Genomic DNA, 114351 nt, shown 5'->3' with positions numbered 1-114351 from the left:
CCACGGCACTGTCCACCTTGGGAGGCGGATTGAAGCTGCCCGGCGGCACGAACAGCACATCCTCCATGGCGTAGCGCCACTGCAGCATCACCGACAGACGGCCGTAGGCCGAGGTGCCGGCGTCAGCCACCATGCGGTCGATGACCTCCTTTTGCAGCATGAAGTGCTGATCCTGCACCACATCCACCTGCTCCAGCAGATGAAAGAGGATGGGGCTGGAGATGTTGTAGGGCAGATTGCCGACCACGCGCAGTCTGGCCACGCCCAGACGTGCGGCCAGCGCGCGGAAGTCCACCTTGAGCACATCGGACTCGACCACGTCGAGATCATCGCGCAGACGCAGACGGGTCGCCAGGTCACGGTCCAGCTCGATCACGGTGAGCTTGCCCAGGCGTTCGACCAGGGGCTGGGACAGTGCCATCAGGCCGGGGCCGATCTCGACCATGGGTTCGCCCGCCTTGGGATCGATGGCCTGGACGATGTTGTCGATGATGGCGCCGTCGGTCAGGAAATTCTGGCCAAAGCGCTTGCGGGGAATATGTTTCATGAATGCGAAAGCGGTGCCTGGGCACCGCTTGGAATGGGGGAGAGCTCCGATGCCCGGTGCGCAATGATGACATTACCGGGCACTTCAAGCGGATTGCATGGGCTTATTGCGGCGGCTCGCGGTATTCCACAAAGGCCTTGCCGCGCAGCTCCTTGAGCCAGGTTTCGTAGTCCTGCTCGGCCTTGCGCTCGCGCACCACATTGCGCACCATCTCGCGCTGCTCGCGCTCGGTCAGCTTTTCCTGGCGCCGCTCGATCAGCTGGATCAGGTGCACACCAAAGCGGGACACCACGGGATTGCTGATCTGGCCCGGCTGCAGGTTATCGAGCACGCGCTCGAACTCGGGCACGAACTGGCCCGGCGAAGACCAGCCCAGATCACCGCCGTCGCGCGCGCTGCCGTCCTTGGAGAACTCCTGCGCCAGCTGCTGGAAGGTGGCCTGACCGGCTTCGACACGGCGCTTGTAGTCCTCCAGTCGCTTGGCTGCCTGGGCTTCGCTCATGCCGTCACCGACGGTCAGCAGGATATGGCGGGCATGGTTCTGCGTGATGTAGACGGGCGCACCGGACTGGGATTTTTCCAGCACCTTGAGCACGTGAAAACCGGCACCCGAACGGAAGGGGCCGACAATGGCACCGACGGCCGCGTTGCCGACCTGCTGGACGAACAGCTCGGGGTAGTCGCTCATGGCACGCATGCCCATGGCACCTCCGCCTTGCCCATTGGGGACATCCGAGAACTCGCGCACGGCGGCGATGAAGTCAGGATTCCTGCGCGCGGCTTCTGCCGCCTGCCGGGCCTTGGCCTCACGCTCCGCCACCACCGCAGGGCTGGCGTTTTCAGGCACGGTGATCAGGATGTGACCGAGATTGGCTGCGCCCCCCCCTACCGCATCGCCGGGTCGCTTTTGCTCCTTGAGATAGCGGTCGATATCGGCTTCCGTGACCTTGATCCGCCCGTCCACATCGCGCTCTCGCACGCGCTGCATCAGCATCTGGTTGCGGATTTCCGAGCGGAACTGCGCTTCGGAGATGCCTTCGGCCTTCAGGCGCGACAGCAAGCCGGCCTTGTCGGTATTGTTCTGGCGCGCCACGTTGGCCACCGCCTGGTCCACGGACAGGTTGTCGACATTGATGCCGGTATCCTTGGCTTCCTGCAACTGCACGCGCTCGACGATCAGGCGCTCCAGCACCTGGCGGGCCAGCTCGCCCTGGGGCGGTAGCTGGCCGCCCTGCTCGGTCACGTTCTGCGCCACGCGCGCCATGCGCGCACGCACTTCGTTATTGGTGATGGGTTCGGAATTGACCACCGCCACGATGTAGTCGGCCGAACGGATCCCCTGAGCGGCTACCGGAGTCTGGCGCCCCGTGGGCTGGGCCGTCGCCTCCAGGGCGCGCGAGACGGAGGAGTCATTGCCGGCCTTGGCCTTGCCCGGACTCTTCAGGCCCTGGGCCTGCACACCGGCGGCCATCACAGCCAGTGCCACGGCAACAGCACATGCATTGGATGTCTTGGAGAAAAAACGCATGAAAAAGCCTTGATTAATCGTAATTGGTAAAGCGGCTGGGCGGAGTCACCGCCTCACGCAGGTATTGATAGCGCGGCACATTCTGCTTGAGACTGGTGGTGGGATCAGCGCCAAAGCTCAGGCGCGAGAAGCCCACGAACTCCATCTGGAACAGCAGACGCAGATTGGACTGGATCACGGAGCTTTGCAGGCGCTCCAGCACGACGCGGCCAATCCAGCAGCAACCGTCGTATTCGAATCCGACCACGGTGTCGACCAGCTTGCGGTCCTTGATGGAGTAGTTGAGACGACCCACGGCATACCAGCGCCCCCCGCCCTGACCGCGACCGGCACCCAGGTCCTTGCCCTTGTCACCCCAGAGGTCGTTGATGGGCCATTGCCAGCCCACATCCACCAGCTCGCTGGACGGTTTCTTGGTGACCGTATCCAGCTGGGTGCGGTAGCCGATGTTGAAGGTGCGATAGTTGCCCGGACTGTATCGCGCCGTGGCCGTGGTACGCACCGTCCGGTTCAGGTCCTTGTTGTACTGGGTCGTGCCTTCCAGCGACCACTTGTCGGTCCAGTTGAACGCGGCGCCCAGCAGGATGTCGGAAAGCTTGCTGGTGGCGGCCACCTCCCCGGGCAGCAGCACGCGCTGATCGGACAGACGCACACGCTGGGCCACGGCGAACTTGAGCTTCTCGGCGCCGCTTTCGGGATCGATGAAGCGCGAGGTCGCGCCCAGTGTCACCAGATGGTTGTCGGCAATTCGGTCCTGGCCGACATAGTCGTTCTCGGAAAAAATACTCGCGAAGTTGAAGTCGCTGCGGCCCGTGTCATAGAGCGGCAGCATGCTCTGGTCGCGATAGGGCGTATAGGTGTAGAAGGCTCTGGGCTCGAAGGTCTGCAGCAGATTCTTGCCAAACCAGGAGGTGTCACGCTCGAAGATCAGGCCACTGTCCAGGCTGAAAGTAGGCAACGTACGGTTGGCGCTCTTGCTGCCATTGCTCATCAGCTGATCGGTCTGATACATGGAGGTATGCAGCATCAGCTTGGGCGTGATGAAGGCGCCGGGCGACAGAAATGGCCGGCTCAGTTGCGCCTGCACATAGCTGCGCTGGCCGTTGTTGCCCACCTGGCCTGTGATGGGGCGGATCAGCTCGAAACGCGTGGTGTCCGCCACCACGGTGAAATCCAGCCCATGCGGCAGATCCAGCGGCGTGTAGCGGTACTGAAGCTGGGGCACCATGCTGTACGGCGGCGCAATTGGCGAGGTCACATCCTGCTGCACCTGATAGCGCAGCACGTTGAGGCTCAGAACGCCGTCGCCCTTGGCCCAGCTCAGATTGGCCGTGCTGGGCAGCAGACGCTGGCGCAGCGCCACGGGAGCCAGACGGAAATCGCGCCAGTAATCACCGTCGCTGACACGGTTCAGGTTGAGGCTCAAACCCAGACCGCCGATCGGCGAGTCGAAGCTCGCGCGATGCTGCCAGGAATAGCCCCAGCGATCCCGGTTGCGCAGGTTGTCGCCCGGCATGTAGCTGGCATAGGTCTCGCCCGAGTAGCTGGGCTCCAGATAGCGGAACTGCCCCGTCAGGTTCACGCCGCGCTTGGTCATCAGCGTGGGCGTGATGGTCATATCGCGGTTGGGGGCGATATTCCAGTAGTAGGGCTGTGAATACTCGATGCCTCCGAGCTTGTCCATGCCTATCATGGGCGGCAGCAGGCCCGATTTGCGCTTGTCCGAAAGCGGAAAGCTCATGCGCGGCACAGGCAGGACGGTCACGCCCTTGAACTTCAGGGATGCCCCCTCGGCCACGCCCACTTCTTCGGCCATGTCCAGATGGATGGTCCTGGCCTCCAGCACCCAGGCCGGCTCCCAGCTGGCCTCGTCATCGCGCTGGCAGGTGGTGTAGGTCGCGTCGTGAACGACAGAGCGGTCCCTGTCGATGAAATCCACGCGGGAGGACTCGCCATGGCCGCCCGTGGCCAGAAAGCGATAGTTGGCATTGTCGAACTGGCCCTTGAAGGCATCCATCTGCAGTTCCAGCGCCGTACCTTCGTAGACATTGCCAGCCTGGTTGATGTGGACAGAGCCCACCGCGTTGATCCTGTCGTCCGGCACCGCATAGTCGAGCTTGTCCGCACGGATCATGGTGTCGCCGCGGCGCAGCTCGGCCTCGCCATGGACCGAAGCCTTGAGATCGGGCTGACCGGACAGACTGTCGCCCTTGATATAGATGGGCTGCTGGTCGCGCACCTCCTGCGGATAGCTCTCCTGCAACAGGCTGCTGGACTTGAGCTGCAGCGCGGGTAGCTCGCCCGCGACGCGGGAGGAGGAAGATCCGGTCGTTTCGGCAGACTGTGCGTAGGCCTGCATGCCCGCACCCGCCCATGCCAGCGCCACAGCCCATGCCAGAGGACGAATCACCGGCCGGACGGTTCCTGCCCGTGTCGAACGGACAGAGCGGACAGGTAGGAAATCTCGCGGATGGGATGGGGATTGCACGATGATCTTGAACGTCAAAAGCGCGCGTGCCCGGGCACACGTCAACAGAAAACCGAGAGCCTAGCACCACTGTCCACGGATACGGCGGCATCGGTTTGTAAAATCCGATTATCCATGACCGCTCCTATCACCCCCACAGTTGGCGTTGCCTGGGCAGATTCTGCCCGCCACGCCGCATTCGACGCATGGCTGGCACCGCTGGCTGAAAAGCACCTGCTGCTTCCTGCAACCCTGCGCCCCGCTTCCGCCGATGCCAGCTTTCGCCGCTACCTGCGTCTGGATCGCGCCGATGGCAGCAGCCTGATCGTCATGGACGCGCCGCCCGACAAGGAAGATTGCGCGCCCTTTGCCAAGATTCAGCGCCTGATGGACCAGGCCGGCCTGTGCGTTCCGCAGATTCTGGACTGGGACGCCGGACACGGCTTCATGCTGCTGAGCGATCTGGGCGGCCAGACCGTCATCGACGCTCTGGACCCCGAAAAACCCCAGGATGCCGAAGCCTGGTACCGCTCCGCCGTCGAGGTGCTGCTGGACTGGCAACTGGCCTCCAAAGCCGGCAATACCGGCAACCTGCCGCCCTACGACGAAGCCTTGCTGCGCCGCGAGCTGCAGCTGTTTCCCGACTGGTACATCGCCAGGCACCGCCAGTTCACGCTGGACGACAGGCAGCAGGCACTGCTGGGCAAGACCTTCGATCAGATCGTCGCCCATAATCTGCAGGCGCCCCGCGTCTACGTGCACCGAGACTTCATGATGCGCAACCTGATGCAGCCTGTGACCAGCGGCGCGCCCCTGGGGGTGCTGGATTTTCAGGATGCCGTCTACGGCCCCATCACCTATGACATCGCCAGCCTGCTGCGCGATGCCTTCATCAGCTGGGAAGAGGACTTCATCATCGACATCACCATCCGCTACTGGGAAAAGGCCCGCAAGGCCGGACTGGTGGGTGCCCACAGCGCCAGCGGCTGGGGAGATGACTTTGGCGAGTTCTACCGTGGGGTTGAATGGATGGGTCTGCAGCGCCACCTCAAGGTGGCTGGTATCTTTGCACGCCTGACCCTGCGCGACGGCAAGCCCAAATATCTGGCCGATGCACCACGCTTCATCCACTACATCCGCTCCACCTGCAACCGCTATCGCGCGCTGGGCCCGTTCCTGAAACTGATCGACGAGATCGAAGGCATCCAGACGCAGGTTGGCTATGCCTATGGAAGAATGTAATACCCCCTGAGCGGCGTGCCGCTGTCCCTTCTCCCGCCTGCTTCGCCTGGCGGGAGGGCGACGACGCCCTCGCTGCAGGGCGGCCCTGGCCTGACGTCCCCGAGGTGATTCATCGCCAGTTTCGCGAGCTACGGCCTCCGCGTAGCACCATGAATCACGAGCCCCGAACTTTTCCCTATGCCGCGCTATCACTGCCCCATCCCTTTGCACCCTGGCGACGAGCTGGACCTGCCCGCAGGCGCAGCCCGCCATGTGCAAGTGCTGCGCCACCAGCCCGGCGATGTCATCACCCTGTTTGAAGGCCAGACCGGCAACGGCTTTGCCGGTGGCGAGTTCCAGGCCACCATCACCCGCATGGGCCGCAGCGATGTGGGCGTGCGCGTGGACAGCCACAGCCCCGCCGAGCGCGAAGCGGCGCGTGCCGTGCACCTGGTGGTGGGCATGCCAGCCAACGAGCGCATGGACTGGCTGGTGGAGAAGGCCACCGAGCTGGGCGTTGCCACCATCCAGCCCGTGATGGCGGCGCGCAGCGTGCTCAAGCTCAAGGGCGACCGCGCCGACAAGAAGATCGAACGCTGGCAGTCGATTGCCGTCTCGGCCTGCGAGCAATGCGGCCGCAACCAGGTCCCCGTGATTCATGCCCCCCAGTCCCTGGCCGACTGGTTGCGCAGCCCGCAGGCGCCGGCGTCCGATGCGACACGTCTGGTGCTGTCGCTGCGCGAAGGCAGTCAGCCGCTGGGCACCGCCGCCGGCGATGCCCGGACTGTCTGGGTGTTGCATGGCCCCGAAGGGGGGCTGACCACCCAGGAGGAAGACTGGGCCCTGGAGCAGGGCTGGAGGCCTGCCAGCCTCGGCTCCCGCGTACTGCGGGCCGAAACGGCATCCGTTGCCGCCCTGTCCCTGCTGGCCCTGGAGTAAATCGATGAGTAGCTGTCACCTCTCTCTGGCCAGGCCCGAGTTTTATCTGCAGAACTTTCGCGTGGAGCCCCCCGAGCCCCTGCCCGAGGTCGTGCTGACCCCCAGGCGCATGGGCCTGATCGTCGTCAATGCCGCCGCAGAGTCCTCTGCAGCGCTGCTGGGCCGGGCGTTTGCCGCGCCGGAAGAAGGCGTACCTGCGCCGCCCGTGGAACGCGTGCTGGTGCCCGCCAGCTTCGGTCTGGTGCCGCACTGGGTCAAATCGGCCTCGGACGGCCGCCTGCGCGCGCTCAAGCTGGTGAATGCAAAGATCGACAATCTGACCACGGGAACGGCCTTTCGCGATGCCTGGCTGGCGGGCCAGCGCTGCATCGTGCCCATGCAGGCCTTTCAGGTCGACGACCTGCGCCCTGGAAAGGCCCTGCCCACGCGCATTACCCGCGTGGACAACCAGCCCATGGGTGCCGCCGGCGTCTGGGCGCGCTGGGTGGGAGAGGACGGCGAGATCATCGTCAGCTATGCCCTCATCACCATCAACGCCAATGCCCATGCGCTGATGAACCGCTACGGCCAGCCCGGCAACGACAAGGCCATGCCGGCCATCCTGAACGAAGGCGCATACGACGCCTGGCTCAATGCCAAGGTCAACAAGGCCAAGGAGTTCCTGCGCCCCTATCCGGCGGAACGGCTGCGTGCCAACCCCGTGGAAAAAGGCCGCAAGCAGCCGCCGCCCTTGCTGTGACCTTCAGGTCGCGGCAAAGTGCCGATCCAGCCACTGCTCGAGCCGCGCAAATACCGGCGCGGCCAGTTCAGGACTTTCGTTGAAGATCTCGTGGTAGGCTGCCTCAAAGCACTGGGCCTGCACCAGGTCCCGCGGCGCCTGAGCGGCAAAGGCGGCGCTGCCCGCAGGGTCGACCAGCTTGTCCTCTCCGGCCCACAGCAGCAGTGTGGGCACGCACCAGGCCGTCGCCCTGGACAGCACATGGCGGCCGCCTTCGGCCATATAGCGCGCCAGCCGGGCGCTGATGCGCCTGTGCTGCAGCGCATCGGCGTCATAGGCCAGCACCACCTCGCGATCATGCGATAGATGCGCGGACTGCAGGCCGTTGACCACACGCAAATTGGGCAGCAGCCTGGGCAGGCTCGCCAGCAGCGCCTTTTGCACTCCCGACAGATACAGGGCCAGCGCCGGAGAGGAGAGCACCAGCCCGTCCACATGGCGCAGGCCGGACGCGACAAAATCGGCGGCCACCAGTCCCCCCAGGCTATGCCCGAGCAGCACCAGCGGCCGATGCTTGGGCATGGCGGCACGCGTGGCATCCAGCACCACCGCCAGATCATCGAGCAGGCGCATATCGCTGGTCAGGCCGCCTTGCGGCCCGCCCGACAGACCGTGCCCGTACTGGTCATAGGCCCGCACCGCAAAACCGAGCCCGTTGAGCCGCTGCGCCAGCGCAGCATAGCGTCCGCTGTGCTCGCCCAGGCCATGCACCAGCAGCACCTGGGCGCGGGGCTCGACGTCCGGCGCCAGCGGCCAGTCGCGCAGCGCAAGCGGGGTGGCGTCCGATGCGGCCATGTGCAGCAGCCGGGGAGGATGGGTCGTGGATTCGGTGAGCGTCATGCACGTTCTCTTCAGGCAGGCAAGGACTTGCAGGATGCAGCCGCTCCCCCCCTGCGTCAACCGTGGCAGTCCCCGATCCGCTCACGGTGACCGGCCGGGGCGCCATCCCAGAAGACAGCGCCGGCGCTCTGGGGAGCGACGCAGGCAACCGCCTGGCCGATGCGGCCCTCAGTCCTGCGCAGCCTGCGTCTGATGACGTGCCATGGCGGCAATCACCTCGGCCACCGATGCCGTGAGCTTCTTGGCATAGGGCACGTGGAGGAACTCGTTGGGACCGTGGGCATTGCTCTTGGGGCCGAGCACGCCGCAGACCATCATCTGCGCCTTGGGAAAGCCCTTGCTCAGCATATTCATCAGCGGAATCGTGCCGCCCTGGCCGATATAGCCGCAACCGGCACCGAAGTGGGCCTGGCTGGCGGCATTGAGCGCATTCTCGAACCAGCCGTCCATGCCCGGCGCATTCCAGCCGCTGGAGCTGGACAGGCCTTCCCAGGTCACCCTGGCCTCGTAGGGCGCGTTGTCCTCCAGCAGGGACTTCATCTCCTGCACGCAGGCCGCGGCATCGACCAGGGGCGGCAGACGCAGGCTGAGCTTGAAGGCCGTATAGGGGCGCAACACATTGCCGGCATTTTGCAGATTGGGCATGCCCTCCACACCGGTCACGCTCAGCGTGGGTTCCCAGGTGCGGCGCACCAGCGCCTGGACGGGATCGGTGGTCGTGGGCAGGGACACCCGGGCCGAGCCACCGCAGTCGTAGTGCGCCCAGGGAAAGCGCGCATACGCGTCCTCGCCAAGGATCTGCGCAGTGGCGCGTATCTGCGCCATGCGCTCGGCCGGCACCTCGCAGTGAAAACTCTTCGGCAGCACGCGGCCGTTCTTGCTGTCCTCCAGACGATCCAGCACCTGGCGCATGATGCGAAAGGACGAAGGCACCACGCCCGAGGCGTCGCCCGAATGGACGCCCTCCGTGAGGATCTGCACCTTGAGCGTGCCGCTGGCCATGCCACGCAGGCTGGTGGTCAGCCACAGCTGATCGTAGTTGCCGGCACCGCTGTCGAGACAGATCACCAGGCCCACATCACCCAGGCGCGGGCGCAATGCATCCACATAGGGCAACAGGTCGGCCGAGCCGCTTTCCTCGCAAGTCTCGATGAGGGCCACGATGCGCGGGTGAGGCACTTTCTGGCGCTTGAGCTCCTGGATCGCCGCCACGCTGGCATAGACCGCATAGCCATCGTCAGCACCGCCGCGACCGTACAGCCTGCCGTCCTCGTACTTGGGCGTCCAGGGGCCCAGATCGCTACGCCAGCCTTCGAACTCGGGTTGCTTGTCGAGGTGACCATACATCAGCACCGTGGGGTGGCTCGAGGCCTTCTCGGCCGTACCCTCCACCTCGAAGAAGATGACCGGGGTGCGCCCCGGCTGCTGAATCACTTCCAGCTTCAGCCCGGCCACCTTCTGCGCCTCCACCCAGGCGGCGGCGTTGCGCAGCACGGTGGCGATATGGCCTTGCTGCTCCCAGTCGGGGGCGAACATGGGCGACTTGGCGGGAATGGTGATGTAGTTCGTCAGCTCGGGGACGATGCTCTGGTCCCACTGCTGGGTGATTTGCTGCAGCGCAGCCTGGGGCTGCAGCAGATTGGCGGGAGTGCGTGCGTTCATGGTCGGCTCCTTCTGTGACGGGGCGACGAGCCATGACAGGCCCGCGCCATGTCCGTGATTGTGCGCCAATGCCGGTGGCCGCACCGCAGGCATCGGCATGGCCGTCCCGGAGCCAGTCTCCCCCAGGGCCAACCCGCCGATGCATCACGGCCAGGCTGTCACCTCATGTGCCATAGCTGATTGCGCATTACAGGAAATGAATTCAATATCAATCCATATTGAATTCATTACAAATAAAAGGCTTGAAGCTATATATTTAATAGCTTATCAGGCATGTTCGAAGTGAAACACCGCCGTTGTTGCCAGCAGATTGGGCAGACTGCGCACCACCTGACCGTTCTGCAGACCGAAGGAATCGCGAATGCGCAGGCGGTTCTTGGTGGCCAGCACCTCAAAGTCCTTGTAGGTGCCCACACGGATATTCGGCGTGTCATACCACTGATAGGGCAGACGGCGCGTGACCGGCATGCGCCCGCGCAGCACGGACAGACGGTTCTGCCAGTGCGCGAAATTGGGGAAGGCGACCACGCCCTGCTTGCCGATGCGGGCCGTCTCCTGCAGCATCACCTCGGCATTGCGCAAATGCTGCAGCGTGTCGATCTGCAACACCACATCAAAGCTGTTGTCGCCGAAGATGGCCAGGCCGTCTTCCAGATTGAGCTGCAGCACGTTCACACCGCGACGCGTGCAGGCCAGCACATTGGCGTCGTCCAGTTCCACGCCATAGCCGGTACATCCGCGCTCACGCACCAGGTGCTCCAGCAGCGCGCCATCGCCACACCCCAGATCCAGCACACGTGCGCCCTTTGGCACCAGCTGGGCAATGGCTTTCATGGTGGTCAACTCGGTCATGCGGCGTCTCCTGCGCGTTCGGCGGTCTTCAGTTCTTTGGCAATGCCCTCGAAATAAGAGCGCATCACGCTCATATAGCGCGGGTCGTCGAGCAGGAATGCATCATGACCATGGGGGGCGTCGATCTCGGCATAGCTGACGTCGCGGTTGTTCTCCAGCAGCGACTTGACGATCTCCCGGCTGCGCGCCGGGGCAAAGCGCCAGTCCGTCGTGAAGCTCACCAGCAGGAACCGGGCCTTGGCCACGGCCAGCGCCCGGGTCAGATCGCCACCATGGGCACGTGCCGGATCGAAATAGTCCAGCGCGCGGGTGATGAGCAGATAGGTGTTGGCATCGAAGTAGCCGCTGAACTTCTCGCCCTGGTAGCGCAGATAGCTCTCGATCTGGAACTCCACGTCCTGGGTGCTGTACAGGTAATCGCGCCGATCCGACGCAGGGCCGCCCGGCGCCGGATCGGCTCCCTCGGGGGCCAGCGAACCACGCGCAGCGGGGAGCGAGGAGGCCCTGAGGGTGCGGCCGAATTTCTGATTCATCACGTCATCGCTCAGATACGTGATGTGGCCGATCATGCGCGCGATGCGCAGGCCGCGCGCGGGAACCACGCCATGCTCGTAGAAGTGGCCGCCGTTGAAATCCGGGTCGGTGACGATGGCGCGTCGCGCCACCTCGTTGAAGGCGATGTTCTCGGCATTGAGATTCGGTGCGCTGGCCACCACCACGGCATGACGCATGCGCTCGGGATAGCGCAACGACCAGGACAGGGCCTGCATGCCGCCCAGGCTGCCGCCCAGCACGGCGGCCAGCTGCCGTATGCCCAGGCGGTCCAGCAGGCGCGCCTGCGCATCCACCCAGTCTTCCACCGTCACCACGGGGAAATCGGCACCATAAGGCTTGCCTGTGGCCGGGTTGGTGTGCATGGGTCCTGTGGAGCCGAAGCAGGAGCCCAGATTGTTGATGCCGATGACAAAGAACTTGTCGGTATCGACGGGCTTTCCCGGGCCGATCATGTTGTCCCACCAGCCCTCGCTCCTGGGCTGGCCCTCGTAGCTGCCCGCGACGTGGTGGGAGGCGTTGAGCGCATGACAGACCACGATGGCATTGCTCTTGTCGGCATTGAGCTGGCCATAGGTCTCGAAGGCGAGATCGTAATCGGCGATGGAGCCACCGCCCTGCAAGGGCAGCGCTTCATCGAAATGCATGGATTGCGGTGTGGCGATGAAGGACATGAAAAAAACCCGGCATCGCTAAAAACGAGGCCGGGTTCTCGGGTTTCGTCTTTAGCAGGATTTATAGAGCGCCCGCAAGCAGAAGCAAATCGGCGCGTTGAAGGATCAGTGTACTGCATTCGCCGCGCCGGTCCGAGAGCCCGGGAGCCATGACACCGCAGACCATACCGGACAGGCGCAGGCAGCTATGCCTGCTATCGCTTCATACCTTGGTCAGCAGTGCTGCAATACCCAGCACCAGGAAGATCACGGCGCAGACACGGTGAATCGTCTTGATGGGCAGCTTCTTGGTGATCCTCTCGCCAAACCACACCACAGGCGCATTGGCCAGCATCATGCCCAGCGTGGTGCCAGCCACCACCCAGTAGTACGACAGCGGGTATTTGGCAGCCAGGCCCACCGTGGCCAGCTGGGTCTTGTCGCCCATCTCGGCCAGGAAGAACAGCAGCAGCGTGGTGCCGAAAACACCCCATCGCCCGGCGCCATTGCCGGTGTCGTCATCGTCGAGCTTGTCGGGAATCAGCATCCAGCCTGCCATGAGGATGAATGAAATCCCCAGGATCCAGCGCAGCACATCGGGGCCGAGCACCGTGGTGATCCAGTTGCCCACGGCACCGGCCAGGGCATGGTTGACCAGGGTCGCCACAAAAATGCCCGCAACGATCGGCAAGGGTTTGCGGAACTTGGCCGCCAGTACCAATGACAGGAGTTGGGTTTTGTCCCCCATCTCGGCCAGGGCGACGATGGAGGTGGATATGAGAAAAGCTTCCATGATGGGGGAGACGGCCGGAGTTGCCAGAACGCATTGACCACGCACCGACTCCGGCCTATCTCTTCATAGGTTGTCTCGGTACGCAGTCAATGGTCTCGGCCGGTCGCACCATGTCTTGCACGCGGTGCCGCATGCGCCATAGGTCACGAGGACCCAAGTCTGTTGACGCATGCATCCGGCAGCGGGCTGCCGAACGGCCTACTCCCCAAAGAAAGTAAGCCGTCATTCTATCTGTTTAACCCTGTAAGACAACTGCTTATTTGAATATTCAAAATTTTGTATTTCAGGGTAACTCCCATCAGGACAATGTTGTTACAAACACGAAATTTGATCTTTTCGTAATACGACGGCTTCTCTTGTGACTCATAATGCAAGAGTCTTTGTCTGGAAAGCAATTTCTGGATGGGGGCAAGTGCGTTAGCGTCTCTAATGTTGTCATCCAAGGCTGACTCCCTAGGGCTCCATCGCGTTTTCAAGTTTTTTCAGGAGTCCAGCATGGGCAACAAGCTTTACGTAGGCAATCTGCCTTACTCTTTCCGTGACCAAGATCTGCAAGACAGCTTCAGCGAATTCGGTACGGTGAACAGCGCCAAGGTGATGATGGAGCGCGACACCGGCCGCTCCAAGGGCTTCGGCTTTGTGGAAATGGGCAGCGATGCCGAAGCACAAGCCGCGATCCAGGGCCTGCACGGTCAAAACCGTGGCGGCCGCGACCTGGTCGTGAACGAGGCACGTCCCATGGAGCCCCGTCCTCCCCGCTCCGGCGGCTTTGGCGGTGGTTTCGGCGGTGGCCGTGAAGGCGGCGGCTTCGGCGGCGGCCGTGGTGACGGTGGCTTCGGCGGTGGCCGTGGCGATGGCGGCTACGGCCGTCGCAATAGCTACTAAGCAGTTATTGCCTATAACAAAAAAAGGATCTTCGGATCCTTTTTTTGTTGCTAAACGTTAGCAACTCGGTTTTCGAGCATTTATTTTTTTCCTTGTTCTCCGTCATAATTCATTTCCCGGGGCATTTCCCGTTCACAAGCGAATAGGTGTTCAGGACTTTTTGCATGTTTTCCCAGGAATATGTGACGGCCATCCTGAATTCGATCGCGCCATTGAAGCATTGAGGAGCTAGGAGTTATTAATGGGCAATAAGCTGTATGTCGGCAACCTTCCCTATGGTGTGCGCGACAACGATCTGGAGCAGGCGTTCAGCCAGTTTGGAGCCGTCGCAAGTGCGCGCGTCATGATGGAACGAGACACCGGCCGCTCCAAAGGCTTTGGTTTTGTGGAAATGGCCAGTGAAGTGGAAGCGCAGGCTGCCATTCAAGGCATGAATGGCCAACCCCTCGGTGGTCGAAGCCTTGTCGTGAATGAAGCGCGCCCCATGGAGCCCCGTCCTCCTCGCTCCGGCGGTTATGGCGGCGGCTTCCGCAGCGAAGGCGGCTTTGGTGGCGGCAATCGCGATGGCGGTTATGGCGGCGGTCGCAATGAAGGCGGCTATGGTCGCGGAGACGGTGGCGGCTACGGCGGTGGCGGCCGCGGCGAGGGCGGCTTCCGCAGCCCCTATGGCTCCGGACCGCGTCACGGTGGCCGCGGCGGCTACGGCGGTGGTAATAACCACGGCGAATAAGCCTGTTTCACCTTTGCATATAAAGGCACGTCATCGTGCCTTTATTTATTTACCAAGACATTAAAATGCATAGTCATTTATCAATGTCTTAGCCCTTTCTGCTTCAATCCTTTTGGAGATGCCTGGGCTTTCTGGTTTTCCCCCGGGTCAATCTATCCCATAGATATGCGGGCAATACCCGCATTACGCCGCCGACAATCCGCATCTGCCAGGGAATAATCACATATCGGGCTTTGCGGTCGATGACTCGGACCGCACGCCTCGCGAACTCTTCGGGCCTCAGCAGAAAAGGCATGGAATACGGGTTATGCCGGGTCAACGGCGTGTCGACATAGCCCGGCAATAAGCTGGTCACCGAGACCCCGGTTTTCTGCAATTCGACGCGCAGGCTTTCGCAATAGGCAATGGCCGCCGCCTTGCTCGCCGAATATGCGGCATGGCCTGGCAATCCACGAATACCGGCCACACTGCAGATACCCACCAGACGACCGCTGCCGCGCTGCACCATGGGCGCCACAAAGGGCTGAAAGCTCGCGGCCAGACCCATGGTGTTGCTCGCCAGCACCTGCTGCATGACGTCGAGGTCCTCGCGCAAGGATGTATCCACCCCCCAGCTGACGCCTGCGTTGGCGATCACGACATCGGGCAGGCCCTGACGCTCGAGGCAGGCATTTGCGGCGCTGCAGATGCTTTCGATGTCCGTGACATCTGCACCATAGACGGCGTAGCGGGATGTATCCATGCGCATGGACTGCGCCCATTGCTCCATGAGCCCCGCACGTCTGGCCACCAAGGCAACCGACCAGCCGAGCTGATAGTAGTGCCAGGCCAGGGCCTGGCCTATGCCGCTGGAGGCACCGGTGATGTAGACCAGTCCGGCTCCATGTCCTGCCATGGCTTATGGCTTCTGGCTGGGCTGGATGACCCCCTTGACCCGTCCCTGCATCTGCAGAATCTGATCAAGATGGCCGTACTGCATGCTGTCGCCCGTGAACTTGTCGTTGCCACGGGTCATGACGACCGGCTTGTCGGTACTGGCGCGCTCCTCATTGGGCCAGAGCTGCAGAAACTCGCTCTCCAGCTGCATGGCCGGCATCGCCTTCCGGGTCGCCGTGGCGGGCACCGGCTCACGCGTGATGACGGCTTGGCCAAACATCTGGATTTCCGAGCCATCGCCATTGCTCAGGGCCCGGTTGGAACGGCCAACGGTCTTGCGTCCGTCCGGTGTGAAGCTCAACATGCGTGCGTCGTGGACTTCCAGCGTGTCGGTATCGGGGAAATGCTCTCCTGTCGTGCCGTTCAAGCGGCTTTTGAGGCGACCCGATGACTCGAAATTCTTGATGACAAAGTCCTTGAGGAAATAGTCAGGATCGTGCCGCACGGTCTTCTCCGTGTCACTGGAGAGCGGCTTGGGCGCATTGCGCACCAGCCACCAGGTCCCCAATGCCAGCAGGCCCATGATGAGCACGGGCAGGTACATCGACGCCTTATCGCCGACACGGCGCCATTGCCCGCTCATGAGCCGTACCCCGCCAGCAGTGCGGCATAAGCACCATGGGCGGCCAGCAGCAGATCGCAGAGTTGCCGCACCGCCCCCTCCCCGCCATGCCGGGCAGTGACCCAGTCCGCCACCTGCAATACCTCGTCATGGGCGTTGGCCGGGGCGCAGGCAAAGCGGCTGCGACGCATGACGGGCAGATCGGGCCAGTCATCCCCCATGGCGGCCGCCTGCTCCCAGTGCAGGCCCAGCTCGGCCAGGATGGAGTCGGCGGCAGGCACCTTGTCCTCGGTGCCAAAGCGCGCATGCTCAATGCCCAGCTGCTTCAGGCGCAAACGCAGCGGTGCGGAGTCGCGCCCTGTGACCACGGCCGGCGTGATGCCGGCCTTTTGCAGCATTTTCAGGCCATGGCCATCCAGTGTGTGGAAACGCTTGAGGACTTCGCCCTCGCCCGAGAAGTAAAGACCGCCATCGGTCAGAACCCCATCCACGTCGAAGAAAACCACGCGGATTCCCTGGGCCTTGAGCAACAGCTGTGGGTCCCATTGCTGACACGGTGTCAGGGCAGCTCGGTTCATCAGATCACCTTGGCGCGCATCAGATCGCGGATATGCACCACCCCCTGCAGGCGCCGACCGTCGTCGGTCACCAGCACCGCAGTGATGCCATGCTCTTCCATCATGCGGGCCGCAGCAACCGCCAGCAGATCAGGCTTGATCGTCAGGGGCCTCGCGTGCATCACATCCCGGGCCCGGCGGCTGCGCAGATCCACGCCGGCTTCCACGCAGCGGCGCAGATCGCCGTCGGTGAAAATGCCTACCAGTTCACCGCAGGCGTTGACCACGGCGGAGCAGCCCAGTCCCTTGGCACTCATCTCGCGCATCAGCTCGACGCTGCCCACATCCTCGGCCACCTGGGGCACATCGGCACCGCGGCGCATGACATCGCGCACATGGGTCAGCAGGCGCCGACCCAGCGCTCCTCCGGGGTGCGAGCGCGCAAAGTCCTCGGCACCAAAGCCCCGCGCGTCGAGCAAGGCCACGGCCAGCGCATCCCCCATGGCCAGCTGGGCTGTCGTGCTCGCAGTGGGTGCCAGATTCAAAGGGCAGGCTTCCTTGTCGACACGTGTGTCCAGCACCCAGTCTGCATGCTTGGCCAGCGTCGAGTTCAGCCCGCCGGTCACGGCCACCAGCGGCACGCCCATGCGCTTGATGGCGGGCAGCACCCCGGTCAGTTCATCGGTCTCGCCGCTATTGGACAAGGCCAGTACCAGATCGTCCTGTGTCAGCATGCCCAGGTCGCCGTGGCTGGCCTCGGCCGGGTGCACGAAAAAGGCAGGAGTCCCGGTGGACGCCAGGGTTGCGGCCACCTTGCGGCCCACATGCCCGCTTTTGCCCATGCCCATGACCACCACCCGGCCGGGCAGCTGCAAGATGCGCTGCACCACGGCCGTGAATGCGCCATCGAGGCGCTCGGACATGGCATGCAGGGCGGCAGCCTCGATATCCAGGGCTTCGCGGGCCAGGTTCAAAGCTCGCGGTGCATCGATCAGAGGCAAATTGGCAGCATCAGAATTCATGCCCGGATTTTAGCCAGCCCCTGCCTGCAGAGCGACGCGCAACATCCCTTTTACCCGCATTGAGGGTCCGAGCCCCTAAACTGGCGGACATTCAAAGAACTCAGGCTGCCCATGCAATCGTCCACCAGCGTCAACGACTATCTGCGCGACCACATCCGCACCGTGCCCGACTGGCCGGCACCGGGCGTGCAGTTCCGCGACATCACGCCCCTGCTGCAGGATCCCAAGGTCTTTCGCGTCATGACCGATGCCTTTGTGCACCGTTACATGGATCCCAAGCTTCGTCCCGACGTGGTCGCTGGCCTGGATGCCCGCGGATTCATTCTGGGTGCCGTGATCGCACACGAGCTCAATGTCGGCTTTGTGCCCATCCGCAAAAAGGGCAAGCTGCCCTTCACCACGGTCGAAGAAACCTATGAGCTCGAATACGGCAGCGCCACCGTGGAGCTGCATACCGACGCCGTCAAACCGGGGGACCGGGTGCTGCTGATTGACGATCTGATTGCCACCGGCGGCACCATGATGGCCGGCAAGAAACTACTGGAAAAGCTGGGAGCGACCGTGGTGGAGGGAGCAGCGATCGTCGACCTGCCGGAACTGGGTGGCTCCAGGCATCTCAGGGACAGCGGCCTGCCGCTGTTTACTCTGGTGGACTTTGCCGGACACTGAAGCCGCGCTTCGCAGCGCCGCTCAGCGCAGCTCCCCGTACTGCGTCGCACCCAGGGAGCCCAGGCCGGACACGGCAAATTCGCCACCTTCCTCATGGCCGGAGCCGGGTCCCAGCAAGGGCGCCTGGCGGGAGGGTCGAGCGCTCCCAGCAGGGGATGCGGAGGCCATGGCCACGGCCTGCTTGAAAGCGTCCATCTCCTGCGCGTCAATGGGCTCGAAAGCGCGACCTGCAGGCGCAGCAGCGGCCAGCGGCGCCTGGCGCTGCGCATTCATCGGAGGGACAAGGCCGTCAAACTGGGTCTGCGCAAAATCAGGTGTCGCGGCGGTTTGCAGCTGCCCGTTCACACGCCAGTAAACGGCGTGAACCCCGGCATCCATGCGGGTTCTGGCCAATTCTGCAATCAAGGCCTCGATACGTCTTTGCTGCGAAGCATCTGCCGCATAGGCAGGCGCCAGATCCACCATCACGACAAAGCGCTGGCCGACGTTGTCCAGCGACAGCACCTTGAATTTGTAGCCGGCAGAGAGAATCCCGACCCGGACCATGGCTTCGCGCACGATGACGTACAGCTGCTCGCGTCTGGCAGAGCGCTCCCGGCGCTGCGACTGACGCGCCCCCGGATCATCCTCGTGGCGCGATGCTTGCGTGCCATGGTCGTGGCGAGGCGCGCGAGAAAACCATCGAAACAGGGACATGAGCAGACTCGATCAGGCAATATTTACAATAGGACACATTCTGCCCCCAGGTCTGAAGCAGCTCGTGACACGGGCTGAAATATTAGCCTTTGTCCGACGTGGATCAAGCGCCCAACCCGTCCGGAGCACAAAAAATCTTCACTCAGGTGCTGGCCACCCGGCGGCGACTGTCCCCCGCGCGGCGGGCCAGCACCTGGCCCGCCATGGTCAGCAGCGCCAGCGCCAGCGCAGGCTGGCGATTGGCCATCTCGGAATAACGCAGCGCTGTCAGACACCACAGACGGCTGGGCGCTGCGGCCTGAACCGTGGCCTTGCGGGGCCGATGGGCGAAGAAGGCACCTTCTCCCACGATTGCGCCAGGGCCGACCAGCGCCAGGCGGATCCTCTCCTTCGAATCCTGGTAATGCACGCTCAGCGAACCGTATTCCACCATGTACAGATTGCGGTCCAGCGCCCCTTCCGCAAACAGCACCTCGCTGGCCGCCAGGTTGATCGGCTGCAGATACGGCACCAGCAATTCCCATTGCGCGGCACTGAGCACGTTTTGGGCAGTATCGGTGGCGACCGAGGTTGTCATCGCCAGAATCAGCGCCGACAAGTCCTGAGGGGTGGAAGCGAACATAAGCAGTGAGTAGTACGGGAACGCCGCATGCCATCCGGGTGATCCACTCCGGATTCGCATCCCGGCCGCTCAGGGCAAAAGAAATGCATAGTGCGCCATGGTTCATCATCAACGCAGGCTGAATGCTAAGCGACTACTACAGTCCCGCCAATCACTTGCGCAGCTGAGTTACTTTTGCACACTCCAGAGATCCGTATCCGGATCTGCCCCAACAAAAAAGGATCGACTGGTCGATCCTTTTTTGGTAGCTGATACTGCCCTTCCTATGTAGGTGAGAGCCGTACTTCAATCCCATCAGCCGCGGGCGCGCTTTTCCAGGATTTCGAAGGCGGGCAGCTTCTTGCCTTCCAGCACTTCCAGGAAGGCTCCGCCGCCGGTGGAGATGTAGCCCACGTCCTTTTCAATGCCGTACTTGGCAATGGCGGCCAGGGTGTCGCCACCGCCGGCAATGCTGAACGCGGGAGACTCGGCAATCGCCTGGGCGATGACCTGGGTGCCATGGGCGAACTGGTCGAACTCGAAGACGCCCACGGGGCCGTTCCAGACGATGGTGCCGGCCTTCTTGAGCTGCTCGGCCAGCAGGGCTGCGGTTTCCGGGCCGATGTCCAGAATCATGTCGTCATCCGCGACCTCGGAGGCTTTCTTGACGGTGGCCACGGCGTCGGCTGCAAAGGTCTTGGCGGTCACCACGTCGGAAGGCACGGGTACATTCGCACCACGGGCAGCCATGGCGTCGATCACGGCCTTGGCATCGGCCACCAGATCGGGCTCGGCCAGGGACTTGCCGATCTTCAGGCCGGCAGCCAGCATGAAAGTGTTGGCAATGCCGCCGCCCACGATGAGCTGGTCCACCTTGTCGGCCAGGCTCTTGAGGATGGTCAGCTTGGTGGAGACCTTGGAGCCGGCCACAATGGCGGCCAGAGGGCGTGCAGGCGCGGCCAGGGCCTTGTTCAGCGCGTCGATCTCGGCCGACAGCAGAGGTCCGGCACAGGCGATGGGGGCGTATTCGGCGATGCCGTAGGTCGTGCCTTCGGCGCGGTGGGCGGTGCCAAAGGCGTCGTTCACAAAGATGTCGCAGAGCTTGGCCAGCTTCTGGGCCAGCTCGGGCTTGTTCTTCTTTTCGCCCACGTTGACACGGCAGTTCTCCAGCAGCACGACCTGGCCGTGAGCGATCTGCACACCGTCCACCCAGTTGGCCACCAGGGGCACATCGCGGCCCAGCAATTCGGACAGACGCCTGGCTACGGGGGCCAGCGAGTCCTGGGGCTGGAATTCACCTTCGGTGGGACGTCCCAGGTGGCTGGTGACCATCACGGCCGCACCGGCTTTCAGCGCCATCTCGATGGCCGGCACGGACGCACGCACACGCGTGTCTTCGGTGATCTCACCGGAGTCGTTCAGGGGCACGTTCAGGTCGGCACGGATGAAAACACGTTGACCCCGGGCCTTGCCCTGGGCGCACAGATCGGAGAAGCGGATGATGTTCATGCAGCAAAAAAGCGACTCCGAAAGTCGCCCATACAAAGGTTGGAAAACAAAAAATCTGCCAGCATTCTAGGGCGATCAACTCTTTCAGGCATCGCTTTTACATGCTTACTCGACTCAAAAACAGGAGCATCTTGCGCGCTCTGTAACTTGGTTTCAAGCCCTTTTTCCAGCAACCCATATGAAAACAGGAGCACTCAGCTCCTGTTTTTTCTGGTCTTGAGGCTACCAGCCCAGGCCGATATGCAGCGGCAGGTAAATCGCCATGCCCAGTGCGATGGTTCCGAGAATGCTGCGCTGGTAAAAAAAATACACCACAGAAGCGGCCAGGGCGGGCAGTCGCGCATCGGCCAGGCTGCCGATCAGCTGGCCGTTGCTCATCACGATCTCGGGAGCGATCACGGCGGCCAAGGCCGCCAGCGGCGCGTATTTGAGCCCGCGCTTGAGCCAGTTGGGCAGCGGCAGCTCACGCTCCGGAATCATGAAGAAGGCACGCGTGACCAGCGTGATGAGTGCCAGGCCGATGCAGGCGACGATGACCCAGAAGCTGCCCGTCATGACCGTTCCTCCTCCTGCGCGGCACCCGGCCGCTGTCCGGCCTGCTTTTGCAGTTGCTCGGTCATCAGGCCCGCGGCCACGGCCGCGGCGATCGCCACCAGGATATTGAGCTTGAGCGGCAGCGCAAAGGCCGCCACCGCAGCCGTGCAGGCCACGATGGAGGCCACCCAGGTTGCCCGGTCCTTGAGCATGGACAGCAGCACGCCCGCAAGCGCCAGCACACCCGCAAAGCCCAGACCCCAGGACAGAGGAATCTGGTCGGCCAGAAAAATACCCAGCGTGGACGGAATCTGCCAGGCCAGCCAGTTGGTCAGGGCCGCGCCCCAGAAATAGGGGACCTGCTCGGGCTGCGGTCTGGCCTCCGGGTAGCGGCGCATGAAGTTCACGAAAATCACATCGCCGCTGAAATAGGCGACGGCCAGGCGATGACGCAGGCTCAGATGGGCGAAGTAGCTGCGCCACATGCTGGACAGGATCACGAAACGCAGGTTCACGCAGATGGCGGTGAACCAGACCACCCACAGCGGCGCCCCCACGGCCATCAGCGGCAGCACGGCCAGCTGGGCGCTGCCCGCATAGACGCTCAAACCCATGAACAGCGCCAGAGGCACGGAAAGGCCGCTCTTGACCATGGCCACGCCGGTCACCAGCCCCCAGGCGGCAATGCCCAGGGCCGTGCCCCCCATCTCTTTGGAGCCGGCCCAGAAAAACGGATCCCTGACTATCGATTTCGCACGCTGACCCAGCGTGACCGCCATCTGCGTCATACCTCGCCTGCGCCCTCTCCCAGCTGCGCCCCTGCCGGCAGCTCGAAGCCGCGCAGAAAATCGCCGGCGGCCAGGCGCTTGCCGCCCGCGCGCTGCAACAGCGTCATGTTGAGCACGCCGCTGCCGCAGGCCACGCGCACCCCCTGAGCATCGGCCGACAACACCATGCCGGGCGCACCGGAGCCTGCCTCGGACCAGGCCTCCCAGACCTTGATGGCTTCGCCGCCCAGGCTGGTGGCGCCGCCCGGGAAGGGGTTGAAGGCACGCAGGCGCCGCGCAATGACATCGGCGCTTTCGCGCCAGTCGATCAGGCTCTCCGCCTTCTCGATCTTGTGGGCATAGGTCACGCCGGCGGCGGGCTGGGGCGTGCGCGGCAGGCTTCCGCAGGCCGCCATTTCCAGCGCTTCCACGATCAGGCGGCCTCCCAGCGCGGCCAGCTTGTCGTGCAGGCTGGCCGTGGTGTCCTCAGCGGCAATCGGCAGGCGTTCGATCACGCACATATCGCCAGTGTCCAGACCGGCATCCATCTGCATGATGGTGACGCCGGTCTCGGCGTCACCGGCCTCGATGGCGCGATGGATGGGCGCTGCACCGCGCCAGCGTGGCAGCAGGCTGGCATGGATGTTCAGGCAACCCAGGCGCGGCGTATCGAGTACCCATTGCGGCAGGATCAGGCCGTAGGCCGCCACCACCATCACATCGGCTTGAGCTGCATCAATCGCAGCCTTGGCTGCTGCAGCGTCTTCGGGATATTTGCCGTCCAGACGCAGGCTCAGCGGCTGGGCCACGGCAATGCCATGTTCGAGCGCACACTGTTTGACGGGAGAGGCTTGCAGCTTCATGCCGCGCCCGGCGGGGCGGTCCGGCTGGGTCAGCACCAGCGGAACTTCAAAACCTGCGGCCAGCAGACTCTCCAGGGCCACGCGCGCAAATTCGGGCGTGCCGGCAAAAATGACTTTCATGGGACTCACCAATTAAAAAGGCAGCCGTCGGCTGCCAGGCGCTCAACGGTGCGGCTCTCGCAGGTACATGCTCTCATCGGTGAACATGACCTTCTGCACCACACCTTGCGGATCTATGTGCACATGGGCACGACGGGCAAAGGTATTGTCCAGAAAACGATAGGTCCAGATGTCACCCTTGAAGCTGTAGACCTTCTCCACGATGGCTGGCGGGCCGAAGACGCGGTAGACGTCGTCGCGGGTATCCACGCCATTGCGCAGCGCAAAAAAGTGTGCCGTATCCAGCACCTGCTCCACACGCACCAGCTTGCGCTGGGCATCGAAATCCATGTGATAGACCTGCCGGCCAGCCGGCTGCTGGCTGTAGACGAGACGCTGTCCGCCGTCGGGCAAGTCCACGACCAGCGTGGGCTTGCCCATGCCTTTCTCCACGTCGGCCTGAGGCATGCCCGGCTTTTGCCACTGGGGCACCATGCAACCCGCCAGACCCGCTGCCAGCAGCGTTGCGGTCAACAGTGTTTGCAGGCGGGACAGGGGCATGGAAACTCCGATCAGGCCCGCTGGGCCTGCTTCTGGGCCTTGACCAGCTTGGTCTTGATGCGGTTGCGCTTCAGCGGCGAGAGGTACTCGACAAACACCTTGCCCAGCAGGTGATCCATCTCGTGCTGGATGCAGATGGCCAGCATGCCTTCGGCGTCGATCTCGCGGCTGTTGCCGTGTTCATCGAGGGCCTTGACCTTGACGGCAATGGAGCGTTCCACGCCGTCGTAGATGCCGGGCACGGACAGGCAGCCTTCTTCGCCCAGCTGCGTTTCCTCACTGGCCCAGAGGATCTCCGGATTGATCAGCGCCATGGGCTCGTTGCGCTCCTCGGACACGTCAATCACGATGACCCGCTCATGCACATCGATCTGTGTCGCCGCCAGGCCGATGCCCTGGGCGTCGTACATGGTCTCGAGCATGTCTTTCACCAGAGTCTGGATGCGCTCATCCACCTGCGCCACGGGCTTGGCGACCTTGTGAAGACGGGGATCGGGATAGCAGAGGATGGGAAGAATGGCCATGGTGTGTCGGTAAATCTGTCGTTATTGTCCCAACATTTGACGCCAAACGCTTGTCACGCCCTCAATAAACATTGATCTATCGAGGCCTTGCATCGAGAATTTCGACACATTTGCAAGACTTGTTGGCTGGCTATGCCAAGATCGGCCACAGTGCGGCGACGCGAGGGACGCTGCAGCAAACGAATCCCGCCAGAAGGAATTTCATGACCGCATTTGCCACTGCACGCGCCTTGAGCATCGGTGCCACATTGCTTGCAGCCCTGACTTCGGTCCACGCCCAGAGCTACCCTGTGACCGCCACCCAGCGCTCCACCGCACAGCAAGTCGCTCAGCAGGGCATCCCCGAGAACGAACTGGCCCCCAATGCTCCCGCGCAATATACCGTCAGGCGCGGCGACACGCTCTGGGGCATTTCTGGCCTGTATCTGCGCCAGCCCTGGCGCTGGCCCGAACTCTGGGGCATGAACCTCTCCAGCATCGCCAACCCGCATCTGATCTACCCCGGCCAGATGCTGTATCTGGTGCGCAGCAATGGCTATGCCCGTCTGTCGACCACGGCGCCCAACGGCGATCCCGACATGGTGCGCGTATCGCCGCAAACCCGTGAATCCTCCCTGAGCGACCTGGCCTTGCCCACGCTGCCGCCGCACCTGATCGAGCCTTTCCTGGCAGAGCCTCTGGTCGTGGACGATCAGGCCCTGGCACAGGCGCCGCGCATCATCGCCACGCAGGACAAGCGCGTGCTCATGGCCAACGGCGATCGCGCCTATGTGCGCAACTCCGGCGGTGCGTTGATCACCATCGGCAGGGACCAGCCCGCGAGCTACCGCATCTTCCGCGATGCCAGACCCCTCAAGGACCCCGTCACCGGGGAAATCCTGGGCTACGAAGCCAAGTATCTGGGCAGTGCCACCGTGGCACGCGGCGAGACCCTGCTGGAATCCGAGCCGGGCAAGCCCGTACAGACGGCACCCGGCACGGTGGACATCATCCGCTCCAAGCACGAAATTCGGGCCGGCGACCGTCTGCTGCCCTCCCCGCCGCAGCAATACCTGAGCTATGTGCCGCATGCCCCGCGCCATGCGGTGGATGCCGCCGTGGTCTCCATCTACGGCGATTCGGTGGGCTACAACGCGGCCCAGAATCAGGTCATTGCCATCAACAAGGGCACCCGGGACGGCATGGACATCGGCACTGTGCTGGAGCTCGTCAGCAAGGGCAATGTCATCGTGGACAAGACCAGCCCCGACCGTGACCGCGTGAAGCTGCCCGACGAGGCCAACGGCTATGCCATGGTCTTCAAGGTGTTTGACCGGGTTTCCTACGCGCTCATCACCACGGCCCAGCGCGGCGTGAATGTGGGCGACGGCCTGCAGTCGCCCCGCCCCTGACAGAGAGCCAGAGCATGGTGTCCGCCGCAACCCAAGACGCACACCATGCCGGCCCCGAGGTCCTGTCCTGGCTGCGCCTGTTGCTGACACCCGGCCTGGGGCGCACCACGGCACGCCGCCTGCTGGCAAGAGCCGGCAGCGCCGATGCGGTCTGGAGACTGCCGCGGCCCGTCTGGGCCGAATGCGCCACCCAGGCCCAGATCCAGGCCGGATCCAGGTTCCCCCCCGACTGGGAAAAACATTGCAGCGCTCTGGGTCGCTGGCTCGACTCTCCCGTGCCGGGGGTCCTGCACGCGGTGATCCACCTGGGCCACCCCCAATATCCGGACTGTCTGCTGCAGACCGAAGATCCGCCCCTGCTGCTGTTTGTCCAGGGCCCGGCGGCGTTGCTGGCATCCGCACAGCCCTGGATCCCCTACCCCGCCACCCTGGCCATGGTGGGCAGCCGCAATCCATCGGCCCAGGGCCTCATCCATGCACGCAGCATGGCGCAGGCACTGGCCGAACACGGGCTGTGCATTGTCTCGGGTCTGGCACGCGGCATCGATGCAGCAGCCCACGAGGGAGCGCTTCAAGCCCGCACAGGCGCGTCCCCCTGCACGATTGCCGTGGTCGGCACCGGACTGGATCAGGTCTACCCGCGCGCCCACGCCAGGCTCGCACAGCAAATTGCGCTCCACGGGCTGGTCATCGGCGAATACCCGCTGGGCAGGGGACCCCTGCCCCAGCATTTTCCGCAGCGCAACCGCATCATCTCGGGCCTGTCGCAAGGCACGCTGGTGGTAGAGGCCGCCCTGCAGTCGGGCTCGCTGATCACGGCCCGCCTGGCCAACGAACAGGGACGTGAAGTCTTCGCCATGCCCGGCTCCATCCACGCACCGCAGTCCAAGGGCTGCCATGCACTGATACGCCAGGGCGCCACGCTGGTGGAGACCGCCGACAACGTGCTCGAAGAGCTTCAGGGGCTGAAGCCCGTCTTGACGCAAGCTGAAAAATCGCAAGATGCTCTCAAAAACCATGCATCCGTCTCCGAACATCCGCTGCTGCAGGCACTGGGCCACGATCCGATGTCGCTGGAATCCTTGAGCGACCGCACGGGCTGGGATGCCGCACGTTTGCAGGCGCAGCTGATGGAGCTGGAGCTCGATGGCCAGATCGCGCGCCTGCCGGGCGGCCTGTACCAGCGACTCACGCGGGGCTGAAATACCCCGAAACGGACGCCCTGCACAAACAAGCACCCGGAAAGCGCCGCGCGCCTGCGCTGGTCAGCAGGCCAGCCTTTCCGGATTCGCCTGAATCTTCTGAAGCGCATCGCGCGTGGCGCGCACCGTCAGCGCCTCGGCGTCATGCACGGCCAGCAGGCCAGATTGCAGATAGGTGGCCATGCGCTGCGCCTGCAGCAGATAGCAATGGCCATCGAGCGAGGCGAACAGATGCAGGTGCCGGCGACGGCTGTGCCAGACATACTGCACCTGAACACGGCTGCCGTTGTGGTCCAGCGTGAACCAGCGCCCGCTTTCCAGCGACTGGGCCCACTCCAGCATGGCCGGCTCCACCGGGCTGTCCGTGTTGGCAATGACGTTCAGGTCGCCCGCATCGACGCCCAGCATCAGCTCTATGCTCTCGCTGGACAGCGGCAAATCGTCGAGCTTGCCGTCCTCGCTGATGTATTTTTCCAGCTCCGACAGACGCTTGGCCATGACCTCGATTCGCTCGGCCGGAATGGCCGCCGTCTTGGACATGAAGGCCTGGGCCAGCGTATCGGTCAGTATCTTGATCATGGCCGACTGCGCATCGCCCGTCACGCTCACCAGCTCCAGCCCTTCGCGCAGGGTCTGCAGCAAGGTCGGCAGCCCCTGGATGACACGCGCGCGCTCCTGGCGCGACGGCTTGGCACTGGCCGACCAGACCAGCTCGCTGGCCGCCTGCTTGAAGCGCATGGCCCGCGCATCCTTCGCCCCATAGCGCACGGTGGCCATGGCCAGCACGTCGGCCCAGGACTTGAAGAGGAAGTCCCGCACCTCTTCGCGCACCGGCATATCGCTGAGCATATTGCGCAGCTCGATGGTGTACTGGATGGCCAGCGTCTCCTTCTGCTCCACCTGCTGGGCCACGCTGGTGATCTTGGCCGTGGACCGGTTCTGGGCAAAATGCTTGGTGAGGAAGCTCTCGAACTCGCTGAGCACCAGGGCAAACACCTTCTGCCCGGTTTCGGGATATTGCTCTATCACCTGAACCACGCGGCGAATCTCCGTCTCCAGCGCATTGCCGTTGATGCTGCTGGCATCGAACCCCATCACGCAGGAGCCCATGCGGTCGATCAGCTTGCGCGCGGGGTGATGAAGGTCGCTGAAGAACTGCGGCTCGGCCAGGGCCACGCGCAACACAGGCACCTGCAGGCGCGCAAACCAGACACGAATGGACGGCGGCAAGCGGTCTTCCGAAAGAATGCTCTGGAACATCAGCGCCACCACCTCGATGGTCGCCTTCTCCCCCGTGGTCTGGGCCTTTTGCTTCCAGTCGGCAGAGCGTTCGCGCACGAGATTGACCAACTGGCCGATCGCTGCCGGACTGTAGTCCATGGCAGGCATGGCCAAGGCCGCACCGGCCGCGTCCGGATACCGGGACTGGAGCTCGGCCGCCATGAGCTGTTGCTGCTCCTGCAGCGCCTGCGCCAGGGCAGCCGATGCCGGAGGCATGGGAACAAGCGGTGCCCCAGGCATCAGTCCGGGAATGCCGACCGCCGGCTGGCTCAGCACCTGGCGCAGCTGGTTCATCGCATCCAGCGCTCGGTGGCGTGCCCGCGCCAGCATGCCCAGACCGGCGCTGGTGCCTGGCGGCAAGGACATTCCCGACTCCGACCCAAGGCCTGCCCCCATACCGGCGGGCATGAACTGCTGCATGGCCGAGCTGTTCCAGCCCGTCTCGGCGGCTTGGCCAAAGCCGCTACTGCCGCCCAGATGCATGGCACCTGTGGACGGGCCTCCCTCGGTACGCCTCACCCGCAACGGGGCATCCTGGGCCTTGCTGACGCCCTTGGCATCCAGCAGCTTGTGCAAGATGCCGTATTCGGACTCCATCAGCGGTGCCAGCGCATTCTGCATCGGCTCCATGACCCGCAGCAATTGCTTGCGCTCCAGGCCGCAGCTCAGCCATTGCTCCACCAGATGCAGGCAGATGGTCTCGACCCGGAACAGGTCCCGTGAAGCCATTTCCTGCCCCTCCAGCACCTGCATGCGCAGGCGCATGGCATCGAAGCCAGGCTGCAGTGTCTCCCCCATGGCCAGGGCCATGCGGGACGCCAGAATCTTGTTTTCGACGACATCGTCGCTGAGCAGCTCGAACGTCAGCGGGGCCGAGCCCGAGGCACTGCCCTCCCCTGTCCCGGAGGGTGGCTTGCGCGCTGCCTGTTGCAGGGCCGGCACGCACGCCTGCACCCAGGCGTCCTTGCGTTGCTGGAAGCCGATCCAGGCTTCGCGCCACTCCTGCATCTCCTTGGCCGTGGAAACGACGCCGGTCTGGTTGGCGAGAAATTCATCGAGCTGCTGGGCGACCCTGGGCAAGCCCTGGCAAATGCCATGGACCCAACGCAAGCGCGCCTGCCAGCCCAGCTGTTGCGGGGCCGCAGGCGCGGTGGAGGAAGACTGCGAGGGAGCCATTCCGTAAGTGTAAATCGGCCGAAGCGGTTTGCGCCGCAGCCCTGATCAAGGCTTCAGACCACGGCTCCGGCGTTGGGATCGTTGGGGTCTTGCGACCCTGGCTTGGTCGGAGCCTTGACCAGATCCTCGCGCTTGACGCCCAGCCACATGGCAATGGCAGCCGCCACGAACACCGAGGAATAGATACCGAACAAGATGCCGATCGTCAGCGCCAGCGCAAAGTAGTGCAGGCTGGGGCCGCCGAAGAAGAACATGGACAGCACCATGGCTTCGGTCGAGGCGTGGGTGATGATGGTGCGGCTCATGGTCGACGTGATGGCGTGGTCGATCACCTCGTGCGTGCTGAGCTTGCGGAACTTGCGGAAGGCTTCGCGGATACGGTCGAAGATCACCACGGACTCATTGACCGAGTAGCCCAGCACGGCCAGCACGCCCGCCAGCACGGAGAGCGAGAACTCCCACTGGAAGAAGGCGAAGAAGCCCAGGATGATGATCACGTCGTGCAAGTTGGCAATGATGGCGGCCACCCCGAACTTCCACTCGAAACGGAAGGCCAGATAGATGATGATGCCCAGCACCACCATGCCCAGTGCCATCAGGCCGTTGTGCATCAGCTCATCGCCCACCTGCGGGCCGACAAACTCGGTCCGGCGCAGCGTGACCTCGGCATCCTCGGACTTCAGCGCAGTGATCACCTGCTCGCTTTGCTGGGCCGTCGTCACGCCCTTTTGCACGGGCAGACGGATCATCACATCCCTGGATGTGCCGAAATTCTGCACGATCACGTCGGCATAGCCGAGCTTGGAAACGGTTTCACGCACCTTGCCGATGTCGGCTGGCTGGGTGTAGGCCACTTCCATGACCGTGCCGCCCGTGAACTCCACCGACAGATGCAGGCCGCGCGAGAACAGGAAAAAGACGGCCAGCGCAAAGGTGATGAAGGAGATCGCGTTGAAGACCAACGCGTACCTCATGAACGGAATGTCTTTTTTGATGCGGAAGAACTCCATGATCTTCCTCCTTAGTTGTTGCTGCCGCGACCGGCCACGGAACGAAGACCCTCACCCTCAGGCTTCCAGACCTGACCGATGGAGACGCTCTTGAGCTTCTTCTTGCCGCCATACCAGAGGTTGACCAGGCCGCGAGAGAAGAACACGGCCGAGAACATGCTGGTCAGAATGCCGATGCAGTGCACCACGGCAAAACCGCGCACCACGCCCGAACCGAAGGCCAGCAGGGCCAGGCCGGCGATCAGCGTGGTCACGTTGGAGTCCAGAATCGTGTGCCAGGCATTCTCGTAGCCGGCATGGATGGCCGCCTGGGGCGAGGCACCGGCACGCAGCTCTTCGCGGATGCGTTCGTTGATCAGCACGTTGGAGTCGATGGCAACGCCCAGCGCCAGCGCCATGGCAGCAATGCCGGGCAGGGTCAGCGTGGCTTGCAGCATGGACAAGATGGCCAACAGCAGCAGCACGTTCACCGACAGGGCAATCGTGGAGAACACGCCGAACAGCATGTAGTACATGCACATGAAGGCTGCAATCGCCACCATGCCCCAGACCACGGAGTGGATACCGCGGTTGATGTTGTCAGCACCCAGGCTCGGGCCGATGGTGTATTCCTCGATGATCTCCATGGGTGCGGCCAGCGAACCGGCGCGCAGCAGCAGCGAGGTGTCGTTGGCTTCCGCCGTGGTCATGCGTCCGGAGATCTGCACGCGGCCGCCACCGATCTCGCCACGGATCACGGGAGCCGTCACCACCTCGCCCTTGCCCTTTTCGAACAGGATGATGGCCATGCGCTTGCCCACGTTCTCGCGCGTCACGTCCTTGAAGATGCGCGCGCCCTTGGCGTCCAGCGTCAGGTTGACGGTGGGCTCCTGCGTCTGGCTGTCGAAGCCGGGCTGGGCGTCCGTCAGATTCTCGCCGGTCAGCGTCACCTGCTTTTGCACGATGATGCTCTGCCCGTTGCGGTCCAGATACTTCTCGGAGCCGAAGGGCACGGGGCCGGAGCCCATCTCGGCAGCACGCGCTTCGGTGGACTCGTCCACCATGCGCACTTCCAGCGTGGCGGTACGGCCCAGAATGTCCTTGGCCTTGGCCGTGTCCTGCACGCCGGGCAACTGCACCACGATGCGGTCCAGGCCCTGCTGCTGGATCACGGGCTCGGCCACGCCCAGCTCGTTGATGCGGTTGTGCAGCGTGACGATGTTCTGCTTGAGCGCCTGTTCCTGCACCTTGCGCAGCGCCTCGGGCTTGATCGAGGCCACCAGCCTGAAGCCGGAGCCATCCGGAGAAGAGGTCGCCGTCAGATCGGGAAACTGGTCCGCAATCAGGTTGCGCGCCGACGTCAGCGTGGCTTCGTCCCGCACGCGGATGGTGACGTTGTTGCCGTCGCGGCTGACACCGCCGTGGCGGATGTTCTTGTCACGCAAGGTGGAGCGCAGATCGCCCGCATAGCTCTCGGCCTTCTTGGTCAGGGCCGCCGCCATGTCCACCTGCAGCATGAAATGCACGCCGCCGCGCAGGTCCAGACCCAGATACATGGGCTTGGCACCAATGGCCGTGAGCCAGTCGGGCGAGCGCGACACCAGGTTCAGCGCCACGATGTAGGCGGGATCGGAGGGGTCGGCCACCAGGGCCTTCTGGATGACGTCCTTGGCCTTGAGCTGCTCGTCGGGCGTATCGAAGCGGGCGCGCACCGAAGTGCCCTCCAGCGACAGCGAAGTGGCTTTGACGCTGGCCGCGCTCAAGGCGGATTCCACCTTTTGCAGCACCGCGTTGTCCACCTTCACAGTGGACTTGGCCGAGGACACCTGCACCGCAGGCGCTTCACCAAAGAAATTGGGCAGGGTGTAGAGCACCCCCACCAGCAGCGCGATCACGATGATCGCGTACTTCCAGACCGGGTATCGGTTCATGATCGCGCTCTTTTTTTTACAGCAACGCACAACGGGTACGCACACTCTGTTCGAGCGCCGTACCCCTCAAAATCCACAGCGGACAGGCTTACTTGGCCGTGCCCTTGGGCAGCACTTGCACCACAGCCGAGCGCTGGATCTGGACTTCCACGCCGGAAGCCACTTCGATGTAGATGAATTGCTCGGCCATGCGGGTCACGGTGCCGATGATGCCGCCGGCGGTAGCCACTTCGTCACCCTTGGCCAGCGCGTCGATCATGGCGCGGTGTTCCTTCTGGCGCTTCATCTGGGGACGAATCATCACGAAGTACAGCACCACGAACATCAGCACCAGAGGCAGCATGCCGGTGAGCGAACCCATGAAGCCGCCTTCAGCAGCGGCGGCGGGAGCGGTCTGGGCGAAAGCAGAAGAAATGAACACGAAAAAGACTCCGAAAGAGTGGATTTGTCAGGAACAGGTCCCGGCAGGCGCACCGTTGCGCGTCCGACCAGGTCAGCGGGACATTGTATTCGGCTGGCTTGCGCCCGGCGTTGGCATGGGCAGCCGCACAGCACAGGCATTCCCTGATGCGATGGGGACCTCCCTTCCCACATCAACAAAGCCCGCAAAAAGCATAGCGGACAGCGCTTTTCCTGTATTGCTTTCTGACTGTTTTATATTTGAATATCAGCCAATTCAGGCGCTGGCAGCCGGCAACTCAGATGACCCGGCGCACATATCGCGCCTGCGGCCATGAATACAAAGGCCGGGTCACCCCGGCCTTGTTCTGATGCGCTTCGGCGCAATTAGTTCACTGCCGTCCGACGGGCCGCTGCGGCCGCAGGTGCCGCAGCACTGCTCCAGCGCGTCATCAGTGCCTGCCACTTGATGCGCGCGGCCGCCAGATGGCGTTCCTTCACGTGACCGTAGCCGCGAATGTCCTCGGGGATGGAGGCGATCTCCACGGCCAGCGCCAGCTTGTCGGCCGTCAGGCCCGTCAGCAGGGTGTCGATGCACTGCCGGTATTCGACGATCAGGGCACGCTCGGTACGGCGCTCCTCGGTGCGACCAAAGGGATCGAGCGCCGTACCGCGCAGTCCCTTCAGGCCGGCGAGCCAGCCCATGGCCTTGCGCATCCAGGGACCATAGGACTTCTTCAGCAGATGACCCTGCGCGTCCTTCTTCGCGAAGCCAGGAGGCGCCAGGTGGTGGACGACCTTGTAGTCGCCCTCGAACATGCCGCTGATCTTCTGGGTGAACGCCGCATCGGTGTGCAGACGCGCCACCTCGTACTCGTCCTTGTACGCCATCAGCTTGAACAGATAGCGCGCCACGGCCTGGGACAGCCGCGTGCCTTGCTGCAGCGGCTCTTCCACCGCGCGCACCTTGGCCACAAAGTCGCGGTACTGCCCGGCATAGGCCGCGTTCTGGTAGGCCGTGAGGAACTCCACACGCTTGTCCAGCATTTCCTCGAGCGAAGGCTTCTTGACGAACTGGATCACCTGCGAGGCCTGATACAGAGCGCGCACGGCCTCCAGATCATGGGCACAGCGGCGGCCCCACTCGAAGGCCTCCTGGTTGCGCGCCACCTGCACGCCGTTGAGCTCCATGGCGCGCATCAGCGAGGCATGGCTCAACGGCACCCGGCCCTTTTGCCAAGCGTAGCCCAGCATCATGGGGTTGGCGTAGATGCTGTCGCCCAGCAGGGCCGTGGAGGCCTTCTCGGCATCGAAGCTGCCCAGGGCGCCCTGGCCCACGGCCTCGGCCAGCACCGTGGCACAGCGCGCGGCAGGCGACTGCCAGTCGGGGTTGCCCACGAAGGTGGCCGTGGGCGCGGCATGGCTGTTGAGCGCCACATAGGTGCGCCCCGGCTGCATCACCGACAAGGTGGTGGGGGTGGCCGCCACGATGGGATCGCAGCCGATGACCAGGTCGGCCTTGGCCATGTCCACCTTGGTGGTGTAGATGGCATCGGCGCGGTTGGCAATCTGGATATGGCTCCAGGTGGAGCCGCCCTTCTGCGCCAGACCCGCCGCGTCCTGGGTAACCACGCCCTTGCCTTCCAGGTGCGCGGCCATGCCCAGCAGCGAGCCGATGGTGATCACGCCCGTGCCTCCGACACCGGCCACCACGATGCCCCAGGCCTGCTCGGCCACGGGCAGGACGGGCTCGGGAATATGGGGCAAGGCCTCCAGGCTGCCCTTCTTCTCCTGCCTGGGCTTCTTGAGCTGACCGCCCTCGACGGTGACGAAGCTGGGGCAGAAGCCCTTGACGCAGGAGTAGTCCTTGTTGCAGCTGTTCTGGTTGATGCGGCGCTTGCGGCCGAACTCCGTCTCCACGGGCTCCACCGACAGGCAGTTGGACTGCACCGAACAATCGCCACAGCCCTCGCAGACCAGCTCGTTGATGACCACGGTCTTGTCGGGCGTGCTCAGCGTGCCACGTTTGCGGCGGCGGCGCTTTTCGGTGGCGCAGGTCTGGTCGTAGATGATGGCCGTGCAGCCCTTGAGCTCGCGGAACTGGCGCTGGATCGCATCCAGTTCGTCGCGATGGTGGACGGTCACGCCTTCGCCCAGCTTCACGCCATCGTATTTCTCGGGTTCGTCGGTGACGATGACCAGTTTCTGCACGCCTTCGGAGAGCAGGCTGTTCATGATCTGCAGCACCGAATGGCCTTCGGGCCGCTCGCCCACGCGCTGGCCGCCCGTCATGGCCACGGCGTCGTTGTAGAGGACCTTGTAGGTGATGTTGGTGCCGGCCGCAATGCTCTGGCGGATCGCCAGCAGCCCGCTGTGGAAGTAGGTGCCGTCGCCCAGATTGGCGAAAACATGGGCCTCCTGGGTGAAAGGTGCCTGGCCGACCCAGGTCACGCCTTCTCCGCCCATCTGTGTGAAGGTGCTGGTGCGGCGGTCGGGCATCCAGGTGGTCATGTAATGGCAGCCGATGCCGGCCACGGCGCGCGAGCCTTCAGGCACGCGTGTCGAGGTGTTGTGCGGGCAGCCGCTGCAGAACCAGGGCGTGCGGTCGCCGGTCGAGACTTCCTTGGCCGCCTTGATCGCCGCTTCGCGGGCGTCGAGCACGGCCAGACGCTGCTGCATGCGCGTCTGCACATGTTCGGGCACTCCCAGCTTCTTCAGGCGCTGGGCAATGGCGCGCGCAATGATGGCGGGGGTCAGATCGGCCGTGGGACGCAGCAGCCAGTCGGTGCTGGGATTGGGCAGCGACCATTCGCCGCCATGCTCGTCGCTGAACTTGCCCACCACGTTGGGGCGCACATCGTCGCGCCAGTTGTAGAGCTCTTCCTTGATCTGGTATTCGATAACCTGGCGCTTTTCCTCGACCACCAGAATCTCCTGCAGGCCGCGGGCGAAATCGCGCGTGATGGTGGCCTCCAGCGGCCAGACCACATTCACCTTGTGCAGCCGGATGCCCAGCTGGTGGCAGGTGTCCTCGTCCAGCCCCAGGTCGGCCATGGCCTGGCGCGTGTCGTTATAGGCCTTGCCGCTGGCGATGATGCCGAAGCGGTCGTTGGGGCCCTCGATCACGTTGTGGTTGAGCTTGTTGGCGCGCACATAGGCCAGGGCCGCATACCACTTGTAGTTCATCAGCCGCGCTTCCTGCTCCAGCGGCGGATCGGGCCAGCGGATATGCAGACCGCCGTCCGGCATCTGAAAGTCTTCGGGCAGGATGATGTTGACGCGATCCGGATCCACCAGGACCGATGAGGAGGACTCCACCACCTCCTGGATCGTCTTCATGCCCGACCACAGGCCCGAGAAACGGCTCATCGCAAAGGCATGCAGGCCCATGTCCAGGATGTCCTGCACATTGCTGGGGAAGAACACCGGCGTGCCGCAGGCCTTGAAGATGTGGTCGCTCTGGTGCGCGGCCGTGGAGGACTTGCTGATGTGGTCGTCACCCGCGATCGCGATCACGCCGCCATGCCTGGCGGTGCCCGCCATGTTGGCGTGCTTGAACACGTCGGAGCAGCGGTCCACGCCCGGCCCCTTGCCATACCAGATGCCGAAGACACCGTCGAACTTCTTGGTTTCGGGATAGAGATCGAGCTGCTGCGTACCCCAGACGGCCGTGGCGCCCAGCTCTTCGTTCACGCCGGGCTGAAAGACGATGTGATTCGCCTCCATATGCTTTTTGGCGGCCCAAAGCGACTGGTCGTAGGTGCCCAGAGGCGAGCCGCGATAGCCGCTGATGAAGCCCGCGGTATTGAGCCCGGCCTGCGCATCGCGCAGCCGCTGCAGCATGGGCAGGCGGACCAGCGCCTGTACGCCGCTCATAAAGGCGCGGCCGCGGGCCAGCGAATATTTGTCGTCCAGAGTCACAGACTCCAGGGCACGACGGACTTCATCGGGCAAAGGGGCATTCATGGCTTGTCTCCATGTGGGTGACCACCCGTGGCAGCTGTTGGCTACCAGAGCAGCATATGGCTTTGGGCATTCCTGCGCCAGAGGCACGGAACGCAAGTTGTTTGAGCAAAGTTTAAGCAAAACACCCCGCATAGAGCTTTCTTTTTATTGCCGGGATTAACCTAGTTTTTGAAAGAATCTTGCTGTAAATTGCAGCTCATGAACCAACTTGATCGCTTTGACTGGGCCATCCTGAACGAGCTGCAAATGGACGGCCGCCTCACCAACGCCGAACTGGCCCAGCGCGTCGGCCTGTCCGCCGCCCCCTGCTGGCGGCGCGTGCGCGCGCTGGAGGAGTCGGGCTACATCACCGGCTATCACGCCACGCTGGACCGCCACAAGCTGGGCCTGGGCGTGCTGGCCTTTGTGCGCGTGGACGCTGCACAGAACACGGCCGACATCACGCTGCGCATGGAGGAAGCCATCCGCCTGCTGCCCGAGGTCACCACCTGCCACTACATCAGCGGCGCGGGGACCTTCGAGCTGCAGGTCGTTGCCAGGGATCTGGAGAGCTTTTCCGGCTTTGTGCGCAATGTGCTGCTGCGCCTGCCCAATGTCAAAGACGTGCACACGATTTTTTCGCTGGGCGAGGTCAAGTCCAGCAGCGCCCTGCCGCTGCCCAGTACGCTGACTCAGGCCTGAGTGCGGCGCGCGACGCAGCGGCTTCTATCAAAAGTGAAGCATGCACCGATTGATGGACCGGCAACAGGCGGCTGAAGAAGATTGAAATGTCTTCGTATCTTGCGCATGACGCTATCTTCTATGTAGCACCCATCGCAGATCTGGCTGTCCGCGCCAGGCCGGGCAGGTTTGAGAAACTACGTATTTGTCAGCGCAACTTTCCTGCTCCAGAATCGTGCCCCATGGCCCACGACGATTCCGCAGAACGCGCTTCACCCCATCCCCCATATTCAGAGTCTGGCCAGGTCCCTGCGGGCAAGCTGCTGGAAGATCCCTCGGCCATGCATGCCGCCAACGCGCCGCCGACCGCGCCTCCGGGCGTCTGGACTCCGCTGGCCACGCCCACCTTCCGCATGCTGTGGATGATCTGGATGACGGCCAATATCTGCATGTGGATGAACGATGTGGCGGCGGCCTGGCTGATGACATCGCTGACCACATCGCCCGTGCTGGTGGCGCTGGTGCAGTCGGCCTCCACCTTGCCGGTGTTCTTTCTGGCCCTGCCCAGCGGCGCGCTGGCCGATATCCTGGACCGGCGCCGCTATTTCATCGTCACCCAGTTCTGGGTGGCTGCCGTGGCGCTGCTGCTGTGTCTGGCCGTGCTCTCCGGGCAGCTGACACCCTATCTGCTGCTGGCTCTGGTGTTTGCCAACGGCATCGGCCTGGCCATGCGCTGGCCGGTGTTCTCCGCGCTGATCCCCGAACTGGTGCCCAAGCACCACCTGCCTTTTGCCATGGCGCTCAACGGCGTGGCCATGAATGCCTCGCGCATCATCGGCCCGCTGGTGGCCGGGGCCCTGATTGCGAGCCTGGGCAGCGCCTGGGTGTTTGTGCTCAATGCCGTGCTGTCCGTCGTCTCCGGCTTTGTGCTGCTGCGCTGGAAGCGCCAGCAGCCCGCCAACCCGCTGGGCCGCGAACGCCTGGGCTCGGCCATGCGCGTGGGCCTGCAGTTCATCCAGGAATCGCCGCGCATGCATGCCGTGCTGCTGCGCACTGTCTGCTACTTTCTGCAGGCCGCCGCCATCATGGCGCTGCTGCCGTTGACGGCCCAGCGCCTGGACCACGGCACGGCCAGCAGCGGCAGCGCCGGTACCTTCACGCTGCTGCTCGCGTCGATGGGCGCAGGGGCCATCCTGGGCGCCATGCTGCTGCCGCGCATACGACAAATGCTGTCGGGCGAGCGCACGGTGCTGGCCGGCGTGGCCACGCAAAGCCTTGCCACGCTGACCGTGGCCTTCGCCCCCCATATCGCGGTGGCCGTGCCGGGCATGATGCTCTCGGGCCTGGCCCTGCTGGCCACGGCCAACACGCTGGGCGTGGCCGCGCAGATGGCCCTGCCCAACTGGGTGCGGGCACGCGGCATGTCCGTCTACCAGATGTCCATCATGGGCAGCACGGCCATCGGTGCCGCCATCTGGGGCAAGATCGCCAGCCTGGGGTCGGTGCAGATCAGCATGGCGGTGGCCGCCGTCAGCGGGCTGACGGCCCTGCTCATCGTGCAGCGCCTGAACCCGGACCGCGACATCGAGGAGGACCTCAGCCCCTCACGCGCCTTCACGCCGCCGACGGCCGCACAGCCGCCAGAAGCCGGCCGCGTGGTGGTGACCATCGAATACCTGATCGACCCGGCCAGGGCCGCTGCCTTCCGCGATCTGATGCAGCTGAGCCGGCGCAGCCGCCTGCGCCAGGGTGCGCTGTCCTGGAGCCTGCTGCACAGCATGAGCCAGCCCGAGCGCTTTGTGGAGCAGATCACCGACGAGTCCTGGACCGAGCATCTGCGCCGCTTCGAGCGCGTGACGGCCGCCGACGTGGCCTTGCGCGACCGCAAGCTGAGCTTTCACAGGGGCAAGGAGCCTCCCGTGGTGCAGCGCTACTTCACCGATGCACTGTAGAAAAGGGCGGATCGCTCCTGATGCGGCAATCAGCGCAGATGCGGTGCCGACCCCGCCAGTGCCTTGGGCCAGAAGGCCCAGAGCTTGAGCGGCTGCTTGATGCGCCCCGCCACATCGCCGGCCTCGGCCCCCCAGCCCATGAAATAGTCGGCGCGCACAGCCCCCAGAATGGCACTGCCCGTATCCTGCGCAAACACCAGACGGTTGAGCGCCACCGTAGGTCCGGGCGTGGACAGCCAGACCGGCGTGCCATAGGGAATGCTGTTGCGATCCACGGCAATCGAGCGACCAGGCGTCAGCGCCACGCCCTGTGCCCCCTTGGGGCCGAACTGGGCATCGAAGTCATTGAGTGCCTCCTCGCGGAAGAACACATAGCGAGGATTGCTCCACAGCATTTCGTTGACACGCGACGGATTGGCGGCAATCCAGGCACTGATGCCGGGCCAGGTGGCGTCGCGCACCAGGTTCTGGTCGAGCAGCCAGCGGCCCACGCTCTTGTAGGGCTGATCGTTCGTACCGGCATAGGCCACGCGGATCATGCGCTGGCGCCCGTCGGGCTCGGTCAGCATCAGCCGGCCCGAGCCCTGGATATGCAGCACCAGCATGTCCACCGGGTCGCGCAGCCAGGCGATGGCGCGTCCGGCCAGGGCAGCCTGCGCCTCGGGATTGGTGTCGATCTGCTGGCGCGTGAACCAGGGCTTGCGCTTGCCGAAGCCCAGCGGGATCTGATAGATGGGAACGTTGAAGCCGTTGCCCTGTACCCGGCGCGCCTCGTACAAGGGCTCGTAATAGGCGGTCAGCATGCCGTCCGGGCTGCCCGTGGTCGCTTCGATGCGATAGGGCTGCAACGTATTCATCATCCAGCTGCGCTGTTCGTCTTCCGAGGCGATGCTCAACCTGCGCACCTCGCCACACAGATTGGCAAACACGGTGCTGGGGCGCTCGCAGTTCTTGATCCAGGCGTTCCAGGCCTCGTTCAGGGAATCCTGTGGCACGCCGGGCAGCTCGCCCCAGTCCACGGCCACCCAGCGGCTTTTTGTCGGTACATTGGCAGTGAACGGCGGCTTGGCTGCGGAGGCCGGCCCGCCATGCGGAGCCATCTCGGGCACCGGAGCCGGGTCGTTTTGCTGCTTGGTGGTGGTGCAGGCCACCAGGGTTCCTACAATCAGCGCCAGTGAGAAGCGGCGCAGGAGATGGAAATTCATGGGTCTGATTTTGCTTGAAGCACTGCTGGCATTGGCCATTTTGGTCGCTATTGTGTGGTGGACCATGTTCTCGGGTCGGAAAAAGGGTGAGTTGCCGGCCCCGGCCGAGCCGGCCAGGAGCGAAAAAGCACCTGCAGGCCCCGGGCAGGGTGGCCCCGATCAAGCTTAGCCCATGGCACTGCAAGCCTTGCAGCGCGGCCCGATTGTGACAATCTTTTGCATCAGAAACCGCGCGCTGGCCCGCGTCCTACTTTTTTTACCTTCTCTTGGCGCTACGCTCGTAGCCCTGCAGCTTCCGGCGAAGCTGGTTTGCCACCCCCTGTGGGTCGTTCCTCGAAATAAGGAGTTTTCTATGCGCAAGCAAATGGCTGTCACGGCCGCTCTGGCCTCTGCTCTGTTGATCACCGGCTGTGCCAATACCGGCGGCATGTCGGACACCACGCGTCGCACCGCCACCGGCGCAGGCGTGGGCGCGCTGGGCGGCGCTGCCATCGGTGCACTGACCGGTCACAACGCCGGCACGGGTGCCCTGATCGGCGCTGGCGTAGGTGCCCTGGGCACCTATATCTGGTCGCAGAACCTCGAGAAGCAAAAGCGTGAAATGGAAGCCGCGACCCAGGGCACAGGCGTGGGCGTGACACAGACCGCAGACAACCAGCTCAAGCTGGACATCCCCAGCGATATTTCGTTCGACACCGGCCGCGCCGACATCAAGGGCAACTTCGCCCCCATCCTCGATCGCTTTGCGGAAGGTCTGCGCAACAACCCCAATGCAGAAGTGCGCATCATCGGCCACACCGACAGCACCGGCTCCGATGCCATCAACAACCCCCTGTCGCTGCAGCGCGCCGAGAGCACCCGCAACTATCTGACGGCACGTGGCGTCAACGGTGCCCGCATCCAGGTACAGGGCATGGGCTCGCACCAGCCCGTGGCGTCCAATGCCACCAACGAAGGCCGTGCGCGCAACCGCCGTGTGGAAATCTTCGTGGGTGAGCGCGCTCCTCAATAAGCCGGATACCGGCGCGCAGAAAAGCCCCGCATGCGGGGCTTTTTCCGTGGCGATTCGCAGACTGCGGCTCAGGCGTTGCGCAGCAGATTGGCCAGTTCCACGGCCGACTTGACCTGCATCTTGTCGAAAACCCGCGCCCGGTGCACTTCCACGGTGCGCACGCTGATGTCCAGCTGATCGGCAATCAGCTTGTTCGGCACGCCCTCGACAACCAGCTTCATCACGTCTTTTTCACGATCGGTCAGCTCGTCGAGACGGCTGCGCACCTCCTCGCGCGCCTGCAGCGCGGCCAGATGCTCGGCGGACAGCGCCAGCGCCTGTTCCACCCGGTCCACCAGCGCGTTGTCGGAAAACGGCTTCTCGCAGAAATCGAAGGCCCCGCGCTTGACCGTGTCCACGGCCGTGGGCACGTCGGCATGGCCGGTCAGAAAGATCACGGGCATGGCCTCGATCTGGCCGCGCTCCAGCATGCGGTTGAACAGCGACAGGCCGCTCATGCCGGTCATGCGCATATCGAGCAGCAGGCAGCTGGGGCGACGCGTCACGGGGCTGGTCTGCAGAACGGCCTGCTCGAATTCCTCGGCGTTGCGATAGCACTCGCTCAGCAATCTGCGCGAACGCAGCAGCCATGCCAATGCCTCTCGGACATCGGCATCGTCGTCCACCACGTAGACGGTAGCGTCGGTTACAGGTTCCATGAAGCCTAGTTCTCTCAGGGTTCCCCATGGGCCGGCAGCGTGAAGACAAACTCCGTGCCCTGCGGGAGGTGCGGGCGGTGATCAAGATGACCACCATGTTGCTCCACCACCGTGCGGCACAGGCTCAGGCCCAGGCCCATGCCTTCGGTACGGGTGGTGAAGAAGGGGGTGAACAGCTGCTCGGCGACTTCCGCAGAAATGCCGGCGCCGCAGTCCATGACGGAAAATTCTACCCAACGCGCGCCAAGACCGTCAGAACGGCGCCTGACCGCCAGGGTCAGCACCCTTTCCTTGAGTTCGGGCTGATCCATGGCCTGCATGCCGTTGCGCGCCAGATTGAGCAGCACCTGCTCGACCATGGTGGCATCGCAGAGCACCGTCGGCAGATCCGCGGGCAGATCCAGCTGCACCGTCGCATTGAGCTTGTGGGCCTGCAGATAGACCAGGGGCATGACGGCATCGATCAGCTCCGCAGGCTGCACCACCTGTCTGGACTTGTCGCGCCGGCGCACGAAATCGCGCACGCTCTTGATGACCTTGCCCGCGCGATCGGCCTGAAAGCTGATGCGCTCCAGCGCCATGCGCAAATCCTGCAGATGCGATCCATCGGGGTCAGGTTCATGCGCCAGCAGATTGAGCGAGCCCGTGGCATAGCTGGAGATGGCTGCCAGCGGCTGCGTCAGCTCATGGCTGAGCATGGAGGCCATCTCGCCTACCGTCGCCAGGCGTGCGGTGGCCTGCAGGCGCTCCAGCGACGCACGCGACATCTCCTCCATGCGGCGCTGCTCGCTGATGTCGATGAAGGCACTCATCCAGCCCGTGTGCTGGCCCTGTGCGGTGATCAGCGGCGCCTCGAAGATCAGCACCGGAAAGCGCGAGCCGTCCTTGCGCATGAACACGCTCTCGTGGCCCTGGCGCGGCGTGGGCAGCAGGCCGGCCAGACGCTGATCGCGCCGACTCACATATTCCTGGGCCAGTTCGGGCGGCCAGTAAGGTGCCACATTGAGGCCCAGCAGCTCCTGCGCGCTGAAGCCCACCATATTGCAGAAGGCCGGGTTCACATAGGTGATGCGCCCCTGGAGATCGCGGGCACGCATGCCCGTGACCAGGGAATCTTCCATGGCCTTGCGAAAGGCCAGCGCATCGCCCAGGTCGCGCTCCGCGCGCAGGCGTCGGCGGTTGTCGCGCACCAGCACCACCACCACGGTCACCAGCGCGATCGACATGCCGGTCACCAGCGCCGTCATCACATTGGGAAAGACGCTGGGCGCGTGATGCCAGCTGTCCATGCGCAGCACCAGGGTGTTGCCGGGCAGGTCCAGCAGCTGCTGGGCCGTGAACATGCGCGAGCCGCGCCAGGCCGCCCCCACCATGGCCAGACGCGTGCCGTCAGGCTCGGTGAACGACACCTCCTGGGTGCGCGGCAGGGACTTGCCCACCTGGGCCATCAGAATGCCCTGCAGGCTGTAAGTGCCCAGCACATAGCCCACCACATGGCCGTTCTCCGTCAGCGGCATGCAGACCTGCATGGTCTCGGTGCCCAGGCCCTCACCGAGCAGCTGGAAGCGACTGGGTGAATACGACGGACCGTTGACGCGCCTGGCCTGGGTACAGGTCAGAGCCTCGCCCGAATGCAGCTCGGGCAAATGGCTTTCGTCTTCGACCAGCAGGGTGCGGTAAGGGGTCTCGGCATGCTCGATGAGGCGCATGTTTTCGCCCCGCCATTCGATGCGCATCAGGTCACGGCGCTGCTGCAGCAACGTGGCCGCATGCTCGCGCCATACGGCGTGCTTTCCGCTGTAGGCGCTCAACGCCAGCAGGTCCTGGAGATTGCGGCCCAGCGCCGCCCGGATATCGCCGACGGCATTGGCCGTATCGCGCTCCAGCTTCTCCTGGACCTGGGAGGCTTCATAGCGTCCTGCCAGCCAGACCATGGTGACCAGCATGCTGACCACGAGTGCCACCAGCAAGGTCCATAGCGACCAGCGCTTCCAGGCCATGCGCCAGCGCCGCCAGGGCCAATGGGCGGGGTGGTCCTCGGGCAGTTCGTCCAGAGCCGTATTCAGCGGTTCAGTCACAGCACACGATGGGTCAAGGCCGGCAATTGCTGGCGCACCTGCAGCAGGCGGTCACGGTTGAGCTCTCCGGCGACCACACCGGCGCCGCTGGCCTGCAGGCCCTGCACCTCCCCCCAGGGATCGATCAGCAGGCTGTGCCCCCAGGTGCGGCGACCGTTTTCATGCACGCCGCCCTGGCCGGGTGCCAGCACATAGGCCAGGTTCTCGATGGCCCGCGCCCGCAGCAATACCTCCCAGTGCGCCTGGCCCGTGGTGTAGGTGAAGGCGCTGGGCACCAGCAGCAGATCGGCCCCCTGCGCGCTGAGCGCGCGGTACAGCTCCGGAAAGCGAAGGTCGTAGCAGACGCTCAGACCCAGACGCCAGCTGCCGCCGTCCCTGGCCTGTATGTCGCAGACCACGGGCTGGCGGCCCGCCTGCACCACGGCGGCCTCGGTGTAGCTCTCGCGCCCGTTGTCGAACTGAAAGAGATGGATCTTGTCGTAGCGGGCCACGCATTCGCCGTCGGGGGAATAGACCAGGCTGGTGTTGAGCACATGGCTGTCATCAGCCGCCTGAAGCGGCAGCGTGCCAGCCACCACCCACAGCTGGAGCTGCCTGGCGGCGGCAGCCATGAAATCCTGGATCGGCCCCTGGCCAAAGGCCTCCCGGTAGGCCAGCTTGTCGGTGTCCCTGGCGCCCATGGCGCAGAAATACTCGGGCAGCACGACCAGTTCCGCGCCCAGGGCGGCAGCCTGCTGCATCAGGCTGCGCGCCTGCGCCAGGTTGGCGGCGACATCCTGACCCGAGACCATTTGCAGAGCGGCAATCTTCATGGCTTCTCCTGTGAGCCTGGGACGACAGCGGGCGGCTTGCCGGCCTCGTCGCCGCCGGCCTTGGGCACGCTGCGTCTGGGCAGCTCGGTCACCTGCGGGTCTTCCCAGCTGCCGTGGATATGGAACTCCTTGGTCGTGGCTGCGATCAGCGGACCACGCAAGATCATCTGGGCCAGAAAGCTGCTCAGCCCCACCACGGGGTTGATGGCCGTGGCGACCAGGGAGGCGGACAGGGCGTTGATCTCCGGCACCACCACCACATGCAGGTCCTGGGTTTCCTTGTCGATGTCGGCAGAGCCCTCCATCAGCACGGCCGCATTCACGCCCTTCATCTGCATATTATTCGTCTTGGCAATGCCGCGCTCTATGGTGACATCGCCGCGCATGAAGTCGAACGAGAAGCCGTTGCGGAATACGTCGCGGAAGTCCAGTGTCAAGCGCCTGGGCAGGGACTGCAGGCTGAGCACGCCCAGCAGCTTGGCCAGGCCCGGCTCGGCCTTGAGAAACTGGCCTTTCTGCACTTCCAGGTGCACGGTGCCGGACATGGTCTTGAACCCCGGCGTCACGGGCGATCCGGTCCAGCCGATCTCCCCTTGCAGCTCGCCCTGTCCATTGGCGACCACACCGGGCATGTCAAAGCGATTGAGCAGCTTGCCCACATCGCGCAGGTGGAGCTGGAACTGCATCTGTGTCTGGCCCGGGTGCTTCGGGTCGCCGGAGCGCAGCGCCCAGGAGCCCTGCGCCGTCAAGGTCGCCTCGGGGGTGCTGATATTGAAGCGCGACAGCTGCCATTCGCGCTTGCCCACGCCGAGAGACAGCCCGTGATTGCGCGCCACCACATCCAGCTTGCCCAGCGAACGCTTGCCCAGCTGGAAGTCGTCCACGCTGACCTGCAGGGCCGGCAGCTCGCGCAAATCGCTGCTCTGGGCGGCCGCCGCCTCTACGCCCTCGTCCGGGCCGTCGGGAATGCTCAGACGCGAGAGCCTGGCGATGACCAGACCGCCCGGCTCCTGCGCACTGGCCTCGCGATACTCGACGCGACCGGCCAGCTCGCGCGCCTGGATCTGGCTGGTCCAGACCTTGTTGGCATGGCCAAGCTGCAGGGAGACGTCATGCAGCGATCGGCCATGGAGCTTGACTTCGCGCGCCTTGAGCGCCAGCTGCTGTGGCACGAACTGGCGCCAGCTCTCTTCCTCGGTACCGGGGCCATCGGCCGCGCCCCCCGGACCCTCGGGCCACAGTCGGCTCCAGGCATCCAGATCCAGCACCGGCAGCTGCACCCTGGCCTGCAGGCCCGCAGGTGGCAACGCGGCCTCCGCCTTGCCCGACTCCACCAGCTCCAGGCTGCCTCGCGTGATGCGGGCCTGCGCCCCGCCGATATCGCGCTCCACCAGGGCTGCGGCCTGGCTGCCCCATTGCACGCTGAGCTGATCGGTCAGCGGCCTGACCACGGCGGGCACGGTGCGGTTGACGCGCAAGGCCAGGGAGCTGTCGGCCGCCTTGCCCAAAGGGGCTGGCAGCATGACCGCCATGCCCTGCAGCTCGGACTGCAGACTGATTTCCGGCACGCTGTGCAATACCTTGATCTGCAGGCCATAGCGTGCCTGGCCCTGCAGATGCCTGCCCAGGGCCGCCAGCTCGGTCATCTCCCTGGCGTCACGCAGGCCCTGGGCTGTGGCAACGCCGTCCACACGCAGCAGAACCGGGGCGGCGGCATCGGCACCGGGCTTCATGCCGCCCTCGATGCGCACGTCGCCACCCAGTGCCTTGGCCTGCACGCCCGACAGCTGAAACCCGGCCTCCGAGAACTGCACATTGCCGCGCAACTGGCTGAGCGCGGGCACCTCGGGCATCAGTTGCAGTGTATTGCCGGCCAGCGCCACTTCGCCCTGCACCTTGCTGCGCTCCATGTGCAGGGTGGGCAGATGCAGCTTGAGGCTGAGCTTGGCATTGCCGGTGGCGCGGCTGCTATCCAGAACATGGGCAGTCAGCGCAGACAGGGCGGAGCCCTGAACCAGGTTCAGCATGTCGCCCAGGGCGCCATGGGCCTTGGCGTGCACCTCCACCTCGGTCTGGTTCCAGTCGGCCACACCCGCCTGCGCTTCATCGACCACGATGGCGGTATGGCCCAGAAAGCCCTTGGCCTTGCGCACCTGCATGGCGTTGCGCTCGAACACCAGCTCGCCCGACAGCCTGGTCAGTGGCGGCCAGGGCTTCTCGCCGGGGCCGAGCAGATATCCGGGCACGAACTGGTAGTTCACGTCGTGCACCTGGGCGCTGATGTGGAACTCGCCCTTGCCCGGTTTTTCAAATGGCACATGCTCGAGTTCGCCCTTGACGCGGAAGTTCACGGCACTGGCCTGACCCGTGGTGATGGCCTCGCGCACATAGCGCAGCGCATCGCTGCCCAGATCCAGGGGCAGATAGCGATAAATGCGTTCACCCTTGGCGCGGCTGAGCTGCCCTTGCAGATCCAGCAGCCCCGGAAAGCGCGGCTGTTCCTTGCTGCCCTGGCCGGACTGCCAGCTGGCCTGGGCCTGGCCGGCCGTGTCCTCATTGGCGAAACGCAGCCTAGGAACCTGCACCTTGATGGTCCGCCCCTTGTCCAGCAATTGCCAGCGTACCAGGCTGTCGAACTGATCGAATGGGATGTCGGGGTCCTCGAACACCCCGGGGAAGCTCAGCATGGCCGGCGTTGCACCAGGCGTCTTGGTCAGCATGGCCTCGCCGCTGTCCTGGTCCAGGCTGAACTTGCCGCTCAGGCCCCGAACACCAGGAATGCCTATGCTGTGCGGCCCCTCCTGAGAGGCCTGGGAACGCAACGCAAGCTGCTCGAACCGCCCCGACGCCTTGTACTGTGCCAGTGCCTGCAGAGGTCCGCGCCAGGACAGCTTGAGATCGCTCAGCTGTCCCGCCGGTGCAAGCGCCCTGAGCTGGCTCTGCAGGGCTTCCGGCAGGGGCAGGCGCTGCAGCATCTGCGACGCAATGGCCAGATCGATCCCGTCGGCCTGGACCTCGCCATGTTCGCCCTGGCTGCCCTGAGCGGCAGCCCCTGTCGGCACATAGCGCAGGCTGAAGTCGCCTCGCGGCCAGTTCAGCCCGTCGTCGGCCGTGAACTGCAGTCCCTGGACGGAAAACTGGTAACCGTTCTGATTCTTGGCCCGCAAACGCCCCCGCAAGGCCTGCAGCGCCAGGGGGTCGGGCCGGTCCCGCCACTGCAGCTGCAGCGCCTGCACGGCGACATCGGCCACCCCGCCCACGGGCTGGCCGTGATCCACATCCAGCCAGGCCCGCACCGAGCCCTTGCCCTGCTGCAGCTTCCAGTCCTGCGGACCCAGATACTGGCCCAGGTGGGACAGGTCGATGTGCGTGAAGTCCAGATACGCCTGTCCGCTCCAGCGGTCCAGACGCCCTTCATGCACCGACAGCAAAGGCTCCTTGAAGCTGCCCATGACCGTGAAGCGCTGACCCCAGCCCTCTGGCGGCGTGGCATCCAGGCGCAGGGAATGCTGCCAGCGCTTGTTACGCAGCACCAGATCCACATCCCGCAGTTGCAGGGGCTCGGCATTGCGCAGCTCGTCCACCCACTGCAACCTGCCGCCGCGGATGGCGATTTCGGGCTGGGAGAAGATCCAGTCGGAGTCGCTGCCCTGCCCCGGATCGGATGACACGGCCATGCCGGCCACAAAGACCTGGCCGTCTGCGTCGCGGCGAACCGTCAGGTCCGGCCCTTCAAGGTATATCTGTTCCACGCCCAGCGTCATCAAAGAATGGGCGGAGACCGCCACCACCACCTTGGGCAGCAGCAAGGCCTCACTCTTGTTTGCGGCGTCGTGCAGGACCACGTCGCCCAGCTCGAAAGTCGGCACCAGACCCGAGCGGTAGGCGTGCAGCCGTCCTATGGAAACCGGTACACCCAGGGTGCGTGAGGCCAGGGATTCCAGCTCGGGACGCCACTGTTCGATTCGCGGCACAATCCAGAAATGGAGCACCCCCCACACGGTGGCCAGCAGCAGCCAAAGGCTCAGGACCAGTCCCAGAGACCACCGTGCCAAGCTGGCCAGCCTATGAATTTGGCGAGTTGGGAGTGGTTTCGGTTCGATCATCGGTGGCCTAGCAATGGCAGGAATTATGACCGGCGCCCCCGTGCGCGTTTCGGTAACCACACGTTGCCGAGCTGATTACCTGCCTGCCTGACACCATTTTTTACGGTCCGCATGCAGTCCCCAGAGCAAGCAATGGCAGAAAACGCCCTCAATGTTCCTTCCCCGGCCCAGTACTCGCGCTTCGTGCAGCGCCTTCACCGCCGTTACGAGAACTGGTTTGACGCCTTGCCGCCGGGAGCCCCCGACCGGGCCCTGATGGAGCAGGCCCTGGGCACGCTGCAGTCGCGCGGCCTGGACCTCTCTGCCGCGCTGCGCGTGCTGCGTCAGCTGGTGATGGAACGCATCATCGTGCTGGACTGCGAGCAAGGTGCTCCGCTTGGCGTGGTGACCAAGGCCGTCACCGAGCTGGCCGAGCTGGCCCTGGACCGTGCCTGCACCCAGGTCAGAGCCGAACTCGACATCCGACATGGCGCGCCTCAGGGCCCTGGCGGTCAGCCCGTGCAGTTCTGGGTCATTGGCATGGGCAAGCTCGGTGCCCGCGAACTCAATGTGTCCAGCGACATCGACCTGATCTACGTCTACGAGCATGACGGCGACACCCAGGGCAAACCCGACGGCCGCGGCGTCATCTCCAACCACGAGTACTTCGGCCGTGCCGTCAAAGGCATCTTCAGCCTGATCGGCGACACCACCGAGCACGGCTTCGTCTTCCGCGTCGACCTGGCCCTGCGGCCCAACGGCAACTCCGGTGCCCCCGCCGTCTCGCTTTCCTCGCTGGAAGAGTACCTGCAGATTCATGGCCGGGAGTGGGAACGCTTTGCCTGGCTCAAGAGCCGCATCGTGGCACCGCTGGCCGATATCCAGACGGCCAACGTCCAGGCCCTGCGCGGCGTGGTTCTGCCCTTTGTGTTTCGCCGCTATCTGGACTACGCGGTGTTCGACTCGCTGCGCAGCCTGCATCGCCAGATCCGCGACCATGCATCCAAGCGCAGCGCGGGCCACCCCGAGCGCGCCAACGACGTCAAGCTTTCGCGCGGCGGCATCCGCGAGATCGAATTCATCGTGCAGCTGCTGCAGGTGGTTCGTGGGGGCCAGTTCCCCGAGCTGCGCCGCCGGCCCACGCTGGAAGCCCTGCACCGGCTGGTACAGGCCAATCTGATGAGCGCCGAGATTGCCGACGCCCTGAGCCGCGCCTACATCTTCCTGCGCCAGGTGGAGCACCGCATCCAGTATCTGGACGACCAGCAGACCCATGTGCTGCCCACGCGCGACGACGATCTGCTGTGGATCGCCCGCACCCTGGGCTATGCCGATGCCTGCGGCTTTCTGCACCAGCTGGACGAACACCGCGAACTGGTGGCCCAGGAGTTCGACACCTTGCTGGGCGGAGACTCCCAGCAATGCGGCAACGGCCATTGCAAGGCCGCCAAGGCAGCAGCAGGCGGGCCGCCCACGCCGCGCGACATCGAGGAGCTGATCGAGGCCCTGCCGCCGTCACTGGCAGGGCAGGTCGCCGACTGGCGCAGCAATACCCGCATCAACGGCCTGCGCGACGAGGCCCGCGCGCGATTGTTCAGACTGGTGGAGCGCACCGCGCAATGGGTGGAAAGCGGCCAGTCCGGCGAAGAGGCCGCCAAGCGTTTTCTGCAATGGCTGGAGCCCCTGCTGCGCCGCGAAAGCTATCTCGCTTTGCTGCTGGAGCGGCCAGCGGTCCACGAAAGACTGCTGCATCTCCTGGGAGCGGCGCGCTGGCCTGCACGCTATCTGCAGCAACACCCCGGCGTGATCGACGAACTGGCCAGCGACGCCATTCTCAAGGAGCGCTTCGTCGCAGCAGACTTCGAGCATGAGCTGGCCATGCGTCTGGCCGCGCTGCAGTCCACGGGTGAAGACGACGACGAAACCCTTCTCAACCTGCTGCGCCGCGCCCACCACGCCGAGGTCTTTCGCACGCTGGCACGCGATATCGAAGGCCGCATCAGCGTGGAGCAGGTCGCCGACGACCTGAGCGCGCTGGCCGACAGCGTGCTGCGCATCACGGCCCAATGGTGCTGGAGCCGGCTCAAGAGCCGACATCGCGATACGCCGCGCTTCGGCATCGTGGGCTATGGCAAGCTGGGCGGCAAGGAGCTCGGCTATGGCAGCGATCTGGACATCGTCTTCGTCTTCGATGACGACGATGAGCGCGCTCCCGAGGTCTACGCGGCCTATGTGCGCAAGCTCATCAACTGGCTGACCGTCAAGACTGGCGAAGGCGATCTGTTCGAGATCGACACCGCGCTGCGACCCAACGGCAACTCCGGCCTGCTGGTGACCAGCTTCGAATCCTATGCCAACTACCAGCAGCAGCGTGGCAGCAATACCGCCTGGACCTGGGAGCACCAGGCCATGACGCGTGCGCGTTTTGTGCTGGGCAGCCGGGACTTTCCCTCGCCAACGGGCGGACCCGCGACCGACCTGCACCTGCACCAGCGCTTTGATGCGGTGCGCGAAGCCGTCATCACGGCGCCGCGCGATGCCGCAGCGCTGCGCAACGAGATTGAAACCATGCGTGAGCGGGTGCGCAGCGCCCACCCGGTGCGGGGCGGCCTGTTTGACGTCAAGCACAGCCCCGGCGGGATGGTGGATGTGGAATTTGCCGTGCAATACCTGGTGCTGGCCGAATCCGGAGCACACCGCGAGCTGATCGCCAACGTGGGCAATATCGCCTTGCTGCAGCGCGCCGAAGACGCGGGCCTGCTGCCCGAAGGCGTGGGCTATGAAGCCGCCAAAGCCTACCGCGAGCTGCGCCGCCTGCAGCACGTGGCAAGACTGGACGAGCGCTCCGGACAGCTGGAGCCGGAGCAGGCGCAGGTCCAGCGCGAAGCGGTGCTCAAGCTCTGGACAGCGGTTTTCGGCCCCGGCGCCGCAGCCTAGGAAAGCAGTCAAGCGATCGCACGGAGATGGGTAAGGCCCCGCCTTTCAGGGCACTGGCAGCATCCATCAAGATTTGCCTACAGGCATTGCCAAACTGTTACAAAAATGACACCCACCAGGGCTGGAACTTCTGCAACAGTGTCTTATCTGATAGTCAAGTGCAATGAACTGACAGGTCTGCATCCACCCATTTCCAGTTGCGAAGCCTTTGGGTCCGCCCATTGAAACATCCCCGGAGCGCTTCTCCTCCCTCCCTCTCTTAATTCGTTTCGGGATGCTTCGCAACTTTTTTATGCCCCAAAAAAGGCCACTCGCGAGTGGCCTTTTTCTTGGCTGCGGTGCCGCCACTCCCCCTCAGTGGGGCACGGTATTCACAAAGCTGGGGCGCGCCGCCAGCTTGGTCAGCAAGGCGGCCAGATTCGGATGCTCGGCGCGCCAGTCCAGCTCGGGAAAGCGGAAATCCAGCCAGGCCAGGGCACAGCCGACACTGATATCGGCCAGCGTCAGATGCGTGCCGCCACAGCAGAACGGCTTCTCGCCCAATCCCTGCGACATGACCTTGAGCACGGCCCGGACCTTGCCCATCTGGCGATCCATCCAGGCCTGGCTACGCTGCTCTGCGCTGCGGCCTGGCCAGGTGGCCTCCAGCCGCACCAGAACGGCAGCATCCAGCATGCCGTCGGCCAGGGCCTCCCAGGTCTTGACCTCGGCGCGCTCGCGGCCCGTGCCCGGAATCAGCTTGCCGACCGGCGAAAGTGTGTCCAGATATTCGACGATGACGCGCGAATCGAACATTGCCTCCGTGCCATCCATCACCAGACGCGGCACCTTGCCCAGAGGATTGCCCGTACCCGGTGAAAGCGCTTCCTCCCAGGGGTTTTCTTCGACAAATTGATAGTCCAGCTTCTTTTCGGCCAGCACGACGCGGACTTTGCGCACAAAGGGGCTGGTGGTGGAGCCTATTAGTTTCATAGCAGCGGTTCCATGACACGGGTCACCGGCGACGGGCCGGTGCAATGATTCTATGCGCTGCCATGGCGGCCCGGCGGCCGCCGCAACGGGTCTGCATGCGCGCCAGCCACGGCCGCCGAGCAACCCAGCGCTGCGTGCGACTGATGCAGCGCACCTACAATTGCGCCACCATGAACCTGTCCTCCCTCACCGCCATCTCTCCCTTGGACGGCCGCTACGCCGCCAAGCTGTCCGCACTGCGCCCCATCATGAGCGAATACGGCTATATGCACCGCCGTGTTCAGGTCGAGGTGACCTGGTTCATTGCCCTCTCCGATGCCGGCTTTGCCGAATTCCCCGCGCTGTCGGCCGAGTCGCGCGACTATCTGCACGCGCTGGTCGCCAACTTCTCCGAAGCCGATGCCGACGCCATCAAGGCCATCGAAAAGACCACCAACCACGACGTGAAGGCCGTGGAGTACTGGATCAAGTCCAAGTTCGACGGCCGCGCCGAGCTGCAAAAGGCGGCCGAGTTCGTGCACTTTGCCTGCACCAGCGAAGACATCAACAACACCAGCCACGCCCTGCAGATCCGTGTCGGCCGCGACACCGTGCTGCTGCCCGCCATCGACGGCATCATCGCCAAGCTGCGCGAGATGGCCCACCTCTACGCCGAGGTGCCCATGCTCAGCCGTACGCACGGTCAGACCGCCTCTCCCACCACCGTGGGCAAGGAACTGGCCAACGTGGTCGTGCGCCTGCAAAAGGCCGCTGCCCACATCGCCGGCGTGAAGATCCTGGGCAAGATGAACGGCGCCGTGGGCAACTACAACGCCCACCTGTCGGCCTGGCCCGAGTTCGACTGGGAAGCCTTCAGCCAGAACGTGGTGGAATCCGCCGAACCGAAGGGCCTGGGCATCCACTTCCAGCCCTACTCCATCCAGATCGAGCCCCATGACTACATGGCCGAGCTGTTCGATGCGATGGCACGTACCAACACCATCCTGATCGACCTGTCGCGCGACATCTGGGGCTATGTGTCCCTGGGCTTCTTCAAGCAGCGCCTGAAGGCCGGCGAGATCGGTTCGTCCACCATGCCCCACAAGGTCAACCCCATCGACTTCGAGAACTGCGAAGGCAATCTGGGCATGGCCAACGCCATGCTCAAGCATCTGGCCGAGAAGCTGCCCATCAGCCGCTGGCAGCGCGACCTGACCGACTCCACCGTGCTGCGCAACATCGGTGTGGCCTTCGGCTACACCACGCTGGCCTATGCCTCGCTGATGACCGGCCTGAACAAGCTGGAACTCAACGAAGAGCGCCTGCAGGAAGACCTGAACCATGCCTGGGAAGTGCTGGCCGAGCCCATCCAGACCGTGATGCGCCGCTACGGCGTGCAGGGCGCCTACGAAAAGCTCAAGGAAGTCACGCGCGGCAAGACCGTGCTGGCCGAAGACCTGCACCGCCTGATCAACGGCCTGGAAATCCCGCAGGCCGACAAGGACCGTCTGCTGGCCATGACGCCTGCCTCCTACATCGGCAAGGCGGCCGAACTGGCCAAGCGCGTTTGATTGTAAAAAAGCTAGCTGCTGGCGCTTGAAATTCAAGCTCTTCAGCATCAAAGAGCTGCCAAAGCCAATATTGATTGGCGCTGGCAGCTCTTGTTTTTGATAGTTTTCAAAAGGACTGCCCTCAGGCAGCACCGCCATGGCCATCAAGTCCACCATCTTCAAAGCCAATCTGTCGATTGCCGACATCGACCACAACTACTACGCCGACCACAATCTGACGCTGGCGCGCCATCCCAGCGAAACAGATGACCGCATGATGGTGCGCCTGGTGGCCCTGGCACTGAACGCCTGGAAGCTGCAAGACCTGTGCAATGGTGACGGCACGCTGGGCTTTGGCATCGGCCTGTCCGATCCTGACGATCCGGACGTGCACATCACCGACTTCACCGGCCAGAAGCGCCTGTGGATCGAAGTCGGCCAGCCGGACGAAAAGCCCATCACCAAGGCCTGCAACAAGTCGGACCATGTGCTGGTCTACCCCTTCCACCACGCCTCCCATGTCTGGTGGAAGGGCCTGGAAGGCAAGGTCAACCGCCAGGACAAGCTGGAAGTGCTCTACATCGACTCCGAGATCGCCCAGCAGCTGGGCGGTCTGGCCGAGCGCAGCATGCAGCTGCAGGCCACGATCCAGGAAGGCCAGCTGACCCTGTCCAGCAACCTGGGCACGGTGTTTGTCGAACCCGTGCGCTGGAAATAACGCACAGAGCTGACCGCGCATTGGCGCGGGGTACGCCTGGGCGTGCGCCTCAGCGGGAGTGTTTACGCTCCACGGCGCGCTCCGCATAGCGGGTGAAGCGCCAGGAGTCGCCCTCGACCGTGATGCGACGCCACACCGCCCGTTTTTCGGCGGGCTCCATGGCCGTCCAGTGCTGGACCTCGTCGAAACTGCGGCCACAGCCCTTGCATTTCTCGTCGCCTTGGCTGGTGGAGCAGATGGCAATGCAGGGGGTATCGGGCGTGGTCTCGAACCAGGCCAGCCAGGCCGCCATGGCATGCGAGGGAAAGCCCTGAACGGCCACCTCGGACTCGCCTTCGTAAATCATCAGAGCGTACACCTCGGCCAGCGCCCTGACCTCGGGTGCCAGCAGCACGCCGTCGGGTGAGGGAGCACGGCCTCGCCAGTAATTGATGGCCGCTTCGATGTCGGTGATGTGAATGGCAGTCATGGAGCGGTCATCATAAGCCGCTGACGCGACGCCTGCGCCTGCAAGGTTGCTGCGTTTTTGCTAGCTGCCTGTGCTTTATGCAAAAGCGCTGCGAGACGGCTGCCCAATATAAAACCTGTGAACTACCTAGGTTTTGGCGCTTGTCATCGGCAGCATGCTGTGTTGAAATCCAGAGCTTCGAAGGGGAGTAGCTCGGCCAGAACCGCAATGGAACTGGCAGCGAACCGGTCGTCAATACGAAGCTTCACGCTTCCGGCCGTTCGGATTGCAGCCATGCTGCAGTTGAGCAAGACCTTTGATGGACCCGTGACGGTCGATCAAAGGACTCCCCGAGCCAGGTTTTTCCTCGCCCGGATGGGTGCTTCGGCATACGTCGCAACGGTCATTTGGTCTCGGCGGCAATGGCGGTGCATCCCCCGACACTTGCTCCGAAAACATTCGACAACGAGGAAAACAACACATGGACCTGGACTTTCTCACCCATGCCCCTTTCTGGATCGCACTGGGCCAGATCATCATCATCGACATCCTGCTGGGCGGCGACAACGCGGTCGTGATCGCGCTGGCCTGCCGCAAGCTGCCCCCCGAGCAGCGTCGCAAGGGCATCATCTACGGCACCGCCGGCGCCATCATCCTGCGCATCATCCTGATCGCCTTTGCCATGGTGCTGCTGCAGCTGCCCTTCCTGAAGGTCGTGGGTGCCATCCTTCTGATCTGGATCGGTATCAAGCTGATTGCCCCCGATGACGAAGGTCACGACAACATCGAAGGCAGCGACAAGCTGTTCGCCGCCATCAAGACCATCATCGTCGCCGACCTGGTGATGTCCGTGGACAACGTGATCGCCATCGCCGGTGCCGCCCAGAGCTCGGGCGACCACCAGATGCTGCTGATCGTGCTGGGTCTGCTGATATCTGTGCCCATCATCGTCTGGGGCTCGCAGCTGGTCATCAAGCTGATGGAGCGCTTCCCCATGATCATCGTTGCCGGCGGCATGCTGCTGGGCTGGATCGCGGGCGGCATGTTCGTCACCGATCCCGTGTTCGTGAACACCGAGAAGTGGCTGTGGATGCCCAAGCTGGGCACCACCGATGCACAAGGCCTGGCCGAGATCTCCCGTACCCTGTACTGGGCCGCCCATATCGGTGGCGCACTGCTGGTGCTGGCCCTGGGCAAGTTCATCGCCAGCCGCCGCCCCGCCTTGGCAGCCCATTGAGCCTGCAAAACCGGGCGATTCGTGAAGGAATGCGGGAACTGACCGCAGCCTTCACGACTCACAACAGAACCAAGTCGGCACATTCCAGCGAAAGTGCCGCATTCTTCAACCTTCGTTCCCGTTAGGACGCACTTTGAACCCCATCATTGTTTACGTGGATGACGCCACATACGCCCAGCCAATGCTCGAGGCGCTGGCGGGATCAAGCCAGGCGGCTTCCTCCCACTGGTTGCTGGTGGCCTGTGCTCCGCGCATGACCCACCGTGTGAGCAAATGGGTCAGCCATCGCGCCCGAGAGAACTGGCGCGGCAAATGGGCCGACAAGCTGTTTGCGGCCCTGATGCCTGTCATGGCGGCCAGCGGAGGCAAGGTCACGCCCGTGCTGGCCAAGGGCCCGCTGACCGAGCTCGTCACCGAGCTGCAGCAGGAACATGGCGCAGCCCAGATCATCGACGCCCGACGCCCCAAGCAGGAGGCCGCCCAAGCGGCCCCTGTCAAAGCCACCAATGCCAAGACAAACGCCAACGGTGGCCGCTGGAATCTTCCCGGCACCATGGCGGCGATTGCCGCCATGATGGGCTTCGTGATCGACGACTCGCTCTCTTTTTAAGAACAGCATCCATTCTTCAAGCAAGCCTTGTGCGGTGAAAACTGCACAGGGCTTTTTTCATGGACCGGGGCTGTGGTGGCCCGCCGACAACACCTGCTGCTATGCTGGACGGCATGAAAATCCTCGTCAAATGGCTTCTTTGCGCGGCGGCTCTGCTCGGGGTCGCCTATGTCTACAGCGGCGTTCAGGTGCAGAGCTTCGGCTCGGCCATGATTGCGGCCCTGGTCATTGGCCTGCTCAACACCATCATCCGGCCCATACTCGTGGTCCTGACCCTGCCCGTGACCATCGTCACCGTCGGTCTGTTCCTGCTGGTGGTCAACGGCCTGATGTTCTGGATGGCCTCGGGCCTGCTGGGCGGCTTCCACGTCGCCGGCTTCTGGGCCGCCATGCTGGGTGCGCTGATCTACTCGGTGCTGGGCCTACTTATTGATCGCCTTGTCGCGCAGCTGTTCCCGGAGTAACTCTTCGACGGCACGCAGACGCGTGTCGATGATGGAGGCCTCGAAGTAATCCGCCCTGGCCCCTGCCTTGCGGGCCAGATCCTGGGCTGCCTTGAAGCGATCCACCGCTGCCGCATAGTCATAGTGGGCCACTTGGGCCTCGGCCTCGGCCCGCAGGGCTCGCATTTCCTGGCCCTGGCTGCGCCATACGCGCGCCAGCGTCTGCCAGGCCGAACCATCGCGGGGATGGTCCGTCACCCAGGTCTGCAAGGGGCTTGCCATGGGGCCTGCCTGATTGAGCCTGAGCAGGATCTCCGTCTTGAGCAGCAGCTCCGGCCTGCGTGGCGCAACCCGCTCCACCACATCAATCGTCGCCAGGCTTGGCCCGACCTCACGTGGCCCGGCCTCGCGCGGCCCGGCCAGATTGCCGCTGGCCGTCACCTTGGGAGCTGCCTGGGGAGCCATCACGGACTGCAGGGGCAAGGCAGCCAGGGCGGCCTGTGGGTTATCGGCCTTGAACTCGAGCTCGGCATTCAGCCATCGGGCCTGGATATTCGCGGGTGCATTGCCTGCCGTCGCCGTGAGCAGCCTCTGCACCATCTCGCGCGCCAGCGGCCAGTCGCGCAGATACATGGCGCTGAGCGTGGCCGCGTAGAGCTGGGCGACCTGCTCAAACTGGCTCAGGCTGGAAAAACTGCTGGAACGTGGCAATGTGGCCCACTGGCGGCGCACCTCGACACCGGGGTTGGAAATCACGCGCGCGCGGGCCGACATCATCACATGCTCCAGCGTAGGCACGGGGTCGGCCGCGCGCTTGCCGGGCGGAATGCGCGAATCCATGTCCGCGATACGCTGGGTGGTCAAGGGGTGGCTGCGCAGATAGGGCCAGCTGCCGTTGTCGTTGAGCCGGCTGGCCTGCTGCAGCTTGCCGAACATGCTCACAAAGCCCTGGGGAGCAAAACCGGCAGGCGACATCAGGCTATAGCCCATGCGGTCTGCCTCGCTCTCCATGGCGCGCGAGAAATTCAGCTGGTTCTGCATCACGGCCGCCGGACCGCCCATCATGATGGCCATGGCTGCATCGGGGCTGCGTGTGGCCGCCAGAGCACCCAGCAGCATGGAAGCCAGCATCAGCGGCGTCTGCTTGCCTTGCTGCGCCATCATGCGGGCAATATGGCGCTGGGTGATGTGACTGGTTTCATGGGCAATGACCGAGGCCAGCTCATCGCCGCTGCTGACCACGCCGATCAGGCCCAGATAGACGCCCATATAGCCGCCGGGCAGTGCAAACGCATTGACCTGGCGATCTTTGCCCAGGAGAAGCGTCCAGGCAAAGCGCTCCTCCAGCTCGGGCGAGAGCTCGCCGTTTTTTCGCGCCGCATCCTGCAGGTGCAGCCAGATGCCTTCCACATACTCCTGCAGAACCGGGTCATCCAGATAGTCCGGGTCGCGGTAGAGCTCGCGCGCGATGGAGTCGCCCAGACGCCGCTCCTCGCCCGTGGTCAGCGACGACGCACCGTCACCCAGGGTCGGCAAACCCGCCGCCTGCACAGAGCCAGCCAAGGGGGAGACAGCCTGGATAGCTATCAAAATAGAAGCTGTCAGCGCTTTTAAAATATGAACTGTACGCGGTTTTGGCATCAAGAATGGCATGGCAATCACTGCATTGCCGGCATACCGATTCTCCGTATGCCGACCGTTCAACACCCCACTATGATGCCTTGATTGATGGAGATGGCGACATGCCCGCCTGTGATGCCCAGGTAAAGCCGCCAGTCCATCCCCGCTCAACCTTGATTGGGCGGCAGCACCGAACCCGTCTGCCGCCGGAAAGACCTCCCATGTCCTCTCTTACCCATTTCGACGCCCAGGGCCAGGCCCATATGGTGGACGTCGGCGCCAAACCCAGCACCCATCGCGTCGCCGTCGCCGAAGGCCGCATCGCCATGAAGCCTGAAACCCTGGCCATCGTGCAGACCGGCAGCGCGAAAAAAGGCGACGTGCTGGGCGTGGCCCGCATCGCCGCCATCATGGCCGCCAAAAAGACCAGCGACCTGATCCCCCTCTGCCACCCCCTGGCCCTGACCCGCGTCGCCGTGGAGTTCGAGCTGGAGCCCGAATCCAGCTCCATCCTCTGCACCGCCACCGTCGAGCTAAAAGGCCAGACCGGCGTGGAAATGGAAGCCCTGACCGCCGTTCAGGTCGGCCTGCTGACGATCTACGATATGTGCAAGGCCGTGGACAAGGGGATGGTGATGGGGGGGGTCAGGGTGCTAGAGAAGCGGGGGGGGAAGTCAGGAAGCTGGTCGACATAGACTCTGCGCTCTTGGTACAACACTTGATCAGATTCGGTGGCTATGCTCCACACTATCTGTTTCATCAGCCATGATGCAATCGATTGGCGAGATGCCAGTCAAAAACCATCTCCAGGCAAGAATGTTTCTACCAAGCCTTGTCCATTTACCACTGCTACCCAATCATTTCGACCGATAATAGGTATATATTTCCAATGGGAAATATCAGCTTTTTTTTCTGAAATTAGCCTTTCTATTTCTTTTCTTTGATCAGGTTTTTTTTCTAAAAAATACTGCAAGGGTATCGCTCTCCCCAGCGCTTTCAATGCGGCTTCCGAATCGTAGCTGATGTAGAAATCCGGACGCTCTGCATAATCACGCCCTCCCTCCAGGGATTCGAAAAGAACGCGCTGACGCTCTTCCTCGTTCTGTGGGTCTCGAATCGATACAGTAAGCGGACCGCTCCATATGCTCGGCCGAAGAGATAAGGGAAGCTTTTTTATTTCAATTGAATCGATATTTTGCGCAGTTATTACCTTGAAGCGATCAACCTCATGCACCAGAAACAAAGGTCTTGCCTCCCAGATCGTCCATATCCCATATCCCAGTGCTGCACATTGAAGCACCACCACCAATCCAAGATCGCGCCATATTTCTGACCGGCGCTTCGCAGGATTACTAAGTACCAAGGTCAGCAATGGTCCGCAAACCACATCGACACTCACAACTAGCAATAAAAGTGCCAGTCCTCCGGATATATAAAGATAAGGAAATGGATAAATAATCCATATTACGAATGCAGAAATAATTGTCGCAATGACCGTGCTACCCAGAAAGTGGATACCAGCCATTTTCAATGCAAATCGAATTCTCGGGACGCTCATGTTGACATGCATTTCAATAAAGTAAAAAGAGCGCCGAAGGCGCTCTTTATTTTCTCAACATGACTGAGATATTAACGGCACTCGGCAGGAGCCAGCTTTTGAGGCAGAGTTGCGGGAGTCGGAACCACAACAGCAGCAGCGAAGGGAGAGGTGGCACCAGCAGCTCGGCACTTCCACTTGATTGCATCCGCAGGGGGAGTGAAGGCAGCAGTACCATTGGGCAGATTGACTTCCGCCTGGCCGTTGGCTGCACCCAGGTAAGGAACCACGCTCAAGAGATTGCTTGCAGCAGGCTCGACTCGAGTGCTGTAAGGAATGGTGATCTGTCCGGTCACAGGGTCGATACGGATACCGCTTTGGATAGCGGCAGCGGCATTGTCATAAACGGCAGGATTGGGCGCAACCAGTGGGCCCAGAACATTGTCCGACAGGGTAGGGGGCACATAGCCGGAGCCATAACCTTGAGGATCGGCAGCTACAGCGCCCTTGGACAGAATATCGGCCACATTTTGCTTGGCGGCGCCGGCCTGCACCAGACCTTCGGAAACGCGTGCGCGCTTTGTGTAATCCTGATAAGCGGGCAGAGCCACAGCAGCCAGAATACCGACGATCGCCACAACGATCATCAGTTCGATCAGGGTAAAACCCTTTTGAATGGAACGCTTCACTTCAAACTCCCTAGTTGGATGAGACCCAAGGTATCAAGCAAGCTGCATGCCAACAATTTGGCAAAGGCAGGTCATATCCAAGACGACACGTTTGGCAACATTCAGGCGAGTTTGAGTAACAATTTTGATAATCCAATCGCAATTGGTGACAAATTTGTCAGACGCTTAACGCCCGTCAAGGCAGCCAGTCACTCGACGACAAACCGCATGGAGCTGCCGGCCAGCTCCACCGTATCGCCATTGAGCAGGGGCACGGACAGCGGCCCGACCACCTGACCGTTGAGCCTGAGGTCTTGGCTGGCACCTTCGAGCTGGGTGAGCACGAAACCATGAGGCTTCTGGGTAATGGAAGCGATGGCCACACCGGGCTTGCCCAGGGTGGTGACGACCTTGTAGAGGGGGATTTCCTTGCCTGCCAGGCTGCCGGTGAGCATGCGGATCACGGCGTGGCGCTCGGGCAGCGCGGCCAGCGCGCCCTGGATGGTGGAGCTGAAGCTGGAGATTTCGCCAAACCCTGACGGACTGGCCAGTTTGGCGTGGCCGCTGTCTGCCTGTTCCGAAATATGCGCCAGCGATTTTTTGCCACCCTGGGCAGACGCCGTGTTCGTATCGGCGATCACGGTGTCGAGAAAGCGGATTTTGTAGCGCCCGATGTCCAGCAGGTCGCCATTCAGCAGGTCCTGCTTCTGGATGGCACGGCCATTGACATAGGTGCCGTTGGTGCTGCGCAGGTCTTCGATGCTGACTTTGCCGCCAGCGATGGTGAGCACGGCATGCTCGCCGCTGACCGCCAGATTCTCGATCACGATGTCGTTATAGGGACGACGACCCAGGGTCGTGCGCTCCTTGGTGAGCTGCACTTCCTTGATGACGGCGCCGTCGATTGAGATGACCAAAGTCGGCATGCTCGAAGCTCCTGAGGAAACGCCAAGTCCCGCTTGGCTGCACTGGCTGGGATCACTCGCACCCGCGTATGTGATTCAGCGCTTCACTCCGAATCGTAACTGGATGAAACGCCCTTGCATGCCGCATCTTATTTCACTAATTCGATGAAGCCGGCCATCCCATTGAAATTTTCAACCCGGCCGCCATCCGCCTGCAATATCCCCGGAATCGCCCCGGCGCGCGCAAGCGCCACATAAGAAAAGCCCGCGCTCCAATGGCGCGGGCTTCACAGAACACAGAACCGTGGAAAGCGACAGCTGCCGCTTTCCGTGATTTAGAACGGGATGTCGTCATCCATATCGTCAAAGCCCGAGGCCGCTCGCTGGGGAGGAGGCGCCATGGGTGCGGGCGCAGAACGCTGCTGCATCGGGGCCGGTGCGGGGCGTTGCTGCATGGGCGCGGGAGCCGGACGGCTGGGTGCCTGATAGCTGCTTTCACCGTAACCATCGTCGCTGCCGTAGCCACCTTGCTGCTGACCGCCGCCCTGGCGGCTGCCCAGCATCTGCATGCTGTCGGCGCGGATTTCGGTCGCGTAGCGCTCCTGACCGGAGGCCTGATCGGTCCATTTGCGGGTGCGCAGGCTGCCTTCCACATAGACCTGGCTGCCCTTGCGCAGATACTGCCCCACGATTTCGGCCAGCTTGCCGTTGAAGACCACGCGGTGCCATTCGGTGGCTTCGCGGTTTTCACCGGTGTTCTTGTCGCGCCAGCGGTCCGTGGTGGCGATGGTCACATTGGCCACCTGATCGCCGCTGGGGAAGGTACGCATTTCGGGGTCACGACCCAGATTGCCGACGATGATGACTTTGTTGACGGATGCCATAGAGATACCTTTTCAAAAAGTGGCACGGGCAATCACGAAAGGTCCCGAACCAATGAGCCTCGTATTCTGCCCCAAGCCAGCCATAACGAGCACGGGATTGCCCTATATCCCATCACGGCGATACATGGTGCCCCAGCAGAAAAGGGGCCACTGCGCGCGAGCAGCCGAGCAAGGGCAGCCCCGCTGCGAGGGCTGCGTCCCCCTCCGCGCAGCAGAGAGGGGGAAGGCGCACAGCGCCTCAGGGGGTGTTGCTGTAAGTCAGTGACGGCCCACCGGGCGCAATGGCCAGGTCACGATCAGCCACAGGGCCACCAGCACCGACGTCATGGCGAACAGGCCCGGCACTCCGGCAAATTTGGCGACGGCACCGCCGACAGCGCCGCCGGCAAACAGGCCCAGCGACTGCAGTGTGTTGTAGGCCCCCAAGGCGGTGCCGCGCAACGGCGTCGGTGCCATGCGCGAGACCAGGCTGGGCTGGGTGGCTTCCAGCGCGTTGAAGCCGCAGAAGAACAGGAACATCAGCAGCGCCATGCACCAGATCGTCGCAATGGTGCCGCTGGCAGCCAGCATGCCCAGACCGATCTGAACGAGCAGCACCAGGCCGATGGCCCCCAGCAAGGCCGTGCGCAGCCTGCCCTTGCGTTCCATGGAAAACAGCAGGCCCATGGCCGCAAAGGACAGCAGCACGGCCGGCAGATAGATGTGCCAGTGCTGCTCCTTGGCCAGACCGGCCTGCACCAGCATGGCCGGCACGGCCACCCACATGGACATCTGCACGGTATGCAGAATGAAAACGCCGAAGTTCAGGCGCAGCAGATCGGACTGGCCCAGCAGCTCGCCGAAGCGGCCCTTGGGCGCATCGGCATGCTTCCTGGGTTCGGGCGGTACCACCCACAGCACCACGGCAATGCCCGCCAGCGCCAGCGCACCGGTCAAACCGAAGATGCCGGACAGGCCGATCCAGGCGTTGAGCAGCGGTGCCAGCACCAGCGCCAGCGCAAACATCAGGCCGATGCTGCCGCCGACCAGGGCCATAGCCTTCGTACGCACGCCGTCGCGCGTCAGATCGGCCAGCAAGGCCGTGACCGCCGCAGACACCGCGCCGGCCCCCTGAATGGCACGCCCCACCATGAGGCCGGTCAGTGAATCGGCCGTGGCTGCAATCAGGCTGCCCGCCGCAAACACCAGCAGGCCGGCGACAATGACCGGCTTGCGACCGATACGGTCGGAGGCCAGGCCGATGGGCAACTGGAACAGGGCCTGGGTCAAGCCATACAGCCCCATGGCCAGGCCGATCATGGCCGGATCGTCACCGCCCGGGTATTTGCGCGCCTCCAGCATGAAGACGGGCAGCACGAGGAACAGGCCCAGCATGCGCAGCGCAAAGATCAGCGCCAGGGCCCCGCTGGAGCGGCGTTCCTGGGAAGTCATGGTGGTGGAGGATTTGTCCGTGCCCTGCGTGCCCGCGCTCGGGGAGGTATTGATTTTTTTCACGCTCAGATTTTGCCAAGAGTCATCGTCTCATGCCCAGGTTCACTAAATCACCGCCGGGCAAAAGAGAGGAAATAAAACCGTAGATTGTCCGTGAACCTGGATCATCTGGTCACACCCAAGCCCGTCTGACTATCATGGAGAGTTTTCCCCGTCTGGAGCGCCCGTGTCCCTGAAGCCTGATTCGCCCTCTGAAGTCCATGATGACAGCCTCTATCTGGGCCGCTCTCTGGCGCAGACACGCATCGCCATTCGCGGCGCACGCACGCACAACCTCAAGAACATCGACCTGGACATTCCCCGCAACCAGCTGGTGGTGATCACCGGCCTGTCGGGCTCGGGCAAGTCCAGCCTGGCCTTCGACACCTTGTACGCCGAAGGCCAGCGTCGCTATGTGGAGAGTCTCTCGGCCTATGCGCGCCAGTTTCTGGGCCGTCTGGACAAACCCGATGTCGATCTGATCGAGGGCCTGTCGCCCGCCATCTCGATCGAGCAAAAGGCCACCAGCCACAACCCGCGCTCCACCGTGGGCACGGTGACCGAGATCAACGACTATCTGCGCCTGCTCTACGCCCGTGCCGGCACACCGTTCTGCCCGGACCACAATCTGCCGCTGCAGGCCCAGACCATCAGCCAGATGGTGGACAGCGTGCTGCAGCTGCCCGAAGACACCAGGCTGATGATCCTCGGCCCCCTGGCACGCGAGAAAAAGGGCGAATTCGCCGAGTTGTTCATCCAGCTCCAGGCCCAGGGCTATGTGCGCTTTCGTGTCGACGGACAGATCTACGACGCCCAGTCCCTGCCCAGGCTGGAGAAGAACGAGCGCCACAACATCGACGTGGTGATCGACCGTCTCAAGGTGCGCGAAGACGTCAAGCAGCGTCTGGCCGAAAGCTTCGAGGCCGCCCTGCGCGCCGGTGGTGCCGATGCCGGTGGCCGCGTCATCGCCCTGGAGATGGACGGCGGCAAGGAGCATCTGTTCAGCGCCAAGTTCGCCTGCCCGCTCTGCGACTATTCCCTGCCCGAGCTGGAGCCGCGCCTGTTCTCCTTCAACTCCCCGATGGGAGCCTGCCAGGCCTGCGACGGTCTGGGCAACAGCGAAGCCTTCGATCCCGACCGCGTCGTGCCCTTCCCGTCGCTGAGTCTGGCCAGCGGCGCCATCAAGGGCTGGGACAAGCGCAACAACTACTACTTCTCCATGCTGGAGAGCGTGGCCAAACACTATGGTGTGAGCACCGAGACCGCGTTTGAGGAGCTGCCAGAGAAAGTGCGCAACGTGATTCTCTTTGGCTCGGGCGACGAGTCCATGGAGTTCAACTATGTTTTCGAGAGCGGCGAACGCAAGGGCGAAGCCTTTATCAAGTCGCACCCGTTCGAAGGCATCATCCCCAATATTCAGCGCCGCTTTCGCGAGACCGAATCCCAGGTCGTGCGCGACGACCTGGCCAAGCTGCGCAGCATCCGCAAATGCCCCGAATGTGAAGGCACGCGCCTGCGCCGAGAAGCGCGCTTTGTGCGCGTGGGCGATGGCGGGCAGGCCCGCTCCATCTATGAAGTCAGCCATGCCACGCTGGCCGATGCGCTGGCCTGGTTCAAGCAGCTGAGCATGGCCGGGGCCAAGGCCGAGATTGCGGACAAGATCGTGCGCGAGATCGCCTCGCGCCTGCTCTTCCTCAACGATGTCGGCCTGTCCTACCTGAGCCTGGACCGCAGCGCCGACACGCTCTCGGGTGGCGAAGCCCAGCGCATTCGCCTGGCGTCCCAGATCGGCTCGGGCCTGACCGGCGTGATGTATGTGCTGGACGAGCCCTCCATCGGCCTGCACCAGCGCGACAACGACAAGCTGATTGCGACACTCGAGCACCTGCGCGATATCGGCAACAGCGTGATCGTGGTCGAGCACGACGAAGACATGATGCGGGCGGCCGACCAGATCATCGACATGGGTCCGGGCGCCGGCGTGCATGGCGGTCGCATCATGGCCCAGGGCAGTTACGAGGACATCAAGGCCAGCCCCGATTCGCCCACAGGCCGCTATCTGAGCGGCATTCAAAGCATTCCCGTGCCCAGCAAGCGCACCGCCTGGCTGCCCGTGCTGCGCAAGGACCTCGACGCCGAAGCCAGCCAAAGCGCATCGCGCTTTCCCGTCACGGCCGCGAAAAAGCGGGAGACCGCCAGCAAGGTGCGTACCGACCTGCAGGCGCTGACCGTGGCAGGCGCGCGCGGTCACAACCTGAGGAACGTGACGGTGGACTTTCCCGTCGGCCTGTTCACCTGCGTGACGGGCGTCTCCGGCTCGGGCAAGTCCACCCTGGTCAACGACACGCTGTATGCCGAAGTGGCACGTCAGATACACCGCGCAGGCACCGAGCCGGCGGCACATGACGACATTGCGGGCATTGACTATTTCGACAAGGTCATCAATGTCGACCAGTCCCCCATCGGCCGCACGCCGCGCAGCAACCCGGCCACCTATACCGGGCTGTTCACGCCGATCCGCGAGCTGATGGCCGAAACCAATACCGCCAAGGAACGCGGCTACGGCCCCGGGCGATTCTCGTTCAATGTCTCCGGCGGCCGCTGCGAGGCCTGCCAGGGGGACGGCGTGGTCAAGGTGGAAATGCATTTTCTGCCCGATGTCTACGTGCCCTGCGACCTCTGCCACGGCCAGCGCTACAACCGCGAAACGCTGGAAGTGCAGTGGAAGGGCCGGAACATCTCGCAGATTCTGGAGATGACGGTCGAAGACGCCCATGCCTTCTTCAAGGACGTGCCTGGCATTGCACGCAAGCTGCAGACCCTGCTGGACGTGGGCCTGTCCTATATCCGCCTGGGCCAGAGCGCGACCACCCTGTCGGGCGGCGAGGCCCAGCGCGTCAAGCTCGCGCAGGAGCTGTCCAAGCGCGACACGGGCCGCACGCTCTACATCCTGGACGAGCCCACCACCGGCCTGCACTTCGCCGACATCGCCCTGCTACTGAAAGTGCTGCACCAGCTGCGCGATGCGGGCAACACCATCGTCGTGATCGAGCACAACCTCGACGTCATCAAGACCGCCGACTGGCTGATCGACATGGGCCCCGAGGGCGGCTCCGGCGGCGGGCAGGTCGTGGCCCAGGGCACGCCCGAGGAAATCGCAGCCAACCCGGCCAGCGTGACGGGCCGCTACCTCAAGCCCTATCTGGACAAGGCTCCCGCCAAATCCAGAGCCAAGTCGGCCACAAGCCAGGATTGACCAAGCACAGCCAGCCATGCAGGGCCACGACCGGCGATACTGAGGAGAAAAGCAATGCAGAAAGATGTCTGGGATTTCGTCATCGTAGGGGCCGGCATGGCCGGAGCCTCCGCCGCCTGGCAGCTGGCCCAGTCGGGGGGGATCTCGCCGCCTTCCGTGCTGGTGCTGGAGCGCGAATCCCAGCCCGGCTATCACACCACCGGCCGCTCGGCTGCACTGTTTGAAGAGCATTACGGCCCCGCCCAGGTGCAGGCCCTGACCCGCGCCAGCCGCGCCTTCTACGATGCGCCGCCGGTCGGCTTCGCCGAAGCCCCCCTCCTCACGCCGCGCGGCGTGCTCTATGTGGGCACGGCCGGCCAACGGGATCTCGTGGATGCCGCCTATGCCGAGGCCCTGGTTCACTCCCCTGGTGCCCGTCGCCTGAACGCCGAGCAGCTCAAGGCCCTGGTCCCGGTGCTCGACACCGAGGTGCTGGTGGACGGCTTTCTGGACGCCGGCGCGCGCGACATCGATGTGCACGGCCTGCACCAGGGCTATATCCGCGGCCTGCGCCAGCGTGGCGGCGACCTGTGGTGCAACGCCGAAGTCCAGGCCATCACCCGGGTCGGCGATTGCTGGCATGTCGCATTGCCCCAGGGCCGTAGCATTCGTGCCAGGGTCATCGTCAACGCCGCCGGGGCCTGGGTGGATGTCGTGGCCGCGATGGTGGGAGCGGCTCCCATCGGCATCACCCCGAAACGCCGCAGCGCCTTCACCTTCCCGGCCCCCGAAGGTATGGACGCCACGCAATGGCCCGCCATCATCAGCGCCGACGAAAACTGGTACATCAAGCCCGACGCCGGCCAGTTGCTGGGCTCACCCGCCAATGCAGACCCCGTGGCACCGCACGATGTCGTGCCCGAAGAGCTGGACATTGCCACCGGCATCTATCACATCGAGGAAGCCACCACGCTGCAAATCCGCCGCCCCTCGCATACCTGGGCCGGCCTGCGCAGCTTTGTCGCCGATGGCGAGCTGGTGATCGGCTGGGACGCATCGCCCACGCCCGTGCCGGGCTTCTTCTGGGTTGCCGCCCAGGGCGGCTACGGCATCCAGAGCGCCGCCGGCTACAGCCTGCTGGCGCGCAATCTGCTGCTCGGGGAAACGCTGGATGCGGCGCTCGCCGCGCAGAAGGTGAATGTGGGGGCAGTGTCGCCTGCGCGGTGCCAGCGAGTGCATCAGGATTGATGGCGGGCAGCGCTTGATGAGTTGGGGCTATAGCCTGATTTTTGCCTGATTCCCGTACTGAGGACGGTTCTCGGCCCGCCGGCCGCCCTTCTTTTCTTGCTCGTGCAAGAAAAGAAGGCAAAAGAACACGTCCTGACTGTCTGCGTCCCTGCGCTTCGCTCCGGGCAAGCCTGCGTCACGCCATGCAGTCTGCGGTGCCGCCCAACTCGCTGCGCGGCGTAGCCGCTGCGCTCAAACAAACGGCGGCAAATCAGCGCACGATGCATTGGCACTCTTCGGTGCCAATGCCCACAGCCTGAACCACGTGCCGCAGGCGCAGACACACGGGTGGATGCGGGAGCAAACAGCCTGCCAGAGCCACTCTAACGCTTATCTGCATTGCGGTAACAGCTATTAATTTTTCAAAGAAGCTAGCCCGCATTCGGTATTGCCCCTTGTACCCACGCCTGCGACGGTTGCCTCTTGTGGCGCGCATTTGCACCGTAGAGTGCAACTGCATCGTCATCACTTTTACGGCAACGTGTTTGAGCGCAGAGGGAAGCTCGAAGTGAGTTCTGCCGTACAGCCACAAGAGGTTGACAGCGCAGGTTACCCCGTAGCGTAGCGGAGGGGGCGTGGGCAGCAGGGGCGGTGTTCTTTGCTTACGTTCTTGCACCAGCAAGAAAGTAAGTCGGCAAGGCGGGCCGAGACCCGCCCTCTGTCCTGCAATCAGCAGATAAAACAAAAACGGCCTGTGCCCCGGAGGCACAAGCCGTTTTCCAACCGAGGCGACCTCAGTTCACCACGAGTCCACGCAAGATCAGTTCTCGATATGTGCGAACTGCACGATCTTGGAGTACTTGGCAATTTCGGTGTTGATGTACTTGCCGGCATCCACCTTGGGATCGGCCACCACATTGCCGGTCTCTTCCATCTTCTTGCGGAACTCGGGCGAAGCCATGGTCTCTTCCAGCGCCTTCTTCAGCTTGGCGGCAATGGGGGCGGGCAGTCCCTTGGGCGCCATCAACGCAAACCAGCTGTTGATGTCCACGTTCTTGAACTGGGGCAGCTCGGACAGTGCCGGAATATCGGGGGTGATGGCCGAGCGCTTGGCCTCGGTCGTACCCAGGGCCACGACCTTGCCGGCCTTGATATGGGGCAGGCCCGAGGACAGCACGAACACACCGAACTCGATGTTGTTGCCTACCAGGTCGGTGGTCAGCGGAGCGACGCCCTTGTAAGGCACATGGGTCATGTGCAGCTTGCCCTGCTCCTTGACCAGCTCCCCGGCCAGGTGCAGCGCCGTGCCCACGCCGGAGCTGCCATAGCTGAACTTGTCCGGGTTCTTGGACACCAGGCTGACGAACTCGGCCGCATTCTTCACGCCGGCCTTGTGCGATGCGACCAGCACCATGGGCTGCGAGCCCACCAGACCGATGGGTGTGAAATCGCCGATGTTGTACTTCACGGCCTTGTTGATGAGCCTGGCAATCGCCAGCTCATTGTTGGCACCCACCATGATGGTGTAACCGTCAGCAGGCGCCTTGGCCACTTTTTGCGCACCGATGGCACCACCGGCACCGCCCAGGTTTTCCACCACCACGGGCTGGCCCAGCTGCTTGGCCAGGCCATCGGCGACCAGACGTCCCACCAGGTCGGTGCTGCCGCCTGCCGGGTAGCCCACGACCATGGTGATGGCCTTGCTGGGATAGTTGTCGGCGGCGATGGCCGGCACTGCCACGGCAGCGCCCAGCAGCAGGCCCGCGGCGATGGCGGTGCGGCGGAGGATGTTTGTGTTCTGCATGAAACTATTCCGAATCTGTATGGGTCGATTGTCCGAATACGGAGAAAACCTTTTAATGCCGATATGGCACATTTCCGTGCCATTTCAGCACATCACAATATTTCTGAGGAAACCGAGGACATCCAGCTCCCCCCTCGCCCGATGTCCACGATGGCGGCCAGGACTTCAATTCTGGCGAAGGGCCAGGTCGGAGTGAATGCTCAGTTACTGACCGGTGATATCGGTCCAGAACTGCTCCGCCGCCGTGCTCAGGCGGCGCTTGGGCCGGTAGAGCCTCACATCGAAATGCACATCCAGGCTGCCGTCGCCGGCCAGCGCCAGACGACCGTCCTGGCAGTCGCGCTGCACCATGGACCAGGGCATCCAGGCCACACCCAGGCCCTTGAGCACATACTCGTAATTGGCATCCGCCGAATCGCATTCGAGGCAGCGGCGCAGGCGTGGCCACAGCGGATGGCTGGCCAGATGGTCTTCGACCAGTCGCCCCAGTGCCATGCTGTGCGAGAAAGCCAGATAAGGCACGGGGCTGGCGCCGGGCAGCAGTGCCTGCGCCAGCGCAAACAGGGGCTTGCCTTCGGCATCGGCCCGCGCCACGGGCACCAGCTTGTCGCTCATCACCGTCAGATAGCTGAACTGGCGACCATCCAGCCGCACGGCGATCGCCGCGTGATGGTAGAGCAGGGCAAAGCTGACCTCGCCGCGCTGCAGCATGTGCACGGTTTCGTCGAGTGTGCGGGTGACGATGCGCATCTCTGCCGACTGCAGCACGCTGCCGTAGCGCGCCAGCCAGTCGGCCACGATGGTGCGCGCCAGCGTCCGTCCCGTGGCCAGCGTGATCACATGGGCCTGACGGCCGGCCACGGCCTGCAGCTCGTCATGCGACTGGGCCAGGGTGCGCACCATCTGCTCGGCGGTGTCGCGAAAGGCTTCGCCGGCCGGAGTGAGACGAACCGGCCCTCCGCCCGCTTCGATCAGCGGCGTCCCGGCCCATGCCTCGAGCGCACGGATGCGCCGGCCGAACGCCGGATGAGTGACATGGCGCAACTCTGCCGCACGCGTGAAGCTGCGCTCCTGGGCCAGCAGCAGAAAGTCTTCCAGCCATTTGCTTTGCATGGCCAGAGCGCCCTGACTCAGCTACGCGCAGCCGCCTGCAGCGTGGCGCGCGTGGCGATGGCTGCGGCACGTGCAGCCTCGGCGAAGTCATCGCCCTGGCCGGCGTACAGGATGGCGCGCGAGGAGTTGATGATGATGGGACCGCCGCCGATGCGTGCGGCCTTGACGGTTGCCACGGCATCGCCCCCCTGCGCACCCACGCCGGGAATCAGCAATGGCAGCGTGGGGGCCACGGCACGCACGCGCTCGATCTCGCTGGGGCGCGTTGCTCCCACCACCAGGCCGAGCTGGCCGTTGGTATTCCAGGGACCCTGGGCCAGCTTGGCCACATGCTCGAACAGATGGGGGTTGCCGGGCACATCGGCCAGGGTCTGGGCCTGCAGGTCGTCCCCTCCGGGGTTGGAGGTGCGGCACAGCAGGAAAGCACCCTTGCCCTCGTACTTGAGGTAGGGGGTGATGGAGTCGAAGCCCATGAAGGGCGAGAGCGTCACGGCATCGGCGCCATAGCGCTCGAAGGCCTCCTTGGCGTATTGCTCGGCGGTGGAGCCGATATCTCCTCGTTTGGCATCCAGAATCACAGGCACATGGGGTGCCACACGGCGCATGTGCGCCATCAGCCTTTCGAGCTGGTCCTCGGCACGGTGAGCGGCAAAGTAGGCGATCTGGGGCTTGAAGCTGTTGACCAGATCATGGGTGGCATCAACGATGGCTGCACAGAAGTCGTAGATCCTGGACGCATCGCCCTGCATGGCGCCGGGAAACCGGCTGGGTTCAGGGTCCAGACCCACGCACAGCATGGAGTCATTGCGCGTGGACGCGTCGCGCAGCATGTCGATGAAAGTCATAAAGCGTGATTTTAGTTGTTCGCCCCTTCCAAGCCCCGCTACAGGTCTTGCGCCAGGCCGCAAAACAGACGCACACACCAACTCGGTGACACCGGGGAAGCGCCGCCGCGCACCCACGGTGTCGTCCCCCTCCCGCGAAGCGAGTGAGGGGGAAGCGGCAGGGCCGCCTAGGCGCAGCCACTCAGGGGGAGAAAGTCATTCAAGGGGAGATAATCCACACCCATGCCTTCGTTCACGCCCAAACAGCTCGTTCTTCTTGTCTTGCTCACCATGGTCTGGGGGCTGAACTGGCCGGTCATGAAGCTCGGCGTACAGCATTTCCCGCCGCTGAGCTTTCGCATGGCCAGCATGTGGGTGGGTCTGCCCATTCTGGCGCTCTTCGTCGCCACAAAGGGCCTGCCGCTGAGCATACCGCGCAGCTACTGGGGCGAGCTGGCCAAGCTCTCGCTGTTCAACATGGTGCTCTGGCACTGCCTGATCATCATTGCCATCCCGACGCTGTCCAGCGGGCGGGCGGCGATTCTGGGCTACACCATGCCCATCTTCTCGGCCGTATTCGGCAGCCTGTTCTTCCGGGAGCGGCTGGGCGCACGCGCCTGGGCCGGCGTGGGAGCGGCCCTTGCCGGCGTGCTGCTGCTGCTGTGGCATGAGGTTGGCGCCCTGGGCAGCAAGCCCCTGGGCGTGCTGCTGATGCTGGTGGCCGCCGCCGGCTGGGCCTGGGGCACGCAGCTGTTGCGCCGCACGGAGGTGCCGGTACCGCTGATGACGCTGTCGCTGTGGATGGTGACCATCACCACCGTGGTACTGACCGTGCTGGCCTTTGTTTTCGAGCGAGGACAGTGGCATGCGCCCGACCAGAGCGCGCTGGCTGCCATCGCTTTCAATGGTGTTCTGGTGCTGGGCTTTGCCCAGGCCGTGTGGTTCTATCTGGCGCGCAGCCTTCCCCCCGTGGCGTCCACGCTGAGCGTGATGATGATTCCGGTGCTGGGCGTGTTTGCGGGTGCCTGGTGGCTGGGCGAGATCCTGCACTGGCAGGACTGGACCGCCGTCTGCCTGATGGTGGTGGCCATTGCCTCGGTGCTCTGGCCAGCCAGGGACAGCCGTTAGCTTTCCGGCTGCTGCGCCCTGCACACGGTGTAGCGCAGCTCTGCCATGCCGCGGCCCATCTGCTGCACGGACTGCAACTGCAGCACCGGACTCAGCAACCGGCGCGGCAACAGAGGCTTGCCCTGACCCAGAGTGGCCGAGCCGATCTGCACGATCACCTCGTCCAGCAGACCCGCGTCATGAAACTGGCCTGCCAGGTCTCCACCGCCCACGATCCAGAGGTTCTTGTCCCCGGCCTCCGCCCTCATGCATGCCTGCACGGGCCGCACATCGCCGCTGACAAAGCGCACATCGGCACCCTCGATCAACGGCAGCCGTCGGCTGGAGAAAACCCATGCAGGCTGCGCATATGGCCAGGCCGCGCCGGTCTCGCGCTTCACCGCGTCGGCGTTGCGGACCATCCATTCATAGGTGGCCGAGCCCATGGCCAGCGCACCGACCTGGGCAATGAAGCCTGGATAGCTGGACTGCGTCAGGCTGCCCAGGGGAAACAGCCAGTCCAGAGAGTCGTCCTCGGTGGCAAGAAACCCGTCCAGGCTGGAGGCGGTGTAGTACTGAGTCTTCATGATGGCGCATAGTGTGCCCTGGCCGCGCCGGCCCGGGCGGCAGCCCGCCTGCCCTCCGAAGAAGAACAGGCCCGGCAGCGACCAGGGATCGTCTTCCCTGGTCCACCGGAGCGATATTGCGCGCCCTGGCCGACAGGATGGCGCACAGCGGCCCCTGGTCTTCGCGGCAGGAGAGCACTTCCTGCCCGATCCACAGGCTAGCAAGCTTGAGCCATCGGCAGCGGCCAGGTATTGGATGCTGTAGCCCACGGTGGCCTTGGCCCATCCCGGCGGGCGACACGGCGGCAATCAGGCCCAGACTCTCATCGTGGCGAGTGGCGTGCATGGACACACCCGACAGGCCGGCAAGGTCCGAACTCTGCTGGGCGACCGGGCTCACAAGCCCCGGGATGGGCAATGGATGGAGGCCATGTTCACACCGTGTGCGTCCACGCTACGGCCATCAAAAAACGCACCGTGTCGCCACGGTGCGTTTTTCGGGAGATGGGATTGTCGGGGCGATCAGGCCGCAGCGATTTCCTTCTTCGCAGAGCGCGCCTGCATGAACTTGCCCAGTCCGACCACCAGCACGGCGCCGGCAGCAGCGGCGGCATAGTGCAGCCAGGGGTGAGCCATGGTGTAGCCATGCAGCAGGTTGTCGTTGACGATGGTCTCGCCACCCACCCAGCCGATCAGCGCAGCGCCCAGCGTGACGATGACAGGGAAGCGCTCCATGAGCTTGATCATCAGCGTGGAGCCGAAGATCACCAGGGGAATGGAAATGGCCAGACCCAGGATCAGCAGCACCATATTGCCCTGGGCGGTAGCCGCCACGGCAATCACGTTGTCCAGGCTCATCACCAGGTCGGCAATCAGGATGGTACGGATGGCGGTCATCATGGAGCCATGGCCCTTGGCCTCGCCTTCACCGTCTTCGTCGCCGGTCAGCAGCTGATAGCCGATCCACAGCAGCAGGCAGCCGCCCACGACCTGCAGGAAGGAGAGTTCCAGCAGCTTGGCTGCCACCACGGTCAGCACGATACGCAGCACCACGGCAGCGCCGGAGCCGAACATGATGGCTTTCTTCTGCTGTTCAGGGGGAAGCGAGCGCGCGGCCAGCGCGATGACCACGGCGTTGTCGCCGGAGAGGATGATGTTGATCCAGATGATCTTCACCAGGCCGATCCAGAAATCGGCACTATTGAGAAATTCCATTTGTGACTCCACTGTTTTGAATACGAAAGCGCCGCATTGCGCGGCGCTTTCTTTTAAGAGTGGAGGCAGTGTAGGGCGCGGAGCCCGTCTTGCCAGTTCGTAATACTGCGTAAATTCAACGCCGTATCACGAACTTTCTGCACGGGCTTACTTCTTCAGCAGGCCTTGCAGCAGGCGACCCATCTCGGAAGGGTTGCGGGTGATGGTGAAGCCGCACTCTTCCATGATGGCCAGCTTGGCGTCAGCCGTGTCGGCGCCACCGGAGATCAGGGCACCGGCGTGGCCCATGCGCTTGCCGGGAGGCGCTGTCACGCCAGCGATGAAGCCCACGATAGGCTTCTTCATGTTGGCCTTGCACCACTGGGCAGCTTCGGCTTCGTCGGGACCGCCGATTTCACCGATCATGATCACGGCATCGGTGTCGGGATCGTCGTTGAAGGCGCGCATCACGTCGATGTGCTTCAGACCGTTGATGGGGTCGCCACCGATACCGACAGCCGAGGACTGGCCAATGCCCAGTTCGCTCAGCTGAGCCACGGCTTCGTAAGTCAGCGTACCGGAACGGGACACCACGCCCACGCGGCCCTTCTTGTGGATGTGACCGGGCATGATGCCGATCTTGATTTCGTCAGGCGTGATCAGACCGGGGCAGTTGGGGCCCAGCAGCAGAGTCTTCTTGCCGCCGGCAGCTTCCTTGGCCTTCATCTTGTTGCGCACTTCCAGCATGTCGCGAACGGGGATGCCTTCGGTGATGCAGATGGCCAGGTCCAGATCGGCTTCAACCGCTTCCCAGATGGCAGCAGCAGCGCCTGCGGGAGGCACGTAGATCACGGACACGGTAGCGCCGGTTTCCTTGGCAGCGTCCTTGACGGAACCAAAGATTGGGATGTCGAAAATCTTTTCGCCAGCCTTCTTGGGGTTCACGCCTGCCACGAAGCAGTTCTTGCCGTTCGCGTATTCCTGGCACTTTTCAGTGTGGAACTGACCGGTCTTGCCAGTAATGCCCTGGGTGATGACCTTGGTGTCTTTGTTGATAAAGATCGACATGTTTCTATCTCCGGGGCGTATTACTTAACGGCAGCAACGATCTTGGTCGCTGCTTCAGCCATGGTGTCAGCAGCGATGATGGGCAGACCGGAATCCTTGAGGATCTGCTTGCCCAGCTCTTCGTTGGTGCCCTTCATGCGCACGACCAGAGGCACGCTCAGGTTCACGGCCTTGCAGGCGGTGACCACGCCGTTGGCGATGGTGTCGCACTTCATGATGCCGCCGAAGATATTGACCAAAATACCCTTGACTTCAGGGTTCTTGAGCATGATCTTGAAGGCTTCCGTCACCTTCTCGGCCGTAGCGCCGCCGCCCACGTCCAGGAAGTTGGCAGGTTCGCCGCCGAACAGCTTGATGGTGTCCATGGTGGCCATGGCCAGACCGGCGCCGTTCACCAGGCAGCCGATGTTGCCGTCCAGGGAGATGTAGGCCAGATCGAACTTGGAGGCTTCGATTTCGGCAGCGTCTTCTTCGTCCAGATCGCGGAAGGCCACGATTTCGGGGTGACGGAACAGCGCGTTGGGGTCGAAGTTGAACTTGGCGTCCAGGGCCATCAGGTCGCCCTTGGAGTCGCAGTTCAGGGGGTTGATTTCCACCAGCGACGCATCGGTGTCCATGTAGCACTTGTAGATCTTGGCGAACAGATCCACGGCCTGGTCCACGGACTTGCCTTCCAGACCGATGGCAGTTGCCACCTTGCGCGATTGCGCCTCGGTGATGCCGGTCAGGGGGTCGATCATCTCGGTGATGATCTTTTCGGGTGTGGAGTGAGCCACTTCCTCGATGTCCATGCCGCCTTCGCTGGAAGCGATCAGGGCCACCTTCTGCGTGGCGCGGTCCGTCACCAGCGACACATACAGTTCGTTCTTGATGTCGGCGCCGTCTTCGATGTACAGGCGGCGAACCTTCTGGCCTTCAGGGCCGGTCTGGTGAGTCACCAGCTGCATGCCCAGGATCTGCTCGGACAGCTTTTGCACGTCCTCGATGGACTTGGCAACCTTCACGCCGCCGCCCTTGCCGCGGCCACCCGCGTGAATCTGGGCCTTCACCACCCACACGGGTCCACCCAGCTTCTGGGCTGCTTCAACAGCCTCTTGCACGGTAAACGCAGGGATGCCACGGGGAACGGGCACACCAAATTGGCGCAAGATTTCCTTGCCTTGGTACTCATGAATCTTCATGACTTTGTCTCTCTGAACTGAGGGGAAATACCCGCTTGCCACCGACTCGGAGAGCCTGGCCATCGGGTTCATATGACATGGCGAGCAGGAATGTACCATGCTGCACCGCGCAAAACGACACCCGAACATGCGCAAAATCCACAATTTCACGCATCTTTGTCGTGTTCCGGAAACAGCTGCAATGCCTTGAATTCCTTAGGGAAATGATTCCTACACGATATCTTTTGCTCCCGCAACTTTCTTATGTCTTATATACGAGTCAAGGACATTGAGGCAGCGGCTGGCAATGTGCTGACAACCGCGAATAGCTGCCAGCTCTACTGGGCCATTCGCACCAGACCTGCCTAAAAGACGGGCCGTGCGCATGCCTGGCCAGATTCAAGGACAATCACCGCTCGGAAAGCGGCAATGGTGCCGCAGGCAGCGGCATATACCCAACAAAGAAATGCGCGCGCCGGTGCAGGAGAAAATTGCAATGGCAAAAGTCTTTATTGACGGAGAAGCAGGAACCACGGGTCTGCAGATCCGTGATCGTCTGGTCGATTTTGCGGGTGTGGAACTGGTCAGCATCGACCCCGCACTGCGCAAGGACCCGGCCGCCAAGCGCGCTCTGATTGCCGGTGTGGATCTGGTCATCCTCTGTCTTCACGACGATGCCGCCCGTGAAACGGCCGCCATGGTGGACTCCATCACCGCGCAGACCGGTCGCGCCATCAAGATCATCGACGCCTCCACCGCCCACCGCACGGCCGCAGGCTGGGTCTACGGCTTCCCCGAGCTGCGAGCCGGCCAGCTCGAGGCGGTCAGGAACGCCACCCGCGTCTCCAACCCCGGCTGCTACGCCACGGGTGCCATCGCCCTGCTGGCACCGCTGGTGGCGGCCGGCCTGATTCCTGCCGACTACCCCGTGAGCCTGCCCTCCGTGTCGGGCTACACGGGCGGCGGCCGCACCATGATCGAGGCCTACGAAGGCGGCGAGGCCGCCCCTTACGAGGCCTACGCGCTGGGCCTGTCGCACAAGCACATTCCCGAAATCCTGCACTACACCGGCATGACCCGCCGCCCCGTTTTCATCCCTGCCGTGAGCAACTTCGCCCAGGGCATGCTGGTGCAGCTGCCGCTGCATCTGGACCTGCTGCCCGGCGCCCCCAAGGCCGCCGACCTGCATGACGCCTTGGCCAGCCATTACGCCAAGACCAACACCAGCGCCAACTGGGTGAGCGTGCTCCCGCCCACGGACGACAACAAGCTGGCCGCCGATACCCTGGCCAATACGAACAAGCTGGAGCTGCGCGTGTTTGCTAATGAGCAATATCGCCAGGCCGTGCTGATCGCGCGGCTGGACAATCTGGGCAAGGGCGCGAGCGGCGCTGCCGTGCAGAACCTGCAGATCATGCTGGGTCTGTAAGACCTGCGCTCCGACCCGCCAGGGTTGCGATGGCTGCAGGCGCTTGCCCGACGGGCACCAGCGCCTGCATGCACTCCACATTCCACAATGCACGACCATCGGGCTTGGCTCCGCTGGCCGTGCTTCCCAGACCGTACGCAACAGGCCGGCGCAAGACGGCTGGCCACACCGGAGGCGGCCGCCCGAGCCCGGATTCCAGTGCCCCGGATGGCATGGGCCGGCTTGGTTTATCCTTGCCGACTCCTAGGATTTCAGGTTTCCTGCCAGCCGTTGCGGTCCGGCGCCGCAGCGGCGGCGTTGCCCTCCGTGGCGACGGCAGCTTTTGCAAAGGTTTCCCTCAGATGACTCGCAAGGCATCAGGCGCGCCGGGCCAGGATGGCCATGACCACCTGCAACGCAATCTCACCAATCGCCACATACAGCTGATCGCCATCGGCGGCGCCATCGGCACGGGTCTGTTCATGGGCTCGGGCAAGACCATCAGCCTGGCCGGCCCCTCCATCATCTTCGTGTACATGACCATCGGCATCATGCTGTTCTTCGTGATGCGGGCCATGGGCGAGCTGCTGCTGTCCAATCTTCAGTACCGCTCCTTCATCGATTTCTCTGCCGATCTGCTGGGCCCCTGGGCGGGCTTTTTCACAGGCTGGACCTACTGGTTCTGCTGGATCGTCACCGGCATCGCGGATGTGATTGCCATCACCGGCTACGCACAGTTCTGGTTCCCCGACATCCCGCAGTGGCTGCCTGCCATTGCCTGCGTGCTGCTGCTGCTGGGCCTGAACCTGCTGACGGTGAAGCTGTTCGGCGAGACCGAATTCTGGTTTGCCATGATCAAGATCGTGGCCATCGTGACGCTGATCGGCGTGGGCCTGTGGATGGTGTTCTCGGGCTTCGTATCGCCGGCAGGCCGCCACGCTGCGCTGGCCAATCTGTGGAATGACGGCGGCATGTTCCCCAACGGCCTGATGGGCTTCTTTGCAGGCTTCCAGATTGCAGTGTTCGCCTTTGTCGGCATCGAACTGGTGGGTACCACCGCCGCCGAAGCCAAAGATCCGGAGCGCACGCTGCCGCGCGCCATCAACTCGATTCCGGTGCGCATCATCGTCTTCTACGTGCTGGCGCTGGTGGCCATCATGACCGTCACCCCCTGGCGCGACGTGGTGCCGGGCAAGAGCCCGTTCGTGGAACTGTTCGTGCTGGCCGGCCTGCCCGCTGCAGCCGGCGTGATCAACTTCGTGGTGCTGACCTCGGCCGCCTCCTCGGCCAACAGCGGGGTGTTCTCCACCAGCCGCATGCTCTATGGCCTCTCGCTCAAGGGGGATGCGCCCCAATCCTTCGGCACCCTGTCCTCTCGCAGCGTGCCCTCGCGCGGCCTCATGTTTTCCTGCGTCTGCCTGCTGGCCGGTGCTTTCCTGATGTGGATGATTCCCGATCTGATGGAAGCCTTCACCCTGGTGACCACGGTATCGGCGATTCTGTTCATGTTCGTCTGGTCGCTGATTCTGCTGTCCTACATCGCGTACCGCCGCCAGCGCGCCGAGCTTCACCGGGCCTCCCGGTTCAGGATGCCCGGCGGCGTCCCCATGTGCGTGGCCTGCCTGGCCTTCTTCGCAGGTATCCTGGTGCTGCTCACCCTCAAGGACGACACGCGCCAGGCGCTGATCGTCACGCCGCTGTGGTTTGTGGTGCTGGGTGTGGCCTACCAGTTCGTGCGCAAGCGCGCCGCGGTCGGTGTGGTGGCAATTCAGTAAGCTCGGCGCACAATGCGCGGCATTCTTGTTTTGGATAGCAGCTGGCGCTTTCCCAGCATGGAATTTCAGGTGTTTCGCCTGAAATTCCATATCTGACAGGCGCAGGTAGCTATCGTTTTGATAACCAGACCTGCCCCATGTCCCCCAATCCAAACCTGCAGCAGCGCGCCACCTTGATAGGCCTGCTGGCCGTGCTCTGCTGGAGCTGCACCGTGGGCCTGATGCGCGCCGTGGCCGAGCCGCTGGGCGCGGTCGGCGGCGCGGCCTGCCTCTACACCATGGCCGCACTCTGCATCGCCGTGGCGCGCGGGCGCAAGGGCTGGCACGAGCTGACCCGCTGGCGCAGCATGCATCCGGCCTATCTCTGGGGCTGCGGCCTGCTGTTCGTGGTCTACGAGATCTGCCTGTCCGTGGCCGTGGGCCTGGCCCACGACCGCAACCAGGCCATGGAGATCGGGCTCATCAACTACCTCTGGCCCAGCCTCACCATCGTGCTGGCCGTGCTCTGCGGCCAGCAGACTGCGCGCTGGTGGCTATGGCCCGGCGTGCTGATCTGCCTGTGGGGCCTGGCGCGAGTGCTGGGCGGCGAGAGCTTCAGCCTGCCGCTCATGTGGAGCCATGTGCTGGGCAACCCGCTGGCCTATGGCATGGGTTTTGCCGCCGCCCTGCTCTGGCCGGCCTATTCGCTGCTGGCGCGCCGCCATGGTGCAGGCTTCAACGCCGTGGGCCTGTTCGTGACCTGGACGGCCTTGGCGCTGTGGCTCGAATGGCTGCTGCTGGGCGACCCACAGCCCATGCGCTGGAGCTGGCTCACCGCCGGCCAGGTGGTTCTGGTCGGCGCACTCACGGCGCTGGGCTACAGTTGCTGGGAGCATGGCATCCAACATGGCCGGCTGGCCCTGCTGGCCGCGGCGTCCTACTTCACGCCCGTGCTCTCGGCGCTGATGGCCAGCGCCCTGCTGCAGGTGCTGCCGGGCTGGAGCTTCTGGCAGGGCGTGGCCCTGGTCACGCTGGGCTCGCTGATCTGCTGGTGGGCGACACGCAGCAGCCGGGACTAGGCCGGCACCACGCCCGCCCGGGCCCTCAGGCAGTCAGCCAGATGCCGAAGCCGAGCACGACGGCATGCCCGGCCAGCAAGATCCACAGCAGCGTCCAGGGCGGCTCGGTCAGGCCCTGCAGCATCTCCTGGATGCGGGTGCCCAGAAAGGCGCGCAGCGCCGGATCGTCCTTGCCGCCTTCGCTGCCCCACTGGGCGCGCGAGTGGCCCCATTCCTCGAGCAGATCGGCCAGCGGCAAGCGATTGAGCACGCTGCGCACCACGAACTGCACGGCACGTCCGTTGCCGACCCAGGGCTGCAGATGCTCCATCGCCGCTCCCACGGTGAGCAGGTCCGCCGCCTTGTGCATGGCCTTGTGAGCGCTGGGCAGGGCCTCGATGCGCTGCGCCAGCATGGCCGCCAGGCGCTCGGCCAGACCCTGGCCGTAGCGCGCCACCAGCTTGCCTGCCGCGCGGGCGCGGCCCAGCTGCAGACCGACCATGAGATAGGCGGGAATGATGAAGATGAGCACCACGGCCACCAGCAGCGGCGGCGACATCAGCAGGCTGATCACGGCGCCGTAGATGCCGGTATGCGCCGAGGCATGAATGCCCTGGCCGGGATCGGCCATCAGGCGGGAAAAATAGAATACGGCCGCGCCACAACCCAGCACCAGGGCCAGGAACGCACCCAGCATCAGTCCACCCAGCAGCGATTTGCCGGCACTCAGACCCACGCGCAGTGCGGACGGGGCGTCAGGGGGTTGCGAAGCAGTCGGCACGTGGGCCCCTCCATTGCAAGAAGCAGTTCTCTCGTCCAGCAGGCGGGAGCGGCTGCAACTCAGTCCTCGTCCTCGCTGTCGGATCCAGGGGAGTATGGGGCATCGCGCAGCACGCGTGAAGCCACGTCGGCCGAAAAGCCGCGCGAAGCGAGAAAGCGCAGCTGCCTGGCCTTTTCCTTGATGTCGACAGGCACGCTGCCAAAGCGCTTGCGCCACAAATCGCGCGCACGCTGCAGCTCGCTGCCGCGCAGCTGCTCGCCCGCCTGGCGCACGGTCTCGTCATCCAGCCCCTTGCTGCGCAGGTCGTGCACCAGACGGGCTGCACCGTAACGGCCGGCCTTGCTGCGCAGTACGGACTCGACCACGCGCTCCACGCTGATGAAGCCGCGCCGCTCCAGCTCGTCGAGAACGGCATTCAGATCATCGCCCTCCTCCACATGGGTGGCCAGCTTGCGCTGCAGCTCCAGCCGGGAATGCTCGCGCTGCGCCAGCATCTTGAGGGCGCGGCCCTTGAGTGAGAGCTTGGCAAAGCTCATGCTCGGTTCTCTCCCATAAAAAATGCGCAGGGACCGCCTGCGCAAAGATGGCTAACTTTTTGCTCTGCAAGGCTTGAGCCCAGGCCGGCCAGCCGCCGGGCCGCGAAGATCTCGCTGCCCGCGGTGACGCAATGGTTCAGGAAATCAGGCCTCGATCACCCCATCCTTGTCCACCTTGCCCTTGCCGCCCTTGGCAGGCTTGGCTTCGGCGGCGGCAATCCCGTCCACGGGCAGCAGCTTGATGCCCAGGCTCTCGCGCACCTTGTTCTCGATCTCGATGGCCAGCGCGGGGTTCTCGCGCAGGAACTCACGCGAGTTGTCGCGGCCCTGACCGATTTTTTCGCCGTTGTAGGCATACCAGGCACCGCTTTTTTCCAGGATCTTGGCGTTCACGCCCATGTCCAGAATCTCGCCTTCACGGCTGATGCCTTCGCCGAACAGGATATCGAACTCGGCCGTCTTGAAGGGGGGCGAGACCTTGTTCTTCACGACCTTGACCTTGGTTTCGTTGCCGATGGCTTCGTCGCCCTTCTTGATGGTGCCGGTGCGGCGGATATCCAGACGCACGGAAGCATAGAACTTCAGCGCATTGCCGCCGGTGGTGGTTTCGGGCGAGCCGAACATCACACCGATCTTCATGCGGATCTGGTTGATGAAGATGACCATGCAGTTGGTCTTCTTGATCGTGGCCGTCAGCTTGCGCAGGGCCTGACTCATCAGACGGGCCTGCAGTCCGGGCAGGGCATCGCCCATCTCGCCTTCGATTTCGGCCTTGGGCGTCAATGCGGCCACCGAGTCGATGACGATCAGATCCACGGCCCCCGAGCGCACCAGGCTGTCGCAGATTTCCAGGGCCTGTTCACCGGTGTCGGGCTGGCTGATCAGCACCTCGCCGAGGTTCACGCCCAGCTTCTGGGCGTAGCTGGTGTCCAGCGCATGTTCTGCGTCGATGAAGGCGCAGGTGCCGCCCTGCTTTTGCATCTCGGCGATGACCTGCAGCGTCAGCGTGGTCTTGCCCGAGGATTCGGGACCGTAGATTTCAATCACGCGGCCGCGCGGCAGACCACCCACGCCCAGCGCGATATCCAGACCCAGAGAGCCGGTGGAGACGACCTGAATGTCTTCGATGGCCTCACCTTCACCGAGCTTCATGATGGTGCCCTTGCCGAACTGCTTTTCGATCTGGGCCAGGGCGGCTGCCAGGGCTTTGGCTTTTTCGCTGTTGGCGTCGTTGGTCTTGGCGATGGCGTTCATATCAGGCTCCGAAGTAGGTGAATGACTGTCTGTGGCCAGCCCTGTCTTTACATTCAGGCTGGATGCTTGAACAGTAGTTTATGAGCTTGTATCGGCTGTGCGTCCAAATATTTAGTCAGTTTGCCTTACTATTTACCCATGTCTGAAATTGCACCTGTCACCCCCGCCGAAGATGCCTGGCGCCAGACCCATCTGGGCCGCCTGCTCGGCCATGCCATGCGCCGCTTCGACGCACGCGTGCTGCAGCTCATGGCACGCGATGTGGAGGTGCCGCTGGCCCTGTCCAACCTGGCGGCGCGCGACAAGGTGGGGGCCGCCCATATCCACATCACGCGCCATCTGTCCCTGGCCGGCGACCGGCTCACCGATCTGGCCGACAAGGCCGGCATGAGCAAACAGGCCATGGCCGACCTGGTGACGCAGTGCGAGGCCTGGGGCCTGGTCACGCGCGCGATCGACCCGCACGATGCGCGCGCCAAGCGCGTGCGCTTCACCGATGCGGGCCTGGTCTGGCTGCGGGCTTTTCACGATGCCGTGCGCCAGGCCGAGGCCGAGTTCCGCGATGCCGTGGGCGAGGACGTGGCCACCGTGGTGGCGCTGGGCCTGGAAGCCTATGCCGAAGGCTACTGAGGCCTGACGCCTGCGAGCGCCTGTCGACAATTGCGCCGGACGGCGATGGCCCGTCCCTACAATGGCAGCAAAAGTGCAAACAGGCACACATAACAAGCAGGAGACTGACATGCGCATACTGATTGCCGAAGACGACCAGGTGCTGGCAGACGGCCTGCTGCGCACGCTGCGCAGCTCGGGTGCCGTCGTCAGCCATGTGGCCAACGGCAGCGAGGCCGATACTGCCTTGCTGACCAGCAGCGAATTCGATTTGCTGATTCTCGACCTGGGCCTGCCCAAGGTGCACGGGCTGGAAGTGCTCAAGCGTCTGCGCGGGCGCGGCGACGCGCTGCCGGTGCTGATTCTCACGGCCGCCGACTCCATCGAGGAGCGGGTCCAAGGCCTGGACTACGGCGCCGACGACTACATGGCCAAGCCGTTTGCGCTGTCCGAGCTGGAAGCGCGCGTACGCGCCCTCACGCGCCGCGGCATGGGCGGCGCCAGCTCCACCATCAAGCACGGCCCGCTGGTCTATGACCAGACGGGCCGGGTCGCGACCATCGACGGCAAGATGGTGGAGCTGTCGGCGCGCGAGCTGGGCCTGCTGGAAGTGCTGCTTCAGCGCGCCGGCCGCCTGGTCAGCAAGGACCAGTTGGTGGAGCGCCTGTGCGAATGGGGTGAAGAGGTGAGCAACAATGCCATCGAGGTCTATATCCACCGTCTGCGCAAGAAGATCGAGAAAGGGCCGATCCGCATCGCCACCGTGCGTGGCCTCGGTTACTGCCTGGAAAAGATAGCTCCCCCCTGAGCGGCGGTGCCTAGGCGGCCCCGCCGCTTCCCCCCGAGGGGGACGATGGCCTTTGCTGCGGGGCGGCCCTTGCTGGCCATCCCTGAGTTGGAATACGCCAGTTTTACAAGCATGAAAATTTTTCAGCGTGAGCAGCGATCCCTCTTCGGCGAGATCCTCGACTGGATGCTCACGCCGCTGCTGCTGCTGTGGCCCGTGAGCCTGGCGCTGACCTGGCTGGTGGCCCAGGGCCTGGCCAACAAGCCCTTCGACCGTGCGCTGGAGTACAACGCCCAGGCCCTGGCCCAGCTGGTCATCGTGCAGCGCGGCAAGGTGCAGTTCAATCTGCCGCAATCGGCCAGCGAGATCTTGCGCGCCGATGAGTCGGACACCGTGTTCTTCCAGGTCAGCGGCACCAGGGGCGAATACCTGGCGGGCGAGCGCGACCTGCCCCGCCCCCCCGCCACCGACGAAGACCCACCCACGGGCACGGTGTTGCTGCGCGACGAGGAATACAAGGGCATCGACCTGCGCGTGGCCTACATCTGGGTGCGCATGCCGCTGCCCGACGAGCCCAGCGCCCTGGTGCAGGTCGCGGAAACGCGCGAGAAGCGCAGCGTGCTGGCCACGGAAATCATCAAGGGGGTGATGCTGCCGCAGTTCGTCATCCTGCCGCTGGCTGCCTTGCTCGTGTGGTTGGCGCTGGCACGCGGCATCAAGCCGCTGCACCGCCTGGAAGAGCGCATCCGTGCGCGCAAGCCTGAAGATCTCTCGCCCATCAACCACAAGGATGTGCCGCTGGAAGTGGTGCCGCTGGTCGATTCGGTCAACGATCTGCTGCAGCGGCTGCATGACTCCATCGCCACGCAAAAGCGCTTTCTGGCCGACGCCGCCCACCAGCTCAAGACCCCGCTGGCAGGGCTGCGCATGCAGGCCGACCTGGCCCAGCGCGAGGGAACGAATACCGAGGATCTGAAGCGCTCCCTGGCGCAGATCGGCCGCTCCAGCATGCGCGCCACACATACCGTCAACCAGCTGCTGGCACTGGCGCGGGCCGAAAGCGCCGTGCCCGCCATGCAGGGCTGCAACCTCGTGCGCATCGTCACCGAAGTGGTGCAGGACTGCCTGCCGCGCGCCATGGACAAGCACATCGACCTGGGCTACGAGGGTGCCAGCGCCGGCACGCCCGGTGTCTGGCTCAACGGCAACGCCACGCTGCTGACCGAGCTGGTGCGCAATCTGGTGGACAATGCCATCAACTACACGCCCTCGTCCAGCGCCCTGCCGGGCGTGGTCACCGTGCGCGTGCAGGCCGATCATTTCGGACAAATCCTGTTGCTGCAGGTGGAAGATTCCGGTCCTGGCGTTCCGCTGGCGGAGCGCGACCTGATCTTCCAGCCCTTTTACCGTGCGCTGGGCTCCGAAGCCGACGGCTCCGGCCTGGGCCTTCCCATCGTCATGGAAATCGCACGCCAGCATGGCGCGCAAGTGCTGCTGCAAGACGCCAGGCCCGGTCATGTGCCGCCGGGAGCGCTGTTCACCGTCCGCTTCAGGGCCATGCCGGGACAGCAGTGAAGCCGTGCCTCGGAGTGCACCAACTTGGTGCCCCGCTGACCCGAAAGACCGCGCCAGGCGTGGCTTTGCGCCCATTGGGCCGGATTCGCATAACGGTAACTGCGTATCTGACAAGCCCTCGCTTACCCTAGAATCAATTCGATCATGGGTTGTCTGAAGAGTCGCTATTTGTGCTCCGCAGGACAGCAATTTGGAATCACTGGATCCTGGGAGCTTTTCGATGCAACGTCGTCAATTCATCTACACCGCCGCTGCTGCCGCAGCCGCTTCTTCCTTCTCCGGCATGAGCATGGCGCAGGACGCCTCGCGTCCTCTGCGCATCGTCGTGCCCTTCCCTGCCGGCGGCCCTACCGACATGGTGCCCCGCAACATGCAGGATGTGCTGATCAAGCTGCTGGGCGGACAGGCCGTCGTGATCGAAAACAAGGCCGGAGCCGGCGGCTCCATCGGCATGGCCGAAGTGGCCCGCGCCACCGATGGCGTGACCTTCGGCATTGCCACGCTGTCCACGCATGGCGTGAACCCGGCCGTTTTCAAAAAGCTGCCCTATGACGCCACCAACGACTTCGTGGGCGTGACCGAGATCGTCAAGGCTCCCGGCGTGCTGGTGATCAACCCCAAGCTGATCCCCGTGAAGACTTTCGCCGAGTTTGTGGCCTACCTCAAGGCCAACCCCGGCAAGGTGTCCTTCGCCACTCCCGGCAACGGCACCATCGGCCATATGTGGGGCGCCCAGTTCCTCAAGAGCACGGGCACCGAAATGCACCATATCCCCTACCGTGGCTCGGCTCCGGCCATCAACGACGTGCTGGGCAACCAGGTGCCGGTGTACTTCGACCAGGTGAACTCGTCCCTCCCCCACATCAAGTCGGGCAAGGTGCGCGCCCTGGCCGTGTCCTGGCACGAACGCCTGGACGTGCTGCCCGACGTGCAGACCTATGCCCAGGCTGGTCACCCCGATCTGAACGAGCCTTCCTGGTTCGGCCTGGTGGCCCCCAAGAACACGCCCGCCGCGCAGGTGGAACGCGTGCAGAAGGCCATCGTGGCAGCCCTGAAGGACCCTGCCGTCAAGCAGCGCATGGCTGCTCAAGGCCTTTACCCCTCGGGCACATCGAGCGCCGATTTCACCAAGCAGATCGCCAGCGAGGTGGCCAAGATGAAGAAGCTGGCCGCGGCAGCCAATATTCATCTGGACTAAAAGCAGGAGCTGGTTGCGTATGCTGCAACTGGCTTGCCAATGCAAAAGGCCTGCAAATGCAGGCCTTTATTACGTCAGAGGCTACGAAAATCACTTGGGACAGGCCTGCAAGGCCTTGGGCACCAGGTTCTTGCCGGCCAGTGCCGCCACTTCGTTGCGCAAGGTGGGCGTGGCCTTGGGCAGGCGCAGCGCATAGGTGGTCACGTCGGGGCGCTCCTGCACCACGCGCGCGGTACGCACCCCCTGGCGGGCAAATGCGGCCAGCTGGCGCTGGGCGGCCTCTTCCGTCGAAAAACGCCCCAGCGACAGGCCAGGCTCGAAGCTGCCTCCTGCCCGGTCGAAATCGATATTCATCAGGCGCAGCTCACCGCGCTTGCGATCCATGAATTCAGCATCGGGAAACTTGCCCATATAGACCATCCAGCGCCCGCCCTGGTGATTGGCCACCAGCTCCCAGTCGCTTCTGGGCTTGCCCGCCAGCGCGCGGCGAATGCTGTCGGCCTGCGCCTCCTCGATGCCGCTGGCCTGATAGCAGGTCTCGGGCTCCTTGGCCGCTGTTTTGCTGTCCCTGGCCGGCCTGGCATCGTCGGCTTTGGCCTCGGGCCTTGCCTCGGGCTTGGTGTCCGTTGCCGCATCGGGCCTGGGAGCCGGCGTGTCATCGTCCACTGCGGGTGCCTCGGACGACTCGGTCCTCGCAGGTTCGACCGACGGAGCCGGCGCCGCTGCAGGCGGCTGCAGCACCAGCGCATCGGGTTTGATCTGCTCCTGCAGGCGCTGCGGCTCGGACTGGGTCTCCGGCACCAGCCCCATTGCGGCCAGATAGCCATGGCTCCAAAGGTAGTAACCCGCATTGCCCAGCACCAGGAGCAGGAAAACGATTCTCAGCATAGGTATCTCATATCAGTTGTCCAGGGCCCACCGCCGCGCGCGAGCCGTCGGGCAAAGGCCGGGCCAGCGCCTGGAAAGAGGGCGCCCCGCAACGGCGAAGGACGCGAAGCAGCTCCGCAACATCACCATCTCAAGCCTGCAGCGGGGTGCTGGACGGACGCACGCTGATTTCCGAGCTGGTCACGGCCTGTACCCCCGTCGCGGTGCGCACCAGAAAGCCGCCATCGGCCGCCACGCCCTGGGCCACGCCGCTGGTGCCGTCGCTCAGAGTCACCCCGCGACCGGCCAGCAGGTCGCGCTGGGCAAAACGCTGCATCAGCGGAGCAAAACCGTGCTGGGCAAAGCTTTGCACCTCGGCCACCAGATTGGGCAGTATGCACGCAAGGGCCGTGGGTGCGTCCAGCGCGGCATCGAGTTCCTGCAGACAGGCTGGGGCCGTGCGCATGCCGTCACCGGGGCGGGGGCGGACATTGATGCCGACGCCGATCACGACGTAGCGCGGCGCGGTCATATCGTGCTGGTGCGCGCCGACGAAGCTGGCAGTCTCGATCAGAATGCCGGCGAGCTTGCGATCGCCTTCCAGCCACAGATCGTTGGGCCATTTGATCCCGATGCGAGGCGTCGCGCTGCCGGCAGCCGGCAGATGGGGCTGCAGGCTCTCGGCCACGCTCACCCCGACCGCCAGCGACAGACCCGACCAGTCGCGCGGCGCCAGCGGCAGGCCCAGCGAGAACATCAGCGAATCCCCGACGCCGCTGACCCAGTTGCGCCCCAGCCGACCTCGGCCCTGCGTCTGCTGTTCGGCAATCAGCAGCACCGGCTCCGCCAGCCCGTCGCGGGCGCGGCGCATGAGCTCGGTGTTGCTGGAGTCGATGCTCGGCAGCACCTCGACCGTGAAGCCCGGCAGCTGCGGCGCGACGACTTCCCACAAGGCTTCGGCATTCCAGTGAATCGGCTGAGTCATTTTCTTTATCCAAAATTTCTATGCAGCGAGCACGCCTTGAACAAGCATGCTCCAACTCAGAGACGCCGAGCAAGAGCCGCCTCGCGGCGATGGCGTCGTCCCCCTCCCGCAACGCGAGAGAGGGGGAAGCGGCGGGGCCGCCTAGGCAAAGCCGCTCAGGGGGTGCAGTGAGGCATCGGCGGTTTCCAGCCCCTTTTGGGGGCCAGCATGGTGCCCCGGCAGTTCGCCGCACCGCAGTAGCAGGCATATTCGGCCTTGAGCCTGGCCGTGTAGCGCTCCTCCACCATCAGGCCGTAGTCGTAGTTCAGTTCCTCGCCGGCGGCAATATTGCGCAGTGCAATGATGTAGATGCGGCCGTCGATCTCGTCGGTATAGCAGTTGGGATCGCAGCTGTGGTTGATCCAGCGCGAGGAGTTGCCCTTGTGCGTGGCATCGATCACGCGCTCATCATCGACCTGGAAGTAGAAAGTGTGATTGGGCTGGGTGGGATCATGCGGATGACGGTCCTGCGCCTCCTGCCAGTCAATCACCTCACCCACGTACTCAATAAGGACTTCGCCTTGCGCAATATCCTGCGCGGCGAAAACGCCTTTGCCATGCACGCCGGAGCGCCGGGTCTGGATACGGCGGCCTGTGGAAGAGGCCAGTGATGTGCGGGGCATGTTTTCTCTGATACTTTGAATATGCACACATGTGCGCATGCGCGCGCGTGAGAAGCGAATTGTATGAGCCTGGATTTCGATCCGGGTTCAGGTGGTTAATGACGACGAGAACACACAATGACTAAAACCCTGGTGATTGCAGAAAAGCCTTCTGTCGCACAGGACATCGTCCGTGCGCTGACCCCGGTGGCAGGCAAGTTTGAAAAACACGATGACTATTTCGAATCCGACAGCTATGTGGTGACCAGTGCGGTCGGCCACCTGGTGGAAATTCAGGCGCCCGAAGAATTCGACGTCAAGCGCGGGAAATGGAGTTTTGCCAATCTGCCGGTCATCCCCCCGCGCTTTGACCTCAAGCCCGTGGACAAGACCAAGACCCGACTGAACGCCGTGGTCAAGCAGGCCAAGCGCAAGGATGTGACCGAACTCATCAACGCCTGTGACGCGGGCCGCGAGGGTGAGCTGATCTTCCGCCTGATCGAGCAATACGCGGGCGGTGCCAAGGGCGGTCTGGGCAAGCCGGTCAAGCGACTGTGGTTGCAATCCATGACGCCGCAGGCGATTCGTGACGGCTTCAACAATCTGCGCAGCGATGCCCAGATGCAAGGCCTGGCCAGCGCCGCGCGCAGCCGCTCCGAAGCCGACTGGCTGGTGGGCATCAACGGCACGCGTGCCATGACGGCCTTCAACTCGCGCGACGGCGGTTTCTTCCTGACCACCGTGGGTCGCGTGCAGACGCCCACCCTGTCCCTGGTGGTGGAGCGCGAGGAAAAGATCCGCCAGTTCGTCAGCCGCGACTACTGGGAAGTGCACGGCACTTTCGACGCCCAGGCCGGCCAGTACCTGGGCAAGTGGTTCAACCCGCAGTGGAAGAAATCGGACGATGCCGAGGCCAAGGCCGACCGCCTGTGGAACAAGGCCGAGGCCGAAGCGATTGCCGCCGCCGTCCAGGGCAAGCCGGCCACCGTCACCGAGGAAAGCAAGCCCACCACGCAGGCCTCGCCCCTGCTGTTCGACCTGACCAGCCTGCAGCGCGAAGCCAACGGCAAGTTCGGCTTCTCGGCCAAGACCACGCTGGCGCTGGCGCAAAGCCTGTACGAACGCCACAAGGCCCTGACCTATCCGCGTACCGACTCGCGCGCCCTGCCCGAAGACTATCTGCCCGTGGCGCGCCAGACCTTCGACATGCTGGCCACCAGCGGCATGCGCCATCTGGCGCCTTTTGCCCAGCAGGCCATCAACGACAACTACATCCGCCCCACCAAGCGCGTGTTCGACAACAGCAAGGTGTCGGATCACTTTGCCATCATTCCGACCACGCAGGCCCCTTCCGGCTTGTCGGAAGCCGAACAGAAGCTGTACGACCTGGTCGTGCGCCGCTTCATGGCCGTGTTCTTCCCCAGCGCCGAATACCAGGTCACCACGCGCATCAGCAAGGTGGAGCAGCACAGCTTCAAGACCGAGGGCAAGGTGCTGGTCAAGCCGGGCTGGCTGGCCATCTACGGCAAGGAAGCCGCCAACGAGGTGGAGGACGCCAAGGAAGGCGACAAGGGCCAGCCCCTGGTGGCCGTGCAGCCCGGCGAGCAGCCGCGCACCCACCATGCCGATGTCAAGGGCCTCAAGACCAAGCCACCGGCACGCTACTCGGAAGCCACGCTGCTGGGGGCCATGGAAAGCGCCGGCAAGCAGATCGACGACGACGAGCTGCGCGAGGCCATGCAGGAAAAAGGCCTGGGCACGCCAGCCACGCGTGCGGCCATCATCGAAGGCCTGCTGACGGAAAAATACATGCTGCGCGAAGGCCGCGAACTGATCCCCACGGCCAAGGCCTTCCAGCTGATGACGCTGCTGCGCGGCCTGGAGGTCGAGGAGCTGTGCCGTGCCGACCTGACCGGCGAATGGGAATTCAAGCTGTCGCAGATGGAAAAGGGCCAGCTCTCGCGCGAAGCCTTCATGCAGCAGATCCAGGCCATGACCGAAAAGCTGGTCAAGAAGGCCAAGGAATACGACCGCGACACCATTCCCGGCGACTACGCGACGCTGGCCACGCCCTGTCCCAACTGCGGCGGCGTGGTCAGGGAGAACTACCGCCGCTACGCCTGCACGGGTGCGAATGGCGCCAGCGAAGGCTGCGGCTTCTCTTTCACCAAATCCCCTGCCGGTCGCACCTTCGAGACCGCCGAGGCCGAACAGCTGCTGCGCGAACGCCGCATCGGCCCGCTGGAGGGCTTCCGCTCCAAGGCCGGATGGCCGTTCGTGGCCGAGGTCGCCATCGTGCGTGACGAGGAAAACAGCAACTTCAAGCTGGAATTCGACTTCGGCGACGACAAGGACTCCGAGGACACGGGCGAGATCGTGGACTTTGCCCACCAGCAAAGCCTGGGCCCCTGTCCCAAGTGCGGCTCGCCCGTCTTCGAGCATGGTGCCAACTATGTCTGCTCCAAGGCCGTTCCCACGCTGGCCCAGACCACGCCCAGCTGCGACTTCAAGAGCGGCCAGATCATTCTGCAGCAGCCCATCGAGCGCGAGCAGATGAGCAAGCTGCTGCAGACCGGCAAGACCGATCTGCTGGAGAAGTTCGTCTCCAACCGCACGCGTCGCAACTTCAAGGCCTTCCTGGTCTGGGATGGCGCTGCGGGCAAGGTGAACTTCGAGTTCGAGCAGCGCGAAGGCAAGTACCCGGCGCGCAAGACGGCTGGCGCAGCGACGGCCAAGACCACGACGGCCGCCGCCAAGAAGACGGGCACGGCGGCCAAGAAGACCGCCGCCAAGACGGCGACCAAGACCGCAGCGGTGAAGAAGCCCCGCACCGTGAGCGCCACGCTCAAGCCCAGCGCCGATCTGGCCGCCGTGATCGGCAGCGAACCCACCTCGCGCCCTGACGTGATCAAGAAGCTCTGGGACTACATCAAGGCCAACGGCCTGCAGGACGCCAAGGACAAGCGCGCCATCAACGCCGACGCCAAGCTCAAGCCGGTGTTCGGCAAGGAGCAGATCAGCATGTTCGAGCTGGCCGGCATCGTGGGCAAGCATGTGAGCTGATCGCCAGCCCTTGCCTGCCAACCCGCAGAGACCGCCACGGCATGCCGCCGGCGGTCTTTTTCATTTCAGGCAGCGCAACGCAAGGCGCTCAGATAGCCAGATATGGCCGTGTTGGCGCGCTTGCGCAGCAAGTCCAGATCCGGCGGGACATCGGTGGCCAGATAGCTGTGGTTGAACAGGCCATACAGAATGCACTGGCTCACCCGTGCAGCATCGCGCACCGGGTAGTCCGGTGGCAGATCGGAGGACTGCTCTATGGCTGCTGCCCAGGCGTCCACAAAGCGCTCGAACATCTTCCGGTAGGCCTCCGAGGTGGAATAGTGGCGCTCCAGCAGATAGTGGGCGCCCCATTCATCCGCCCGCTCACGGTGCGCCTGCAGCTGTGAATCGACCACTGCCTCGGCGATCTGCATCAGCGGCTGGCCCGCATGACTGCTGGTCACGCCGCGAATGCCCAGCAGCAACGCCTTGGAGCGCAGATGCAGGCATACCTTGGCCAGATCTTCCTTGCCCGAGAAGTACTCGTAGAAGCTGCCCAGGCCGGTGCCCGCCACCAGGACGATCTCGCGCACGGTGATTTCCGCGTAACTGCGCTCCAGCAAAAGCCGAACAAAGGCGTCCTGCAGGGCCTGAAACGTCTGCCGTGCACGGGACTGCAAAGGCCTGCGACGCCCTGCTGTCGCGGAGGAAGGGGTGCGTGGTTTCATGCTGGCCAAATCCGAACACCTTTCTTGCACGGGTTTCTAGAATTTTCCACAGGGACTTCGATGCCGATGTGCTCGCTGCCCGGCGGACAAGAAATTCCCATCAAAGACGGAGACAAGCATGCCCCCTCGTACTGCCATCTTCCTGGCCGCAACGGCGCTGGCCTGCGCTTCGCTGGCCATCGCACAGCCAGCCACGGCCGTGAGGATCGCCTCGCTGGATACCATGAGCGGCCCCATGGCGGGATTGGGCCTGAATATACTCAAGAGCTTCCAGTACAGCGCCAGGCTGGCCAACGAACAGAGCTGGGCCGGTGCCGTGAGGTTCGAGATCGTTCCTTTCGACAACCGTCTGTCTGCGCAGGAGGCGCTGAGCCTGCTTCAGTCCATCATCGGTCAGAACATCCGCTATGTGGTGCAGGGCGCCAGTTCCTCGGCCGTGGGCCTGGCACTGCAGGAGGCCATCGAAAAGCACAACGGCCGCAACCCCGGCAAGGAGATCATCTACCTGAACTATGCGGCCCAGGCGCCGCAGATGACCAATGCCAGGTGCAGCTACTGGCATTTCCGCACCGATGCGAATTCGGACATGAAGGTCGCAGCGCTGGCGTCCTATCTGGTCGGCCAAAAGGAGGTACAGCGGGTTTTTCTGCTCAACCCCAACTATGCGTACGGCCAGGAAGTCTCGCGCGCAGCGCGCAGCATGCTGGCGACCAAGCGCCCCGACCTGAAGATCGTGGGCGACGACTTTCACCCTCTCGGACTGGTCAAGGACTTCTCTCCCTATATCGCCAAGATCAAGCAGTCCGGGGCCGATGCCGTCATCACGGCGGACTTCGGTGCCGATCTGGCGCTGATCGTGCGCACCGCGCGCGAAGCCGGGCTGACTGCGGTCTTCTACACCCTCAACGGCAACAACTTCGGCGTGCCCAGTGCCATGGGGGCAGCAGGACAGGGCCGGGTCAAGCTGGTCTCGGCCTTCAGCCCCAACTCCCCACCTCTGGTCGGCGACCCGCTGCTGCCGGGCTTCAGACGGCAGTTCAACGAGGACTTCATCAACGGCCAGGGACACAACGCCCTGCTGATGCTGGCCCAGGCCATACGCGAAGCCGGGTCCGTGGAACCTGCCGCCGTGGCAGCCAGGATGTCGGGCATGCGCTTCCAGGGCGTCAACGGCCCCGTGGAAATGCGCAGCAGCGATCACCAGGCCCAGCAGCCCATCCATGTGCTGAGCTGGGAGCCGGTGGACGGCAAGACCGTGGTGCATGACCAGGAAGGAACGGGCCTGGGATGGAAGCCCGTCGCCATGGTTCCCGCACAGGCGGCCGCGCTGGACACCCGGTGCCAGATGAAGCGGCCACCCTGAACACCTCCGCAGGCGCCCGCCGGACATGTCACAGATATTGCAACGCACTGCCCGATGCAACGCACGGAAACACCTTGGAGGGAAGAAACCCATGACTGGCATCCATCCTCATAACCAGCCCCCGGAACTCAAGGACTACAACGTCTATGCCTGCGACCCGGTGCTGCAGCGTGCCGTGGCCCGCGGCGGCGCACAGTGGCGCGAGGCAGAACTGCGGCGGCAAGGCGCGGAATATGGTGCCGAAGCCACGTTGCGCGCCGCGGAGGACGCCAACCGTTTCGAGCCCGAGCTGCACACGCATTCGCCCACAGGCGACCGTATCGACCAGGTGCGCTTTCACCCCGCTTGGCATCAGATGATGACGATTGCGCGGCGCAACGGTATCTCCAACCTGCCTTTCACCGACCCTCGGCAGACCGCCTGGCCGGCCTATGGTGCCTCGCTGTTCATGCACAGCCAGATCGAGTCCGGCTCGGGCTGTCCGAGCACCATGACCAAGGCCAGCATTCCGTTGGTGCGCATCAACCCCCAGCTCAATGCAGTGCTGGGGCCGCTGCTGGAGTCCACCGAATACGACGCGCGCGACATCCCTGCCCAGGGCAAGCGCTCCATCACCGTGGGCATGGGCATGACGGAGCGCCAGGGCGGCAGCGATGTGCGCAGCAACACCACAGGTGCCGTGGCCCTGAACCCGTCAGGCAGCAGCGGTCCCTGGGGCGAGGAATATCTGATCACCGGCCACAAATGGTTCTTCTCGGCCCCCATGTGCGACGGCCACCTGGTGCTGGCCAAGACCGAGGAGCGCGGCCCCACCTGCTTTTTCGTGCCACGCTGGCGCCCGGACGGCAGCAAGAACGCCATTCACATCCAGCGCCTCAAGGACAAGGTGGGCAACCGCTCCAACAGCAGCAGCGAAGTGGAATTCGACAACGCCTGGGGCGTGCTCATCGGCCAGGAAGGCAGGGGCATATCCACCATCATCGAAATGGCCACCTACACCCGTCTGGACTGTGCACTGTCCAGTGCAGGCTTTATGCGTCAGGCCCTGGTGCAGGCCCTGCACTACACACGCAACCGCCATGCCTTCGGGCTGCCGCTGGCCGAGCAGCCGGTGATGACCGGCCTGCTGGCTGATATGGCACTGGAGTCCGAAGCCGCCACCTGGCTGGCCATGGACCTGTGCGCACGCTTTGGCTCGCAAGACCCGCTGGATCAGGCCTGGCGCCGCATCGTCACGCCTGCCGCCAAGTTCTGGAACTGCAAGCGCGCCGTGGGCTACACGGGTGAAGCCATGGAAGTCTTCGGCGGCAACGGCTATGTGGAGACCGGCCCCATGGGCCGATTGTTCCGCGAGGCCCCCGTCAATTCCATCTGGGAAGGCTCGGGCAACGTCATGTGCCTGGATGTGCTGCGCGCCATTGCCCGCCACCCCGACGACGCCCATCTGCTGCTCGACCATCTGCAGCAGATCGGTGCCGAGGAGGGCGTGCTGCGCACGCAGGTGGACAAGCTTCGCCGGGCCATCATGCAGGCGCCTGAGGATCTGGAGCGCGAAGCGCGCCGCTTCACCCAGCGCCTGGCCCTCACGGTACAGGCCACGCTGATGCTGCAGCATGCGGGCAGCGACAGTGCCGCGGCCTTCCTTGGCAGCCGCTTCGACCCCGACTGGGGCCCGGTGGCCGGTGTTGCCTGCTCCCGCAGCGACGCGGCCGCCCTGCTGCGCAATGCCTGGACAGGCTGAGGGGGTGCCAGCCATGATGAATTTCGTTTCCTTGCTCGACCAGCAGGCACGCACGCGCCCCGAAAAACCGGCGCTGCGCGCCGACGGCCAGGACTGGAGCTATGCCGCCCTGGCCGAGGCCAGTCATCGCGCCGCTGCCGTGCTCTGCGCGCAAGGCGTGCGTCCGGGCGACAGGGTAGGCCTGCTGTGCTTCAACACCCCGGGCTTTGTGTTCGCGCTGTTCGGTGCCTGGCGGCTGGGTGCCGCCGTCGTGCCTATCAACCACAAGCTGCAGCCCCCGGAAGTCGCCTACATACTGCGCCACTCCGGCACTCGGCTGTGCATTGTGGATGGAACGCGCGCGTCGCTGATCACAGCCATCCGGGACGCACCACCGCCGGCGGCTGAACTGCGGTGGCTGAGCACAGCCAGTGCCGCCGAAGGCGTGGGCTTCTTCGACGAGCTGCTGACGCAGGCCGCCCCCTGCAGCGACGGGCCTGCTCATCCGGCACCGGAAACACTGGCCGAAATCCTCTATACCTCGGGCACCACGGGCCGGCCCAAGGGCTGCCTGCACAGCCATGCCAATGTCTTTCACGCAGCCCTGTGCACGGCCGCCGCCACCTCGCTTTCGCACAGGGAACGCACGCTGATCGCCATGCCCATCTGGCACTCATCGCCGCTGAACAACTGGTTTCTGGGCACCTTGCTCATGGGCGGCACTGCCGTGCTGATGCGCGAGTACGCTCCCAGGGAGTTTCTGGAGACGCTGGAGCGAGAACGCATCAGCTTCACTTTCGGTGCGCCGATCGCCTTTCTGGCCCCGCTGACCGTGGTGCCGGACGTCGCCGGCTACGACTTCAGCGCCATTCGCCTCTGGACCTATGGCGGCGGCCCGTTGGGCGCGGAGATGGTTCGCAGGCTGTGCAAGGCCTATCGCAGCGACCGCTTCATGCAGGTCTATGGCATGACCGAGTCCGGGCCGCTAGGCAGCATGCTCTACCCCGAAGAAGCCTTGACCAAGCCGGGCTCCATCGGTCGCAGCGCCATACCGGGCGTGGAGCTGGAACTGCGCCGCCAGGACGGCAGCCCCTGCGGTCCCGACGAGGTCGGCGAGATCTGCCTGCGCTCCGCAGCCATGATGCAGGGCTATCTGGACAGCCCCGAGGCCACGGCCGCCGTGCTGGATCACCAGGGCTGGTATCACAGCGGCGATCTGGCGCGCAGGGACGCGGACGGCTATCTCTATATCGTGGACAGGCTCAAGGACATGATCGTCACGGGCGGCGAAAACGTCTACTCCAAGGAGGTCGAAGACCTGCTCTGCACCCACCCCGATGTGCAGGAGGTGGCCGTCATCGGCCGTCCCCACCCCGAATGGGGCGAGACCGTGGTGGCGGTGCTGACCCTGAAGCCCGGCACGCTGCTGGACCAGCAGGCCCTGCGCGAATTCATGGCCCCGCAGCTGGCGCGCTACAAGATTCCGCGCATCTTCGAGGTCCGCGACACACTGCCGCGCACCGCGACCGGCAAACTACTCAAGCACCTGCTGCGCACCGAGGCACCCGCATCCCCATGAACCACCGCATTTTCACTCCCCCGGGCCTGGCTCTGACATGGTTGGCCGCAGCCCTTGCAACGGGTGCCTGCACCACCCCGCCGCCCACTTCTGCGACGATGGTCGGTGAAACAAGCGAGGGCTCCGGCTATCTGAACGGATACCTCGCTGCAGACCAGTTGCCCGACAGCCTGACCCTGCTGCCAGCCCCGCCCACACCGGGCTCCACCGCACAGAGACTGGACGATGAGAGCTTTCACCAGTTGGTGGCACTGCGCAGCACAGCGCGCGGCGAACTGGCCCGCCAGGATGCACAGCTGAAATTCCCGGCAGCAGCGCAGACCTTCGCCTGTGCGCTGGGAGTGCCGGTGTCCGCCCAAGACACGCCGCACCTGGAAATGCTGCTGCGTCGCACCCTCACCGATGCAGGCCGCGCCACCCGCAAGGCCAAGGAGCACTACCAGCGGATCCGACCCTTTGTGACCTTTGCCCAGCCCAGTTGCACACCGCAGGAAGAAAACGACCTGTCCAAGAACGGCTCTTACCCCTCCGGCCATTCCTCCGTGGGATGGGCCTGGGCGCTGGTGCTGGCAGAGATCGCCCCGGATCGCAGCGATGCCCTGCTCCAGCGTGGCCGCGCATTCGGCCAGAGCAGAGGCATCTGCGGGGTGCATTGGCGTAGCGACATTGAGGCCGGCCGCCTCATCGGCGCAGCCACGGTGGCCCGACTGCAAAGTGACGCCGTCTTCAGCGCCCAGTTGGCGCTGGCGCGTACCGAAGTGGACAGGGCCCGCCAGCGCGGTGCTTCCCCAGGCATGCAATGCCCGGCACACCGGGAAGCACTCGCCGAATCGGCCACGCTCTCCCCCTGAGGGCGCCGCACAGCACCACCACCGTTGCCACAGCGACTGCCACGGTCGCCGGGCCGCACGGATCCTGGAGCATGGTCAAAGTCGCCGAAGCCACGGCGCCGAAGAAGCCGGGCGGACGAACTGCGAACTCGTATTCGGATGGCGCTCGCGCCGCTGGCTCAACCGTCCGTTCTGTTCAAGCGCATCATGAACAAGCCCAGCGCTCTGATCGACACCCCGCGCACATGCTGGTGCAAGTCCAGGTTCAGGCGTCCTTCGCCATCGGAGGCGGCCACGTCGTGGCATCACCCCGCTCGCTCCTGCACATGACCACGGCAGGCATTGCGTCCGGGTAACACGGATGACATGGATGGGTCTTCGCAATCCGCTATAAGGATTGGTATGCAACCGAACCATGACCTGCTGACGGAGCGCCCTGCGCGCCAAGTCTCCCTCTCGGGAGCCTCCAATTTCCGCGATCTGGGCGGATATCGGGGCCTGGACGGCCGCCGCCTGCAATGGGGCAAGCTGTACCGTTCCGCGCATCTGGCGCATCTGACCCCGCAAGACCTGGACCAGCTGCAAAAACTGGGCATACAGCGCAGCGCAGACTTTCGCGGCGAAGGCGAAAGCGCGCATCTCTCCTATGCCTGGCCTCTGATCAAGCGCCATGCCCTGGTGGTCGAGCCCACCGTGGTGCAGCGCGCCCAGTCCATGATGGAGCAGGGCCGCCATCTCAGCAGCCGCGATACCGAGGAGCTGATGCATGACACCTACCGCAGCTTTGTGAACGTGTATGGCAATCGCTTTGCGCAGTTCCTCGCGCTGCTGCAGCTCAGCGATGCGCCGCTGGTCTTTCACTGCACGGCCGGCAAGGACCGCACGGGCTGGGCCGCAGCCCTGCTGCTGACGGCCCTGGGCGTGGACGAGGAGCAGATCATGGAAGACTACCTGCTGACCAACCGGTACTTTGTACGCCCGACCCAGATGTACGGCCAGCTCTCCGAAGAGGCACTGGATGCACTGTGGCGCGTGCAGCCTTCCTATCTGATGGCCTCGATCGATGCGGTGCGCACCCAGCATGGCAGCGTGGACCGCTATCTGAGCCAGGTGCTGGGTGTGGATGGCACAGCGCGCGAGCGGCTGGCCGGGCTGTACCTGGAGGCCTGATCAACTTTGATAGCTTCAAAGGCTTTCCTGGATTAGGTTAAACCCCTTTTCAGGCATAACAAGCTGTTACGGCAGGGTATCTCCGGCCCGCTACCATGGGCCATGGTCCGTAATGGATGCGGACAAGGAAATGCAGATGCGCAAATGGCTCTCCCTGGCCGCAGCCGCCGCCACGCTGGCGCTGACGGCCTGCTCCGGCACCATGCCGGCCTCCTCCAGCTCCAGCGGCTCCGGTGGCGTGGAAATCTTCGGCACCGTGGACGCAGGCGTCAGCCGTACCTGGTAAACCCGCCGCCAGGCACGCAAAAGCCCGCCGTGCTTGCTGCACCGGCGGGCTTTTGTTTGTGCCGCGCGATTAACGGCTGACGTTGGCGTCGGCCACGGTCAGCGCCGTCATGTTCACGATGCGGCGCACGGTGGTGCTGGGCGTGAGCACGTGCACGGGCTTGGCAGCCCCCAGCAGCACAGGGCCCACGGCGATACCGCCGCCGGCAGCCTGCTTGAGCAGGTTGTAGCTGATGTTGGCGGCATCGATATTGGGCGAGACCAGGAGGTTGGCATCACCCAGCAGCGTGCTGTTGGGCATCAGCTTGGCGCGGGCCTTGCCGTCCAGTGCCACGTCGCCATGCATTTCGCCATCCACCTCCAGCCAGGGCGCCTGCTCGCGCAGCAGCTCCAGGGTCTGGCGCATCTTGACGGCGCTGGGCTGGTTGCTGGAGCCAAAGTTGGAGTGGCTCAGCAGCGCCACCTTGGGCTTGATCCCGAAGCGCATCATTTCCTCGGCGGCCATGATGGTGATCTCGGCCAGCTGCTCGGCCGTGGGATCGTAGTTGACGTGGGTGTCGACCAGGAATACCTGGCGCTCGGGCAGCAGCAGACCGTTCATGCAGGCGTAGGTGGCCACGCCGCTGCGCTTGCCGATGACCTGGTCGATGTAGTTCAGGTGCACATTGGTGTTGTTCCAGGTGCCGCAGATCAGGCCGTCCACCTCACCCTTGTGCAGCAGCATGGAACCGATCAGCGTCAGGCGGCGGCGCATTTCGATCTTGGCGATGGGGGCGGTGATGCCCTTGCGCTCCGTCATGCGGTGATAGCTCTGCCAGAAGTCGCGGTAGCGCTCGTCATGCTCGACATTGACCACGTCGTAGTCGGCGCCTTCCTTCATGCGCAGGCCGAACTTCTCGATGCGCTGGGCGATGATGGCGGGACGTCCGATCAGTGTCGGACGCGCAATGCGTTCGTCCACCACGATCTGGGCCGCGCGCAGGATGCGCTCTTCCTCGCCCTCGGCATAGGCCACGCGCTTCTTGGTGGCCTTCTTGGCCGCATGCACGATGGGCTTCATCATGGTGCCGGAGGCGTAGACGAAGGTCTTCAGATGCTCGCGGTAGGCATCCATGTCCTGGATGGGGCGCTTGGCCACACCGGCTTCGGCCGCTGCCTGGGCGACGGCGGGTGCCACGATCAGCATCAGGCGCGGATCGAAGGGCTTGGGAATCAGGTACTCGGGGCCGAAGCTCAGCACCTCGCCCACATAGGCGGCTGCCACTTCCTCGGACTGCTCGGCCTGGGCCAGCGCGGCAATCGCGTGCACGCAGGCGATCTCCATCGAGGTGGTGATGGTGGTCGCGCCGCAGTCCAGCGCACCACGGAAGATATAGGGGAAGCACAGGACGTTGTTGACCTGGTTGGGGTAGTCCGTGCGGCCCGTGGCGATGATGGCGTCGTCGCGCACCGCCTTCACATCTTCGGGAATGATTTCCGGGTTGGGGTTGGCCAGCGCGAAGATGATGGGCCTGGCCGCCATCTTCCTGACCATGTCCTGCTTGAGCACATTGCCGGCAGACAGGCCCAGGAAGGCGTCAGCGCCCTCGATCACCTCGCCCAGCGTGCGCAGCTCGGTCTTCTGGGCAAACAGCGCCTTGTCCGGGTCCATCAGCTCGGTGCGGCCCTCGTAGACCACGCCGGCGATATCGGTCACGAACACGTTCTCGCGCTTCAGACCCACTTCCAGCAGCAGGTTCAGGCAGGCCAGCGCCGCGGCGCCGGCACCCGACGCCACCAGCTTGACCTCTTCGATCTTCTTGCCGGCCACCTTGAGCGCATTGACCATGGCCGCTGCCACGGTGATGGCCGTGCCGTGCTGGTCGTCGTGGAAGACGGGAATGTTCATGCGCTTGCGCAGCTCGCGCTCCACGAAGAAGCACTCTGGCGCCTTGATGTCCTCGAGGTTGATGGCACCGAAGGTGGGCTCCAGCGCAGCAATCACGTCGACCAGCTTTTGCGGGTCCTTTTCGTCGATCTCGATATCGAACACATCGACGCCGGCGAACTTCTTGAACAGCACGCCCTTGCCCTCCATCACGGGTTTGGAAGCCAACGCGCCGATATCGCCCAGGCCCAGCACCGCCGTGCCGTTGGAGATCACGCCCACCAGATTGCCGCGGCTGGTGTATTTGAAGGCCGCAGCGGGGTCCTTGACGATTTCCTCGCAGGGCGCAGCCACGCCGGGCGAATAGGCCAGAGCCAGATCGTGCTGATTGGCCATGGGCTTGGTTGCCGTGATGGCCACCTTGCCGGGCTTGGGAAACTCGTGATACTCCAGTGCCGCCTGACGCAGCAACGCACGTTTGTCGATCGAGGTAATGGGCTTGGTATCGGACATCAGCGGTCTCCAGCTCGCAAAGTAAGTCATCCGCAGTAAGGACTCTCTATGGGCACATGACCCGGTCCCTGTGCTCTTGCGGACGATGAAATCGGATTTTGGATTGTAGGCCGAGCGCTATCAAAAAAAGAGGGGTTGCAGCTCGGCGTTTAAGGTCAAACAGCCATGACTGTTCAATAACGATGCAAACGAAATCATAGCATTATGCAAATAATGCATAGAACACAGAGATATGATTCTTGCTGACCTTTGTTTGCCCGCCTCTCTGAAAGCTCCTGCCCATGCTGCCCCGCCACAATGACCCGATTGCCGCCATCGCCACCGCCCCCGGGCGCGGAGCCGTTGGCATTGTGCGAGTCTCCGGCAAAGGTCTTGCGGCCCTGGTGCAAACGCTTTGTGGCAAGGCGCTGAAACCGCGCGAAGCGACTTATCTGCCCTTCAGGGATGCGCACGGCTCGCCCATAGACCATGGCCTGGCGATCTACTTCCCCGGCCCGCACAGCTATACGGGCGAGGATGTGCTGGAGCTGCAGGCCCATGGCGGACCCGTGGTGCTGCAGCTGCTGCTGGCGCGCTGCCTGGAAGCGGCCCAGAGCGGCAGCCAGGACGGCAAGCCGGTGCTGGCAGGGCTGCGTCTGGCCCAGCCGGGGGAGTTCACGGAGCGCGCGTTTCTCAACGACAAGATCGACCTGGCCCAGGCCGAGGCAATTGCCGACCTCATCGATGCCAGCACCGAAGCCGCCGCGCGCAGTGCCAGCCGTTCGCTGTCTGGCGCGTTCTCGCAGGAAATCCATGTGCTGCGCGACGCCCTGGTGCATCTGCGCATGCTGGTGGAAGCCACGCTGGACTTCCCGGAGGAAGAAATCGATTTTCTGCAGAAGGCCGATGCCTTTGGCCAACTCGAGCGCCTACGCGCCCAGGTCGCTGCCGTGCTGGCACGCGCCCATCAGGGCGCGCTGTTGCGCGAAGGCATCAAGGTGGTGATTGCCGGTCAGCCCAATGCGGGCAAAAGCTCGCTGCTCAACGCACTGGCGGGGGCCGAGCTGGCCATCGTCACCCCGATTGCCGGAACCACGCGTGACAAGGTGCAGCAGACGATTCAGATCGAGGGCGTGCCCCTGCATGTGATCGACACCGCAGGCCTGCGTGACAGCGATGACGAGGTGGAACGCATCGGCATTGCGCGTGCCTGGGACGAGATTGCAGCGGCCGATGCCGTGCTCTTTCTGCACGATCTGACCCGCGTGGAGCAGGCCGACTATGCGGCGGCCGATGCCGATATCGCCCGCACTCTGCAGGACAGGCTGCCCGCTCAGGTGCCGCTCATCCATGTCTGGAACAAGACCGATATGGCTGCTGCCGAAGTACAGAGCCGTCACACCGCCCAGCTGAATGCGCAGCAGATCGCCTTGTCAGCGCGTACCGGCGACGGCCTGGACGCGCTACGCAAGCGACTGCTGGAAGTGGCGGGCTGGCAATCCGCGCCCGAAGGCCTGTACCTGGCCCGCGCCCGCCATGTGGAGGCCCTGCAGGCCGTGGATGCCCACCTGGAGATGGCTGACGCGCAGCTGGCGGCGCAATCCGCCCATCTGGATCTGCTGGCCGAGGAGCTGCGCCTGGCCCAGCTTTCGCTGAACTCGATCACCGGCGAATTCAGCTCCGACGACCTGCTGGGGGTGATCTTCTCCAGCTTCTGCATCGGCAAGTAAGGTCGCAGGCCGGCCCGCCGCCTTGTTCGAGCGGGCATGAAAAAACGCCACCTTTTCAGGTGGCGTTTTGGTTGGCGCTGGCGCCGTGCTTACTTGCCTTCGGCAGCCTTGCCGAACTTGGGCAGGTTGAACTGAGGCGGCACGCCCATGCGCTTGTTGATGATCCACTGCTGAGCGATCGACAGAATGTTGTTCGTCAGCCAGTACAGCACCAGACCCGAGGGGAAGAAGAAGAACATCACGCTGAACATCAGCGGCATGATCCACATCATCTTGGCCTGCATGGGGTCAGGAGGAGCGGGGTTCAGTGCGGTCTGCAGCAGCGAGGACAGAGTCATCAGCAGCGGCAGGATGAAGAAGGGATCCGGCACCGAAAGGTCGTGAATCCAGCCGATCCAGGGCGCGTTGCGAATTTCCACGCTGGACTGCAGCACCCAGTACAGAGCCATGAAGACAGGGATCTGGATGATGATGGGCAGGCAGCCGCCCATGGGGTTGACCTTCTCCTCGCGGTAGATGCGCATCATCTCCTGCTGCATCTGCTGGGGCTTGTCCTTCAGACGCTCGCGCATTTCCTGAATGCGGGGGTTGATGGCCTTCATCTTGGCCATCGAGGAGTAGGCCTTGGCGTTGAGCCAGTAGAAGGCGATCTTCAGCAGCACCACCAGGGCCACGATGGACCAGCCCCAGTTGCCGATGAACTGGTGCAGCTCGGACAGCAGCCAGTACAGCGGCTTGGCCAGAATCGTCAGCCAGCCATAGTCCTTGACCAGTTCCAGACCGGGCGAGAGCTTCTCCAGCATGGGCTCGATCTGAGGGCCGGAGAACAGACGCGAGCTCACGGTCTTGGTCTGGCCGGGCTCCACCGTGCCCACGGGCGTGATCATGCCCACGGCATACAGGTTGTCACCCACCTTGCGCACGAAGTTGTCGCGCTGGATGCCGTCGGCCAGCAGCCAGGCGCTGGCGAAGTAATGCTGCACCATGGCCACGAAGCCATTGGGGGAAGCCTTGTCGACCTCGGCCTTGCCGCTTTCGATGTCCTTGAACTCGACCTTGTGGTATTTCTTGGCGTCGGTGTAGACGGCAGGGCCGGTGAAGGTGGAGTAGAAGGTGGACTCATGCTCGGGCTTGTTGCCGTCGCGCACCAGCTGCATGTACAGCTGGGGATTCACGGCGGTCGAACCGGTGTTGACCACATCGTGCTGCACATCGACCGCATAGGAGCCGCGCTTGAGCGTGAAGGTCTTGACCAGCTTCACGCCCCCCTGGTCGGCGGACTCGAAGCGCACCTGCACGCTGTCCTGGCCGTCCTTGAGCTCACGCTCGCCGGGCATCACGGTCATGGGAGTCTTGTGCGTGGGGAAGTTGCCGCCGATCAGGCCGGTCTGTCCCAGGTAGATGCGCTTGGCGTTTTGCTCGAACACCTGCATGAGCTTCTTTTCATCCACGGTGTCGGAGTACTTGAGCAGCTCGGAAGCTTTTAGCGTGCCGCCTTCGCTGTCGAAGGTCAGACGCATCACATCGCTGCCCACGGTCACGTCCTGACGGGGAGTGGCCGCAGTTGCAGGCTGGGCTGCAGCACTGGCAGCACCGGGCACATCACCGGCAGACGCGGCCGCGGCGGGCTGGGGCACGCTGACGTCAGCAGGCTTTGCGTCGGCCGCAGCCGGCGCACTGACCGTCTGCGGCGATGGGAAGAAGGTGGGCTTTTTGCCGTTATGGATTTGCCACTTGTCCCAGAGCAAAACCATGGAAAAGCCAAATATCACCCACAGTATGGTGCGGCGAATATCGTTCATGAAGACTTCTTAGGTGAGGAAGGTTGGGTGGTCGCGGAAGAGTCCGAGGCATTGTCCAGAAAGGAAAACAGCCTGGGCTTTTGCTGTGGCACGGGATCATGCCCTCCGTCACACCACGGATGACAGCGCGCCAGCCGGCGCACCGTCAGATAAGAGCCTACCGCAGCGCCGTGTTGTTCCAGCGCTTGAAGGGAATAGGCCGAGCAGGTCGGCTCGAAGCGGCAGGCCGACCCCAGCCAGGGACTGAGCAGCAGCCTGTAGCCACGCACGACAGCCATGAGCAGTCGCTGCATCATGACTGGTTCTCCGGCTGATTTGCTATTGAATCAGTAGCTTCTTGCGCTTTTCCATCAGAGGCTTGAGACGCATCAGTCTGACATTCCCCCTGCGTCGCTGCGGCCTGGCGGGCCTGCATCAGGCGGCGCGCGCCGGTCGCAAAAAGCTGTTGCAGTTCCTTACGGACCGCCGCCTTGAGCTGGTCCGACGTTGCACTGACGAATTGCTTACGGTCAAACCCCGAGCGCAGGCGCACCACATAGGAAGCACACAGCAGGGCGTCCTCATAATCCGAGGACACCGCATAGATCTGGCGCTTGATGGTGTGGCGCGTGACCGAGCGGCGTGCCCAGCGCTTGGGCACCATGGCCCCCAGCCAGGCCTGCCTGCGCACGGCACCAACGCCAAACAGGGCCTGCGGATCACTCGATCCGGGCCCTGTCCTGGGGTTGGCAACCCTGTCGGCAACCTCGGCCACCAGCTCCATGCGGTGCAGGGCGAAGTGCGGGGTACGGGCAATCGTGCCCGCAGACATGGTGGCCTGGAATTGCGGACGCGTTTTCAGCCTTTGCATAGGAGAGCCTCCGTTCAGAGGCTTTCAGCGCAGCGAAGGAGCAGACCGCTAGCCAACGCCGGCCTTAGACGGCCAGACGCTTGCGGCCCTTGGCGCGACGTGCGTTGATCACGGCACGGCCACCCTTGGTCTTCATGCGGACCAGGAAACCGTGGGTACGGGCGCGGCGGATCTTGGAAGGTTGGTAAGTACGTTTCATGTTGGTTCCTTGAGAAGGTTCAGTATTTGCGTCGGCAAGGCGCCATGTTTGCGCCCGACCATTCCGGTTTTGCGCCGCACACTGTCACCGCCAAGCCCGATATTTTTTCACATGCCGAGCATGTCATCGGACCAGAAGGCAACAAACGGAACAAAGCACCCGCCACAGCGCCCGGGAACATGTTGTGCATGTTCTAAAGCAGCTGGGCGCGCGCGCACAAAAAAGGCGCCCGGCTCATATCACCCTGAACACATTCAGGGAAACCGGGGATTATCACAGCGTTGCGCCTTTGATGCAATGACCCTTGAATTTGCTATGGACTCATGAGGATACCGACAAGCCTGCGCAGAGGTCGGAGATTCTTTACAAGCCGCAGGCTGCCTAATCTATTAGGATGTGCAGCCTATAACGCACTGGAGCCGGGGACAGCCTTCTGATATTTTGTGGATAACTTCCGCAAAAGCTACAATACCAACCCCGCAACTGTTCCTCCTATCCACAATTAGACTTTTGACAATGACAGAGGAACCAACCAATGATGCAGGCCAGGCCCTGTGGCAGGTCTGCGTTGAGCAACTGGGTCAGGAGCTGCCGGAGCAGCAATTCAACACCTGGATCAAGCCGCTGACGGCACTCGTTGCAGAAGATTTTTCCAAGGTCACCGTCTATGTGGCCAACCGCTTCAAGCTGGACTGGATCCGTGCCCAGTATGCAGGCCGCATCTCGGCCATGCTGGAGTCGCTCTACGGCCAGCCGGTCACCCTTGAGTTAGCACTTGCTCAGCGCGAAAGCGTTGTTCGAACTTATGTGCGTCCGCCTTCGGCGACGCAGCAGACAGCGGCGCAGACGCTCAATGTCGCCGTGCCCACCGTCACCAGCGAAGAGGCCAGTGCGCCGGTTTTCCGCACCCGCCTGAACCCGGCCCTCACCTTCGAGACCCTGGTCGAAGGTACGGCCAACCGCATGGCGCGCTCGGCCGCCATGCATGTGGCAGGCTCGCCCGGTCATCTCTACAACCCGCTGTTCATCTACGGCGGTGTCGGCCTCGGCAAGACCCACCTGGTGCATGCTGTGGGTAACCAGCTGCTCAAGGACAAGCCCGACGCCAAGATTCTCTACATCCATGCCGAGCAGTTCGTGTCGGATGTGGTCAAGGCCTACCAGCGCCGCACCTTTGACGAGTTCAAGGAACGCTACCACTCCCTCGATCTGCTGCTGATCGACGATGTGCAGTTCTTCGCCAACAAGGACCGCACGCAGGAAGAATTCTTCAATGCCTTCGAGGCCCTGCTGGCCAAGAAGAGCCATATCGTGATGACGTCCGACACCTATCCCAAGGGTCTGGCCAATATTCACGAGCGCCTGGTCTCGCGCTTCGACTCGGGCCTGACGGTGGCCATCGAGCCGCCCGAGCTGGAAATGCGCGTGGCGATTCTGATCAACAAGGCCCGCGCCGAGAACGCCGACATGCCCGAGGAAGTCGCCTTCTTCGTGGCCAAGAACGTGCGCTCCAACGTGCGTGAGCTCGAAGGCGCGCTGCGCAAGATCCTGGCCTATTCGCGCTTCAACCAGAAGGAAGTGTCGATCCAGCTGGCGCGCGAGGCGCTGCGCGACCTGCTCAGCATTCAGAACCGCCAGATCTCTGTGGAAAACATCCAGAAGACGGTGGCTGACTACTACAAGATCAAGGTGGCCGACATGTACAGCAAGAAGCGCCCGGCCAGCATTGCGCGGCCGCGCCAGATTGCCATGTACCTGGCCAAGGAGCTGACGCAGAAAAGCCTGCCCGAGATCGGCGAACTGTTCGGCGGCCGCGACCACACCACCGTGCTGCACGCGGTACGCAAGATCGCGGGCGAGCGCCAGACCAACACCGAGTTGAACCAGCAGCTGCATGTGCTGGAACAAACGCTCAAGGGTTAAGAGCGTGTTCACGATCTGCTCGCGCCGACGTAGAGATCATGACCACGCTCTAAAAAACTACCCCATGAATGTCACTCACACAGGGCAAAATGGGGAATTCACGCGGCATGAGGGAGCGTCCGCATCGCCCTGCGGGCGCCGCCGCGTCAAAACATATGCGCACTTAAATCACTGAGGTTGACATGATCGTCCTGAAAGCCACACAAGACAAAGTTCTCGCGGTCCTGCAATCGGTGGCCGGCATTGTCGAGCGCCGCCACACGCTGCCCATTCTGGCCAATGTGCTGATCAAGAAGACCGGCAATGCACTGCAGCTGACAACCAGCGATCTGGAAATCCAGATCCGCACCACGGCCGAGCTGGGCGGCGACGCCGGCGACTTCACCACCACCATCGGTGCCCGCAAGCTGATCGACATCCTGAAGACCATGCCCGGCGACCAGACCGTGAGCCTGGAGACGCAGCAGGCCAAGATGATTCTCAAGGGCGGCAAGAGCCGCTTCACGCTGCAGACCCTGCCCGCCGAAGACTTCCCGCTGGTGCAGGAATCGGCCGCCTTCGGCCCCGCCTTCAGCGTGCCGCAGAAGGTGCTCAAGGACCTGCTGGGCCAGGTCTCCTTTGCCATGGCCGTGCAGGACATCCGTTACTACCTGAACGGCATCCTGTTCGTCGCCGAGGGCAACACCCTGAGCCTGGTGGCCACCGACGGCCACCGCCTGGCCTGGGCCAGCGCCACGCTGGACGTGGAAGTGCCCATCAAGCAGGAAGTGATCCTGCCGCGCAAGACCGTGCTGGAGCTGCAGCGCCTGCTGTCGGACGCCAGCGGCGAGAACCAGCCCGTCATCGAGATGCAGTTCGCCAACAACCAGGCCAAGTTCACCTTTGGCGGCATGGAGTTCGTGACCAAGCTGGTCGAGGGCAAGTTCCCCGACTACAACCGCGTCATCCCGCGCAACCACACCAACAGCGTGACCCTGGGCCGCGCACCGCTGCTGGCATCGCTGCAGCGCACGGCCATCATGACCAGCGACAAGTTCAAGGGCGTGCGCCTGTCGGTCGAGCCCGGCACGCTGCGCGTGGCGTCCAACAACGCCGAGCAGGAAGAGGCGATGGACGAACTCGATATCGACTACGGTGGCGACACCATCGAGATCGGCTTCAACGTGACCTATCTGATCGACGTGCTCACCAATATGAGCCAGGACATGGTCAGGATCGATCTGCAGGACGGCAACAGCTCGGCGCTGGTCACCATCCCCGAGAACGAAAGCTTCAAGTACGTCGTGATGCCGATGCGCATCTGACTGCAACGAACGCCGCCAGCCATTTCATTGCCTGAAATCAGGAGCAGCTACCGCTCTTCCTGTATAGATTTCAGGCAAGTATTCATTCGAAAGTTATGCAGGGCAGGCGCCAAGAGCTCCTGACCTTGTAGCAGCAAGGTAATTTCATGACCGAAGAGAACAAGCCAGACACCCAGACCGCCGTGGATGCAGGCGGCTATGGCGAAGGCGCAATCCAGATCCTGGAAGGCCTGGAGGCCGTGCGCAAGCGCCCGGGTATGTACATCGGTGACACCTCGGACGGCACCGGTCTGCACCACCTGGTCTTCGAGGTCGTGGACAACTCCATCGACGAAGCGCTGGCCGGCTACTGCGACGACATTCTGGTCACCATCCATGCCGACGGCTCGCTGTCCGTCATCGACAACGGCCGCGGCATTCCCACCGGCGTGAAGATGGACGACAAGCACGAGCCCAAGCGCTCGGCCGCCGAAATCGCGCTGACCGAGCTGCACGCCGGCGGCAAGTTCAACCAGAACAGCTACAAGGTCTCGGGCGGTCTGCACGGCGTGGGCGTGTCCTGCGTGAATGCGCTGTCCGTCTGGCTCAAGCTCACCGTCAGCCGGGACGGCAGACGCCACGAGATCGACTTCTCGCGCGGCTTTGTGCAAAACCGTCTGATCGAAGTCGTGGACGGTGCCGAAGTCTCGCCCATGCGCGTGGTCGGCCCCAGCGACAAGCGCGGCACCAAGGTGCACTTTCTGCCCGACCAGGAGATCTTCAAGGAGAACTTCGAGTTCCGCTATGAAATCCTGGCCAAGCGCCTGCGCGAGCTGTCCTTCCTGAACAACGGCGTGCGCATCCGGCTCAAGGACGAGCGCGACGGCAAGGAAGACGACTTCTCCGGTGCCGGCGGCGTCAAGGGCTTTGTGCAGTTCATCAACGGCACCAAGAAGGTGCTGCACCCCACCACCTTCCACGCCAACGGCTCGCGCCCTGCGGAAACCTATGGCGGCATTCCCGGCACCGAGATCGGCGTCGAAGTGTCCATGCAGTGGAACGACAGCTATGCCGAACAGGTGCTGTGCTTCACCAACAACATTCCCCAGCGTGACGGCGGCACCCACCTGACCGGCCTGCGCGCCGCCATGACCCGAGTGATCGGCAAATACATCGCCGACAACGAACTGGCCAAGAAGGCCAAGGTCGAAGTCTCCGGCGACGACATGCGCGAAGGCCTGTGCGCCGTGCTCAGCGTGAAAGTGCCCGAGCCCAAGTTCTCCAGCCAGACCAAGGACAAGCTGGTCAGCTCGGAAGTGCGGGCGCCCGTGGAAGACATCGTGGCCAAGAGCCTGACCGACTTCCTCGAAGAAAACCCCAACGACGCCAAGATCCTCTGCGGCAAGATCATCGAGGCCGCCCGTGCCCGGGAAGCCGCGCGCAAGGCCCGCGAAATGACGCGCCGCAAGGGCGTGCTGGACGGCATGGGCCTGCCCGGCAAGCTGGCCGACTGCCAGGAAAAAGATCCTGCGCTGTGCGAAATCTACATCGTCGAGGGTGACTCCGCCGGCGGCT

General features: G+C 63.7%; 98 protein-coding genes. 41 read left to right on the top strand and 57 right to left on the bottom strand.

The annotated features are described in order from the left end of the window. From rsmA to E2583_RS14540, 3 genes are all read right to left on the bottom strand, one after another. Positions 1 to 547, bottom strand: a 547-nt coding sequence (rsmA, locus tag E2583_RS14550) for a 16S rRNA (adenine(1518)-N(6)/adenine(1519)-N(6))-dimethyltransferase RsmA (RefSeq protein WP_291596885.1), incomplete at its 3' end; no start/stop codon positions are given. Positions 548 to 650: 103 nt separating this feature from the next. Beyond that, positions 651 to 2075, bottom strand: a complete 1425-nt coding sequence (locus E2583_RS14545) for a peptidylprolyl isomerase (RefSeq protein WP_291596884.1) — start codon at positions 2073 to 2075, stop codon at positions 651 to 653. Between the two features lie 13 nt (positions 2076 to 2088). Next, on the bottom strand, positions 2089 to 4434 hold the full coding sequence (locus E2583_RS14540) for an LPS-assembly protein LptD (protein ID WP_291596887.1): 2346 nt from the start codon (positions 4432 to 4434) through the stop codon (positions 2089 to 2091). A 243-nt stretch (positions 4435 to 4677) separates the two neighbouring features. Between E2583_RS14540 and E2583_RS14535 the strand changes: the two genes are divergently transcribed. From E2583_RS14535 to E2583_RS14525, 3 genes are all read left to right on the top strand, one after another. After that, positions 4678 to 5784 (top strand): phosphotransferase, encoded by a 1107-nt coding sequence (locus E2583_RS14535; protein WP_291596883.1) that lies wholly within the window; start codon positions 4678 to 4680, stop codon positions 5782 to 5784. Positions 5785 to 5961: 177 nt separating this feature from the next. Then, positions 5962 to 6702 (top strand): 16S rRNA (uracil(1498)-N(3))-methyltransferase, encoded by a 741-nt coding sequence (locus E2583_RS14530; protein ID WP_291596882.1) that lies wholly within the window; start codon positions 5962 to 5964, stop codon positions 6700 to 6702. A gap of 4 nt (positions 6703 to 6706) precedes the next feature. Then, positions 6707 to 7441, top strand: a complete 735-nt coding sequence (locus E2583_RS14525; RefSeq protein WP_291596881.1) for an SOS response-associated peptidase — start codon at positions 6707 to 6709, stop codon at positions 7439 to 7441. Between the two features lie 3 nt (positions 7442 to 7444). Here E2583_RS14525 and E2583_RS14520 read toward each other — a convergent pair whose 3' ends face one another. The 5 genes from E2583_RS14520 to E2583_RS14500 all read right to left on the bottom strand — a co-directional run bounded on the left by E2583_RS14520 (position 7445) and on the right by E2583_RS14500 (position 12832). Continuing rightward, a complete protein-coding gene (locus E2583_RS14520; protein ID WP_291596880.1) occupies positions 7445 to 8320 on the bottom strand; it encodes an alpha/beta hydrolase in 876 nt (291 codons plus the stop codon). Between the two features lie 168 nt (positions 8321 to 8488). Then, a complete protein-coding gene (locus tag E2583_RS14515; RefSeq protein WP_291596879.1) occupies positions 8489 to 9982 on the bottom strand; it encodes a M20 family metallopeptidase in 1494 nt (497 codons plus the stop codon). Between the two features lie 267 nt (positions 9983 to 10249). After that, positions 10250 to 10834: a methionine biosynthesis protein MetW gene (metW, locus tag E2583_RS14510; RefSeq protein ID WP_291596878.1), complete on the bottom strand. Its 585-nt coding sequence runs from the start codon at positions 10832 to 10834 to the stop codon at positions 10250 to 10252. Further along, positions 10831 to 12060: a homoserine O-acetyltransferase gene (locus E2583_RS14505; protein ID WP_291596877.1), complete on the bottom strand. Its 1230-nt coding sequence runs from the start codon at positions 12058 to 12060 to the stop codon at positions 10831 to 10833. Before E2583_RS14505 ends, metW begins: the two co-directional genes overlap by 4 nt. A gap of 202 nt (positions 12061 to 12262) precedes the next feature. Beyond that, positions 12263 to 12832, bottom strand: coding sequence for a TMEM165/GDT1 family protein (locus E2583_RS14500; RefSeq protein ID WP_291596876.1), 570 nt, complete (start codon positions 12830 to 12832; stop codon positions 12263 to 12265). A 495-nt stretch (positions 12833 to 13327) separates the two neighbouring features. Between E2583_RS14500 and E2583_RS14495 the strand changes: the two genes are divergently transcribed. Together E2583_RS14495 and E2583_RS14490 are read left to right on the top strand one after the other, a co-directional pair. Next, positions 13328 to 13717, top strand: a complete 390-nt coding sequence (locus E2583_RS14495; RefSeq protein WP_291596874.1) for an RNA-binding protein — start codon at positions 13328 to 13330, stop codon at positions 13715 to 13717. Positions 13718 to 13958: 241 nt separating this feature from the next. Further along, a complete protein-coding gene (locus E2583_RS14490; protein ID WP_291596872.1) occupies positions 13959 to 14447 on the top strand; it encodes an RNA-binding protein in 489 nt (162 codons plus the stop codon). Between the two features lie 103 nt (positions 14448 to 14550). Here the strand turns inward: E2583_RS14490 and E2583_RS14485 are convergent, their stop codons facing one another. The 4 genes from E2583_RS14485 to E2583_RS14470 are packed head-to-tail and all read right to left on the bottom strand — an operon-like array spanning position 14551 to position 17524. Then, positions 14551 to 15342: an SDR family oxidoreductase gene (locus E2583_RS14485; protein ID WP_291596870.1), complete on the bottom strand. Its 792-nt coding sequence runs from the start codon at positions 15340 to 15342 to the stop codon at positions 14551 to 14553. Between the two features lie 3 nt (positions 15343 to 15345). Then, positions 15346 to 15966, bottom strand: a complete 621-nt coding sequence (gene lptC, locus E2583_RS14480; protein ID WP_291596869.1) for an LPS export ABC transporter periplasmic protein LptC — start codon at positions 15964 to 15966, stop codon at positions 15346 to 15348. Next, positions 15963 to 16523 (bottom strand): HAD family hydrolase, encoded by a 561-nt coding sequence (locus E2583_RS14475; protein ID WP_291596867.1) that lies wholly within the window; start codon positions 16521 to 16523, stop codon positions 15963 to 15965. Before E2583_RS14475 ends, lptC begins: the two co-directional genes overlap by 4 nt. Next, the gene (locus tag E2583_RS14470; protein ID WP_291596865.1) at positions 16523 to 17524 is read right to left on the bottom strand and encodes a KpsF/GutQ family sugar-phosphate isomerase; all 1002 of its coding nucleotides are present in this window, start codon (positions 17522 to 17524) and stop codon (positions 16523 to 16525) included. The genes E2583_RS14475 and E2583_RS14470 overlap by 1 nt, the downstream gene beginning before the upstream one ends. A gap of 111 nt (positions 17525 to 17635) precedes the next feature. On the opposite strand from E2583_RS14470, the gene E2583_RS14465 reads away from it, so the two are divergent. Then, on the top strand, positions 17636 to 18193 hold the full coding sequence (locus tag E2583_RS14465) for an adenine phosphoribosyltransferase (protein WP_291596864.1): 558 nt from the start codon (positions 17636 to 17638) through the stop codon (positions 18191 to 18193). Between the two features lie 21 nt (positions 18194 to 18214). Here the strand turns inward: E2583_RS14465 and E2583_RS14460 are convergent, their stop codons facing one another. From E2583_RS14460 to def, 8 genes are all read right to left on the bottom strand, one after another. Continuing rightward, positions 18215 to 18889, bottom strand: coding sequence for a hypothetical protein (locus E2583_RS14460; protein WP_291596862.1), 675 nt, complete (start codon positions 18887 to 18889; stop codon positions 18215 to 18217). Positions 18890 to 19031: 142 nt separating this feature from the next. Next, entirely contained in the window at positions 19032 to 19511 is a 480-nt protein-coding gene (locus E2583_RS14455; protein WP_291596861.1) for a Crp/Fnr family transcriptional regulator, read from the bottom strand. A 294-nt stretch (positions 19512 to 19805) separates the two neighbouring features. After that, the gene (locus tag E2583_RS14450; protein ID WP_291596859.1) at positions 19806 to 20999 is read right to left on the bottom strand and encodes a phosphoglycerate kinase; all 1194 of its coding nucleotides are present in this window, start codon (positions 20997 to 20999) and stop codon (positions 19806 to 19808) included. A 222-nt stretch (positions 21000 to 21221) separates the two neighbouring features. Then, on the bottom strand, positions 21222 to 21554 hold the full coding sequence (locus E2583_RS14445; protein WP_291596857.1) for an AzlD domain-containing protein: 333 nt from the start codon (positions 21552 to 21554) through the stop codon (positions 21222 to 21224). Then, complete coding sequence (locus E2583_RS14440; protein WP_291596854.1) at positions 21551 to 22321, bottom strand: AzlC family ABC transporter permease; 771 nt, start codon at positions 22319 to 22321, stop codon at positions 21551 to 21553. Before E2583_RS14440 ends, E2583_RS14445 begins: the two co-directional genes overlap by 4 nt. Further along, a complete protein-coding gene (fmt, locus tag E2583_RS14435) occupies positions 22318 to 23283 on the bottom strand; it encodes a methionyl-tRNA formyltransferase (RefSeq protein WP_291596852.1) in 966 nt (321 codons plus the stop codon). The genes E2583_RS14440 and fmt overlap by 4 nt, the downstream gene beginning before the upstream one ends. 42 nt (positions 23284 to 23325) lie before the next feature. Beyond that, entirely contained in the window at positions 23326 to 23823 is a 498-nt protein-coding gene (locus E2583_RS14430) for a hypothetical protein (RefSeq protein ID WP_291596850.1), read from the bottom strand. Positions 23824 to 23834: 11 nt separating this feature from the next. Then, the gene (gene def / locus E2583_RS14425; RefSeq protein ID WP_291596848.1) at positions 23835 to 24347 is read right to left on the bottom strand and encodes a peptide deformylase; all 513 of its coding nucleotides are present in this window, start codon (positions 24345 to 24347) and stop codon (positions 23835 to 23837) included. 203 nt (positions 24348 to 24550) lie between these two features. Between def and E2583_RS14420 the strand changes: the two genes are divergently transcribed. Both E2583_RS14420 and dprA read left to right on the top strand, forming a co-directional pair. Next, a complete protein-coding gene (locus E2583_RS14420) occupies positions 24551 to 25738 on the top strand; it encodes a LysM peptidoglycan-binding domain-containing protein (RefSeq protein ID WP_291596846.1) in 1188 nt (395 codons plus the stop codon). A 14-nt stretch (positions 25739 to 25752) separates the two neighbouring features. Further along, entirely contained in the window at positions 25753 to 26940 is a 1188-nt protein-coding gene (dprA, locus tag E2583_RS14415; protein WP_291596845.1) for a DNA-processing protein DprA, read from the top strand. Between the two features lie 63 nt (positions 26941 to 27003). Here the strand turns inward: dprA and E2583_RS14410 are convergent, their stop codons facing one another. From E2583_RS14410 to yajC, 4 genes are all read right to left on the bottom strand, one after another. After that, complete coding sequence (locus tag E2583_RS14410) at positions 27004 to 29397, bottom strand: DUF1631 domain-containing protein (RefSeq protein ID WP_291596843.1); 2394 nt, start codon at positions 29395 to 29397, stop codon at positions 27004 to 27006. A gap of 53 nt (positions 29398 to 29450) precedes the next feature. Next, on the bottom strand, positions 29451 to 30407 hold the full coding sequence (secF, locus tag E2583_RS14405) for a protein translocase subunit SecF (protein WP_291596842.1): 957 nt from the start codon (positions 30405 to 30407) through the stop codon (positions 29451 to 29453). Between the two features lie 11 nt (positions 30408 to 30418). Further along, a complete protein-coding gene (gene secD, locus E2583_RS14400) occupies positions 30419 to 32317 on the bottom strand; it encodes a protein translocase subunit SecD (RefSeq protein ID WP_291596840.1) in 1899 nt (632 codons plus the stop codon). 88 nt (positions 32318 to 32405) lie between these two features. After that, the gene (gene yajC, locus E2583_RS14395; protein ID WP_291596838.1) at positions 32406 to 32738 is read right to left on the bottom strand and encodes a preprotein translocase subunit YajC; all 333 of its coding nucleotides are present in this window, start codon (positions 32736 to 32738) and stop codon (positions 32406 to 32408) included. On the opposite strand from yajC, the gene E2583_RS14390 reads away from it, so the two are divergent. Then, complete coding sequence (locus tag E2583_RS14390; protein WP_291596837.1) at positions 32731 to 33054, top strand: hypothetical protein; 324 nt, start codon at positions 32731 to 32733, stop codon at positions 33052 to 33054. The two genes, yajC and E2583_RS14390, sit on opposite strands and share 8 nt — an antisense overlap. Positions 33055 to 33103: 49 nt before the next feature. Here the strand turns inward: E2583_RS14390 and E2583_RS14385 are convergent, their stop codons facing one another. Next, on the bottom strand, positions 33104 to 36682 hold the full coding sequence (locus tag E2583_RS14385) for an indolepyruvate ferredoxin oxidoreductase family protein (protein WP_291596834.1): 3579 nt from the start codon (positions 36680 to 36682) through the stop codon (positions 33104 to 33106). Between the two features lie 198 nt (positions 36683 to 36880). Here E2583_RS14385 and E2583_RS14380 point away from each other — a divergent pair, with 198 nt between their 5' ends. Together E2583_RS14380 and E2583_RS14375 are read left to right on the top strand one after the other, a co-directional pair. Beyond that, entirely contained in the window at positions 36881 to 37363 is a 483-nt protein-coding gene (locus E2583_RS14380; RefSeq protein WP_291596832.1) for an Lrp/AsnC family transcriptional regulator, read from the top strand. Positions 37364 to 37584: 221 nt separating this feature from the next. Beyond that, positions 37585 to 39294 carry an MFS transporter gene (locus tag E2583_RS14375; protein WP_291596830.1) on the top strand — a complete coding sequence of 570 codons (1710 nt, stop codon included), beginning with the start codon at positions 37585 to 37587 and terminating at the stop codon, positions 39292 to 39294. 29 nt (positions 39295 to 39323) lie between these two features. On the opposite strand, the gene E2583_RS14370 is transcribed toward E2583_RS14375, so the two are convergent. After that, positions 39324 to 40499, bottom strand: a complete 1176-nt coding sequence (locus E2583_RS14370; RefSeq protein WP_291596829.1) for an MltA domain-containing protein — start codon at positions 40497 to 40499, stop codon at positions 39324 to 39326. Between E2583_RS14370 and E2583_RS14365 the strand changes: the two genes are divergently transcribed. Next, positions 40498 to 40668: a hypothetical protein gene (locus E2583_RS14365; protein WP_291596827.1), complete on the top strand. Its 171-nt coding sequence runs from the start codon at positions 40498 to 40500 to the stop codon at positions 40666 to 40668. The genes E2583_RS14370 and E2583_RS14365 overlap by 2 nt on opposite strands. Positions 40669 to 40851: 183 nt before the next feature. Then, positions 40852 to 41511, top strand: a complete 660-nt coding sequence (locus tag E2583_RS14360) for an OmpA family protein (protein ID WP_291596825.1) — start codon at positions 40852 to 40854, stop codon at positions 41509 to 41511. A gap of 68 nt (positions 41512 to 41579) precedes the next feature. Here E2583_RS14360 and E2583_RS14355 read toward each other — a convergent pair whose 3' ends face one another. Genes E2583_RS14355 through E2583_RS14340 form a run of 4 tightly spaced genes read right to left on the bottom strand, consistent with a single transcriptional unit; the run spans position 41580 to position 49154 of the window. Then, entirely contained in the window at positions 41580 to 42209 is a 630-nt protein-coding gene (locus tag E2583_RS14355) for a response regulator (protein WP_291596823.1), read from the bottom strand. 14 nt (positions 42210 to 42223) lie between these two features. Further along, positions 42224 to 44287, bottom strand: a complete 2064-nt coding sequence (locus tag E2583_RS14350; protein ID WP_291596821.1) for a nitrogen regulation protein NR(II) — start codon at positions 44285 to 44287, stop codon at positions 42224 to 42226. Continuing rightward, positions 44284 to 45099 (bottom strand): carbon-nitrogen hydrolase family protein, encoded by an 816-nt coding sequence (locus E2583_RS14345; RefSeq protein WP_291596820.1) that lies wholly within the window; start codon positions 45097 to 45099, stop codon positions 44284 to 44286. The genes E2583_RS14350 and E2583_RS14345 overlap by 4 nt, the downstream gene beginning before the upstream one ends. Beyond that, the gene (locus tag E2583_RS14340) at positions 45096 to 49154 is read right to left on the bottom strand and encodes a YhdP family protein (RefSeq protein ID WP_291596818.1); all 4059 of its coding nucleotides are present in this window, start codon (positions 49152 to 49154) and stop codon (positions 45096 to 45098) included. Before E2583_RS14340 ends, E2583_RS14345 begins: the two co-directional genes overlap by 4 nt. A 183-nt stretch (positions 49155 to 49337) precedes the next feature. Between E2583_RS14340 and glnE the strand changes: the two genes are divergently transcribed. Continuing rightward, entirely contained in the window at positions 49338 to 52121 is a 2784-nt protein-coding gene (gene glnE, locus E2583_RS14335) for a bifunctional [glutamate--ammonia ligase]-adenylyl-L-tyrosine phosphorylase/[glutamate--ammonia-ligase] adenylyltransferase (RefSeq protein WP_291596816.1), read from the top strand. Between the two features lie 354 nt (positions 52122 to 52475). Here glnE and E2583_RS14330 read toward each other — a convergent pair whose 3' ends face one another. Next, positions 52476 to 53093: a glutathione S-transferase C-terminal domain-containing protein gene (locus E2583_RS14330; protein WP_043375865.1), complete on the bottom strand. Its 618-nt coding sequence runs from the start codon at positions 53091 to 53093 to the stop codon at positions 52476 to 52478. Positions 53094 to 53263: 170 nt separating this feature from the next. On the opposite strand from E2583_RS14330, the gene purB reads away from it, so the two are divergent. Continuing rightward, positions 53264 to 54643: an adenylosuccinate lyase gene (gene purB, locus E2583_RS14325; RefSeq protein WP_291596812.1), complete on the top strand. Its 1380-nt coding sequence runs from the start codon at positions 53264 to 53266 to the stop codon at positions 54641 to 54643. A 136-nt stretch (positions 54644 to 54779) separates the two neighbouring features. Next, the gene (locus tag E2583_RS14320; RefSeq protein ID WP_291596811.1) at positions 54780 to 55340 is read left to right on the top strand and encodes a YaeQ family protein; all 561 of its coding nucleotides are present in this window, start codon (positions 54780 to 54782) and stop codon (positions 55338 to 55340) included. Between the two features lie 49 nt (positions 55341 to 55389). Here E2583_RS14320 and E2583_RS14315 read toward each other — a convergent pair whose 3' ends face one another. Next, positions 55390 to 55809 (bottom strand): DUF3717 domain-containing protein, encoded by a 420-nt coding sequence (locus tag E2583_RS14315; protein WP_291596810.1) that lies wholly within the window; start codon positions 55807 to 55809, stop codon positions 55390 to 55392. 460 nt (positions 55810 to 56269) lie between these two features. On the opposite strand from E2583_RS14315, the gene E2583_RS14310 reads away from it, so the two are divergent. The 3 genes from E2583_RS14310 (at position 56270) to E2583_RS14300 (ending at position 58099) form a co-directional block, all read left to right on the top strand. Next, a complete protein-coding gene (locus E2583_RS14310; RefSeq protein WP_291596809.1) occupies positions 56270 to 57025 on the top strand; it encodes a TerC family protein in 756 nt (251 codons plus the stop codon). A gap of 133 nt (positions 57026 to 57158) precedes the next feature. Then, complete coding sequence (locus E2583_RS14305) at positions 57159 to 57635, top strand: hypothetical protein (RefSeq protein WP_291596808.1); 477 nt, start codon at positions 57159 to 57161, stop codon at positions 57633 to 57635. A gap of 113 nt (positions 57636 to 57748) precedes the next feature. Beyond that, positions 57749 to 58099, top strand: a complete 351-nt coding sequence (locus tag E2583_RS14300; protein ID WP_029158475.1) for a phage holin family protein — start codon at positions 57749 to 57751, stop codon at positions 58097 to 58099. Here the strand turns inward: E2583_RS14300 and E2583_RS14295 are convergent. Next, positions 58058 to 59719: a M48 family metalloprotease gene (locus E2583_RS14295; protein WP_291596806.1), complete on the bottom strand. Its 1662-nt coding sequence runs from the start codon at positions 59717 to 59719 to the stop codon at positions 58058 to 58060. The two genes, E2583_RS14300 and E2583_RS14295, sit on opposite strands and share 42 nt — an antisense overlap. A 200-nt stretch (positions 59720 to 59919) precedes the next feature. Here E2583_RS14295 and moaC point away from each other — a divergent pair, with 200 nt between their 5' ends. After that, positions 59920 to 60393 carry a cyclic pyranopterin monophosphate synthase MoaC gene (gene moaC / locus E2583_RS14290; protein WP_291596804.1) on the top strand — a complete coding sequence of 158 codons (474 nt, stop codon included), beginning with the start codon at positions 59920 to 59922 and terminating at the stop codon, positions 60391 to 60393. A gap of 98 nt (positions 60394 to 60491) precedes the next feature. Here the strand turns inward: moaC and E2583_RS14285 are convergent, their stop codons facing one another. From E2583_RS14285 to E2583_RS14265, 5 genes are all read right to left on the bottom strand, one after another. Beyond that, positions 60492 to 61223 (bottom strand): pilus assembly protein, encoded by a 732-nt coding sequence (locus E2583_RS14285; RefSeq protein WP_291596803.1) that lies wholly within the window; start codon positions 61221 to 61223, stop codon positions 60492 to 60494. A gap of 104 nt (positions 61224 to 61327) precedes the next feature. Further along, the gene (locus tag E2583_RS14280; protein WP_291596801.1) at positions 61328 to 61924 is read right to left on the bottom strand and encodes a pilin; all 597 of its coding nucleotides are present in this window, start codon (positions 61922 to 61924) and stop codon (positions 61328 to 61330) included. A 188-nt stretch (positions 61925 to 62112) separates the two neighbouring features. Beyond that, a complete protein-coding gene (locus E2583_RS14275; RefSeq protein ID WP_291596800.1) occupies positions 62113 to 62829 on the bottom strand; it encodes an FHA domain-containing protein in 717 nt (238 codons plus the stop codon). 314 nt (positions 62830 to 63143) lie between these two features. Further along, positions 63144 to 63692: a single-stranded DNA-binding protein gene (gene ssb / locus E2583_RS14270; protein WP_291596799.1), complete on the bottom strand. Its 549-nt coding sequence runs from the start codon at positions 63690 to 63692 to the stop codon at positions 63144 to 63146. A gap of 258 nt (positions 63693 to 63950) precedes the next feature. Beyond that, complete coding sequence (locus E2583_RS14265) at positions 63951 to 65123, bottom strand: MFS transporter (RefSeq protein WP_291596886.1); 1173 nt, start codon at positions 65121 to 65123, stop codon at positions 63951 to 63953. A gap of 226 nt (positions 65124 to 65349) precedes the next feature. On the opposite strand from E2583_RS14265, the gene uvrA reads away from it, so the two are divergent. Further along, positions 65350 to 68418, top strand: coding sequence for an excinuclease ABC subunit UvrA (gene uvrA, locus E2583_RS14260; protein WP_291596798.1), 3069 nt, complete (start codon positions 65350 to 65352; stop codon positions 68416 to 68418). A gap of 54 nt (positions 68419 to 68472) precedes the next feature. Further along, positions 68473 to 69645, top strand: coding sequence for an FAD-binding oxidoreductase (locus E2583_RS14255; protein WP_291596796.1), 1173 nt, complete (start codon positions 68473 to 68475; stop codon positions 69643 to 69645). Positions 69646 to 70444: 799 nt separating this feature from the next. Here the strand turns inward: E2583_RS14255 and E2583_RS14250 are convergent. The 3 genes from E2583_RS14250 to pyrF all read right to left on the bottom strand — a co-directional run bounded on the left by E2583_RS14250 (position 70445) and on the right by pyrF (position 73386). Continuing rightward, positions 70445 to 71428 carry a tripartite tricarboxylate transporter substrate binding protein gene (locus E2583_RS14250; protein WP_291596794.1) on the bottom strand — a complete coding sequence of 328 codons (984 nt, stop codon included), beginning with the start codon at positions 71426 to 71428 and terminating at the stop codon, positions 70445 to 70447. 204 nt (positions 71429 to 71632) lie between these two features. Then, entirely contained in the window at positions 71633 to 72541 is a 909-nt protein-coding gene (locus tag E2583_RS14245) for a LysR substrate-binding domain-containing protein (protein ID WP_291596792.1), read from the bottom strand. 17 nt (positions 72542 to 72558) lie between these two features. Further along, positions 72559 to 73386 carry an orotidine-5'-phosphate decarboxylase gene (gene pyrF, locus E2583_RS14240; protein WP_291596790.1) on the bottom strand — a complete coding sequence of 276 codons (828 nt, stop codon included), beginning with the start codon at positions 73384 to 73386 and terminating at the stop codon, positions 72559 to 72561. A 222-nt stretch (positions 73387 to 73608) separates the two neighbouring features. Between pyrF and E2583_RS14235 the strand changes: the two genes are divergently transcribed. Continuing rightward, complete coding sequence (locus E2583_RS14235) at positions 73609 to 74493, top strand: DMT family transporter (RefSeq protein WP_291596788.1); 885 nt, start codon at positions 73609 to 73611, stop codon at positions 74491 to 74493. Here E2583_RS14235 and E2583_RS14230 read toward each other — a convergent pair. From E2583_RS14230 to sucC, 4 genes are all read right to left on the bottom strand, one after another. Beyond that, positions 74490 to 75059, bottom strand: a complete 570-nt coding sequence (locus E2583_RS14230; protein ID WP_291596785.1) for a dihydrofolate reductase family protein — start codon at positions 75057 to 75059, stop codon at positions 74490 to 74492. The genes E2583_RS14235 and E2583_RS14230 overlap by 4 nt on opposite strands. 501 nt (positions 75060 to 75560) lie before the next feature. Next, entirely contained in the window at positions 75561 to 76253 is a 693-nt protein-coding gene (locus E2583_RS14225; protein WP_291596783.1) for a TerC family protein, read from the bottom strand. A gap of 147 nt (positions 76254 to 76400) precedes the next feature. Next, entirely contained in the window at positions 76401 to 77300 is a 900-nt protein-coding gene (gene sucD, locus E2583_RS14220; RefSeq protein WP_003060065.1) for a succinate--CoA ligase subunit alpha, read from the bottom strand. Positions 77301 to 77320: 20 nt separating this feature from the next. Next, the gene (sucC, locus tag E2583_RS14215; RefSeq protein ID WP_291596781.1) at positions 77321 to 78481 is read right to left on the bottom strand and encodes an ADP-forming succinate--CoA ligase subunit beta; all 1161 of its coding nucleotides are present in this window, start codon (positions 78479 to 78481) and stop codon (positions 77321 to 77323) included. A 475-nt stretch (positions 78482 to 78956) separates the two neighbouring features. Here sucC and argC point away from each other — a divergent pair, with 475 nt between their 5' ends. The 3 genes from argC to yddG all read left to right on the top strand — a co-directional run bounded on the left by argC (position 78957) and on the right by yddG (position 82701). Next, positions 78957 to 79889 (top strand): N-acetyl-gamma-glutamyl-phosphate reductase, encoded by a 933-nt coding sequence (argC, locus tag E2583_RS14210; RefSeq protein ID WP_291596779.1) that lies wholly within the window; start codon positions 78957 to 78959, stop codon positions 79887 to 79889. A gap of 341 nt (positions 79890 to 80230) precedes the next feature. Continuing rightward, a complete protein-coding gene (cycA, locus tag E2583_RS14205; RefSeq protein ID WP_291596777.1) occupies positions 80231 to 81643 on the top strand; it encodes a D-serine/D-alanine/glycine transporter in 1413 nt (470 codons plus the stop codon). A 137-nt stretch (positions 81644 to 81780) separates the two neighbouring features. Then, positions 81781 to 82701: an aromatic amino acid DMT transporter YddG gene (gene yddG, locus E2583_RS14200; RefSeq protein ID WP_291596774.1), complete on the top strand. Its 921-nt coding sequence runs from the start codon at positions 81781 to 81783 to the stop codon at positions 82699 to 82701. Positions 82702 to 82726: 25 nt separating this feature from the next. Here the strand turns inward: yddG and E2583_RS14195 are convergent, their stop codons facing one another. The 3 genes from E2583_RS14195 to recA form a co-directional block, all read right to left on the bottom strand. Beyond that, positions 82727 to 83461, bottom strand: a complete 735-nt coding sequence (locus E2583_RS14195) for a hypothetical protein (RefSeq protein WP_291596772.1) — start codon at positions 83459 to 83461, stop codon at positions 82727 to 82729. A gap of 59 nt (positions 83462 to 83520) precedes the next feature. After that, a complete protein-coding gene (gene recX / locus E2583_RS14190) occupies positions 83521 to 83997 on the bottom strand; it encodes a recombination regulator RecX (RefSeq protein ID WP_291596770.1) in 477 nt (158 codons plus the stop codon). A 144-nt stretch (positions 83998 to 84141) separates the two neighbouring features. After that, a complete protein-coding gene (recA, locus tag E2583_RS14185; protein ID WP_291596768.1) occupies positions 84142 to 85251 on the bottom strand; it encodes a recombinase RecA in 1110 nt (369 codons plus the stop codon). Between the two features lie 138 nt (positions 85252 to 85389). Between recA and E2583_RS14180 the strand changes: the two genes are divergently transcribed. The 4 genes from E2583_RS14180 (at position 85390) to E2583_RS14165 (ending at position 89420) form a co-directional block, all read left to right on the top strand. Then, the gene (locus E2583_RS14180) at positions 85390 to 85881 is read left to right on the top strand and encodes a MarR family winged helix-turn-helix transcriptional regulator (RefSeq protein WP_291596766.1); all 492 of its coding nucleotides are present in this window, start codon (positions 85390 to 85392) and stop codon (positions 85879 to 85881) included. A 109-nt stretch (positions 85882 to 85990) separates the two neighbouring features. Beyond that, the gene (locus E2583_RS14175; RefSeq protein WP_003064757.1) at positions 85991 to 86668 is read left to right on the top strand and encodes a response regulator transcription factor; all 678 of its coding nucleotides are present in this window, start codon (positions 85991 to 85993) and stop codon (positions 86666 to 86668) included. A gap of 111 nt (positions 86669 to 86779) precedes the next feature. Then, positions 86780 to 88222, top strand: a complete 1443-nt coding sequence (locus E2583_RS14170) for a sensor histidine kinase (protein ID WP_291596762.1) — start codon at positions 86780 to 86782, stop codon at positions 88220 to 88222. A 220-nt stretch (positions 88223 to 88442) separates the two neighbouring features. After that, positions 88443 to 89420 (top strand): tripartite tricarboxylate transporter substrate-binding protein, encoded by a 978-nt coding sequence (locus E2583_RS14165; RefSeq protein ID WP_291596759.1) that lies wholly within the window; start codon positions 88443 to 88445, stop codon positions 89418 to 89420. Positions 89421 to 89510: 90 nt separating this feature from the next. Here E2583_RS14165 and E2583_RS14160 read toward each other — a convergent pair whose 3' ends face one another. The 3 genes from E2583_RS14160 to E2583_RS14150 form a co-directional block, all read right to left on the bottom strand. Continuing rightward, positions 89511 to 90308, bottom strand: coding sequence for an SPOR domain-containing protein (locus tag E2583_RS14160; RefSeq protein WP_291596757.1), 798 nt, complete (start codon positions 90306 to 90308; stop codon positions 89511 to 89513). Between the two features lie 130 nt (positions 90309 to 90438). Continuing rightward, positions 90439 to 91272 carry a biotin--[acetyl-CoA-carboxylase] ligase gene (locus tag E2583_RS14155; protein ID WP_291596755.1) on the bottom strand — a complete coding sequence of 278 codons (834 nt, stop codon included), beginning with the start codon at positions 91270 to 91272 and terminating at the stop codon, positions 90439 to 90441. Positions 91273 to 91427: 155 nt separating this feature from the next. After that, the gene (locus tag E2583_RS14150) at positions 91428 to 91934 is read right to left on the bottom strand and encodes an SET domain-containing protein-lysine N-methyltransferase (protein ID WP_291596753.1); all 507 of its coding nucleotides are present in this window, start codon (positions 91932 to 91934) and stop codon (positions 91428 to 91430) included. 117 nt (positions 91935 to 92051) lie between these two features. Between E2583_RS14150 and E2583_RS14145 the strand changes: the two genes are divergently transcribed. After that, a complete protein-coding gene (locus E2583_RS14145) occupies positions 92052 to 94976 on the top strand; it encodes a DNA topoisomerase III (RefSeq protein ID WP_291596751.1) in 2925 nt (974 codons plus the stop codon). Between the two features lie 65 nt (positions 94977 to 95041). Here the strand turns inward: E2583_RS14145 and E2583_RS14140 are convergent, their stop codons facing one another. Beyond that, positions 95042 to 95635 carry a TetR/AcrR family transcriptional regulator gene (locus E2583_RS14140; protein ID WP_366007191.1) on the bottom strand — a complete coding sequence of 198 codons (594 nt, stop codon included), beginning with the start codon at positions 95633 to 95635 and terminating at the stop codon, positions 95042 to 95044. A 166-nt stretch (positions 95636 to 95801) separates the two neighbouring features. Between E2583_RS14140 and E2583_RS14135 the strand changes: the two genes are divergently transcribed. From E2583_RS14135 to E2583_RS14110, 6 genes are all read left to right on the top strand, one after another. Continuing rightward, positions 95802 to 97046: a branched-chain amino acid ABC transporter substrate-binding protein gene (locus E2583_RS14135; RefSeq protein WP_291596748.1), complete on the top strand. Its 1245-nt coding sequence runs from the start codon at positions 95802 to 95804 to the stop codon at positions 97044 to 97046. Positions 97047 to 97137: 91 nt separating this feature from the next. Further along, the gene (locus E2583_RS14130; protein ID WP_291596746.1) at positions 97138 to 98787 is read left to right on the top strand and encodes an acyl-CoA dehydrogenase family protein; all 1650 of its coding nucleotides are present in this window, start codon (positions 97138 to 97140) and stop codon (positions 98785 to 98787) included. A gap of 13 nt (positions 98788 to 98800) precedes the next feature. After that, positions 98801 to 100345, top strand: coding sequence for a class I adenylate-forming enzyme family protein (locus E2583_RS14125; RefSeq protein ID WP_291596745.1), 1545 nt, complete (start codon positions 98801 to 98803; stop codon positions 100343 to 100345). Beyond that, positions 100342 to 101196 carry a phosphatase PAP2 family protein gene (locus E2583_RS14120; protein ID WP_291596744.1) on the top strand — a complete coding sequence of 285 codons (855 nt, stop codon included), beginning with the start codon at positions 100342 to 100344 and terminating at the stop codon, positions 101194 to 101196. Before E2583_RS14125 ends, E2583_RS14120 begins: the two co-directional genes overlap by 4 nt. Before the next feature lie 381 nt (positions 101197 to 101577). Further along, positions 101578 to 102345 carry a tyrosine-protein phosphatase gene (locus E2583_RS14115; protein WP_291596742.1) on the top strand — a complete coding sequence of 256 codons (768 nt, stop codon included), beginning with the start codon at positions 101578 to 101580 and terminating at the stop codon, positions 102343 to 102345. A gap of 136 nt (positions 102346 to 102481) precedes the next feature. Next, positions 102482 to 102631, top strand: coding sequence for a hypothetical protein (locus E2583_RS14110; protein ID WP_182285115.1), 150 nt, complete (start codon positions 102482 to 102484; stop codon positions 102629 to 102631). Positions 102632 to 102700: 69 nt separating this feature from the next. Here E2583_RS14110 and E2583_RS14105 read toward each other — a convergent pair whose 3' ends face one another. Next, positions 102701 to 105010, bottom strand: coding sequence for an NADP-dependent malic enzyme (locus E2583_RS14105; protein ID WP_291596738.1), 2310 nt, complete (start codon positions 105008 to 105010; stop codon positions 102701 to 102703). A 281-nt stretch (positions 105011 to 105291) separates the two neighbouring features. On the opposite strand from E2583_RS14105, the gene mnmE reads away from it, so the two are divergent. Next, positions 105292 to 106719, top strand: coding sequence for a tRNA uridine-5-carboxymethylaminomethyl(34) synthesis GTPase MnmE (gene mnmE, locus E2583_RS14100; RefSeq protein WP_291596736.1), 1428 nt, complete (start codon positions 105292 to 105294; stop codon positions 106717 to 106719). An 89-nt stretch (positions 106720 to 106808) separates the two neighbouring features. Here the strand turns inward: mnmE and yidC are convergent, their stop codons facing one another. The 4 genes from yidC to rpmH all read right to left on the bottom strand — a co-directional run bounded on the left by yidC (position 106809) and on the right by rpmH (position 109570). Then, the gene (gene yidC / locus E2583_RS14095; RefSeq protein WP_291596734.1) at positions 106809 to 108521 is read right to left on the bottom strand and encodes a membrane protein insertase YidC; all 1713 of its coding nucleotides are present in this window, start codon (positions 108519 to 108521) and stop codon (positions 106809 to 106811) included. Next, positions 108518 to 108817 (bottom strand): membrane protein insertion efficiency factor YidD, encoded by a 300-nt coding sequence (yidD, locus tag E2583_RS14090; RefSeq protein WP_003060017.1) that lies wholly within the window; start codon positions 108815 to 108817, stop codon positions 108518 to 108520. The genes yidC and yidD overlap by 4 nt, the downstream gene beginning before the upstream one ends. Beyond that, positions 108814 to 109371 (bottom strand): ribonuclease P protein component, encoded by a 558-nt coding sequence (locus E2583_RS14085; RefSeq protein ID WP_291596731.1) that lies wholly within the window; start codon positions 109369 to 109371, stop codon positions 108814 to 108816. The genes yidD and E2583_RS14085 overlap by 4 nt, the downstream gene beginning before the upstream one ends. A gap of 64 nt (positions 109372 to 109435) precedes the next feature. Then, entirely contained in the window at positions 109436 to 109570 is a 135-nt protein-coding gene (gene rpmH / locus E2583_RS14080) for a 50S ribosomal protein L34 (RefSeq protein WP_003060014.1), read from the bottom strand. A gap of 516 nt (positions 109571 to 110086) precedes the next feature. Here rpmH and dnaA point away from each other — a divergent pair. From dnaA to E2583_RS14065, 3 genes are all read left to right on the top strand, one after another. After that, positions 110087 to 111493, top strand: a complete 1407-nt coding sequence (gene dnaA / locus E2583_RS14075) for a chromosomal replication initiator protein DnaA (protein ID WP_003060009.1) — start codon at positions 110087 to 110089, stop codon at positions 111491 to 111493. Between the two features lie 182 nt (positions 111494 to 111675). Beyond that, positions 111676 to 112797 carry a DNA polymerase III subunit beta gene (dnaN, locus tag E2583_RS14070; protein WP_291596721.1) on the top strand — a complete coding sequence of 374 codons (1122 nt, stop codon included), beginning with the start codon at positions 111676 to 111678 and terminating at the stop codon, positions 112795 to 112797. A 146-nt stretch (positions 112798 to 112943) separates the two neighbouring features. Then, on the top strand, positions 112944 to 114351 hold a 1408-nt coding region (locus tag E2583_RS14065; RefSeq protein ID WP_291596697.1), incomplete at its 3' end, for an ATP-binding protein.

Origin of the sequence: Comamonas sp. (assembly GCF_009360615.1) — a bacterium.
Taxonomy (GTDB): Bacteria; Pseudomonadota; Gammaproteobacteria; order Burkholderiales; family Burkholderiaceae_C; genus Comamonas.
This window is presented reverse-complemented; position numbering and strand designations above follow the sequence as displayed.

Coding starts and splice junctions, on each gene's coding strand:
- E2583_RS14545 (WP_291596884.1), bottom strand. CDS start 2,075: ATGCGTTTTTTCTCCAAGACATCCAATGCATGTGCTGTTGCCGTGGCA.
- E2583_RS14540 (WP_291596887.1), bottom strand. CDS start 4,434: ATGCAGGCCTACGCACAGTCTGCCGAAACGACCGGATCTTCCTCCTCC.
- E2583_RS14535 (WP_291596883.1), top strand. CDS start 4,678: ATGACCGCTCCTATCACCCCCACAGTTGGCGTTGCCTGGGCAGATTCT.
- E2583_RS14530 (WP_291596882.1), top strand. CDS start 5,962: ATGCCGCGCTATCACTGCCCCATCCCTTTGCACCCTGGCGACGAGCTG.
- E2583_RS14525 (WP_291596881.1), top strand. CDS start 6,707: ATGAGTAGCTGTCACCTCTCTCTGGCCAGGCCCGAGTTTTATCTGCAG.
- E2583_RS14520 (WP_291596880.1), bottom strand. CDS start 8,320: ATGACGCTCACCGAATCCACGACCCATCCTCCCCGGCTGCTGCACATG.
- E2583_RS14515 (WP_291596879.1), bottom strand. CDS start 9,982: ATGAACGCACGCACTCCCGCCAATCTGCTGCAGCCCCAGGCTGCGCTG.
- metW (WP_291596878.1), bottom strand. CDS start 10,834: ATGACCGAGTTGACCACCATGAAAGCCATTGCCCAGCTGGTGCCAAAG.
- E2583_RS14505 (WP_291596877.1), bottom strand. CDS start 12,060: ATGTCCTTCATCGCCACACCGCAATCCATGCATTTCGATGAAGCGCTG.
- E2583_RS14500 (WP_291596876.1), bottom strand. CDS start 12,832: ATGGAAGCTTTTCTCATATCCACCTCCATCGTCGCCCTGGCCGAGATG.
- E2583_RS14495 (WP_291596874.1), top strand. CDS start 13,328: ATGGGCAACAAGCTTTACGTAGGCAATCTGCCTTACTCTTTCCGTGAC.
- E2583_RS14490 (WP_291596872.1), top strand. CDS start 13,959: ATGGGCAATAAGCTGTATGTCGGCAACCTTCCCTATGGTGTGCGCGAC.
- E2583_RS14485 (WP_291596870.1), bottom strand. CDS start 15,342: ATGGCAGGACATGGAGCCGGACTGGTCTACATCACCGGTGCCTCCAGC.
- lptC (WP_291596869.1), bottom strand. CDS start 15,966: ATGAGCGGGCAATGGCGCCGTGTCGGCGATAAGGCGTCGATGTACCTG.
- E2583_RS14475 (WP_291596867.1), bottom strand. CDS start 16,523: ATGAACCGAGCTGCCCTGACACCGTGTCAGCAATGGGACCCACAGCTG.
- E2583_RS14470 (WP_291596865.1), bottom strand. CDS start 17,524: ATGAATTCTGATGCTGCCAATTTGCCTCTGATCGATGCACCGCGAGCT.
- E2583_RS14465 (WP_291596864.1), top strand. CDS start 17,636: ATGCAATCGTCCACCAGCGTCAACGACTATCTGCGCGACCACATCCGC.
- E2583_RS14460 (WP_291596862.1), bottom strand. CDS start 18,889: ATGTCCCTGTTTCGATGGTTTTCTCGCGCGCCTCGCCACGACCATGGC.
- E2583_RS14455 (WP_291596861.1), bottom strand. CDS start 19,511: ATGTTCGCTTCCACCCCTCAGGACTTGTCGGCGCTGATTCTGGCGATG.
- E2583_RS14450 (WP_291596859.1), bottom strand. CDS start 20,999: ATGAACATCATCCGCTTCTCCGATCTGTGCGCCCAGGGCAAGGCCCGG.
- E2583_RS14445 (WP_291596857.1), bottom strand. CDS start 21,554: ATGACGGGCAGCTTCTGGGTCATCGTCGCCTGCATCGGCCTGGCACTC.
- E2583_RS14440 (WP_291596854.1), bottom strand. CDS start 22,321: ATGACGCAGATGGCGGTCACGCTGGGTCAGCGTGCGAAATCGATAGTC.
- fmt (WP_291596852.1), bottom strand. CDS start 23,283: ATGAAAGTCATTTTTGCCGGCACGCCCGAATTTGCGCGCGTGGCCCTG.
- E2583_RS14430 (WP_291596850.1), bottom strand. CDS start 23,823: ATGCCCCTGTCCCGCCTGCAAACACTGTTGACCGCAACGCTGCTGGCA.
- def (WP_291596848.1), bottom strand. CDS start 24,347: ATGGCCATTCTTCCCATCCTCTGCTATCCCGATCCCCGTCTTCACAAG.
- E2583_RS14420 (WP_291596846.1), top strand. CDS start 24,551: ATGACCGCATTTGCCACTGCACGCGCCTTGAGCATCGGTGCCACATTG.
- dprA (WP_291596845.1), top strand. CDS start 25,753: ATGGTGTCCGCCGCAACCCAAGACGCACACCATGCCGGCCCCGAGGTC.
- E2583_RS14410 (WP_291596843.1), bottom strand. CDS start 29,397: ATGGCTCCCTCGCAGTCTTCCTCCACCGCGCCTGCGGCCCCGCAACAG.
- secF (WP_291596842.1), bottom strand. CDS start 30,407: ATGGAGTTCTTCCGCATCAAAAAAGACATTCCGTTCATGAGGTACGCG.
- secD (WP_291596840.1), bottom strand. CDS start 32,317: ATGAACCGATACCCGGTCTGGAAGTACGCGATCATCGTGATCGCGCTG.
- E2583_RS14390 (WP_291596837.1), top strand. CDS start 32,731: ATGAACACGAAAAAGACTCCGAAAGAGTGGATTTGTCAGGAACAGGTC.
- E2583_RS14385 (WP_291596834.1), bottom strand. CDS start 36,682: ATGAATGCCCCTTTGCCCGATGAAGTCCGTCGTGCCCTGGAGTCTGTG.
- E2583_RS14380 (WP_291596832.1), top strand. CDS start 36,881: ATGAACCAACTTGATCGCTTTGACTGGGCCATCCTGAACGAGCTGCAA.
- E2583_RS14375 (WP_291596830.1), top strand. CDS start 37,585: ATGGCCCACGACGATTCCGCAGAACGCGCTTCACCCCATCCCCCATAT.
- E2583_RS14365 (WP_291596827.1), top strand. CDS start 40,498: ATGGGTCTGATTTTGCTTGAAGCACTGCTGGCATTGGCCATTTTGGTC.
- E2583_RS14370 (WP_291596829.1), bottom strand. CDS start 40,499: ATGAATTTCCATCTCCTGCGCCGCTTCTCACTGGCGCTGATTGTAGGA.
- E2583_RS14360 (WP_291596825.1), top strand. CDS start 40,852: ATGCGCAAGCAAATGGCTGTCACGGCCGCTCTGGCCTCTGCTCTGTTG.
- E2583_RS14355 (WP_291596823.1), bottom strand. CDS start 42,209: ATGGAACCTGTAACCGACGCTACCGTCTACGTGGTGGACGACGATGCC.
- E2583_RS14345 (WP_291596820.1), bottom strand. CDS start 45,099: ATGAAGATTGCCGCTCTGCAAATGGTCTCGGGTCAGGATGTCGCCGCC.
- glnE (WP_291596816.1), top strand. CDS start 49,338: ATGGCAGAAAACGCCCTCAATGTTCCTTCCCCGGCCCAGTACTCGCGC.
- E2583_RS14330 (WP_043375865.1), bottom strand. CDS start 53,093: ATGAAACTAATAGGCTCCACCACCAGCCCCTTTGTGCGCAAAGTCCGC.
- purB (WP_291596812.1), top strand. CDS start 53,264: ATGAACCTGTCCTCCCTCACCGCCATCTCTCCCTTGGACGGCCGCTAC.
- E2583_RS14320 (WP_291596811.1), top strand. CDS start 54,780: ATGGCCATCAAGTCCACCATCTTCAAAGCCAATCTGTCGATTGCCGAC.
- E2583_RS14315 (WP_291596810.1), bottom strand. CDS start 55,809: ATGACTGCCATTCACATCACCGACATCGAAGCGGCCATCAATTACTGG.
- E2583_RS14310 (WP_291596809.1), top strand. CDS start 56,270: ATGGACCTGGACTTTCTCACCCATGCCCCTTTCTGGATCGCACTGGGC.
- E2583_RS14300 (WP_029158475.1), top strand. CDS start 57,749: ATGAAAATCCTCGTCAAATGGCTTCTTTGCGCGGCGGCTCTGCTCGGG.
- E2583_RS14295 (WP_291596806.1), bottom strand. CDS start 59,719: ATGCCAAAACCGCGTACAGTTCATATTTTAAAAGCGCTGACAGCTTCT.
- moaC (WP_291596804.1), top strand. CDS start 59,920: ATGTCCTCTCTTACCCATTTCGACGCCCAGGGCCAGGCCCATATGGTG.
- E2583_RS14285 (WP_291596803.1), bottom strand. CDS start 61,223: ATGGCTGGTATCCACTTTCTGGGTAGCACGGTCATTGCGACAATTATT.
- E2583_RS14275 (WP_291596800.1), bottom strand. CDS start 62,829: ATGCCGACTTTGGTCATCTCAATCGACGGCGCCGTCATCAAGGAAGTG.
- ssb (WP_291596799.1), bottom strand. CDS start 63,692: ATGGCATCCGTCAACAAAGTCATCATCGTCGGCAATCTGGGTCGTGAC.
- E2583_RS14265 (WP_291596886.1), bottom strand. CDS start 65,123: ATGACTTCCCAGGAACGCCGCTCCAGCGGGGCCCTGGCGCTGATCTTT.
- E2583_RS14255 (WP_291596796.1), top strand. CDS start 68,473: ATGCAGAAAGATGTCTGGGATTTCGTCATCGTAGGGGCCGGCATGGCC.
- E2583_RS14250 (WP_291596794.1), bottom strand. CDS start 71,428: ATGCAGAACACAAACATCCTCCGCCGCACCGCCATCGCCGCGGGCCTG.
- E2583_RS14245 (WP_291596792.1), bottom strand. CDS start 72,541: ATGCAAAGCAAATGGCTGGAAGACTTTCTGCTGCTGGCCCAGGAGCGC.
- pyrF (WP_291596790.1), bottom strand. CDS start 73,386: ATGACTTTCATCGACATGCTGCGCGACGCGTCCACGCGCAATGACTCC.
- E2583_RS14235 (WP_291596788.1), top strand. CDS start 73,609: ATGCCTTCGTTCACGCCCAAACAGCTCGTTCTTCTTGTCTTGCTCACC.
- E2583_RS14230 (WP_291596785.1), bottom strand. CDS start 75,059: ATGAAGACTCAGTACTACACCGCCTCCAGCCTGGACGGGTTTCTTGCC.
- E2583_RS14225 (WP_291596783.1), bottom strand. CDS start 76,253: ATGGAATTTCTCAATAGTGCCGATTTCTGGATCGGCCTGGTGAAGATC.
- sucD (WP_003060065.1), bottom strand. CDS start 77,300: ATGTCGATCTTTATCAACAAAGACACCAAGGTCATCACCCAGGGCATT.
- sucC (WP_291596781.1), bottom strand. CDS start 78,481: ATGAAGATTCATGAGTACCAAGGCAAGGAAATCTTGCGCCAATTTGGT.
- argC (WP_291596779.1), top strand. CDS start 78,957: ATGGCAAAAGTCTTTATTGACGGAGAAGCAGGAACCACGGGTCTGCAG.
- cycA (WP_291596777.1), top strand. CDS start 80,231: ATGACTCGCAAGGCATCAGGCGCGCCGGGCCAGGATGGCCATGACCAC.
- yddG (WP_291596774.1), top strand. CDS start 81,781: ATGTCCCCCAATCCAAACCTGCAGCAGCGCGCCACCTTGATAGGCCTG.
- recX (WP_291596770.1), bottom strand. CDS start 83,997: ATGAGCTTTGCCAAGCTCTCACTCAAGGGCCGCGCCCTCAAGATGCTG.
- recA (WP_291596768.1), bottom strand. CDS start 85,251: ATGAACGCCATCGCCAAGACCAACGACGCCAACAGCGAAAAAGCCAAA.
- E2583_RS14180 (WP_291596766.1), top strand. CDS start 85,390: ATGTCTGAAATTGCACCTGTCACCCCCGCCGAAGATGCCTGGCGCCAG.
- E2583_RS14175 (WP_003064757.1), top strand. CDS start 85,991: ATGCGCATACTGATTGCCGAAGACGACCAGGTGCTGGCAGACGGCCTG.
- E2583_RS14170 (WP_291596762.1), top strand. CDS start 86,780: ATGAAAATTTTTCAGCGTGAGCAGCGATCCCTCTTCGGCGAGATCCTC.
- E2583_RS14165 (WP_291596759.1), top strand. CDS start 88,443: ATGCAACGTCGTCAATTCATCTACACCGCCGCTGCTGCCGCAGCCGCT.
- E2583_RS14160 (WP_291596757.1), bottom strand. CDS start 90,308: ATGCTGAGAATCGTTTTCCTGCTCCTGGTGCTGGGCAATGCGGGTTAC.
- E2583_RS14155 (WP_291596755.1), bottom strand. CDS start 91,272: ATGACTCAGCCGATTCACTGGAATGCCGAAGCCTTGTGGGAAGTCGTC.
- E2583_RS14150 (WP_291596753.1), bottom strand. CDS start 91,934: ATGCCCCGCACATCACTGGCCTCTTCCACAGGCCGCCGTATCCAGACC.
- E2583_RS14145 (WP_291596751.1), top strand. CDS start 92,052: ATGACTAAAACCCTGGTGATTGCAGAAAAGCCTTCTGTCGCACAGGAC.
- E2583_RS14135 (WP_291596748.1), top strand. CDS start 95,802: ATGCCCCCTCGTACTGCCATCTTCCTGGCCGCAACGGCGCTGGCCTGC.
- E2583_RS14130 (WP_291596746.1), top strand. CDS start 97,138: ATGACTGGCATCCATCCTCATAACCAGCCCCCGGAACTCAAGGACTAC.
- E2583_RS14125 (WP_291596745.1), top strand. CDS start 98,801: ATGATGAATTTCGTTTCCTTGCTCGACCAGCAGGCACGCACGCGCCCC.
- E2583_RS14120 (WP_291596744.1), top strand. CDS start 100,342: ATGAACCACCGCATTTTCACTCCCCCGGGCCTGGCTCTGACATGGTTG.
- E2583_RS14115 (WP_291596742.1), top strand. CDS start 101,578: ATGCAACCGAACCATGACCTGCTGACGGAGCGCCCTGCGCGCCAAGTC.
- E2583_RS14110 (WP_182285115.1), top strand. CDS start 102,482: ATGCGCAAATGGCTCTCCCTGGCCGCAGCCGCCGCCACGCTGGCGCTG.
- E2583_RS14105 (WP_291596738.1), bottom strand. CDS start 105,010: ATGTCCGATACCAAGCCCATTACCTCGATCGACAAACGTGCGTTGCTG.
- mnmE (WP_291596736.1), top strand. CDS start 105,292: ATGCTGCCCCGCCACAATGACCCGATTGCCGCCATCGCCACCGCCCCC.
- yidC (WP_291596734.1), bottom strand. CDS start 108,521: ATGAACGATATTCGCCGCACCATACTGTGGGTGATATTTGGCTTTTCC.
- yidD (WP_003060017.1), bottom strand. CDS start 108,817: ATGATGCAGCGACTGCTCATGGCTGTCGTGCGTGGCTACAGGCTGCTG.
- E2583_RS14085 (WP_291596731.1), bottom strand. CDS start 109,371: ATGCAAAGGCTGAAAACGCGTCCGCAATTCCAGGCCACCATGTCTGCG.
- rpmH (WP_003060014.1), bottom strand. CDS start 109,570: ATGAAACGTACTTACCAACCTTCCAAGATCCGCCGCGCCCGTACCCAC.
- dnaA (WP_003060009.1), top strand. CDS start 110,087: ATGACAGAGGAACCAACCAATGATGCAGGCCAGGCCCTGTGGCAGGTC.
- dnaN (WP_291596721.1), top strand. CDS start 111,676: ATGATCGTCCTGAAAGCCACACAAGACAAAGTTCTCGCGGTCCTGCAA.